112 protein-coding genes and 1 tRNA gene (2 of these 113 only partly in view) are annotated in these 112,939 nt (G+C 64.8%); 48 read left to right on the top strand and 65 right to left on the bottom strand.

Going from position 1 to position 112,939, the window contains the following annotated elements:
* On the top strand, window positions 1-818 hold the 3' portion of the coding sequence (locus ACWA1Q_RS06745; protein ID WP_463760553.1) for a heme o synthase. The gene continues 103 nt to the left of window position 1, outside the view; 818 of the gene's 921 nt are visible here — the last part of the coding sequence; its start codon lies beyond the left edge, outside the window; it ends in the stop codon at window positions 816-818.
* Window positions 819-1,092: 274 nt separating this feature from the next.
* Here the strand turns inward: ACWA1Q_RS06745 and ACWA1Q_RS06740 are convergent, their stop codons facing one another.
* Window positions 1,093-2,052 (bottom strand): COX15/CtaA family protein, encoded by a 960-nt coding sequence (locus ACWA1Q_RS06740; RefSeq protein ID WP_463760551.1) that lies wholly within the window; start codon window positions 2,050-2,052, stop codon window positions 1,093-1,095.
* A 274-nt stretch (window positions 2,053-2,326) separates the two neighbouring features.
* Here ACWA1Q_RS06740 and sufB point away from each other — a divergent pair, with 274 nt between their 5' ends.
* The 7 genes from sufB (at window position 2,327) to ACWA1Q_RS06705 (ending at window position 9,297) form a co-directional block, all read left to right on the top strand.
* The gene (sufB, locus tag ACWA1Q_RS06735) at window positions 2,327-3,745 is read left to right on the top strand and encodes a Fe-S cluster assembly protein SufB (RefSeq protein ID WP_463760548.1); all 1,419 of its coding nucleotides are present in this window, start codon (window positions 2,327-2,329) and stop codon (window positions 3,743-3,745) included.
* Window positions 3,746-3,751: 6 nt separating this feature from the next.
* The gene (gene sufD, locus ACWA1Q_RS06730; RefSeq protein WP_463760796.1) at window positions 3,752-4,963 is read left to right on the top strand and encodes a Fe-S cluster assembly protein SufD; all 1,212 of its coding nucleotides are present in this window, start codon (window positions 3,752-3,754) and stop codon (window positions 4,961-4,963) included.
* A gap of 2 nt (window positions 4,964-4,965) precedes the next feature.
* Window positions 4,966-5,289, top strand: a complete 324-nt coding sequence (locus ACWA1Q_RS06725; protein ID WP_463760546.1) for a non-heme iron oxygenase ferredoxin subunit — start codon at window positions 4,966-4,968, stop codon at window positions 5,287-5,289.
* A gap of 4 nt (window positions 5,290-5,293) precedes the next feature.
* Window positions 5,294-6,061: a Fe-S cluster assembly ATPase SufC gene (sufC, locus tag ACWA1Q_RS06720; protein ID WP_463760545.1), complete on the top strand. Its 768-nt coding sequence runs from the start codon at window positions 5,294-5,296 to the stop codon at window positions 6,059-6,061.
* A 9-nt stretch (window positions 6,062-6,070) separates the two neighbouring features.
* A complete protein-coding gene (locus ACWA1Q_RS06715) occupies window positions 6,071-6,400 on the top strand; it encodes a metal-sulfur cluster assembly factor (protein WP_121672186.1) in 330 nt (109 codons plus the stop codon).
* 27 nt (window positions 6,401-6,427) lie between these two features.
* Window positions 6,428-7,597, top strand: coding sequence for a MalY/PatB family protein (locus tag ACWA1Q_RS06710; RefSeq protein WP_463760544.1), 1,170 nt, complete (start codon window positions 6,428-6,430; stop codon window positions 7,595-7,597).
* A 101-nt stretch (window positions 7,598-7,698) separates the two neighbouring features.
* Window positions 7,699-9,297, top strand: coding sequence for an ABC-F family ATP-binding cassette domain-containing protein (locus ACWA1Q_RS06705; protein WP_463760542.1), 1,599 nt, complete (start codon window positions 7,699-7,701; stop codon window positions 9,295-9,297).
* Window positions 9,298-9,306: 9 nt separating this feature from the next.
* Here ACWA1Q_RS06705 and ACWA1Q_RS06700 read toward each other — a convergent pair whose 3' ends face one another.
* Genes ACWA1Q_RS06700 through ACWA1Q_RS06690 form a run of 3 tightly spaced genes read right to left on the bottom strand, consistent with a single transcriptional unit; the run spans window position 9,307 to window position 10,672 of the window.
* Window positions 9,307-10,152, bottom strand: coding sequence for an SURF1 family cytochrome oxidase biogenesis protein (locus ACWA1Q_RS06700; RefSeq protein ID WP_463760541.1), 846 nt, complete (start codon window positions 10,150-10,152; stop codon window positions 9,307-9,309).
* Window positions 10,149-10,373 carry a hypothetical protein gene (locus tag ACWA1Q_RS06695; protein WP_463760539.1) on the bottom strand — a complete coding sequence of 75 codons (225 nt, stop codon included), beginning with the start codon at window positions 10,371-10,373 and terminating at the stop codon, window positions 10,149-10,151. The genes ACWA1Q_RS06700 and ACWA1Q_RS06695 overlap by 4 nt, the downstream gene beginning before the upstream one ends.
* Complete coding sequence (locus tag ACWA1Q_RS06690; protein ID WP_463760538.1) at window positions 10,370-10,672, bottom strand: DUF3099 domain-containing protein; 303 nt, start codon at window positions 10,670-10,672, stop codon at window positions 10,370-10,372. Before ACWA1Q_RS06690 ends, ACWA1Q_RS06695 begins: the two co-directional genes overlap by 4 nt.
* Window positions 10,673-10,773: 101 nt before the next feature.
* On the opposite strand from ACWA1Q_RS06690, the gene ACWA1Q_RS06685 reads away from it, so the two are divergent.
* Window positions 10,774-11,496, top strand: a complete 723-nt coding sequence (locus tag ACWA1Q_RS06685; protein WP_463760537.1) for a beta-ketoacyl-ACP reductase — start codon at window positions 10,774-10,776, stop codon at window positions 11,494-11,496.
* A gap of 15 nt (window positions 11,497-11,511) precedes the next feature.
* Here ACWA1Q_RS06685 and serB read toward each other — a convergent pair whose 3' ends face one another.
* Window positions 11,512-12,183 (bottom strand): phosphoserine phosphatase SerB, encoded by a 672-nt coding sequence (gene serB, locus ACWA1Q_RS06680; RefSeq protein WP_463760535.1) that lies wholly within the window; start codon window positions 12,181-12,183, stop codon window positions 11,512-11,514.
* Entirely contained in the window at window positions 12,180-13,424 is a 1,245-nt protein-coding gene (locus tag ACWA1Q_RS06675) for a glucose-1-phosphate adenylyltransferase (RefSeq protein ID WP_463760534.1), read from the bottom strand. The genes serB and ACWA1Q_RS06675 overlap by 4 nt, the downstream gene beginning before the upstream one ends.
* Window positions 13,425-13,470: 46 nt before the next feature.
* Between ACWA1Q_RS06675 and glgA the strand changes: the two genes are divergently transcribed.
* From glgA to ACWA1Q_RS06660, 3 genes are all read left to right on the top strand, one after another.
* The gene (gene glgA, locus ACWA1Q_RS06670) at window positions 13,471-14,658 is read left to right on the top strand and encodes a glycogen synthase (protein ID WP_463760532.1); all 1,188 of its coding nucleotides are present in this window, start codon (window positions 13,471-13,473) and stop codon (window positions 14,656-14,658) included.
* Window positions 14,659-14,706: 48 nt separating this feature from the next.
* Window positions 14,707-15,489, top strand: coding sequence for an ABC transporter ATP-binding protein (locus ACWA1Q_RS06665; RefSeq protein ID WP_463760530.1), 783 nt, complete (start codon window positions 14,707-14,709; stop codon window positions 15,487-15,489).
* A gap of 114 nt (window positions 15,490-15,603) precedes the next feature.
* Complete coding sequence (locus tag ACWA1Q_RS06660) at window positions 15,604-15,855, top strand: type B 50S ribosomal protein L31 (RefSeq protein WP_121672176.1); 252 nt, start codon at window positions 15,604-15,606, stop codon at window positions 15,853-15,855.
* A 293-nt stretch (window positions 15,856-16,148) separates the two neighbouring features.
* On the opposite strand, the gene ACWA1Q_RS06655 is transcribed toward ACWA1Q_RS06660, so the two are convergent.
* Both ACWA1Q_RS06655 and treS read right to left on the bottom strand, forming a co-directional pair.
* Window positions 16,149-16,850, bottom strand: a complete 702-nt coding sequence (locus tag ACWA1Q_RS06655; protein ID WP_463760529.1) for an exonuclease domain-containing protein — start codon at window positions 16,848-16,850, stop codon at window positions 16,149-16,151.
* A 38-nt stretch (window positions 16,851-16,888) separates the two neighbouring features.
* Window positions 16,889-18,637 carry a maltose alpha-D-glucosyltransferase gene (gene treS / locus ACWA1Q_RS06650; RefSeq protein ID WP_463760527.1) on the bottom strand — a complete coding sequence of 583 codons (1,749 nt, stop codon included), beginning with the start codon at window positions 18,635-18,637 and terminating at the stop codon, window positions 16,889-16,891.
* 115 nt (window positions 18,638-18,752) lie between these two features.
* On the opposite strand from treS, the gene ACWA1Q_RS06645 reads away from it, so the two are divergent.
* Both ACWA1Q_RS06645 and ACWA1Q_RS06640 read left to right on the top strand, forming a co-directional pair.
* On the top strand, window positions 18,753-19,649 hold the full coding sequence (locus ACWA1Q_RS06645; protein ID WP_463760525.1) for an alpha/beta fold hydrolase: 897 nt from the start codon (window positions 18,753-18,755) through the stop codon (window positions 19,647-19,649).
* Window positions 19,646-20,215, top strand: coding sequence for a hypothetical protein (locus ACWA1Q_RS06640; RefSeq protein ID WP_463760524.1), 570 nt, complete (start codon window positions 19,646-19,648; stop codon window positions 20,213-20,215). Before ACWA1Q_RS06645 ends, ACWA1Q_RS06640 begins: the two co-directional genes overlap by 4 nt.
* Before the next feature lie 28 nt (window positions 20,216-20,243).
* Here ACWA1Q_RS06640 and ACWA1Q_RS06635 read toward each other — a convergent pair whose 3' ends face one another.
* Window positions 20,244-21,092, bottom strand: a complete 849-nt coding sequence (locus ACWA1Q_RS06635) for a Sir2 family NAD-dependent protein deacetylase (RefSeq protein WP_463760522.1) — start codon at window positions 21,090-21,092, stop codon at window positions 20,244-20,246.
* 115 nt (window positions 21,093-21,207) lie between these two features.
* On the opposite strand from ACWA1Q_RS06635, the gene ACWA1Q_RS06630 reads away from it, so the two are divergent.
* Both ACWA1Q_RS06630 and ACWA1Q_RS06625 read left to right on the top strand, forming a co-directional pair.
* Window positions 21,208-22,014: a TrmH family RNA methyltransferase gene (locus tag ACWA1Q_RS06630; RefSeq protein ID WP_463760520.1), complete on the top strand. Its 807-nt coding sequence runs from the start codon at window positions 21,208-21,210 to the stop codon at window positions 22,012-22,014.
* 35 nt (window positions 22,015-22,049) lie between these two features.
* Window positions 22,050-23,282, top strand: coding sequence for a D-alanyl-D-alanine carboxypeptidase family protein (locus ACWA1Q_RS06625; protein WP_463760519.1), 1,233 nt, complete (start codon window positions 22,050-22,052; stop codon window positions 23,280-23,282).
* A gap of 11 nt (window positions 23,283-23,293) precedes the next feature.
* Here the strand turns inward: ACWA1Q_RS06625 and ACWA1Q_RS06620 are convergent, their stop codons facing one another.
* A complete protein-coding gene (locus tag ACWA1Q_RS06620) occupies window positions 23,294-24,079 on the bottom strand; it encodes an SGNH/GDSL hydrolase family protein (RefSeq protein ID WP_463760795.1) in 786 nt (261 codons plus the stop codon).
* 164 nt (window positions 24,080-24,243) lie between these two features.
* Between ACWA1Q_RS06620 and ACWA1Q_RS06615 the strand changes: the two genes are divergently transcribed.
* Entirely contained in the window at window positions 24,244-26,076 is a 1,833-nt protein-coding gene (locus tag ACWA1Q_RS06615) for a DEAD/DEAH box helicase (RefSeq protein ID WP_463760793.1), read from the top strand.
* A 106-nt stretch (window positions 26,077-26,182) separates the two neighbouring features.
* Here the strand turns inward: ACWA1Q_RS06615 and ACWA1Q_RS06610 are convergent.
* Window positions 26,183-26,266 (bottom strand) — tRNA-Leu (locus ACWA1Q_RS06610).
* Window positions 26,267-26,374: 108 nt separating this feature from the next.
* Here ACWA1Q_RS06610 and ACWA1Q_RS06605 point away from each other — a divergent pair.
* From ACWA1Q_RS06605 to mshC, 3 genes are read left to right on the top strand one after another with little or no spacing between them, the layout of a single operon-like run.
* The gene (locus ACWA1Q_RS06605) at window positions 26,375-27,703 is read left to right on the top strand and encodes a M20/M25/M40 family metallo-hydrolase (RefSeq protein WP_463760517.1); all 1,329 of its coding nucleotides are present in this window, start codon (window positions 26,375-26,377) and stop codon (window positions 27,701-27,703) included.
* A 36-nt stretch (window positions 27,704-27,739) separates the two neighbouring features.
* On the top strand, window positions 27,740-28,597 hold the full coding sequence (locus tag ACWA1Q_RS06600; RefSeq protein WP_463760516.1) for an undecaprenyl-diphosphate phosphatase: 858 nt from the start codon (window positions 27,740-27,742) through the stop codon (window positions 28,595-28,597).
* Window positions 28,598-28,636: 39 nt separating this feature from the next.
* Window positions 28,637-29,884, top strand: a complete 1,248-nt coding sequence (mshC, locus tag ACWA1Q_RS06595) for a cysteine--1-D-myo-inosityl 2-amino-2-deoxy-alpha-D-glucopyranoside ligase (protein ID WP_463760515.1) — start codon at window positions 28,637-28,639, stop codon at window positions 29,882-29,884.
* Between the two features lie 4 nt (window positions 29,885-29,888).
* Here mshC and ACWA1Q_RS06590 read toward each other — a convergent pair whose 3' ends face one another.
* A complete protein-coding gene (locus tag ACWA1Q_RS06590) occupies window positions 29,889-30,797 on the bottom strand; it encodes a proteasome assembly chaperone family protein (RefSeq protein WP_463760513.1) in 909 nt (302 codons plus the stop codon).
* A gap of 89 nt (window positions 30,798-30,886) precedes the next feature.
* Between ACWA1Q_RS06590 and ACWA1Q_RS06585 the strand changes: the two genes are divergently transcribed.
* From ACWA1Q_RS06585 to lnt, 9 genes are all read left to right on the top strand, one after another.
* Window positions 30,887-31,570, top strand: coding sequence for an HAD family hydrolase (locus ACWA1Q_RS06585; RefSeq protein WP_463760511.1), 684 nt, complete (start codon window positions 30,887-30,889; stop codon window positions 31,568-31,570).
* Window positions 31,567-32,640: a tRNA (adenine-N1)-methyltransferase gene (locus ACWA1Q_RS06580; RefSeq protein WP_463760509.1), complete on the top strand. Its 1,074-nt coding sequence runs from the start codon at window positions 31,567-31,569 to the stop codon at window positions 32,638-32,640. Before ACWA1Q_RS06585 ends, ACWA1Q_RS06580 begins: the two co-directional genes overlap by 4 nt.
* A gap of 54 nt (window positions 32,641-32,694) precedes the next feature.
* Window positions 32,695-33,591 carry an FKBP-type peptidyl-prolyl cis-trans isomerase gene (locus ACWA1Q_RS06575; protein WP_463760508.1) on the top strand — a complete coding sequence of 299 codons (897 nt, stop codon included), beginning with the start codon at window positions 32,695-32,697 and terminating at the stop codon, window positions 33,589-33,591.
* Window positions 33,592-33,627: 36 nt separating this feature from the next.
* On the top strand, window positions 33,628-34,650 hold the full coding sequence (locus ACWA1Q_RS06570; RefSeq protein ID WP_463760506.1) for a helix-turn-helix transcriptional regulator: 1,023 nt from the start codon (window positions 33,628-33,630) through the stop codon (window positions 34,648-34,650).
* Window positions 34,643-35,629 (top strand): helix-turn-helix transcriptional regulator, encoded by a 987-nt coding sequence (locus ACWA1Q_RS06565; RefSeq protein WP_463760505.1) that lies wholly within the window; start codon window positions 34,643-34,645, stop codon window positions 35,627-35,629. The genes ACWA1Q_RS06570 and ACWA1Q_RS06565 overlap by 8 nt, the downstream gene beginning before the upstream one ends.
* A 65-nt stretch (window positions 35,630-35,694) precedes the next feature.
* On the top strand, window positions 35,695-35,976 hold the full coding sequence (tatA, locus tag ACWA1Q_RS06560; protein ID WP_463760503.1) for a twin-arginine translocase TatA/TatE family subunit: 282 nt from the start codon (window positions 35,695-35,697) through the stop codon (window positions 35,974-35,976).
* A gap of 5 nt (window positions 35,977-35,981) precedes the next feature.
* On the top strand, window positions 35,982-36,773 hold the full coding sequence (gene tatC, locus ACWA1Q_RS06555) for a twin-arginine translocase subunit TatC (protein WP_463760502.1): 792 nt from the start codon (window positions 35,982-35,984) through the stop codon (window positions 36,771-36,773).
* A complete protein-coding gene (locus tag ACWA1Q_RS06550) occupies window positions 36,770-39,190 on the top strand; it encodes a DEAD/DEAH box helicase (protein WP_463760500.1) in 2,421 nt (806 codons plus the stop codon). The genes tatC and ACWA1Q_RS06550 overlap by 4 nt, the downstream gene beginning before the upstream one ends.
* A gap of 50 nt (window positions 39,191-39,240) precedes the next feature.
* Window positions 39,241-40,803, top strand: a complete 1,563-nt coding sequence (lnt, locus tag ACWA1Q_RS06545; protein WP_463760499.1) for an apolipoprotein N-acyltransferase — start codon at window positions 39,241-39,243, stop codon at window positions 40,801-40,803.
* Here lnt and ACWA1Q_RS06540 read toward each other — a convergent pair.
* The 4 genes from ACWA1Q_RS06540 to ACWA1Q_RS06525 all read right to left on the bottom strand — a co-directional run bounded on the left by ACWA1Q_RS06540 (window position 40,800) and on the right by ACWA1Q_RS06525 (window position 43,535).
* Window positions 40,800-41,165, bottom strand: coding sequence for an RNA polymerase-binding protein RbpA (locus ACWA1Q_RS06540; RefSeq protein ID WP_463760497.1), 366 nt, complete (start codon window positions 41,163-41,165; stop codon window positions 40,800-40,802). The two genes, lnt and ACWA1Q_RS06540, sit on opposite strands and share 4 nt — an antisense overlap.
* Window positions 41,166-41,259: 94 nt before the next feature.
* The gene (locus ACWA1Q_RS06535) at window positions 41,260-42,036 is read right to left on the bottom strand and encodes a glycerophosphodiester phosphodiesterase family protein (RefSeq protein WP_463760495.1); all 777 of its coding nucleotides are present in this window, start codon (window positions 42,034-42,036) and stop codon (window positions 41,260-41,262) included.
* A 2-nt stretch (window positions 42,037-42,038) separates the two neighbouring features.
* Window positions 42,039-43,049 carry an SPFH domain-containing protein gene (locus ACWA1Q_RS06530; RefSeq protein ID WP_463760791.1) on the bottom strand — a complete coding sequence of 337 codons (1,011 nt, stop codon included), beginning with the start codon at window positions 43,047-43,049 and terminating at the stop codon, window positions 42,039-42,041.
* An 18-nt stretch (window positions 43,050-43,067) separates the two neighbouring features.
* Window positions 43,068-43,535: an NfeD family protein gene (locus ACWA1Q_RS06525; protein ID WP_463760493.1), complete on the bottom strand. Its 468-nt coding sequence runs from the start codon at window positions 43,533-43,535 to the stop codon at window positions 43,068-43,070.
* Window positions 43,536-43,681: 146 nt separating this feature from the next.
* Here ACWA1Q_RS06525 and ACWA1Q_RS06520 point away from each other — a divergent pair, with 146 nt between their 5' ends.
* Window positions 43,682-44,443: an SDR family oxidoreductase gene (locus tag ACWA1Q_RS06520; RefSeq protein WP_463760491.1), complete on the top strand. Its 762-nt coding sequence runs from the start codon at window positions 43,682-43,684 to the stop codon at window positions 44,441-44,443.
* 399 nt (window positions 44,444-44,842) lie between these two features.
* Here ACWA1Q_RS06520 and ACWA1Q_RS06515 read toward each other — a convergent pair whose 3' ends face one another.
* The 5 genes from ACWA1Q_RS06515 to trpD all read right to left on the bottom strand — a co-directional run bounded on the left by ACWA1Q_RS06515 (window position 44,843) and on the right by trpD (window position 48,739).
* Window positions 44,843-45,163, bottom strand: coding sequence for a hypothetical protein (locus tag ACWA1Q_RS06515; protein ID WP_463760489.1), 321 nt, complete (start codon window positions 45,161-45,163; stop codon window positions 44,843-44,845).
* A gap of 55 nt (window positions 45,164-45,218) precedes the next feature.
* The gene (gene dhaM, locus ACWA1Q_RS06510) at window positions 45,219-45,917 is read right to left on the bottom strand and encodes a dihydroxyacetone kinase phosphoryl donor subunit DhaM (protein WP_463760488.1); all 699 of its coding nucleotides are present in this window, start codon (window positions 45,915-45,917) and stop codon (window positions 45,219-45,221) included.
* On the bottom strand, window positions 45,914-46,561 hold the full coding sequence (gene dhaL / locus ACWA1Q_RS06505; RefSeq protein WP_463760487.1) for a dihydroxyacetone kinase subunit DhaL: 648 nt from the start codon (window positions 46,559-46,561) through the stop codon (window positions 45,914-45,916). The genes dhaM and dhaL overlap by 4 nt, the downstream gene beginning before the upstream one ends.
* A 30-nt stretch (window positions 46,562-46,591) precedes the next feature.
* A complete protein-coding gene (dhaK, locus tag ACWA1Q_RS06500) occupies window positions 46,592-47,590 on the bottom strand; it encodes a dihydroxyacetone kinase subunit DhaK (protein WP_463760485.1) in 999 nt (332 codons plus the stop codon).
* Window positions 47,591-47,671: 81 nt separating this feature from the next.
* Entirely contained in the window at window positions 47,672-48,739 is a 1,068-nt protein-coding gene (gene trpD / locus ACWA1Q_RS06495; protein ID WP_463760484.1) for an anthranilate phosphoribosyltransferase, read from the bottom strand.
* Window positions 48,740-48,880: 141 nt separating this feature from the next.
* Between trpD and ctaE the strand changes: the two genes are divergently transcribed.
* From ctaE to ACWA1Q_RS06470, 5 genes are read left to right on the top strand one after another with little or no spacing between them, the layout of a single operon-like run.
* Complete coding sequence (ctaE, locus tag ACWA1Q_RS06490) at window positions 48,881-49,510, top strand: aa3-type cytochrome oxidase subunit III (protein WP_463760482.1); 630 nt, start codon at window positions 48,881-48,883, stop codon at window positions 49,508-49,510.
* Window positions 49,511-49,528: 18 nt separating this feature from the next.
* The gene (gene qcrC, locus ACWA1Q_RS06485; RefSeq protein WP_463760480.1) at window positions 49,529-50,344 is read left to right on the top strand and encodes a cytochrome bc1 complex diheme cytochrome c subunit; all 816 of its coding nucleotides are present in this window, start codon (window positions 49,529-49,531) and stop codon (window positions 50,342-50,344) included.
* Window positions 50,345-50,386: 42 nt separating this feature from the next.
* Window positions 50,387-51,469 carry a cytochrome bc1 complex Rieske iron-sulfur subunit gene (gene qcrA, locus ACWA1Q_RS06480; protein WP_463760478.1) on the top strand — a complete coding sequence of 361 codons (1,083 nt, stop codon included), beginning with the start codon at window positions 50,387-50,389 and terminating at the stop codon, window positions 51,467-51,469.
* A complete protein-coding gene (gene qcrB, locus ACWA1Q_RS06475) occupies window positions 51,466-53,091 on the top strand; it encodes a cytochrome bc1 complex cytochrome b subunit (RefSeq protein ID WP_463760476.1) in 1,626 nt (541 codons plus the stop codon). Before qcrA ends, qcrB begins: the two co-directional genes overlap by 4 nt.
* Before the next feature lie 42 nt (window positions 53,092-53,133).
* Window positions 53,134-53,976: a methyltransferase domain-containing protein gene (locus ACWA1Q_RS06470; protein WP_463760474.1), complete on the top strand. Its 843-nt coding sequence runs from the start codon at window positions 53,134-53,136 to the stop codon at window positions 53,974-53,976.
* Between the two features lie 168 nt (window positions 53,977-54,144).
* On the opposite strand, the gene ACWA1Q_RS06465 is transcribed toward ACWA1Q_RS06470, so the two are convergent.
* The 5 genes from ACWA1Q_RS06465 to ACWA1Q_RS06445 form a co-directional block, all read right to left on the bottom strand.
* A complete protein-coding gene (locus tag ACWA1Q_RS06465) occupies window positions 54,145-54,558 on the bottom strand; it encodes a cytochrome c oxidase subunit 4 (protein WP_463760473.1) in 414 nt (137 codons plus the stop codon).
* Window positions 54,558-56,288: an aa3-type cytochrome oxidase subunit I gene (ctaD, locus tag ACWA1Q_RS06460; RefSeq protein ID WP_463760471.1), complete on the bottom strand. Its 1,731-nt coding sequence runs from the start codon at window positions 56,286-56,288 to the stop codon at window positions 54,558-54,560. Before ctaD ends, ACWA1Q_RS06465 begins: the two co-directional genes overlap by 1 nt.
* A gap of 2 nt (window positions 56,289-56,290) precedes the next feature.
* A complete protein-coding gene (ctaC, locus tag ACWA1Q_RS06455; protein WP_463760469.1) occupies window positions 56,291-57,196 on the bottom strand; it encodes an aa3-type cytochrome oxidase subunit II in 906 nt (301 codons plus the stop codon).
* A 173-nt stretch (window positions 57,197-57,369) separates the two neighbouring features.
* Window positions 57,370-57,729: an iron-sulfur cluster insertion protein ErpA gene (gene erpA, locus ACWA1Q_RS06450; RefSeq protein ID WP_463760467.1), complete on the bottom strand. Its 360-nt coding sequence runs from the start codon at window positions 57,727-57,729 to the stop codon at window positions 57,370-57,372.
* Between the two features lie 107 nt (window positions 57,730-57,836).
* Window positions 57,837-59,255, bottom strand: a complete 1,419-nt coding sequence (locus ACWA1Q_RS06445; RefSeq protein ID WP_463760465.1) for a M20/M25/M40 family metallo-hydrolase — start codon at window positions 59,253-59,255, stop codon at window positions 57,837-57,839.
* Window positions 59,256-59,294: 39 nt separating this feature from the next.
* Here ACWA1Q_RS06445 and ACWA1Q_RS06440 point away from each other — a divergent pair, with 39 nt between their 5' ends.
* Window positions 59,295-59,888 carry a DUF3043 domain-containing protein gene (locus ACWA1Q_RS06440; protein ID WP_463760463.1) on the top strand — a complete coding sequence of 198 codons (594 nt, stop codon included), beginning with the start codon at window positions 59,295-59,297 and terminating at the stop codon, window positions 59,886-59,888.
* Window positions 59,889-59,894: 6 nt separating this feature from the next.
* Here the strand turns inward: ACWA1Q_RS06440 and ACWA1Q_RS06435 are convergent, their stop codons facing one another.
* Genes ACWA1Q_RS06435 through hisD form a run of 3 tightly spaced genes read right to left on the bottom strand, consistent with a single transcriptional unit; the run spans window position 59,895 to window position 62,813 of the window.
* Complete coding sequence (locus tag ACWA1Q_RS06435; protein WP_463760461.1) at window positions 59,895-60,938, bottom strand: quinone-dependent dihydroorotate dehydrogenase; 1,044 nt, start codon at window positions 60,936-60,938, stop codon at window positions 59,895-59,897.
* Between the two features lie 28 nt (window positions 60,939-60,966).
* A complete protein-coding gene (nrdR, locus tag ACWA1Q_RS06430; RefSeq protein WP_463760459.1) occupies window positions 60,967-61,449 on the bottom strand; it encodes a transcriptional regulator NrdR in 483 nt (160 codons plus the stop codon).
* A 53-nt stretch (window positions 61,450-61,502) separates the two neighbouring features.
* Window positions 61,503-62,813 carry a histidinol dehydrogenase gene (gene hisD / locus ACWA1Q_RS06425; protein ID WP_463760457.1) on the bottom strand — a complete coding sequence of 437 codons (1,311 nt, stop codon included), beginning with the start codon at window positions 62,811-62,813 and terminating at the stop codon, window positions 61,503-61,505.
* Between the two features lie 106 nt (window positions 62,814-62,919).
* Between hisD and ACWA1Q_RS06420 the strand changes: the two genes are divergently transcribed.
* Entirely contained in the window at window positions 62,920-63,414 is a 495-nt protein-coding gene (locus tag ACWA1Q_RS06420) for a flavin reductase family protein (RefSeq protein ID WP_463760455.1), read from the top strand.
* 2 nt (window positions 63,415-63,416) lie between these two features.
* Here the strand turns inward: ACWA1Q_RS06420 and ACWA1Q_RS06415 are convergent, their stop codons facing one another.
* From ACWA1Q_RS06415 to ACWA1Q_RS06315, 21 genes are all read right to left on the bottom strand, one after another.
* A complete protein-coding gene (locus ACWA1Q_RS06415) occupies window positions 63,417-65,255 on the bottom strand; it encodes a hypothetical protein (RefSeq protein WP_463760454.1) in 1,839 nt (612 codons plus the stop codon).
* A 67-nt stretch (window positions 65,256-65,322) separates the two neighbouring features.
* Window positions 65,323-68,787, bottom strand: coding sequence for a DNA polymerase III subunit alpha (gene dnaE / locus ACWA1Q_RS06410; protein ID WP_463760789.1), 3,465 nt, complete (start codon window positions 68,785-68,787; stop codon window positions 65,323-65,325).
* 89 nt (window positions 68,788-68,876) lie between these two features.
* Window positions 68,877-69,797 carry an RluA family pseudouridine synthase gene (locus ACWA1Q_RS06405; protein WP_463760452.1) on the bottom strand — a complete coding sequence of 307 codons (921 nt, stop codon included), beginning with the start codon at window positions 69,795-69,797 and terminating at the stop codon, window positions 68,877-68,879.
* Window positions 69,797-70,465, bottom strand: a complete 669-nt coding sequence (gene lspA, locus ACWA1Q_RS06400; protein WP_463760451.1) for a signal peptidase II — start codon at window positions 70,463-70,465, stop codon at window positions 69,797-69,799. Before lspA ends, ACWA1Q_RS06405 begins: the two co-directional genes overlap by 1 nt.
* Window positions 70,466-70,468: 3 nt before the next feature.
* A complete protein-coding gene (locus tag ACWA1Q_RS06395) occupies window positions 70,469-71,104 on the bottom strand; it encodes a DivIVA domain-containing protein (protein ID WP_463760449.1) in 636 nt (211 codons plus the stop codon).
* Window positions 71,105-71,225: 121 nt separating this feature from the next.
* Entirely contained in the window at window positions 71,226-71,528 is a 303-nt protein-coding gene (locus ACWA1Q_RS06390; protein ID WP_463760448.1) for a YggT family protein, read from the bottom strand.
* 7 nt (window positions 71,529-71,535) lie between these two features.
* Entirely contained in the window at window positions 71,536-72,048 is a 513-nt protein-coding gene (locus ACWA1Q_RS06385) for a cell division protein SepF (protein ID WP_463760446.1), read from the bottom strand.
* A 37-nt stretch (window positions 72,049-72,085) separates the two neighbouring features.
* Window positions 72,086-72,793, bottom strand: coding sequence for a YggS family pyridoxal phosphate-dependent enzyme (locus tag ACWA1Q_RS06380; protein WP_463760444.1), 708 nt, complete (start codon window positions 72,791-72,793; stop codon window positions 72,086-72,088).
* Window positions 72,794-72,795: 2 nt separating this feature from the next.
* On the bottom strand, window positions 72,796-73,995 hold the full coding sequence (gene ftsZ, locus ACWA1Q_RS06375) for a cell division protein FtsZ (protein WP_463760442.1): 1,200 nt from the start codon (window positions 73,993-73,995) through the stop codon (window positions 72,796-72,798).
* Window positions 73,996-74,151: 156 nt separating this feature from the next.
* Entirely contained in the window at window positions 74,152-75,105 is a 954-nt protein-coding gene (locus ACWA1Q_RS06370; RefSeq protein WP_463760439.1) for a cell division protein FtsQ/DivIB, read from the bottom strand.
* 3 nt (window positions 75,106-75,108) lie between these two features.
* On the bottom strand, window positions 75,109-76,506 hold the full coding sequence (murC, locus tag ACWA1Q_RS06365) for a UDP-N-acetylmuramate--L-alanine ligase (protein ID WP_463760436.1): 1,398 nt from the start codon (window positions 76,504-76,506) through the stop codon (window positions 75,109-75,111).
* Between the two features lie 64 nt (window positions 76,507-76,570).
* Window positions 76,571-77,647 carry a UDP-N-acetylglucosamine--N-acetylmuramyl-(pentapeptide) pyrophosphoryl-undecaprenol N-acetylglucosamine transferase gene (locus ACWA1Q_RS06360; protein ID WP_463760434.1) on the bottom strand — a complete coding sequence of 359 codons (1,077 nt, stop codon included), beginning with the start codon at window positions 77,645-77,647 and terminating at the stop codon, window positions 76,571-76,573.
* Window positions 77,644-78,852 (bottom strand): putative lipid II flippase FtsW, encoded by a 1,209-nt coding sequence (gene ftsW, locus ACWA1Q_RS06355; protein ID WP_463760432.1) that lies wholly within the window; start codon window positions 78,850-78,852, stop codon window positions 77,644-77,646. The genes ACWA1Q_RS06360 and ftsW overlap by 4 nt, the downstream gene beginning before the upstream one ends.
* Window positions 78,821-80,338, bottom strand: a complete 1,518-nt coding sequence (gene murD / locus ACWA1Q_RS06350) for a UDP-N-acetylmuramoyl-L-alanine--D-glutamate ligase (RefSeq protein WP_463760430.1) — start codon at window positions 80,336-80,338, stop codon at window positions 78,821-78,823. Before murD ends, ftsW begins: the two co-directional genes overlap by 32 nt.
* Window positions 80,339-80,340: 2 nt before the next feature.
* Window positions 80,341-81,435, bottom strand: a complete 1,095-nt coding sequence (gene mraY / locus ACWA1Q_RS06345) for a phospho-N-acetylmuramoyl-pentapeptide-transferase (RefSeq protein WP_463760429.1) — start codon at window positions 81,433-81,435, stop codon at window positions 80,341-80,343.
* Window positions 81,429-82,844: a UDP-N-acetylmuramoyl-tripeptide--D-alanyl-D-alanine ligase gene (locus ACWA1Q_RS06340; RefSeq protein ID WP_463760427.1), complete on the bottom strand. Its 1,416-nt coding sequence runs from the start codon at window positions 82,842-82,844 to the stop codon at window positions 81,429-81,431. The genes mraY and ACWA1Q_RS06340 overlap by 7 nt, the downstream gene beginning before the upstream one ends.
* 67 nt (window positions 82,845-82,911) lie before the next feature.
* Window positions 82,912-84,666 (bottom strand): peptidoglycan D,D-transpeptidase FtsI family protein, encoded by a 1,755-nt coding sequence (locus tag ACWA1Q_RS06335; protein ID WP_463760425.1) that lies wholly within the window; start codon window positions 84,664-84,666, stop codon window positions 82,912-82,914.
* Window positions 84,667-84,738: 72 nt separating this feature from the next.
* Entirely contained in the window at window positions 84,739-85,323 is a 585-nt protein-coding gene (gene ftsL, locus ACWA1Q_RS06330) for a cell division protein FtsL (RefSeq protein ID WP_463760424.1), read from the bottom strand.
* The gene (gene rsmH, locus ACWA1Q_RS06325; RefSeq protein ID WP_463760422.1) at window positions 85,320-86,276 is read right to left on the bottom strand and encodes a 16S rRNA (cytosine(1402)-N(4))-methyltransferase RsmH; all 957 of its coding nucleotides are present in this window, start codon (window positions 86,274-86,276) and stop codon (window positions 85,320-85,322) included. The genes ftsL and rsmH overlap by 4 nt, the downstream gene beginning before the upstream one ends.
* A 103-nt stretch (window positions 86,277-86,379) precedes the next feature.
* Window positions 86,380-86,811 (bottom strand): division/cell wall cluster transcriptional repressor MraZ, encoded by a 432-nt coding sequence (gene mraZ / locus ACWA1Q_RS06320; RefSeq protein WP_121672118.1) that lies wholly within the window; start codon window positions 86,809-86,811, stop codon window positions 86,380-86,382.
* 283 nt (window positions 86,812-87,094) lie between these two features.
* Entirely contained in the window at window positions 87,095-87,481 is a 387-nt protein-coding gene (locus ACWA1Q_RS06315) for a DUF3040 domain-containing protein (RefSeq protein WP_463760421.1), read from the bottom strand.
* A gap of 78 nt (window positions 87,482-87,559) precedes the next feature.
* On the opposite strand from ACWA1Q_RS06315, the gene ACWA1Q_RS06310 reads away from it, so the two are divergent.
* Complete coding sequence (locus ACWA1Q_RS06310) at window positions 87,560-88,654, top strand: polyprenyl synthetase family protein (RefSeq protein WP_463760419.1); 1,095 nt, start codon at window positions 87,560-87,562, stop codon at window positions 88,652-88,654.
* 21 nt (window positions 88,655-88,675) lie between these two features.
* On the opposite strand, the gene ACWA1Q_RS06305 is transcribed toward ACWA1Q_RS06310, so the two are convergent.
* Window positions 88,676-89,020, bottom strand: coding sequence for an Rv2175c family DNA-binding protein (locus ACWA1Q_RS06305; RefSeq protein WP_463760417.1), 345 nt, complete (start codon window positions 89,018-89,020; stop codon window positions 88,676-88,678).
* 152 nt (window positions 89,021-89,172) lie between these two features.
* Here ACWA1Q_RS06305 and ACWA1Q_RS06300 point away from each other — a divergent pair, with 152 nt between their 5' ends.
* Both ACWA1Q_RS06300 and pknB read left to right on the top strand, forming a co-directional pair.
* Complete coding sequence (locus ACWA1Q_RS06300) at window positions 89,173-90,213, top strand: LysM peptidoglycan-binding domain-containing protein (protein WP_463760416.1); 1,041 nt, start codon at window positions 89,173-89,175, stop codon at window positions 90,211-90,213.
* A 124-nt stretch (window positions 90,214-90,337) separates the two neighbouring features.
* The gene (gene pknB / locus ACWA1Q_RS06295) at window positions 90,338-92,275 is read left to right on the top strand and encodes a Stk1 family PASTA domain-containing Ser/Thr kinase (RefSeq protein ID WP_463760414.1); all 1,938 of its coding nucleotides are present in this window, start codon (window positions 90,338-90,340) and stop codon (window positions 92,273-92,275) included.
* A gap of 67 nt (window positions 92,276-92,342) precedes the next feature.
* Here pknB and ACWA1Q_RS06290 read toward each other — a convergent pair whose 3' ends face one another.
* From ACWA1Q_RS06290 to ACWA1Q_RS06280, 3 genes are all read right to left on the bottom strand, one after another.
* Window positions 92,343-93,710: a class II 3-deoxy-7-phosphoheptulonate synthase gene (locus ACWA1Q_RS06290; RefSeq protein ID WP_463760412.1), complete on the bottom strand. Its 1,368-nt coding sequence runs from the start codon at window positions 93,708-93,710 to the stop codon at window positions 92,343-92,345.
* Between the two features lie 63 nt (window positions 93,711-93,773).
* Window positions 93,774-94,463: a lysophospholipid acyltransferase family protein gene (locus ACWA1Q_RS06285; protein WP_463760410.1), complete on the bottom strand. Its 690-nt coding sequence runs from the start codon at window positions 94,461-94,463 to the stop codon at window positions 93,774-93,776.
* A 17-nt stretch (window positions 94,464-94,480) separates the two neighbouring features.
* Window positions 94,481-95,446: an ROK family glucokinase gene (locus ACWA1Q_RS06280; RefSeq protein ID WP_463760409.1), complete on the bottom strand. Its 966-nt coding sequence runs from the start codon at window positions 95,444-95,446 to the stop codon at window positions 94,481-94,483.
* A gap of 173 nt (window positions 95,447-95,619) precedes the next feature.
* On the opposite strand from ACWA1Q_RS06280, the gene ACWA1Q_RS06275 reads away from it, so the two are divergent.
* A complete protein-coding gene (locus ACWA1Q_RS06275) occupies window positions 95,620-97,446 on the top strand; it encodes an AMP-dependent synthetase/ligase (RefSeq protein ID WP_463760408.1) in 1,827 nt (608 codons plus the stop codon).
* Window positions 97,447-97,512: 66 nt separating this feature from the next.
* Here the strand turns inward: ACWA1Q_RS06275 and def are convergent, their stop codons facing one another.
* The 3 genes from def to ACWA1Q_RS06260 are packed head-to-tail and all read right to left on the bottom strand — an operon-like array spanning window position 97,513 to window position 102,748.
* Entirely contained in the window at window positions 97,513-98,004 is a 492-nt protein-coding gene (gene def / locus ACWA1Q_RS06270; RefSeq protein ID WP_463760406.1) for a peptide deformylase, read from the bottom strand.
* A 16-nt stretch (window positions 98,005-98,020) separates the two neighbouring features.
* The gene (locus tag ACWA1Q_RS06265) at window positions 98,021-99,283 is read right to left on the bottom strand and encodes a MinD/ParA family ATP-binding protein (RefSeq protein WP_463760405.1); all 1,263 of its coding nucleotides are present in this window, start codon (window positions 99,281-99,283) and stop codon (window positions 98,021-98,023) included.
* Window positions 99,284-99,340: 57 nt separating this feature from the next.
* Window positions 99,341-102,748: a pyruvate carboxylase gene (locus ACWA1Q_RS06260; protein ID WP_463760404.1), complete on the bottom strand. Its 3,408-nt coding sequence runs from the start codon at window positions 102,746-102,748 to the stop codon at window positions 99,341-99,343.
* A 75-nt stretch (window positions 102,749-102,823) separates the two neighbouring features.
* On the opposite strand from ACWA1Q_RS06260, the gene ACWA1Q_RS06255 reads away from it, so the two are divergent.
* Complete coding sequence (locus ACWA1Q_RS06255) at window positions 102,824-103,642, top strand: ParA family protein (RefSeq protein ID WP_121672106.1); 819 nt, start codon at window positions 102,824-102,826, stop codon at window positions 103,640-103,642.
* A gap of 135 nt (window positions 103,643-103,777) precedes the next feature.
* Here the strand turns inward: ACWA1Q_RS06255 and ACWA1Q_RS06250 are convergent, their stop codons facing one another.
* The 4 genes from ACWA1Q_RS06250 to pgsA form a co-directional block, all read right to left on the bottom strand.
* A complete protein-coding gene (locus ACWA1Q_RS06250; RefSeq protein ID WP_463760402.1) occupies window positions 103,778-104,323 on the bottom strand; it encodes a MerR family transcriptional regulator in 546 nt (181 codons plus the stop codon).
* Window positions 104,324-104,479: 156 nt separating this feature from the next.
* The gene (ftsR, locus tag ACWA1Q_RS06245) at window positions 104,480-105,208 is read right to left on the bottom strand and encodes a transcriptional regulator FtsR (protein ID WP_463760401.1); all 729 of its coding nucleotides are present in this window, start codon (window positions 105,206-105,208) and stop codon (window positions 104,480-104,482) included.
* A 3-nt stretch (window positions 105,209-105,211) separates the two neighbouring features.
* On the bottom strand, window positions 105,212-105,682 hold the full coding sequence (locus ACWA1Q_RS06240; protein WP_463760788.1) for an FHA domain-containing protein: 471 nt from the start codon (window positions 105,680-105,682) through the stop codon (window positions 105,212-105,214).
* A gap of 51 nt (window positions 105,683-105,733) precedes the next feature.
* Window positions 105,734-106,351 (bottom strand): CDP-diacylglycerol--glycerol-3-phosphate 3-phosphatidyltransferase, encoded by a 618-nt coding sequence (gene pgsA / locus ACWA1Q_RS06235; RefSeq protein WP_463760399.1) that lies wholly within the window; start codon window positions 106,349-106,351, stop codon window positions 105,734-105,736.
* 127 nt (window positions 106,352-106,478) lie between these two features.
* On the opposite strand from pgsA, the gene ACWA1Q_RS06230 reads away from it, so the two are divergent.
* Window positions 106,479-107,342: an SGNH/GDSL hydrolase family protein gene (locus ACWA1Q_RS06230; RefSeq protein ID WP_463760398.1), complete on the top strand. Its 864-nt coding sequence runs from the start codon at window positions 106,479-106,481 to the stop codon at window positions 107,340-107,342.
* A gap of 3 nt (window positions 107,343-107,345) precedes the next feature.
* Here ACWA1Q_RS06230 and ACWA1Q_RS06225 read toward each other — a convergent pair whose 3' ends face one another.
* Together ACWA1Q_RS06225 and ACWA1Q_RS06220 are read right to left on the bottom strand one after the other, a co-directional pair.
* A complete protein-coding gene (locus ACWA1Q_RS06225; RefSeq protein WP_463760396.1) occupies window positions 107,346-108,068 on the bottom strand; it encodes a methyltransferase domain-containing protein in 723 nt (240 codons plus the stop codon).
* Window positions 108,065-109,201: a type III polyketide synthase gene (locus ACWA1Q_RS06220; protein ID WP_463760395.1), complete on the bottom strand. Its 1,137-nt coding sequence runs from the start codon at window positions 109,199-109,201 to the stop codon at window positions 108,065-108,067. The genes ACWA1Q_RS06225 and ACWA1Q_RS06220 overlap by 4 nt, the downstream gene beginning before the upstream one ends.
* Before the next feature lie 170 nt (window positions 109,202-109,371).
* On the opposite strand from ACWA1Q_RS06220, the gene ACWA1Q_RS06215 reads away from it, so the two are divergent.
* Window positions 109,372-109,917: a Dps family protein gene (locus ACWA1Q_RS06215; protein ID WP_463760393.1), complete on the top strand. Its 546-nt coding sequence runs from the start codon at window positions 109,372-109,374 to the stop codon at window positions 109,915-109,917.
* Window positions 109,918-109,941: 24 nt separating this feature from the next.
* On the opposite strand, the gene ACWA1Q_RS06210 is transcribed toward ACWA1Q_RS06215, so the two are convergent.
* Together ACWA1Q_RS06210 and ACWA1Q_RS06205 are read right to left on the bottom strand one after the other, a co-directional pair.
* Window positions 109,942-110,163, bottom strand: coding sequence for a hypothetical protein (locus ACWA1Q_RS06210; protein ID WP_463760392.1), 222 nt, complete (start codon window positions 110,161-110,163; stop codon window positions 109,942-109,944).
* Window positions 110,160-110,498, bottom strand: a complete 339-nt coding sequence (locus tag ACWA1Q_RS06205) for a DUF7882 family protein (RefSeq protein WP_463760390.1) — start codon at window positions 110,496-110,498, stop codon at window positions 110,160-110,162. Before ACWA1Q_RS06205 ends, ACWA1Q_RS06210 begins: the two co-directional genes overlap by 4 nt.
* Window positions 110,499-110,689: 191 nt before the next feature.
* Between ACWA1Q_RS06205 and ACWA1Q_RS06200 the strand changes: the two genes are divergently transcribed.
* The 4 genes from ACWA1Q_RS06200 to ACWA1Q_RS06185 form a co-directional block, all read left to right on the top strand.
* Entirely contained in the window at window positions 110,690-111,019 is a 330-nt protein-coding gene (locus ACWA1Q_RS06200; protein WP_463760389.1) for a hypothetical protein, read from the top strand.
* Window positions 111,020-111,048: 29 nt separating this feature from the next.
* Window positions 111,049-111,879, top strand: a complete 831-nt coding sequence (locus ACWA1Q_RS06195; RefSeq protein ID WP_463760387.1) for an MBL fold metallo-hydrolase — start codon at window positions 111,049-111,051, stop codon at window positions 111,877-111,879.
* A gap of 71 nt (window positions 111,880-111,950) precedes the next feature.
* Window positions 111,951-112,280, top strand: a complete 330-nt coding sequence (locus ACWA1Q_RS06190; protein WP_463760786.1) for an RNA-binding S4 domain-containing protein — start codon at window positions 111,951-111,953, stop codon at window positions 112,278-112,280.
* Between the two features lie 25 nt (window positions 112,281-112,305).
* Window positions 112,306-112,939: the 5' portion of an acyl-CoA dehydrogenase family protein gene (locus ACWA1Q_RS06185; protein WP_463760385.1), read on the top strand. 485 nt of this gene lie beyond the right edge of the window; only the first 634 of its 1,119 coding nucleotides appear in the window; the start codon lies at window positions 112,306-112,308; its stop codon lies off the right edge, out of view.

Below are 112,939 nucleotides of genomic sequence, written 5' to 3'. Positions count from 1 at the left end.
TCCTGGTCACCACCGTGCCGGTCATGATCCTTGCCGAAGGCGGAATCCCGAACCTCTGGCTCGTTCTCGCCACTGTGATCGGTGGTGCGATGAGCGCAGGAAGCGCTGGCGCCTTCAACTGCTACATCGACCGCGACATCGACAAGGTGATGAAGCGCACGAGCAAGCGGCCGCTCGTCACGGGCGTGCTCAGCCCGCGCGAAGCTCTCGTCTTCTCCTGGACCCTCGCTGTTCTCTCCACGGTCTGGCTGTATTTCACGACCAACCCGCTCACCGCGGCCCTCTCGGTCGGCGCGATTTTCTTCTACGTCGTCATCTACACGCTCTGGCTCAAGCGCTGGACTTCTCAGAACATAATCTGGGGTGGAATCGCCGGATGCTTCCCCGTGCTCATCGGCTGGGCCGCCGTCGCGAATTCGCTGAGCTGGGCACCCGTCATCCTCTTCGCCGTCGTGTTCCTCTGGACACCGCCGCACTACTGGCCGCTGTCGATGAAGTACCGCGAGGACTACCGCGCGGCCGGCGTCCCGATGCTCTCGGTCGTCCGTGGCCGGGCGCAGGTCGGCCTGCAGGTCATCCTCTACGCCTGGGCGACGGTCGCATGTTCGCTTCTTCTCGTCCCCGTCGCATCGATGGGTATCCTCTACACGGTTGTCGCCGCGGCATCCGGTGGCTGGTTCATCTATGAGACCCACCGCCTGTACAACCTTGCGATTCGCCACGAGCACGTGTCACCGATGCGGGTCTTCCACGGGTCGATCAGTTACTTGACGCTGTTGTTCCTCGCTGTCGGTATCGACCCGCTGCTGCCCTTCTAGTCAGACGCCGACCGCGGACGCGGACAGCGCTGAGCACCGAGGGCTCCGGGTCCCATGACTGGAACGTCGAGTCGCCAGACAATGCTGCTCGGGAGCAGCCTCAACGACGAAACGTGGGGACTCAAGGGTTCGAGCGGTCCGTAAGGGTCGCTCACATTCGCCGCGAACGGCCCTTGTGGACCGACCGATCGCCCGAGTGACCTTATGGGACCGCTCGCTGGGCGTCACCCGCGTGAACGCTCCTCCGGGGCCGGTCGAGGGGCGGGGGAGTGCCCTAGGAGGACTGGAGCGATTCCGCCGGTTCTGCTGCCGTTGACAGTTTTGCCGGTGTCTTGAGGTGAAGCACAGTCACCGTCATGGCCGCGGCGAGCACGCACGCCAGCACCATGTGGATCCCCACAAGGAGTTCTGGCAGCCCCATCCGGGCCTGGGCGACACCGACAACGATCTGAACGCCCTCGACGACGAGCACGAGCGCTGAGGGGAAGCGCAGGCTCGGCACGGGGAGCAGCCACGCGGCGGCGACGACCGCCACAGTCAGCGCGAGCGAGATGTACGCGGGCCACGAATGCACGTGCTGCAAGAACTCGGAGTCGAGTCCGTTGCGCGCCGCTCCCTTATCGCCGGCGTGCGGCCCCGACCCGGTCGTGAGGACACCGACAACGATCGTCACGGCGACGAAGAACGCGGCAGCGTGGGTTGTCGCCGACAACCACACCGGTGCGGTCCGCACCCTCGCGCCGTTGCCGTTGTAGACCCGGAACACCAGTACTGAGCCGAGCACGACAAGCGTCACACTCAGGATGAAGTGCAGGCCAACGACATACGGGTTCAGGCCGCTGAGCACCGTGATGCCGCCGACGACGGCCTGGAACAGGACGCTGCAGGCCGGGATGAGAGTGAGGATGAAGAGGTCGCGGCGGCGCTTGCGGTATTTGAGCACGAACAGGAGAGCGAAGATCGCGATGATCTGGAGCACGAAGAACAGTGTGCGGTTGCCGAACTCGATGACGCCGTGGATGCCCATTTCGGGCGTCGAGACAAAAGACTCGGCCGTGCACTTCGGCCAGGTCGGGCAGCCGAGCCCCGAACCGGTGAGGCGAACAGCACCACCCGTTCCGACGAGAACTGTCTGAGCCACGAGGTTCAGCCATGCCACCACGCGCACCCGTCGGTCGACATCCGTCGGTAGCCAGTTCCAGAATTGTCTGGCCCCCTGTGCAATTCGGTTCACGGTCGAGCATTCCTCTACTTGTGGTGTTGCTGTGACTGGTCTCTGAGCCTCGTGCTATTTACCGCCACAACCTGTAGAATCATGGGGTTCATGCATTTAAGTCTGGCACTCGCCAGCGAACGGCGCGGGAGCAGCGCGGCCCCCGTCCTTGAACAATTGTAGATACGCAAAATCAGCCGCCTGCACATTCCTGAGCAACTCCTGTTGTTTCGGCGTGCGCGGGAATGTGCCGCGCAGAAATCCTGTTAGGCAGCTGAGAAGGAAAGAGGTAGACATGTCAGACGTTCTGATAGACCGCCCCGAACTCGAAAGCCTTGGGCAGTACGAATTCGGATGGGCCGACTCAGACGCCGCAGGCGCTTCCGCCCGGCGTGGAGTTTCTCCCGAAGTCGTCTCGGACATCTCCGCCCTCAAGTCTGAACCGGAGTGGATGCTTCAGCGTCGGCTCAAGGGACTCTCGCTCTTCGAGCGCAAGCCGATGCCGTTGTGGGGTGCAGACCTCTCGGAGATCGACTTCGACAACATCAAGTACTTCGTCCGCTCCACCGAGAAGCAGGCACAGACCTGGGAAGACCTCCCGGACGACATCAAGAACACGTACGAGAAGCTCGGCATCCCCGAGGCGGAACGCCAGCGCCTCGTCTCCGGAGTCGCAGCACAGTACGAATCCGAAGTGGTCTACCACCAGATCAACGAGGACCTTGAGCGCCAGGGTGTCATCTTCATGGACACCGACACCGCTCTTCGGGAGCACCCGGAGATGTTCGAGGAATACTTCGGAACGGTGATCCCGGCCGGCGACAACAAGTTCGCCGCTCTCAACACGGCCGTCTGGTCCGGTGGATCATTCGTGTACGTGCCGCCTGGTGTCCACGTCGAGATTCCGCTACAGGCCTACTTCCGGATCAACACCGAGAACATGGGGCAGTTCGAGCGCACGCTCATCATCGCCGACGAGGGCAGCTACGTTCACTACATCGAGGGCTGCACCGCCCCGATCTACAAGTCCGACTCACTGCACTCCGCCGTCGTCGAGATCGTCGTGAAGAAGAACGCCCGCGTTCGCTACACGACCATCCAGAACTGGTCGAACAACGTCTACAACCTCGTCACCAAGCGCGCCACGGCCGCTGAGGGCGCGACGATGGAGTGGATCGACGGCAACATCGGTTCCAAGGTCACCATGAAGTACCCGTCCATCTACCTGATGGGCGAGCACGCCAAGGGCGAGACCCTCTCCGTCGCGTTCGCCGGCCCCGGCCAGCACCAGGACGCCGGTGCGAAGATGATCCACATGGCGCCGTACACCCAGTCGTCGATCGTCTCGAAGTCGATCGCCCGCGGAGGTGGACGCGCCGGTTACCGTGGAGAAGTCCGTGTCGACGCCAACGCGCACCACTCGGCGAACACCGTTCGTTGTGATGCGCTCCTGGTCGACACCATCTCGCGAAGCGACACCTACCCAGCCATCGACATCCGGATCGACGATGTGCAGCTCGGGCACGAAGCAACGGTCTCCAAGGTCAGCGAAGAGCAGCTCTTCTACCTCATGAGCCGCGGCATGCCGGAGGACGAGGCCATGGCGATGATCGTCCGTGGCTTCATTGAGCCGATCGCTCGTGAACTGCCCATGGAATACGCACTCGAACTCAACAAGCTCATTGAAATGGGCATGGAAGGATCGGTCGGCTAAATGACGATCTCCGCGCCGGAAGCAACACCCACCAAGCTCGAACAGACCGGGCAGCTGGGTTACAAGAAGCACACCGACGGTGGATGGGGAGTCGTTCCGATCCAGACCAGGTCCGACAGGTTCCGTTCGACCAACGTCGCCGACTTCCCTGCCCTCACGGGTCGTGAAGCTGTGTGGAAGCTCACGCCGATCGACCGGATCTCCGATCTGATCGACGGCGAGCTCGACGGCGGCGAATACGCTTACTCAGCGACGGCGGTCGACGGTGTCGACATCCGCTGGGTCGACCGCGATGACTCCCGTATCGGCACCGCAGGGACGCCGGAAGAGCGCGGCTCGGCGAACGCCTGGACCCGGTTCGACAAGGCTCTCGCCATCACCGTTTCCGGTGAAGAAGCGAAGACCGTGCGAGTCGACCGCTCCCAGTTCGGCAACGCCCCTCGCGCTGCCCACGTTCTCATCGAGGCCAAGCCGTTCAGTTCTGCGCTCGTCATCCTCGAGAACACCGGATCGGCGCGCCTGAGCGAGAACGTCGAGATCCTTGTTGGGGACGGAGCCGACCTCACCGTCGTCACCGTGCAGCAGTGGGATGACGACGCGGCACACCTCGCGTCGCACTTCACCGTCGTTGGGCGCGACGCCCGCGTGAAGCACGTCGTCGTCACCCTCGGCGGGAGTGTCGTGCGTATCAACCCGTCGACCCACCTCAACGCGCAGGGCGGCGAGGTCGAAGCACTCGGCTTGTACTTCGCCGACGCAGGCCAGCACCTCGAGCAGCAGGTCTACGTCAACCATGACGCCCCGAACACCCGGAGCCGTGTCACCTACAAGGGCGCACTCCAGGGTGAGGGTGCCCGCACCGTCTGGATTGGTGACGTGCTCATCCGCCAGACGGCTACGGCGACCGACAGCTACGAGCAGAACCGCAATCTCGTCCTCACCGACGGAACCCGCGCTGACTCCATCCCCAACCTCGAGATCGAAACCGGTGACATTGCCGGCGCCGGGCACGCCAGTGCGACCGGCCGGTTCGATGACGAGCAGTTGTTCTACCTGCAGGCTCGTGGAATAACGGAGGAAGAGGCACGCCGCCTCGTCGTCCGCGGATTCCTCACCGAAATCGTCCAGCAGATCGGCGACGCCGACCTTCAGGCGCGCCTCGAAGTCGCGATCGAAGAAGAACTGAGCGGAACCAGCCTGACGTCGGACGGACGGTAACTGTGGCCGAACGTGTCTGTGCGCTCAGCGACCTCGCGGTCAACCAGGCCAAACGTGTCGTCGTCGACGGCATCCCAATTGCTCTTGTGCTCGACGGCAACGGCGATGTCCACGCGATCGGCGACACCTGCACCCACGGAGACATCTCGCTGTCCGAGGGTTTCGTCGAAGACGACACCCTCGAGTGCTGGGCGCACGGCTCCCAGTTCTCCCTCCTCACCGGCAAGCCACTGACGCTTCCCGCATATGAACCCGTCCCGGTCTACGCCGTAGAGCTGACCGACGGAAACATTTTCATCGACCCGACTGTAACGAAAGAGATCTGACACCATGTCTGTACTTGAAATCCGCGACCTGCACGTCAGTGTCGAGACCGAACAGGGATCCAAGCCCATCCTGCGTGGCGTCGACCTCACCATCAAGAAGGGTGAGACGCACGCCATCATGGGGCCCAACGGCTCCGGCAAGTCCACCCTCGCCTACACCATCGCCGGTCACCCGAAGTACACCGTCGACTCCGGCTCGATCACCCTCGACGGCGTCGACGTCCTGGAGATGAGCGTCGACGAGCGTGCCCGTGCCGGTCTCTTCCTCGCCATGCAGTACCCGGTCGAGATCCCCGGTGTGACCGTCACGAACTTCCTCCGCACCGCGAAGACCGCGATCGACGGTGAGGCACCGCCCATCCGTCACTGGATCAAGGACGTCAAGAACTCGATGAAGGAGCTCCGGATGGATGCCACCTTCGCCGAGCGGAACGTCAACGAGGGATTCTCCGGTGGAGAGAAGAAGCGCCACGAGATCCTCCAGATGGAACTGCTCAAGCCGACATTCGCCGTCCTCGACGAGACCGACTCCGGACTCGACGTCGACGCGCTGAAGATCGTGTCGGAGGGCGTCAACCGCGCCAAGGAGAACACCAACCTCGGAGTGCTCCTCATCACGCACTACACGCGGATCCTCCGTTACATCAAGCCGGACTTCGTGCACGTTTTCGTTGACGGACGCATCGCCGAGCAGGGTGGGCCCGAGCTGGCCGACCGTCTCGAGGACGAGGGTTACGACCGTTTCCTCGTCGGCGAAGCGACGACGGCGTAGGCTTAAGCCATGGTCAGCACACTGAGCCCACAGCGCTTCGACGAAGTCGAGGAAGCCCTCAAGGACGTGATGGACCCCGAACTCGGGATCAACATCGTCGACCTTGGGCTGATTTACGACCTCGGCTGGGACGACGAAAACAACGCGCTCATCATCCACATGACGTTGACAAGCGCCGGATGCCCGCTCACCGATGTTCTCGAGGAGCAGACGGCGCAGGCTCTTGACAACGTGGTCGACGCATTCCGGATCAACTGGGTCTGGATGCCGCCGTGGGGTCCCGAGAAGATCACGGACGACGGGCGCGACATGATGCGCGCGCTCGGCTTCTCGATCTAAGCGGGTTCCACGGGATATCGTCGGAGGATGACAGAAGTCTCCTCCGACCCGATCAACGTTCTGCGTTCCCGGACGAGCGAGAAATGGGCGGAGCATCCCGACGACGTTCTGCCGTTGTTCGTCGCCGAGATGGATTATCCGCTCGCGGACCCCATCCGTCAGGTCCTGCACGAGGCGATCGACCGCGGTGATGCCGGTTACGTCGCGTCGGCGAACCCGCTCGCCGACGCTTTTCGCGGGTTCGCCGGCAGACGGTGGAGCTGGGGTCTGACGGATGCGACGCTCCTGTCGACGGCGGATGTCAGCATGGGCATTGTGGAGATTCTCCGCCGGGTGACGACGCCGGGGGACCGTGTCGTCGTCACGCCACCGGTCTACCCGCCGTTCTTCGACCTCGTGGCCGAGGCGGGAGCATCCGTCACCGTCGTTCCCCTCGTCGATGCCGGGGACGGACCGCGGCTCGACCTCGACGGGCTCGAAGAAGCCTTCACCGGAGGCGCGAAAGCCTTCGTCCTCTGCAACCCGCACAATCCGCTCGGTCTGCTCCACCGCAGGGACGAGCTCGCTCGCGTCGCGGAACTCGCGCTGGCGTCCGGTGTTCGAGTGATCAGCGACGAGATCCACGCGCCCCTCACCCATGCCGGCGCGACATTCGTGCCGTACCTCAGCGCTTCTGCCACCGCGAGAGAGCACGGCCTCGCCCTGCACTCGGCGAGCAAGGCCTGGAACATCGCCGGGCTCAAGTGCGCTCTGATGGTGGCGGAGGGGGAGGAGCCGAAAGCAATTCTTGCCGGACTGCCACTCGAAGTGACGTGGCGAACCGGCCAGTTCGGGATGCTCGCGAGCACCGCCGCCTACCGGGAGAGTGAGGACTGGCTCGACGGTGCCGTTGCCGCGATCACAGCGAACCTCGATCTTCTCGAGGACCTGCTTCGGGATTCCCTTCCCAAGGTGTCCTGGCGACGTCCGAACGCCGGGTATCTCGCCTGGCTCGACTTTCGCGGTCGCGGCTGGGGCGACGACCCGGCAGCGCACATCCTTGAGGAGGCGAAGGTCGCGCTGAGCCCGGGGCTCGGCTTCGGCGTCGGGGGGACCGGGTGGGCGCGCATCAATGTCGCCTGCTCACCGGATCTTCTCACGGAGGCGGTGCGGCGTATCGCGACACTCCCTCCCGGGCACACCGGGTTGGCGACCTGAGCGGTGCGGCGAGCTCCCAGCCGGGACACCGTAGACTGTTGGGTTGACCCCCTTAATTTTCGCGCCATTTGTGGCGCTCCCGAAGGAACTGGAACAACGTTTTGCTGAGTGTGCACGATCTCGAAATTCGCGTCGGGGCACGGGTTCTCATGGACGATGTCAACTTCCGCGTCTCCGCAGGCGACAAGATCGGCCTCGTCGGCCGTAACGGCGCAGGGAAGACAACATTGACCAAGGTCCTCGCCGGTGAGCTCCAGCCGTCGAACGGCAAGGTGGAACGCTCGGGCGAACTCGGTTACCTGCCGCAGGACCCGCGTTCGGGCGACCCCGAAGAACTCGCACGGACGCGAATTCTCAACGCCCGCGGGCTCGGCAGCCTCGTCCTCGGCATGCACGAGGCGACGCTGGGAATGGCGTCCGAGGATGCCGCGACGAGCGCAGCAGCGATGAAGAAGTACGGGAACCTCGAGGAGCGTTTCCAGATGCTCGGCGGCTACGCAGCCGAGGCGGAGGCCGCGTCGATCGCGAGCAACCTCAACCTGCCCGACCGGATCCTCGACCAGCAGCTCAAGACCCTCTCCGGTGGACAGCGCCGCCGAATCGAACTGGCGCGGATCCTGTTCTCCGACGCGCGGACGATGATCCTCGACGAACCAACCAACCACCTCGACGCCGATTCGGTGATTTGGCTGCGCGAGTTCCTCAAGACCTACACCGGCGGCTTCATCGTCATCACCCACGATGTCGAACTGGTCGGAGAGACCGTCAACAAGGTGTTCTACCTCGACGGCAACCGCCAGGTCATCGATGTCTACAACATGAACTGGAAGAACTACCAGCGTCAGCGTGCCGCCGACGAGGAGCGTCGCAAGAAGGAACGCGTCAACGTCGAGAAGAAGGCGACGTCGCTGCAGCTCCAGGCAGCGAAGTTCGGCGCGAAGGCATCCAAGGCTGCCTCCGCCCACCAGATGGTGGCGCGAGCTGAGAAGATGCTTTCCGGCCTCGACGACGTCCGCGCCGTCGACCGGGTCGCGAAACTGCGATTCCCGGAACCGGCGCCGTGTGGCCGTACCCCACTGATGGCATCCAACCTGTCACGCAGCTATGGGTCGTTGGAGATCTTCACAGCCGTCGACCTCGCCATCGACCGCGGCTCCAAGGTTGTCATCCTCGGCCTCAACGGTGCGGGAAAAACAACGCTGCTGCGGATCCTCGCGGGCGTCGATACCCCCGACACCGGGGAGGTGGAGCCCGGCCACGGCCTCCGCATCGGGTACTACGCCCAGGAGCACGAGACCCTTGACGTCAAGCGCAGCGTGCTCGAGAACATGGTCTCGTCGTCACCGCACATCACCGAGACCGAAGCCCGGAGAGTGCTCGGTTCGTTCCTGTTCACCGGAGACGACTCGCACAAGCCAGCCGGTGTCCTCTCCGGTGGTGAGAAGACCAGACTCGCCCTCGCGATGATCGTCGTCTCCGGTGCAAACGTGCTTCTCCTCGATGAGCCCACGAACAACCTCGACCCCGCAAGCCGTGCCGAAATTCTCGATGCCCTCGCGCACTACGCCGGCGCCGTCGTCCTCGTCAGCCACGACGAGGGCGCTGTGCAGGCCCTCAACCCTGAGCGCGTGCTCATCCTGCCCGACGGCGTCGAGGACCACTGGAACAAGGACTACCTGGAGCTCATCGAGCTCGCCTGATGCCTCCGCTCAGCGGAGGGATGCGTCAAGGATGTCGTCCTCGACGTCGGAGTCTGAGCGTTTCGCTGCCCGTTTGCGCTCGCGCTGATCGGCTCGCGCCTTCTCGGCGGGGTCGTCGGCGTTGAGGTGGCGGTACTCCTCCCGGATGGCATAGCCCAGGAAGGCGAATCCGAGCAGGGCGAACACGATCCACTGCAGTGCGTAGGAGAGGTGCGAACCCTCACTCAGCTCGGGTTTGAACGCGGGGAGCGGCCGATCATCGACCGGAGCAGGGGTCTCTGACGCCATGAGGCCGTACGCGCCGGTGAAGACAGGTGCATCGATCCGCTCGGCGAACTGGGATAACTCCACTGTCGCGATTTGTCCCTCGGGGGCGGTACGGCCGGGCAGGGACGGCTCGCCCGGCTTGAGCCGGGCGGTGACAGCGACCTCGCCCTCCGGCGGTGCCGGGATCACGTCAGGGAGGTCCTGCGCGTTGCCGGTCGGCAGCCAGCCGCGGTTGACGACGAAGACGCTTCCGTCGGTGAGGCGAAGCGGGGTGAGGACCTCGAATCCCGGCTGCCCGTTGCGTGGGCGGTTACGCACGAGGACCTGCTCGTCTTCGAGATAGGTTCCGTTGAGTGCGACAGGTGTCCATTCGACGCTGTCCTCCCAGTCTTCGGGGGAGTCGAGCGCGTCACGAAGCGGAATCGCCTCGTTTTCATAATTCTCGAGCACGAGGGAGTTCTCGAGCCGCTTCTCCTCCAGCCGTGCCACCTGCCAGTTGGAGAGCAGAACGCACACGATCGCGAAGACCATCGCGACAGCGAGGTACCCGAACCAGCGCCGGCTGATGACGAAACGCCAATTCTTCACGGTGCATCCTCCGGGTTCAATGCGACGGTCCTGACGGGGAAGTCGCGCGCGGCGAGGAAGCCCCGGAGATAATCCGAGTGCTCATCGCAGGCGAGCCAGACCTTGACCCGGTCCTCGGAGTGAATTTTGGGATTGCGCCATTCGATCCGCCATCCGGCCGTGGCGGAGCATCCGGCCCTGGAACAGGCGAACTGCTCAGGCTCTGAGAAAAGTGAGATCATGACGCCTGTCGGTCTGGCCGGTCCTGATCGCGGAGAACCCGCTCAGGTATGGCGACGACACCATCCGGTCGCAGCACCGTGGAATCAACCCTCGGCGCCCCGACGTTCGCGAGCACGACCGCCACGTATGGCAGCCCGATCGCACCCGCTGCGAACACGAATTGCCACCATCCCGTCGTCACCAACATCAGCACAAGGCACACCACACGGACGCTCATCGCAATCGTGTACTTGAGCATTCGTGACCGCCGCTCCGCTTCGGGAGACGGGGGGAGTGAGGTGATGGATGGCTGTTTCATTCACTCCAAGACTACGCTTGTTTTCGTACCTCCAGCAGGGTTGACGATCGGCTTGCGTGACGTCGAACCACTGGGATTTTCCTCACCACCGGAAGGCCGACATGCCCCACTCTGACTTCACTCCGCGCACCGTACTCGTAACGGGAGGAAACCGGGGGATCGGTTTCGCCATCGCGGAGGAATTCGTCTCGCTCGGGCACCGTGTGGCCGTAACAGCACGTTCGGGGGAGGGCCCGGCAGGCAGCTTCACGGTGCGGGCGGATGTCACGGATGCAACATCGATCGATGCCGCGTTCACCGAGATCGAAGCGGAGTACGGGCCGGTCGAGGTCGTCGTCGCGAACGCGGGAATCACCCGCGACACGCTCCTCATGCGAATGAGCGAGGACGACTTCGACAGCGTCGTCAACACCAACCTCGGCGGATCGTTCCGGGTCGTGAAGCGTGCGTCGAAGGGCATGCTCAAGGCTCGCTTCGGCCGGATCATCCTCATCTCGAGCGTCGTCGGGCTGTACGGCGGCCCAGGCCAGGTCAATTACGCCGCATCGAAGGCGGGCCTCGTCGGCATGGCGAGATCGATTACCCGCGAACTCGGGGCTCGGGGAATCACCGCCAACGTGGTCGCGCCCGGCTTCATCGAAACCGACATGACGGCTGAGCTTCCCGAGGCGACCCAGACCGAGTACAAGAAGAGCATCCCCGCCGGCCGGTTCGCCACACCCACCGAGGTCGCGCGGGTCGTCGCGTGGCTGGCGGGCGACGACGCCGGCTATATCTCAGGCGCTGTCATCCCCGTCGACGGCGGACTGGGAATGGGCCACTAGCCCGAGCGCTCTGGGTCAGCCGCGGAGCCCGAGCAGCGGGAGCACGTCGGCAAGGTCGACATTCTCGAGCACGACATCCGCCCCGGCGCGCACGGCGGGCTTGGCGTTGAAGGCAACGCTGAGTCCCGCCTCCGCCATCATTTTGAGGTCGTTCGCCCCGTCGCCGATCGCGACGGTCCGCGACACCGGCACGCCGGCATCCGTTGCCCATTCGATAAGGGCGGATGCTTTCGCCGCCGCGTCGACGATCGGGCCGTCCACCCGGCCGGTGAGGAGCCCGTCGGCGAGCTCGAGCCGGTTGGCACGCCACACATCGAGACCGAGGGTGGCTGCGAGCGGGTCGAGAAGTTCGTGAAACCCGCCGGAGACGACGCCGACGATACCGCCGGCAGCGTGGACGCCAGCGATAAGCTCGTGCACCCCGCGGGTCGGTCGGATCCGGGAGGACACCGTCGCGAAAACCGAGTCGGGGAGTCCGGCGAGCGTGGCGACACGGCCGCGCAGGCTCTCGGCGAAGTCGAGTTCACCCCGCATGGCGCTCTCGGTCACCCGGGCGACGACATCGCGGGTTCCCGCCTCCTCAGCGAGAAGTTCGATGACCTCGTTTTCGATGAGAGTGGAATCGGCGTCGAGCACGACAAGGAACCGGGCCGGCACACTCGGTGCCGGCGACGTGAAAGGACTCATCGGGTAACGCGCAGCCCCTTGCCGACCACTGTCAGGCCGGATTCCGTCACGGTGAAGCCCCGGGCGCGGTCACGTTCCGGGTCCACACCGACCGAGGCGCCGGCCTCGACCACAACGTCCTTGTCGAGGATCGCGCGCCGCACCGTGGCATCCGGCCCCACGTCGACGCGGTCGAACAGCACGGAGTCGACAACGCTCGCGCCCGACTCGACCTTCGACCAGGACCCGAGGACGCTGCGCTCGATGTGGGCGCCCGAAATGAGCGAACCGAGCGACACAATCGAGTCGATGACCGTACCCAGGTTGCCCTTCGCATCCCGGACGAATTTGGCCGGGGGGGAGTTGAGCTGCTGGCTGAAGATCGGCCATTCACTGTTGTACAGGTTGAAGATCGGCAGGGTCGAAATGAGATCCTGGTGCGCTTCGAAGAACGAATCGATCGTCCCGACGTCCCGCCAGTAGTACCGGTCACGGTCGGTGGACCCCGGCACGTCGTTGTTCTTGAGGTCGAACACGCCGGCATCGCCGCGATTCACGAAGTCGGGGATGATGTCGCCACCCATGTCGTGGTTCGAGTCCGTCCGCTCGCCGTCACGAATGACGGCCTCGATGAGCGCGTCGGTGTTGAAGACGTAGTTACCCATCGACGCGAGGACTTCCTGCGGCGAATCGGCAAGGCCTTCGGCGTTGATCGGCTTCTCGAGGAACTCTGAAATCTTCGTCGGGTCGTCCTTGTCGAGCTGAATCACGCCGAACTGGTCGCTCAGTTCGATCGGCTGGCGGATCGCGGCAACCGTCGCACCGCGGCCGGATTCGATGTGGGCATGCACCATGTCACGGAAGTCCATCCGGTACACGTGGTCAGCGCCGACGACGACGACGATATCCGGCTTTTCGTCACGGATGAGGTTGAGGCTTTGAAGTATCGCGTCGGCAGAACCGGAGAACCACCGTTTGCCGAGACGCTGCTGCGCGGGAACGGATGCCACGTAGGCGTTGAGAAGGCCTGACAACCGCCAGGTCTGCGACACGTGACGGTCGAGGCTGTGCGACTTGTACTGGGTCAGCACCACGATCTGGGTCAACCCGGAATTGATGAGGTTGGAGAGCGCGAAGTCGATCAGCCGGTACTGGCCCGCGAATGGGACAGCCGGTTTTGCCCTGTCAGCCGTGAGTGGCATGAGGCGTTTTCCTTCGCCACCAGCGAGGACAATTCCAAAGATCTTCTTCGATGCGACCATGCCACAACACTAGAGGCAACCCCATACGTGTACTAGCGTTCGAGTCATGCGAGTCGATCTTCTTACCCGGGAATACCCACCAGAAATCTATGGCGGAGCCGGCGTCCACGTCGCCGAACTCGTCGCAGCGATGCGGGGTGAGATCGACGTCACCGTGCGCTGCTTCGGCGAGCAACGGGGCGAGGCGAATACCTTCGCCTACCAGGTCCCGTCCGAACTGGCAGGCGCGAACGGTGCGCTCACCACCCTCGGTACCGACCTCCTGATGGCGCAGGACGCCGCGGGGGCCGACCTCGTTCACTCGCACACCTGGTACGCGAACGGCGCCGGGCATCTCGCGAAGCTGCTCCACGGCATCCCGCACATCGTCTCCGCGCACAGCCTCGAACCGCTGCGGCCGTGGAAGGCCGAACAGCTCGGAGGCGGTTACCGCGTCTCAAGCTGGATCGAGAAGACCGCCTTCGAAGCTGCGGATGCCGTCATCGCCGTCAGCAACGGCATGCGGCGCGACATCCTCCGGAGCTACCCCGCACTGGACGGGTCCCGCGTGCACACCATCTACAACGGCATCGACCTCGACGCGTGGAAGCCGGTTCACGACGACGACCTCGTGCGGTCGATGGGCATCGATCCCACGCGGCCGAGCATCGTCTTCGTCGGGCGGATCACCCGGCAGAAGGGACTGCCGTACCTTCTGCGGGCCGCATCGCTCCTTCCGCCTGAGGTCCAGCTCGTGCTGTGCGCCGGTGCGCCGGACACGCCCGAGATCCTTGCCGAGGTCGAGGCTGGGGTTCGCGAACTCCAGAAGGAACGCTCCGGGGTGGTCTGGATCGACCGGCTGCTGCCGAGGCACGAACTCTGCGCCGTCCTCACCGCCGCGACGACCTTTGTCTGCCCGTCCGTGTACGAGCCGCTCGGCATCGTCAACCTCGAAGCGATGGCGTGCGGGGCCGCCGTCGTCGGAACCGCGACCGGCGGCATCCCCGAGGTTGTCGATGACACGGTCACCGGCCGGCTCGTCCCGATCGAGCAGGTAACGGATGGGACAGGGACCCCGGTGGACCCCGACAAGTTCGTTGCCGACCTCGCCGCGACGCTCACCGAGGTCGTGTCCGATCAGGACGCAGCCGCCGCGATGGGTGTCGCCGGGCGGGAGAGGGCGGAGCGCGAGTTCAGCTGGGAGCGGATCGGCGCCGAAACCATTGCGTTATACCGCTCGGTGCTCGGTCGCTGACGCGCGCGTCCGGCACGAATGACCGGTTGCGACGGATAGGCTAGAGACATGTCGAGCGTTTTGCAGTTGAGTGACGTATCGGTCGTTCGAAACGGCCGTGCCATCGTGGATTCCGTGTCGTGGACGGTCGAAGCCGACCAGCGCTGGGTGGTGCTCGGGCCGAACGGCGCCGGGAAGACCACCGTGCTCCAGCTGGCGTCGACGCTCATGCACCCGAGTTCGGGCACGGTCGAGATTCTCGACTCCGAACTCGGCAAGGTGGATGTCTTCGAGCTTCGCCCGCGGATCGGTATCGCGTCGACCGCGATGGCGCGTCGGGTTCCGTTCGAGGAGAGCGTGCTCAACGTCGTCATGACGGCGGCGTACTCGGTCACCGGTCGCTGGAACGAAGACTACGAGGACATCGACGTGAAGCGCGCCCGCCGCGTGCTCGCCGAGTGGAGCCTTGAGGACCTCGCCGACCGCAAGTTCGGAACCCTGAGCGACGGCGAGCAGAAGCGAGTACAGATCGCCCGTTCGGTCATGACCGACCCCGAACTTCTTCTTCTCGACGAGCCGGCGGCGAGTCTCGACCTCGGTGCCCGCGAAGAACTCGTCAAGCTGCTCGGCGGATACGCCCAGTCGGAGGAGTCTCCCGCCATCGTCATGGTCACGCACCACGTCGAAGAGGTCCCGGTCGGCTTCACCCACGCTCTGCTCCTGGCCGACGGCAAAGTCACGGCATCGGGCCCACTGGCCGAGGCTCTCACGAGCGACACGCTGTCCGAAACCTTCGGTCTCCCGATCGAACTGACCGAACGCGACGGGCGCTTCAGCGCGCGTGCCCAGTAGCCTCCGTTCTCTGATAAAGTAGGTAGCTGGTCCAATGGGCCGTCTGCTTTCTTGCCGCATTTCGCGTGCGGGCGAGACTGAAACAATTCCTCCGAAACTTACAAGGAAGTCCTCATGAAGACTGACATCCACCCCGACTACAAGCCGGTTGTTTTCCGCGACCTCGCCTCAGGCGCAGTGTTCCTCACGCGTTCGACCGTGGGCAGCTCGAAAACCATGGAGTGGGAGGACGGCAACGTCTACCCCGTCATCGACGTTGAGATCTCCTCGGAGTCACACCCGTTCTACACGGGCAAGCAGCGCATCATGGACTCGGCCGGACGCGTCGAGAAGTTCAACAAGCGCTTCAAGGGCTTCGGCAACTAATTCTCTTTCGAGAAAAGCCCGCGACCATTTCGGTCGCGGGCTTTTTTTCGTGCCCGCGCGGCATGGCGGCGCACGCTTTGCAGGAGATCGCAGGCGCTACAGGAGAGAAAGCGCTGAAATCTCCTGAAAACCGTGCGATCTCCTGTTTGAGCCGCCTTGTTTCCTTCTCCGACGTTCAGCGGCGCCCGGCAGCGAACCGTGAACAGCCCCGTGGCGTCCACCGAGCGAGCACGCTCGAGCGCCGATGAACCGACGCGCAACCTTTCGCAAACCGTGCGTCGCTCGCCGTGCGGTCAGCGCACCGGCCACCCGGTCGCTGCCACGAACGTCGCGTCGCGGTTGCGTCGCATGTAGTCCTGGAAGCTGTCGGCCTGGTCCTGACACCAGCCCTCCTGCAACCGGTGCAACTCGATCGCATCGACGTTGAGCGCCCGGGAGTGAGTGCGGGCGATGGCCTGGGCCACTCGGCCGGCAGCGATCGCGTCTGCGCCGGCATCGTGGGCATCGGTGAGTTCGACACCATAGTGGAGCGCAGCGGCCACGAGGGTTCGCTTGCCCTTACGATATCGATCGACGGCCTTGTCGATCACGAGGGGGTCGATGACCGGCGACGGGTTGAGGAGCGGCGCGACGTGGTGGCGGAGTGACTCGTGGAACAGCAACGACAGGTCGTACGGCGCGTTGTAGATGACGACGGGGATGCCGGCGTCGAAGTAGCCGCGCAGTTCAGCCACGATCTCGGCGACAACGAGTGGCGCCGGGCGGCCCTCTGCCTGTGCCCGCTCGGTGGTGATGCCGTGGACAGCAGTCGCCTGCTCGGGGATGGCGACACCGGGATCGGCGAGCCAGTCCCGCCGGCGGAGAACCTCGCCGCGCCCATCGAGGAGCCCGACGTTCGCGCTGACGATGCGGCTCGTCACGACGTCGATACCGGTGGTCTCGAGGTCGAAGACGGCGAGCGATTCGGACCAGGGTGTTACTGCAGTTATCTCCACGGGACTCACGCTAGGGCGCACCACCGACAGGTCCTCGCTCACGCGCGACGCCGCTGTGAGAAGGGGGAGTCCGTCGGCCGCGCAACGTGCAGCCAGTAGAAGCTCTGGGTGGCAAGGGTGAGCGTCACTTCGCCGTTCTCATCGAACGAGGGGAACTCGCCCCCGCCGAAGAGATCGAACAGGCGGCATCCGGCGAGGTCGGGAGCGACGATGGTCGTCGAGATCGGGTGGTGCGAGAAGCTGAAGACGCAGAGGATGTCTTCCTTCTCGTCGCCGATGTGGCCGCCCATGTGACCACCGGTGCCCTCATAGCTGCGAACGAAGCTCAGCACCGACTCGTGGTTGTTCGGGACCACCTCGACCGAGCCGAGCCCGAACGCGGGGTGTCCCTTGCGCACATGGATGACGTTGCGCACCCAGTGCAGCAGTGAGCGGGACTGGGCGAGCTGGGACTCGACGTTGACCAGGGTGTAGTTGAACACGAGCGACTGGACAACGGGAAGGTACAGCTTGCCTGGGTCGGCCGTGGAGAACCCGGCGTTGCGGTCGGGCGTCCACTGCATCGGCGTGCGCGAGGAGTCACGGTCGGCGAGCCAGATGTTGTCACCCATTCCGATCTCATCCCCGTAGTAGATGAACGGGCTGCCCGGGAGGGAGAACAACAGCGCATGGGCGAGTTCGAGCTCTGCACGGGAGTTGTCGAGCAGGGGAGCGAGGCGACGCCGGATCCCGACGTTCGCGCGCATCCGTGGGTCGTAGGCGTACCAGCCGTACATCGCCTGCCGGTATTCTTCGCTGACCATCTCGAGGGTGAGTTCGTCGTGATTGCGGAGGAAGACCGCCCAGCCCGCCCAGTCGGGAACATCCGTCGTCTCCGAGAGAACCCGGACCAGCTCTTCCGCCTGCTGGGATCGCAGTGAGTAGAAGATTCTTGGCATCACCGGGAAGTCGAATGCCATGTGGCACTCCGGTTCCTCGTCGGTCCCGAAGAACGCGGCGACCTCGCGTGGCCACTGGTTCGCCTCGGCGATCATGATCCGTCCCGGGTACTCCAGGTCGACCATCGCGCGGAGCTTCTTGATGAACGCGTGAGTCTCCGGCTCGCCCTCGCCGTTTCCGTCGTCGGACTCGTAGAGGTACGGGATGGCATCCAGACGGAACCCGTCGACGCCCATGTCGAGCCAGAACCGGACGATGTCGAACATGGCGTCGTGAACGGCCGGGTTCTCGAAGTTGAGGTCGGGCTGGTGCGAGAAGAACCGGTGGAAGAAGAACTGGCGCCTGACCGGGTCGAACGCCCAGTTGGAGTCCTCGGTGTCGGTGAAGATGATCCGGATGTCCGGGTACTTCTGGTCGGTGTCGCTCCAGACGTAGAAGTCGCCGTATGGCCCGTCGGGGTCTTCTCGCGACGCCTGGAACCACTCGTGCTGGTCGGAGGTGTGGTTCAGCGGCATGTCGATGATGACCCGCATGTTCCGCTCGTGGGCCTTGGTCACCAGGTCCTTGAACTCTTCGACGGTGCCGAACTCGGGCAGGATCGACCGGTAATCAGAGACGTCGTAGCCGCCGTCACGCAGGGGAGAGGTGAAGAACGGCGGGAGCCAGAGTGCGTCGACACCGAGCCACTGCAGGTAATCCAGACGCGTGGTCAGACCCTGGAGGTCACCTGAGCCGTCTCCGTTGCTGTCGACGAACGACCGCACCATCACTTCGTAGAAGATCGCCCGGCGATACCAGAGAGGATCTCTCTCGAGACCGGGGAGCTGAATGGGCGCGGTGAAAGTCACTGGTATCGATTCCGTCGGGGCAGGTGCGAGGTGTGGACCCTCGCCGTCGTTGCCCTGATTCTAGGGGGAGCGATGTTCGGTTGCCGGGAGCGAAAAGCCTAAACTGGAATTCCCCATGACTGTCACCTCTCCGTACTCAGCGCGACTCGATCGCATCCCCGTCTCCGCGCACTCCGTCGACATCGACGGCAGCCGGACACGCTACTGGGAATACGGCTCCCAAGGCACCGGGCCGACCGTTGTGATGGTGCATGGCTTCCGCGGCGACCACCACGGCCTCGAACCCGTCGTCGCTCACCTCGAAGGGCTGCACATCCTCAGTCCTGACCTCCCGGGTTTCGGGGAATCAGAGCCACTGTCGACGCCCCACGACATCGACGGCTATGCGAACTGGCTCCGGGCGTTCGTTGCCGCTCTCGATCTGCCGGAGCCGCCGGTGATCCTCGGTCATTCCTTCGGCTCCATCGTCGTTTCCGCGGCTCTCGCGCGCACACCGCTCCGCGCTCCGCTGGTGATCCTTGTCAACCCGATCGCTGCCCCCGCACTTGCCGGGCCACGTGGCATCCTCACCCGGCTCGCCGTCCTGTATTACAAGATGGGCGCGATCCTGCCCGAGCGCCTCGGATTCGCGCTGCTCCGCAACCGGGCAATCGTCCGGGTGATGAGCGTGACCATGGCGAAGACGAAGGACAAGGTTCTGCGTCGCTGGATTCACTCCCAGCACGACCTCTACTTCAGCGCGTTCGGAAACCGGGCGGTTGTTCTCGAGGCGTTCAAGGCATCCGTCGGAAACGACGTCAGCGAATTCGCGTCGGACATCGTCGACCGCACCCTGCTGATCGCGGCCGACCAGGACGACATCACGCCGGTCGCTGCCCAGCACACGCTTGTGCGCCGGTTCCCGGACGCGAAGCTCGAGATCCTCTCCGGAGTCGGGCATCTCATTCACTACGAGGTTCCCGCTGAGGCCGCCGGACTGATCCGCGGCTTCCTCGCGGGGGAGAACGCGTGAAGCTTCTCGTGGACTGCCGCTGGGTGACGGAGGATCCCGACGACCAGCTCAGCCGGATGTCACGTGGCATCGTTCACGCCCTCGCCGAACGCCGGTCGTTCGTGATGATTGTCGGACCGAAGACAGCGCTCCATCTGCTTCCACCCCTGCCCTGGGAACTCCTCGGGTCTCCGTACAGCCCAGCGGAGTTTCTCGCCGGCAGGAAGCTCAGCAGTATCGGCGCCGATGTCGTCTTCACACCCGTTCCCGGGCTGATGGGCGTCGGAAGACGGTTCCGGCTCGTCGTGGCCGGGGGAACGCCTGCGCTTCACAAGGACGCAGATCTGCTCACCCGGATCAGGACTCTGCCGTGGCGGTTCCGGTACACCCGGAGCTGGATGATGCGCTCCGCCGACCTCATCGTCGGAGTATCCCGCGCGCAGCAGAGGACCCTTCTCGGGGACAGCGCGACGGACCAGCCGGTGATCACCCTGCACACCGAGGACGCGGCGAGTGTGTCACCCGGTGTGTGGCGGGAGTCCGCCGCGCAGCTCGACAGCGTGATCGAGGAGTTGACACGGGACTGAGCACCGGTTTGCCGAGCTCTGGGGGTGGTCAGGCGAGCAAGCGCTCCGCCAACGCGGCGAGGGTCTCCGAGGCCCCGGCACCGAGTTTGACCGTCGCACGAGAATCACCCTTCGTCTCACCGCGGTTGATGATGACGATCGGTCGCTTGTTCCGCCTCGCGTGCTCGAGAAGACGGATGCCGGAATTCACGACGAGCGAGGACCCGGCGATCACGAGGGCGTCCGCCTTGCCGACGAGGTCCCGCGCTTCGGCGAACTTGACCGGCGGCACGAATTCGCCGAAGAAGACGACGTCGGGCTTCAGCGGCCCACCACAGACCGAACACGCCGGCGCAATGAAATTCTCGACGGAGCTGATCTCGGCGTCGCCGTCCGGATTGAGCGAGACGGCATCCGGGCTCGACAGCCAGGGGTTCTCGCGGTCGATTCTCGCGGCGATACTCTCCCGCGCAAATGTCTGGCCGCACTGCAGGCAGGAAACGCGGTCCATCGAACCGTGCAGGTCGACGACGCGACGGGATCCGGCGCGCACGTGAAGCCCATCGACGTTCTGCGTGACGATCCCTGTCACGAGACCGGCATTCTCGAGGGTGGCGAGCATGCGGTGCCCGGCGTTGGGCTCGGCAGCGTCGAAGTGCGCCCAGCCGAGGTGGCTTCCCGCCCAGTACCGTTTGTGGGAGTCATCGTTTCGAAGGAACTGGGTCACCGTCATCGGCGTCCGCTTGGGGGCGCCGGCTCCGCGATAGTCGGGGATGCCCGAGTCTGTGCTCACTCCTGCCCCGGTCAGCACGGCGAAGGTGCCACCGGACAGGACGGCGTAGGCTCGATCGAGCCCGCGTTCGTCGAGCTCCGGTGTCGATCCGGTGATCATGGTCATGTCGGCCTTTCGAAAAACCTGTCCTGACCCGAGAGTAAACAATCCGCATGTCCAATTTGTTTCGGATGCCGCGGCCCGGTCTTTCGACAGTACGCCACCACCAGAAGGAATCACCGTGCGAATCGTCCCGATCTCCGACCTCGACACCGACGGGCTCTCCGACTATGCCCGCCTGACGGACGTGGCGCTGCGCCGGGTGAGTGAGCCCGAGGGTGGCCTCTACATCGCGGAGTCGCACAAGGTCATCGCCCGCGCGATCGCCGCCGGTCACGAACCTCGCTCGCTCCTGCTGCAGAAGCGCTGGCTGCCCGACGTCGAACCGTTGCTCGAGCGCTTCCCCGACGTGCCGGTGTACGTGGGAGACTCCGACGTCCTCGAGAAACTGACCGGCTACCACATGCACCGGGGGGCACTCGCTGCGATGCACCGCCCGGAGCTGCCCGACATGGCGACTCTGCTCGCTGATGCCACGCGCGTCGTGATCCTCGAGGACATCGTGGATCACACCAATGTCGGTGCCATCTTCCGTTCGGTCGCGGGCCTCGGAGCCGGCGCTGTCCTCATCACGCCGCGGTGTGCGGACCCGCTCTATCGCCGCAGCGTCCGGGTGAGCATGGGCACCGTCCTGCAGGTGCCGTGGACGCGGATGCCGGAGTGGCCGGAAGCACGCCGAATCCTTGAGGAAGCCGGCTTCCACGTTGCCGCTCTCGCGCTCGACGACCGAGCCATCGGACTCGACGAGTTCGCCGCGAATCCGCCGGAACGGATCGCCATCACGCTCGGCGCTGAGGGTGACGGCCTCAGCGGGCAGGCGCTCGAGGCGGCAGACACGACCGTCATGATCCCGATGCTCCACGGCGTCGACTCGCTCAACGTGGCCTCGGCCAGCGCTGTTGCCCTGTGGGCGCTCCGCCGCCCCTGACCCTCCCGAGAAAATACCGCGGGTAGAATCGTCGGGTGCAGAATTCCCGCCCCGCCGATCGTTCGCGAATGTACCGACGGCGACGGGTGACGGTCTTCAGTGCCCTCGCCATCGTGCTCCTCCTGCTCGGTTACACCTCTCTCGCGGTGCTCCGTCCCATTCCTGCGAACGCCGCGGAACTCGCGCCCGCTGGCGTGATCAGCCAGCCGACGAGCCCGCTCGACTGGCCGTCATTCGGCACCGGGGCCATTGGCGCTGTCGGCACCGACGGGGTCCTCGAGGATTTCGGCCCCCAGGAGTCCACACCGATGGCGAGCATCACCAAGACGGTGACCGCCCTCGTGGTCCTCGACAAGATGCCGCTCGACGAAGGCGAAGGCGGACCCGAACTGACCCTCACCGAAGCCGACGCCCGGATCTACTCGCAGACGATCGCCGAGGGAGGGTCGGCGGCCAAGGTTGCCGTCGGTTCGGTCTTCACCGAACGCCAGTTGCTCGAGGCCATGATGCTGCCGTCCGCCAACAACTACAGCATCACCCTGGCGAACTGGGCGTTCGGTTCGGTGCCATCCTTCCTCGAGGCTGCCCAGGTCTGGCTCTCCGCGCACGAGCTCGCCGGCACCACTCTCGCTGACTCCAGCGGACTCAGCAGCGGAAGCCGGTCGACCCCCGCCGATCTGGTCGCCATCGGCAAGCTCGCACTCGCTCATCCCGTCCTGTCACAGGTGGTGCAGGAGACCAGCGCTGTGCTCCCCGTCATCGGTGAGGTGAAGAACACCAACAAACTTCTCGGATCGAACGGTGTCATCGGGCTGAAAACCGGCACCACACGCGTAGCGGGCGCGTGCCTGCTCTTCGCGGCCGAGGCGAAAATCGGCGATGAGACCGTGATCCTCGTCGGTGTGATCCTCGGCGCGCCGAACCACCGCCAGCTCAACCAGGCCATCACGTCTCTCCTGACCAGCACCACCGCCGGGTTCCACGAGGTGAAACTCGTCGAAGCCGGCGACTCCTACGGCAGCTACACGTCTCCGTGGGGCGCGACGGCGAACATCGTCGCGGCCGAAGACGCGAGCGTGCTTGTCTGGCAGGATGCCGCCGTGACGGTGACCCCGATGGCATCCGCTCTCGAATTCGGCGAGGACGGCCGCACAGTCGGTTCGGTCACGTTCGACCACGCCGGCGAGAGCATCGCCGTTCCGCTCGTGCTCGAGAATGAACTCGAGGGAGCGGACCTGGGCTGGAAGCTCGCCAATCCCTTCGGCTGATCCGCCCGTTCTCAGCCGTCGCTGCGGGTATATCTCTCGGCCAGCGGCCGCTTGGCCGTGATGAAGTCGCCCGAGGACTGGTGGCGGATGCGACGGATTACCCAGGGCACGAGGTACGCACGCGCCCAGGCGAGGTCCGACGTGCGTGCCTGGCGCCACGTCGACGCCGGAAGTGGCTCTGGTTTGCGCGGCTCGAGGTCGTTGTCGACGGCGAGGGCGGTGAGCACCATGCGGGCGACCGTGTGGTGTCCGAGCGGATTGAGGTGGAGCCGGTCCGGCGACCACATCCGGCTATCCTGCACGTCACTGAGTGACCACATGTCGGCAACGATGCAGTCGTACTTCGTCGCGATCGCGCGGATGTTCTCGTTGTAGATCGCCACCTTGCCCCGAATTCCGCGGAACACGGGCGAGAATCCGACGTCGACGCCGGTGAAGAGAACGATGGTGGCGTGGTCGCGACTGAGGCGGGCGATCGCCTCGTCCATTTTCGCGGCGGTTGCGTCAGGGTCCGTGCCCGGGCGGATGACGTCATTTCCCCCGGCCGAGATCGAAATGAGGTCGGGGCGCAGCTCGAGCGCCGGCTCAACCTGCTCGTCGACGATCTTCGCGATGAGCCTGCCGCGGACGGCGAGGTTGGCGTAGGCGAAGTCGTCCAGATCTCGCGCGAGAACCTCGGCGACCCGGTCGGCCCATCCCCGGTGGCCACCGGGCGATGCGGGCTCGGGATCGCCGATGCCCTCTGTGAATGAGTCACCGAGGGCGACGTAACGGGACCACGGATGCGGGCGCCGGATCGTGACGGTGTCGGCGTCCACCTGATCGTCCTGGTGCGGTGTGCTGTCGTTCACAGAGCCTCCTTTTCCCCGGGCGAGCCTACCGCTCCGCGCCACGCCAGGGGACCCCCTCAGTTCGCCCGGCGCCAGGTGAGCGGGTAGATTGTCGTCAAGTGAGCACAGAGATCTTTCCGGGGGAGCAACCGGCACAGGATGCCGTCCCCGAACTCCGGATCGGAACCTCTGCTGCCGAGCATCTTTCCCCAGCGTTTCCCGAACGGGCCGCATGGGGAACAGTGTCCAAGCTCCGCGCCTGGCAGCAGGAAGCGATTGAGTCCTACTTCACCACGGAACCGAAAGACTTCCTCGCCGCTGCTACGCCCGGGGCAGGCAAGACGACGTTCGCGCTTCGGCTCGCCGCCGAACTTCTCGCCCGCCGCACCGTCGACCGCATCACCGTCGTCGCTCCCACCGAGCATCTCAAGCGGCAGTGGGCTGATGCCGCGCATCGGGCAGGCATCCGGCTCGATCCCACCTTCACCAACGCCGCCGGACGGTACGGGAGGCACTACCACGGTGTCGTGGTCACCTACGCGCAGGTCGCCGTCCGTGCTGCACTCCACCGAGACATCACAGCGTCGTCGAAAACTCTCGTCATCCTCGACGAGGTCCACCACGGCGGAGACGCGCTGAGCTGGGGCGACGCAATCCGCGAGGCCTTCGAACCGGCGACGCGCCGGTTGTCCCTCACCGGCACCCCGTTCCGGTCGGACACCGCCCCGATCCCGTTCGTGAGCTACCTGCCGGACAAGCAGGGCATTCGCACGTCGCTCACCGACTACAACTACGGGTACGGGCGCGCCCTCGCCGACGGAGTCGTCCGGCCGGTGATGTTCATGGTCTACGCCGGGCACATGCGCTGGAGGACCAACGCCGGTGATGAGATGGAAGCGCGGCTCGGTGAAGGCAACACCAAGGACATCACGTCCCAGGCGTGGCGCACGGCTTTGGACCCGAAGGGGGAGTGGATTCCCCAGGTGCTGCAGGCGGCCGACCGCCGCCTCAGCGAGGTGCGTCAGAGCATCCCGGATGCCGGTGGCCTCGTCATCGCCACCGACCAGACCGCCGCGCGGGCGTACGCCACCATCCTCAAGGACATCACGGGGCAGAGCCCGACCGTCGTGCTCTCCGACGAGAAGGAGTCGTCCGACCGGATCGACGAGTTCTCGAACTCCACGAGCCGCTGGATGGTCGCCGTGCGGATGGTGAGTGAGGGGGTCGACGTTCCCCGGCTCGCCGTCGGGGTGTACGCGACGAGCGCGTCGACACCGCTGTTCTTCGCCCAGGCCATCGGCCGGTTCGTGCGGGCGCGTCGCCGCGGTGAAACGGCATCCGTCTTTCTCCCCGATGTTCCCAATCTGATGAACCTCGCCTCCCAACTGGAGCTCGAGCGCGACCACGCGCTCGACCGCAGAAGCGACGGCGAGGGTGAAGGTGACATGTGGAACCCCGAGGACGCGATGGTCGCCGAGGCGAACCGCGAGTCGAAGGGTTCTGATGCTCTCGGAGACGAGTTCCGCTACGAGGCGATGTCCTCGTCCGCGACTTTCGACCGGGTCGTCTACGACGGTGATGAGTTCGGCCAGTGGGCCGAACCGGGCACCGAGGAAGAACTCGACTTCATCGGCCTTCCCGGCCTGCTCGAACCCGAGCAGGTGCACGAGCTTCTCACGCAGCGTCAGGCGCGCCAGGCGAAGCGGTCATCGACGAAGGCACAGCAGGTGCCTGCGGACACGTCAGCAGACGTCCCACCGCCGCTGTACCGCACCCTGAAGGAACAACGGAGCCTGCTCAACAGCCTGGTCGGGCTGTACGCGAAGTCCACCGGACAGCCGCACGGTCTCGTGCACGCCGAGCTGCGGCGCATGTGCGGGGGACCCGCCGTGCAGCAGGCCAGCGTGACCCAGTTGCAGTCGCGGATCGAGTGGCTGAGAAAGAAGATGAGCGGCCGCCGCTGACCCCGCTTGCCGACCACGAATGTCGACGCAGCAACGTGGACATATAGCTTAACCAAGAAGAGCCGGACCATTTCTGGTCCGGCTCTTCTTCTGTCTCAACACAGTGTGCGCGAAGGGGGACTTGAACCCCCACGCCCGTAAGGGCACTAGCACCTCAAGCTAGCGCGTCTGCCATTTCCGCCACCCGCGCATGTGTTCCGGCTGCGAGGTATTTCCGCTGCCGAGGTAAGACTTTAGCACGATTTTGGAGCCGTGTTTTCCACGTCGGGCAAACTCCGGGGACGGTAGCGTTGGGGGCATGCATTCCGCTGAGACGACCCCAGACGTTCCTGATGCTGAGCTCGACGAGACGGTACAGATCGCGCGCGATCTCATCCGCTTCGACACGACGAATTACGGCGGGGGCCGGTCCAAGGGTGAGACGGCAGCGGCGGAATACGTTGCGGCGTACCTCCGGGACCTCGGCCTCGAACCTCAGCTGTTCGACTCTGAACCGGGTCGAACGAGCGTCGTCGCGCGGGTCGCCGGCCGCGACTCCTCACGCGGCGCCCTCGTCGTGCACGGCCACCTCGATGTCGTTCCCGCCGACCCCGCCAACTGGAGCGTCGACCCGTTCGCGGGCGAGATCCGCGACGGGATGCTGTGGGGTCGCGGCGCGGTCGACATGAAGAACATGGACGCGATGATCCTCACCGCCGTCGCCGACCTGCTGCGGGCGGGGGAGCGGCCGGCCCGTGACCTCATCCTCGCGTTCTTCGCCGATGAGGAGAACGGCGGGTTGCTTGGGTCGCACTACCTCGTCGAGAACCACCCCGAGCTGTTCGACGGTGCGACCGAGGCGATCAGCGAGGTCGGTGGCTACTCGATCTCGATCAACGGCAAACGCGCCTACCTCGTCCAAACCGGCGAGAAGGCGCTGCTCTGGGTGAAACTCATCGCGAGGGGCCCGGCGGCGCATGGCTCACGGGTCGTCCGGGAGAACGCGGTCACTCGGCTTGCCGAGGCGGTCGCGGCTGTCGGCAGGCAGAACTGGCCGATCCGCCTCACCGCAACCACGACGGCTCTCCTCGGGGAGGTCGCGCGCATTCTCGACGTGGAGCCCCAGGCGCTCGGCCCGGACGAACTCGCCCTCGCGACCGGAACAGCATCCGGGTTCATCCAGGCGTCCCTGCGCACGACGACGAACCCCACGGTGCTGACGGCCGGGTACAAGCACAACGTGATCCCAGACACCGCCGAGGCACTCGTCGACATCCGTTCCCTTCCCGGTGAAGAGGATGCCGTCCTCGCCGCCGTGCAGGAACTGGTCGGTCCCGACATCGAGATCGAAGTGCTGCACCGCGACGTCGGCCTCGAGAACGACTTCTCCGGCCCGCTCATCGATGCCATCTGCGAGACGCTCGCCGCACACGACCCGGGTGCGGAGGTACTGCCGTACCTTCTTCCTGCCGGCACCGACAACAAGGCGCTGTCACTGCTCGGCATCACCGGGTATGGATTCGCGCCGCTCCGGCTGCCTGACGACCTCGACTTCCCGGCGATGTTCCATGGGGTTGACGAGCGGGTGCCGCTCGACGCATTAGTCTTTGGCAGGCAGGTTCTGACGGACCTCCTCCGCACCTATTGACCCGAATCCCGACAACGGCAGGAACAACACTTTCTCGTGGACCTTCTCAACGCGATTATTCTCGGCCTCGTCCAGGGATTGACCGAATTTCTTCCCGTGTCGTCGAGCGCTCACCTTCGGATCGTCGGCGAGTTCCTCGGTACGGGTGAAGACCCGGGAGCACGGTTCACCGCGATTACCCAGATTGGCACCGAGCTTGCCGTGATCATCCTGTTCTGGGGTGACATCGTCCGGATCATCGGCGCCTGGTGCAAAGCACTCGTCGGCAAGATTCCCCGCAACGACCCTGACGCCCGCATGGGCTGGCTGATCATCCTCGGATCGGTGCCCATCGTCGTGCTCGGGTTGCTGTTTCAGGACCAGATCGAGACGACATTCCGTTCCCTGTGGTTCACGGCGTCGATGCTCATCGGATTCGGCCTGCTGCTGGGTCTCGCCGACTGGATCGGCCGCAAGAATCTCAAACTGGAGAACCTCGGCTACCGTCACGGCATTGTCTTCGGGTTCGCGCAGGCTCTCGCCCTGATCCCCGGTGTGTCACGGTCGGGAGGCACCATCACCGCCGGTCTGTTCCTCGGCTACGAGCGCGCCGCCGCTGCACGGTACGCGTTCCTGCTCGCGATCCCCGCCGTGATGGGCAGCGGTTTTTACCAGATCTACAAGTCGATCGCGAAGCCCTGCGTCGAGGGCGCGGCCAACTGCACTCCCGAAGTGTACGGACCGCTCGAAACACTCGTCGCGACCGTCGTCGCGTTCTTCGTCGCCATCGTGGTCATCAAATTCTTCATGAGTTACATCTCGAAGCGGAGCTTCCTGCCGTTCGTGATCTACCGCATCGTCCTCGGCCTGGTTCTGTTCGTGCTCCTCGGCACCGGCGTCCTCGCCGCTGTCTAGGCGTCCGGCGGAGCTCTCCGGCCCGATTAGGCTGGGGGAGTGAAGGCATGGACGAGACCCGAGATCCCCACCCTTCCCGGACTCTCCTCGGCACCGTGCCTCTATGACACGGCGTCGCGCGGGCTCGTGGAAGCGCACACCGGCGACACCGCACGGATCTACGTCTGCGGGATCACCCCGTACGACGCGACCCACATGGGCCATGCGGCCACCTACCTCGCCTACGACACCCTGCAGAGGGTCTGGCTCGACGCCGGGCTCGAGGTGCACTTCGCGCAAAACGTCACGGACATCGACGACCCGCTGCTCGAACGCGCCGCAGCGACCGGTGTCGACTGGCAGGAGCTCGCCGCCAGCCAGGTCGAGTTGTTTCGCGGCGACATGGAAGCACTGAGCATCCTGCCTCCCGAGGACTACGTCGCCGTCACGGAGGTCCTGGACGAGATCGCGGAGGCCGTGCGCCGTCTGCTCGTCGCCGGCATCGCCTACGAGGTTCACACCCCGGAGAGCTCGGCCGGATCCGACATCTACTTCGACAGCGCGCGTGCGGCCGGCCTGGGCGGCTGGACCCTCGGCGACGTCAGCAATCTCGACAGTGCCACCATGGCCGGCCTGTTCCGCGAACGCGGCGGAGACCCCGACCGCGAGGGCAAGCGCGACGTGCTCGACCCGCTTCTCTGGCGTGCTGCCCGCGACGACGAACCGTCGTGGCCGAGCTCCGTCGGCGCTGGGCGCCCCGGCTGGCACATCGAATGCTCCGTCATCGCCCTGATGGAGCTGGGCAGGGATTTCACCGTCCAGGGCGGAGGGTCAGACCTGATCTTCCCGCACCATGAGATGAGCGCCGGTCACGCGGCCGCGCTCAGCGGGCATCCGCTCGCCCGGGTGTACAGCCACACCGGCATGGTCGCGTATCAGGGCGAGAAGATGTCGAAGTCGCTCGGCAACCTCGTTCTCGTCTCGAAACTGGTCGCCTCCGGCGTTGACGCCCGTGCGATCCGGCTCACGCTGCTCGCCCACCACTATCGCTCTGATTGGGAATGGACGGATGCCGCGCTCGAAACGGCCGTCGGACGGCTGCAGTTGTGGGGCACCCGATTCTCCGGAACGACTCCGACCGGCGATCTGTCAGCGGAGAACATCCTCTCCGAGCTTCGCGAAGCGCTTCGCATCGACCTCGACACGCCTCGTGCGCTGACGGTGATCGACCAGGCGGCGGAACACGGCGTCGACGACCCCGCGCTTCTGGGCCGCGCCGTTCACGCCCTTCTCGGCGTCGAACTCTAGAACGTCAGCGCGGGGTCGGCGGCTCGTTACGACCGTCGCCCTTGCCGTCGGCCGACTTGCGCAGGTACCGCTCGAATTCTTTCGCGATGGCCTCACCGCTTGCTTCGGGTGCTTCCACGGTGTCGCGGGCCTGCTCGAGCTGGCGGATGTACGCGGCCATGTCCTCATCTTCACCGGCGAGGGCGTCGATGCCCTGCTCCCACTCGGCCGCTTCCTCGACGAGGTCGCCTCGGGGAATCACGACGTCGACGATCTCCTCGAGCTTGTCGATGAGCGCGAGGACCGCTTTCGGTGACGGCGCGTTGTGGACGTAGTGCGGCACGGATGCCCAGATCGCGAGAGTGGGAATCCCTGCGTCCTCTGCGGCTTCGGCGACAACGCTCAGGATGCCGACAGGGCCCTCGTACATGCTGCGCTCGATCTGGAGTTCGGCCCGGACCTCGGGGTTCTCACTCGAGGTGAAGATTGAGATCGGGCGAGTGTGCGGAACATCGGCGAGCATCGCGCCGAGAAAGACAATGCCCGAGATGTCCGCAGCGAGCGCCGCGTCGATGATTTCGGCGGTGAATGCCTTCCACGTTCGCGAAGGCTCGACGCCGACAAGGAGATAAATATTGCCCCCGTTGTCGCCCGAGACGCTCAGGTCTGCGTCATCGGCGAGAGGCTCGACCGGCATCTGGGGCGACGACGGACCGTACATCGTCGTCGTCGGCCAGGTCAGCCGGCGCCGAGCGTCATCATCGACCCCGATCACCGGGCGATTGAACTGGTAGTCGTAGTACAACTCGGGGTCAAGCTCCAGGAGAGGTGCGACATCGAGTTGTTCCTGCAGCACCCGAACGGCGCCTGTCGCCGCTTCCCCGGCGTCGTTCCAGCCTTCAAACGCGACAACTAGCAGTCGACCCTTGAGCAAGAGTTCCCCATTCCGTGGACGTGTCCGCGATAGAACGCGGGCATCCTCCAAGAATAGGCGCAGTCCGGCACCGGGTAGCATTGAAACTCGTGACTACACAGCTTCCCGCCGCCGTCCTCTGGGACATGGATGGCACACTCGTCGATACCGAACCGTACTGGATCACCGCAGAGACGGATCTGGTCGAGTCCTACGGCCACACGTGGACCTACGAGGATGCCATGACCCTCGTCGGTTCCGGACTCTGGGAGTCCGCACAGATCTTCCAGTCCCGCGGCGTCGACCTGCCGGCGGATGACATCGTGCACCTGCTGACGGGCCGCGTGCGCGACCGGCTCGCGAAAGACGGCGTCCCATTCCGGCCCGGTGCCAGGGAGCTCCTCGAGGAGCTCCGCGACCGTGGAGTGAAGACAGCGCTCGTCACCATGTCGATCCGCTCGATGGCGGAGCAGGTGCTCTCACACCTCGACTTCGACGCGTTCGATCTGCTCGTCACCGGCGACGAAGTCGACAACCCCAAGCCGCACCCGGAACCGTACCTCACCGCCGCGTCGCTTCTCGGTGTGTCGATCTCCGACTGTGTCGCCATTGAAGACTCACGGGCCGGACTGGCATCCGCCGTCGCGTCCGGTGCCGTCTCGATCGCGGTGCCCCACGCCGTCACCATCCCCGAAGCATCCACCCACACGACCTGGCCCACCCTGGCCGGCAGAACCAGTAACGATGTGTCGGCAGTCTTCGCCGCCTCACGCAGCGAAGGACTTTCCCGATGACCGATCAGCTCCCCACCGAACGCCCGCTCGACGAGCGCCCCCAGAACTCCGGTCCGTTCCGGGTCGGAGACCGCGTGCAGCTCACCGGTCCCAAGGGCAAGCGCAACACGATCACCCTCGAGCACGGCAAGGAATTCCACACCCACCGCGGAATCGTCGGTCATGACAGCATCATCGGGCTTCCCGACGGTTCGGTCATCACGACGACGGACGGCATCGAGTATCTGGCCCTCCGGCCGCTGCTCGTCGACTTCGTCATGTCCATGCCGCGCGGCGCCGCGATCATCTATCCGAAGGACGCCGCCCAGATCGTCGGCCAGGCCGACATCTTCCCCGGGGCGACGGTCGTCGAGGCGGGAGTCGGCTCCGGAGCGCTGTCGTTGTGGCTCCTGCGTGCGATCGGCCCGACCGGCCGGCTGGAATCATTCGAACGTCGCGACGAGTTCGCCGACGTCGCCCGCGGGAACGTTGCAACGTTCTTCGGGTATGACCCGGACAACTGGCGCGTCTCGGTGGGAGACCTCGCCGAGGCCCTCCCGGCGACCGTCGAACCGGCATCCGTCGACCGGGTCATCCTCGACATGCTCGCGCCGTGGGAGAACGTCGACGCGTGCGCGACCGCGATGAAGCCGGGCGGGGTGTTGCTCTGCTATGTCGCGACCGTCACCCAGCTGTCTCGCGTCGCCGAGGCGATTCGTGCCACCGGCCAGTTCACCAACCCGGACTCGAACGAGACGATCGTGCGCGGCTGGCACGTCGAAGGACTGGCTGTGCGGCCCGACCACCGGATGATCGGCCACACCGGGTTCCTCATCACCGCGCGCCGTCTCGCCGACGGAGCCGTCCTGCCCGAGCTCAAGCGCCGTCCGAGCAAGTCGGACTTCAGCGACGACGACGTGGAACTCTGGACACCGGGAGCGCTCGGCGAACGCAACGTCAGCGCGAAGATCCTTCGTAAGCGGATGCGCACCGTCAACAACTCGGCACAACTCAGCCGTTCGAGGTCGCTTGGAGCGGCAGACGACGACGCCGTCGACGGCGCGGAAACCAACGAGACCCCCGACCACTAAAATGGATTCGCGACAGCGTCGCATCCGCCATCCAAAGCATCGAAGAGAGATCCCGTGCGCAAGGCTCCAGTTCTTATCCTGTCCGCCGGCCTGTTGGTGGCCACCCTCACCGGTTGCGCCCCGTCGGCTGCGGACTCCTGCGAGCCGACGACGACGGAGGGGAGCGCCTCGAAGCTCATTGACGTCTCAGGCGAGTTCGGCGAGGCGCCCACCGTCAGCATGCCGACCCCGGTCAAGGCGACGAAGACGGAACGCTCGGTCATCATCGATGGCGACGACGACGGAAATGTCGTCACCGGCGACCAGAGCGTGAAAATGAGCTTCGCGCTGTACGACGGCGCAACGGGCGAGCCGCTCGAGCAGAACGCCTACGGCGAGCCGGCCCTGTACGTTCCGTCCCAGCTCCACCCCGACATGGCCGACGCTCTGAAGTGCGCCACGCCCGGATCGCGCATCGCGATGACGATCCCGGAGGGCGAGGAGACTCTCGTTCTCGTCGCTGACATCCTGGACGTGTACCTCGACAAGGCCAACGGTGCGAGCCGGCCGGTCATTGAAGCCGGCTTCCCGTCCGTCGTCACGGCAGGGGATGGAACCCCCGGGCTGACCATCCCGTCGTCCGAACCGCCGAGCGAATTGAAGGTCGCCGTCCTCAAGGACGGAGACGGAAAGAAGGTCACCAAGTCCGGACCGATGGTGATCCACTACACCGGTGCGCTCTGGGCAGACCAGACGATCTTCGACTCATCCTGGGAGAAGGGCGTCCCGGCTGTGTTCGCCGCAGATGGCATCGTTCCCGGCCTGTCGGAAGCGCTCGTCGGCCAGCAGGTCGGTTCGCAGATCCTCGTCGTGATCCCGCCGGAGCTCGGCTACGGCGACCAGGCCAACGCGGCCGTTCCCGCCAACTCCACCCTCGTTTTCGTCGTCGATATCCTTGGCACGGTGTCCTGACCGCTCGGCCTCCCGCCGCGCGATTAGGATGAAGCCGTGCCAGATCCCACCGAAGCCGCCACGCCGCGAGTAGCCGTCGAGGAACGTCTTTTCAGCCTCGTCCTCGCGCTGCTCGCGACCGAACAGGGCCTGACCAAGTCCGAGATCCTCTCGACGGTGCAGGGCTATCGGCAGCGCTACTCCGGCTCTGGCGGCAACGCCAACCTGGAGCGTCAATTCGAGCGGGACAAAGACGACATTCGCGAACTTGGCATCCCCCTCGAGACCGTCGAAGCGCCCGGCGACCCCGGCAATAACCAGCTCACGCGGTACCGCATCCCCAAGGGCGAGTACGACCTGCCGAAGGAGCTCACGTTCTCACCGGCAGAGATCGCCATGCTGTCGCTTGCCGCGACCGTCTGGCGTCAGGGCTCGCTCTCGGGTGAGTCACGCCGGGCGATCCTCAAACTTCGATCTCTCGGAATCGAATCGGACGAACCCGTCATCGGTTACGCACCCCGGGTGCGGATCCGCGAGAATTCGTTCGAGCCGCTGCGCCAGGCGCTTGAACGCCACAGTGTCGTCGAGTTTCCCTACCTCAAACCGGGGGAGTCCACCGCGAAGACGCGCACCGTTGCACCGCTCGCCCTCGTACAGCACCACGGCAGGTGGCACCTGTCCGCCCACGACCTCACGGTTGGCGACAAGCGAACCTTCCTGCTGTCCCGCATCGTCGGTCCGGTGGTCCCGGTCCAGCGCAGTTGGACGCCTCCGGAGGCCGGGGGTCACGCCGAGCGCTCACTCAACGACCTCGACGCACTCTGGGCGTCGCAGCGCGCCGTCATTCGGGTGGAACCTGGAACGGATGCCGCAACGCGGCTGACGAAGCGGGCATCCGTCGCGAACGACGGCACCCTCGAACTTCACTACACCGACGTCGACGTTCTCGCCGACGAGCTCGCCGCATACGGGCCGGAGGTACTCGTCGAATCCCCGCAGCGACTCCGCGACGCCGTGGTCTCACGCCACGTCAAGACAGTCCGCACCCACCGCGGAGGAACAGGGGCTCCCCGTGGCTAAACCGGCGCTGCACGCTCGCGACAAACTCGCGTTCCTTCTCGCGCTCGTCCCGTACCTGATGGATCACGGTTCCGTTCGGGTGGCTGACGCCGCGAAGCATTTCGGTGTCGACGAGGAACAGATTCGCGAATCCGTCCGGCTCATCGCTGTCTCAGGGGTACCGGGGGAGACCAGCTCGTACCAGCACGAAGACCTCTTCGACATCGACTGGGACGCGTTCGAACAAGACGACGAAATCATCATCACCCACCTGGTTGCGATCGACGACTCGCCCCGGTTCTCCGCGCGCGAAGCGGCCGCGTTGATCGCCGGGCTCCAGTACCTGTCGTCACTGCCGGAGCAGGCAGACCGCGACGTGCTCGGCTCTCTCATGTCGAAACTGGCGCTCGGCTCCACCGGGCGGCCCTCCGAAGTTGCGGTCGGGTCGAGCCAGGCCGACAGCTCACTCGCTCTCATCCGGAACTCCGTCGCGGCGGGAAACCAGATCGAGTTCGACTACCTGAACTCTCGCGGAGAATCCGAGAAGCGCCGCGTCGACCCGCTGCGCATCCAGTCGCTCGACCAGGACTGGTACCTGCGTGGATGGGATCATCTCCGTGAGGCCGTGCGCACATTCCGGCTCGACCGGATGAGCAACCTCGACGTCACCGACGAGCCGATCAGCCACCACGCCGGCGAGGTTCCGCTCTCCGAGAGCCTGTTCGAGAGTTCAGAGAGCGACCTTGAGGTCGTCGTCGAACTGCCGGAGGACGCGATCGGCATGATCGCCGACTACCTCACGTCGGATGCCCCGGTGCCGGGCAGGAACGGACGCTCGCGCGTCACTCTTCACGTCGCTCACGACCACGGACTCAAGCGATTGATCGCCGGTCTCTCCGGCGTCGTCACCGTCATCTCTCCCGATACGGCGCGGGTGCGCGTGGCTGACTGGGCGCAAGCGGCTCTGGACAGGTACGCTGAAGAGATCGACGCGCAGTGACGCACGCGACTTCCAGCGAAGCGCGGTAAACTGACCCGAACTACAACAGGATCAAAGGACAGCTCATGGGAATCTTCGGCAACGCGTTCACCGGATGGCACTTGCTCGTCATCGTGTTCCTCGTCCTTCTGTTGTTCGGTGCTCCCAAGCTCCCGGCTCTCGCGAAGAGCGTCGGCCAGTCGATGAAGATCTTCAAGAGTGAGATCAAGAGCGACAAGACCGACAAGACCGACGACGCCACCGGCACGACGCCGGTCACCCCTGTCGAGACGGTTGCACCGCCCGCCGAACAGCCGGCGCCGGCGAACCAGACTCCGGGCGCTCCCGGACCCCAGACGAAGCCGTAGGGTTCGTGGCCGCCCGCACCAAACGGGGCAGGAGCGTCGACGGCCGGATGTCGCTCGGCGCGCATCTGGTCGAGCTGCGTAAACGCCTCTTCATCAGCGCTCTCGGCATCATCATCGCGATGGTGGCGGGCTTCATCGTGTCGGAATTCGCCATCAACGCTATGGCAGCTCCGATCACCGACATCGCAGAGGGGCGCGGACAAGCTCTGCTGAACTTCGATAATGTGACCGGGGCGTTCGACCTTCGAATGAAGGTCGCGTTCACCATCGGTATCGTCGTGGCCAGCCCGATCTGGCTCTACCAGATCTGGGCCTTTCTGGTTCCCGGGCTCACCCGGAAAGAGATCGGGTACGCCCTCGGATTCCTGCTGAGCGCCGTTCCGCTGTTCCTCGCCGGCTGCGCCGCGGGCTGGTTCGTCATGCCGCACATCGTCGAGCTGATGGTCGGCTTCACTCCTGCAGATGCGTCGAACTTCTTCAACGCCGGGATCTACTTCGACTTCGTGCTAAAGCTCGTTCTCGCGGTCGGTATCGCCTTCATCGTCCCGGTGTTCCTCGTCCTGCTGAACTTCGTCGGCGTCCTCAGCGCGGCGACCATCATCAAGTCCTGGCGAGTCGCGGTCCTCGTCATCGCACTGTTCTGCGCGACAGCTACTCCAGCGGCTGACGTCATCTCGATGTTCATCCTGGCCATCCCGATGGTCGCGTTGTACTTCGGCTCTTACGGCATCGCATATCTTCATGACCGTCGCGCCGCTAAGCGCCGGCTGGCATTCGAGGCAGAATTGTTCGCGTGACCGTCAACCTGAGCCCTGCCGAACGCTACGCAGCTTCCCAACGCAAGACCCCGCTCCTCGACGCGTTTCGCGCCAAGCAACGTTTCGACCTCGACGCGTTCCAACTCGAGGCCTGTGCAAGTGTCGAAGCCGGGAACAGCGTGCTCGTCGCCGCGCCGACGGGAGCAGGCAAGACGATCATCGCCGAGTTCGCCATTTACGCGGCGATGCAGCGCACCCGATCGAAGGTGTTCTACACGGCGCCGATGAAGGCTCTCAGCAATCAGAAGTTCAACGAACTCGTCGCGGAATACGGCGCGGAATCGGTGGGTCTCCTCACCGGCGACACCAACATCAATGCGCGGGCCCGGGTCGTGGTGATGACCACAGAGGTGCTTCGCAACATGCTGTACGCGGACTCCGACCTCCTCGCCGACCTGGCATACGTCGTGATGGACGAAGTGCACTACCTCGCCGACCGGTTCCGTGGCGCCGTCTGGGAAGAGGTCATCATCCACCTCCCGCAGGAGGTGCGTATGGTTTCGCTGAGCGCCACCGTCTCGAACGCGGAGGAATTCGGCGATTGGCTGCAAGCGGTCCGCGGTCATACCGAGGTCATCGTCTCGGAGGAGCGCCCGGTGCCGCTCGACCAGCACGTTCTCATGCGCGGAAAACTCATCGACCTCTTCGCTGCCCCGACACTTGCTGAGACCCACTCGGTGAACCCGGAGCTGGTGCGGCTGGCACAGTTCGGTGGACGATCGCCGAGCTCGAAGCACCACAAGGATGTCAGCCGGTACAACGCGAAACGACAGCGGCCCCAGCAGAGACTTGACCGCGGCGAGACCATCGAACTCCTCGATGAACACCACCTTCTTCCCGCGATATTCTTCATCTTCAGCCGGGTGGGCTGTGACCAGGCCGTCGTGCAAGTGCTGCGTTCAGGCATCCATCTCACCGAAGCGCACGAACGTGACGAAATCCGAGAGATCGTCGAGGAGCGTTGCTCCAATCTGCAGGACGAGGACCTCAACGTTCTCGGCTACTGGGAGTGGCTCGACGGACTCGAACGCGGAGTGGCGGCGCACCACGCCGGCATGCTGCCCGCGTTCAAGGAAGTCGTCGAAGAACTCTTCCGCCGCAAGCTCGTGAAGGCTGTGTTCGCGACGGAGACCCTCGCCCTCGGCATCAACATGCCGGCGAGAACCGTCGTGCTCGAGAAGCTCGAGAAGTTCAACGGCGAGGCACGCGTACCGATCACTCCGGGGGAGTACACCCAGCTCACGGGGCGGGCCGGGCGGCGAGGTATCGACGTCGAGGGCCACGCTGTCATCGCGTGGCAAGAGGGTCTGCACCCGCAATCCGTCGCATCCCTCGCGTCAAAGCGAAGCTACCCGCTCAACTCAAGCTTCAAGCCGACCTACAACATGGCGGTGAACCTGATCGACCAGTTCGGCAGGGAACGGACACGCGAGATTCTCGAGTCATCGTTCGCGCAATTCCAGGCCGACCGCGCCGTCGTCGGAATGGCGCGCAAGGTCCGCGAGCAGGAGGGATCCCTCGCGAAGTACCGCGAGGCGATGACCTGTCACCTCGGCGACTTCGCCGAGTACGCCGGCATCCGCAGGGAATTGACGGATCTCGAGCGCAAGAGCGCCCACCCTGAGCATTCCTCCCGGTCGAACAATGACCGCAGGCAGAAGCAACTTGCCTCACTGCGCAAGCGGATGAAGGCGCACCCGTGCCACGGCTGTTCCGACCGGGAACAGCACGCCCGATGGGGCGAACGCTGGTTCACCCTGAAACGCCAGACCGACCAGCTCAGCAGGCAGATCGCCACCCGCACGGGTGCCGTCGCCAAGATCTTCGACCGAGTGACGGACGTTCTTCTCGAGTACGAGTACCTCCTCCCCGGCGACGGGGGAGAGGTTGAACTCAGCGCCGCGGGCCGCACCCTCAAGCGGATTTACGGAGAACGTGACCTCCTCGTCGCTGAAGCGCTCCAGCGTGGCGTCTGGAACGACCTCGACCCGGCAAGCCTCGCCGCCATGGCGAGTTGCATCGTGTTTGAACCGAGACGGGACGAGGGCATGATGGCTGACCGCTTCTTGCCGCGCGGCGCGTTCCGGGTCGCACTCGAGAAGACCCAGGAGCTGTGGGCGCGGCTCGACGACACCGAGCAGGAGAACCGGCTCCCGGGCAGCGAACCGCTCGCGACCGGCCTCGTCGTCGCGATGCACAAGTGGGCGCGAGGATCGAACCTCAACGCGGTGCTCACCGAAGCAGACATGGCCGCTGGGGATTTCGTCCGCTGGACGAAACAGACAATTGACCTTCTCGATCAGCTCTCGATAGTGGCTGACGGCGGCGTGGGCAGGAACGCCCGAAAGGCACTCGAAGCCATCCGTCGGGGGATCGTCGCCTACAGCACGGTGTGAATACACCCGCGGTGAACGGGACGCCTGTTTTTGCAACATAGGCTGGAGGAGTGACAGCCGAAACAGCCCCGACGCGCCCTCCCGTACCGCTCCCGGCTGCTCTTCTCCTCGCCGCAGGCTCCGGGCCTGTCCTCGACGCCGGATTCCCCGACCTCGGCATCTGGCCCCTCGCTTACGTGGGCATCGGTATCATCCTCATCACGCTCGTCGGCCGAAGCGCGTGGGGTGCTCTGCTCGTCGGATTCGTGGCGAGTGTCTCGTTCTACCTCGTCCATATCTCCTGGATCACGCTCTACCTCGGCGACGTTCCGTGGCTTGCCCTGTCGATCCTCCAGTCGATCTTCTTCGCTCTCGGCGCCCTGCTCATCACCCTCGCGTTCCGCTGGATACCGAACGTCTGGCCCACGGCGCTCGGCCGGGTGGGCCTGCTGCCCATCGTCGTCGCCGGGCTCTGGACGGCGCGCGAAGCCCTCGTCAGCACCTGGCCGTATGGCGGATTCGCCTGGGGCCGGGTCGCGCTGAGTCAGTCCGAGAGCCCGTTCGCTCCGCTCGTCGCGTGGATCGGCGTCAGCGGCCTGAGTTTCGTGATGGTCTGGCTCGTCGCGTTCCTGCTCCAGTTCCTGCGCGAGCCGGAGGTGACTGTCCCGTCCCTCCGCCTCCTCGCTCCCGCAGCGGCCATTGCCGTTGTTCTCGCGCTGCCGGCCTGGCCCGTCGTGGAACGCGGAACGTCGACCATCGCTGCTGTTCAGGGAAACGGCAAAGCCGGCTACTTCGACGAACGGGAACCGGGAGACGTCCTCGCCGCGCAGGCGTCGGCGACGCTGCCTCTCGTCGGGACCCCGGTCGACATGATCGTCTGGCCGGAGAATGGCACCGACCTCGACCCGACCCGTGAGCCGCAGGCGGCATCCGTCCTGGATTATCTCGGAGCGCAGGCACAGGCGCCGCTCATCGTCGGAACGATCACCGAGCGCGACGGCCGGTTCTACAACACCTCGATGCTGTGGGAGACGCAGACCGGGCCTCTTGACCACTACGACAAACGGCATCCGGTGCCATTTGGTGAGTATGTTCCCGACCGGGAGTTCTGGGAGCCGTTCGCTCCGGATCTCATCGGGCTGATCGGCCGCGAGTACACGCCAGGAACCATCGACAACGTCTTCAACGTCAACGGAGTGATCGCCGGAATTTCGATCTGCTTCGACATCGTCGACGACGCGCTGACCCGCGAGGCGGTCGACCGCGGCGCGCAGGTGATCATCGCCCAGACGAACAATGCGGATTTCGGCCGCACCGACGAGAACCAGCAACAGCTCGCGATTGCGCGGCTCCGCGCGATCGAGTCGTCACGCAGCCTCGTCAACGTCTCCACCGTGGGAACGAGCCAGATGATCGGACCCGACGGCGCAACGCTCACCGAGATCCCCGCTTACGAGCCCGGGTACATGGTTTACGACGTTCCGCTGGTCGTCGAGGTTACGCCCGCGATGGCTGCCGGAGGACACATGGAGTCACTCGTCTCTTACTTCGGGCTGCTGTCACTCGTCGTCGCCTTGCTTTTGCGCACAAAAAACGGGCGCCCGCATCGCGGACGCCCGAATTCTGGAGCCTAAGCGCCGACCTTGTGCTGGCCGCGCCGTTCCCGGAGGAACGTCAAACGCTCCTCGAGGAGCTCTTCGAGCTCATCCCTGCTCCGACGTTCAAGCAGCATGTCCCAGTGCGTTCGTGCCTGCTTCTGATCCGACCGGTCGATGACGACCGGTTCCGAGCCAACCATGAGAACCGCTTCACCGCTGCAGTGACGGCATTCCCAGGTGTCTGGGGCCTCCGCGTCAGCGGCGAACATCAGTGCCGTCTCGTTGTTGCAGGTCGGGCATAGATACACCGACCGGACTCGTTCTGAAAATACGACGCCGTCTTCGCTTTGTAGGCTCTGGGCGCCGAGGCGCATTCCGCGCAAACTACGATCTGCCATGGTGTGGACCCCTCTCGCTCGCTGAGTCCAGTTATAGCCCCCCAAGCTGGGCGTCACCTTGTTTCCTGGAGATTCCTCCCAGCCGACGTTCAGGTTACCGGTTCGACCGCCGACTCTCCACGAGGGGGAGGGCGAGATCTGCCCGATTCGTGATCAATCCGTCGACACCGAAATCGAGGAGGCGAGTCATGTCGTCGGGGTCGTTCACTGTCCAGACATGCACCTCGACGCCGGCACGGTGGAAAGCTTTCACCGTCTGCCGGGTCACGACACGCACCGTCCGATACCGTTCAGGGACCTGAACACAGCGGATGCCGCCCAGCGCGGATCTTACGAGGGCGGCAGATCCGAGGCGGGCACCGATGAATGCGCGCCTGAACCGCTCCGACGATGCCGACGTGGCAGCATCCGCAAGCAGCGCCGTCGCCCGGGACCGCCGCGCCTCGTCGAACGACGTGACGAGCACCCGGTCCTCGGCCTTTTCGGCCCGGATGGCTCGTGCGACCGGCCCGGCTGCCTGTTCGGATTTCACATCGATGTTGAATCGGCTTCGGGGGAACGTGACCAGTGCGCTGGCGAGCGTCGGGACGCGGTGATCACCACCCAGGTCCAGCTGGCGCAACTGGCTCCAGGTCAGGTTCCTCACGGTATGGACCACACCGTCCGCAACGATCTGCGGGTCGTGTACGAGAACCGCGACGCCGTCGCTGGTGGCGTGGACATCCGTTTCGAGGTACTGCGCCCCGACGTTCACGGCCGCCTGGAATGCGGCGATCGTGTTCTCCGGGGATGAGAGCGCCAGCCCCCGGTGCGCAAAAACGCGTGGCCTCTCGGGATCGAAATACCGCGAGGCCACGCGTTCAGCTGTCATTCCTACTCGGAGATCGGGGCCGACGGGGGAGCGGGCGGCGTGGGCGGCACCGAATCCGGAGCACGGTCCGGCGGGAAGAGGCTCGACGGGAGATCCGGCGCGGGTCCCTTCGGCGTGTACGGCTCGTCGTCGCCCTTGCCTGGCACGAAAGCCTTGCCGAGTCCCTTGAGCGCCTCGGTCAGTTCGGACGGAATGATCCACAGCTTGTTTGCGGAGCCGTCGGCGAGCTTCGGGAGGGTCTGCAGGTACTGGTACGCCAGCAGCTTCGGGTCCGGATCTCCGCGGTGGATCGCGTCGAACACCGTCGTGATCGCTTCTGCTTCACCCTGCGCGCGGAGGACAGCAGCCTTGGCATCGCCTTCCGCGCTGAGGATGGCGGCCTGGCGGGCACCCTCAGCGGTGAGGATCGCTGACTGCTTGGTTCCCTCCGCGGTGAGGATCAGCGCACGGCGGTCCCGCTCGGCGCGCATCTGCTTCTCCATCGAGTCCTGGATGGAGAGGGGCGGGTCGATGGCCTTGAGCTCGACCCGGCCGACACGGATTCCCCATTTTCCTGTCGCTTCGTCGAGCACGACGCGCAATTGGCCGTTGATGTTGTCGCGGCTGGTGAGTGCCTCTTCGAGGTTCAGGCCACCGACGACGTTACGCAACGTCGTCGTGGTGAGCTGCTCGACCGCGCCCAGGTAGTTGGCGATTTCGTAGGTGGCGGCGCGGGCATCCGTCACCTGGAAGTACACGACCGTGTCGATCGACACCACGAGGTTGTCTTCGGTGATGACCGGCTGCGGCGGGAACGAGACGACCTGCTCGCGCATATCGATGAGCGGGCGGACCCGGTCGATGAAGGGGACGAGAATGTTCAGTCCCGGCTGCAGCGTCTTGTGGTAGCGGCCGAGGCGCTCGACAACGCCCGCTGTGGCCTGGGGGATGATCCGGATGGCGCGAAACAACACCACGAGGATGAAGATGAGGACGACGACGCCGATGATCCAGGCGACGACGGTCCCCACCAGTTCGGTTGGATTCTCCACTTAGGAATTCCTCTCTTGCGGGACGACCACGGCGGTCGCTCCCTGAATGGCGAGCACGCGAACCGATGTTCCCGGTTCGAGGCTCGTGGCGGGGGAGTCTGCTGCGACGGTTGCCGTCCACAGTTCGCCGTTCGTGAGCTTCACCTGCCCGCCGATCCCCGAGACGGTCTGAACCACCTGTCCGCGGGCTCCGAGGAGAGCGTCGACGTTGCTCTTCGTCGGATCCTCGCCCTTTCGCAGGGCTCGGAGTAACGGGGGCCTGACAAGTAACAGGAGAAGAACGGATGCCGCGGCACCGATGAGGAGCTGGCCCCACCAGGGCACCCCGAGGAATCCGGTCAGCAGACCGATGGCACTGCCGATGGCGAGCATCAGGAAGGTGAATTCGAGGCTGAGCATCTCGATGGTGATGAACAGGAGAATGAGAACGATCCAAATCACCCATGCGTACTGCACGATCCAGTCCATGCCACACCCTCTCCGGAACCCGCCTCTGGGCACCGTGTTGCTTTCGAATCTAGCAGGCGGACGAAGGCGGCAGGGGAGTTCTTGGTAGTCTCGGAGGCCGGGAATGCCGCAGCAGGCATCCGTATCGTTCGTGAAGGAGCTCCACCGTGTCCAACCCCCTCGCCCCAGGTTCTCTCACGGGCAAGAACGTCCTTGTCACCGGTTCGTCACGGGGGATCGGCGCCGACACGGTCCGTTACTTCGCTGAGGCGGGTGCGAATGTCGTCATCAACTTCCGCAACAAGGAGTCGCGGGCTGTCAAGCTTGCCGACGCAATCCGCGCCGCGGGCGGAACCGCTCTCACGGTGGGGGCCGACCTCACCGATCCCGCGTCTGTCAAGTCGATGCTCGACACCATTCGCCAGCAGTACGGCTCACTCGATGTTCTCGTCCTCAATGCGTCCGGCGGCATGGAGAGCGGCATGGAGGCCGACTACGCGATGCAGCTCAACCGTGACGCGCAGGTGAACGTCCTCGAGGCCGCCCTTCCACTGCTTGCCCCTGGTTCACGCGTCGTCTTCGTCACAAGCCACCAGGCACACTTCATCCGCACAACCGAGACGATGCCGGAGTACGAGCCCGTCGCGCTGTCGAAGCGCGCCGGTGAGGACGCGCTGCGTGACCGCCTTCCGGCGCTCACCGAGAAGGGCATCGAGTTCGTTGTGGTATCTGGCGACATGATCGAGGGAACCATCACAGCGACGCTGCTGGAGCGGGCGAACCCTGGGGCGATCAGCGCCCGCAAGGACTCAGCAGGCAAGCTCTACAACGTCGGTGAGTTTGCTGCAGAGGTCGCCGCGGCGGCCGTCGATCCGATTCCCGAGGAGAACACGCGCTACGTCGGCGACACGTCGGACTTCAAGCGCTGAGCGTCGCCGTCAGACTCGACACGTTTCCACGCCGCGATTCCTGACGGCCAGATTGCATCCCGCCATTTGCCACGGACGGCGATAGACCCGGCGCTCGTGTCGCTTGCGGGTCATCCTGAGCCGGCGAATGCAGTCGACGCGGGAATAATGACGCACGGAACGATCCAGCCACTTCTGTGAAATCAGGGACGGGAGCGCCCCTCCGTCGCCACGTCGATCTTCGTGCCGATAATGCACATTATGTCAACAAAACGATCGGGCACCGGATTCATGGGAATTCCGACCCTCCCCGATTCTGTTGCTCAGCATTTTCACTCGCTTCGGACGGTTACACCCGTCCTGCCGGGTGAATCGGGCCGCAACGAGTGAATTGAGCGACTCGCGCGTCTACCGACGCAGTCAGCGCATCTTCGCACTCGACTTCCTGGTGTCATGCACCGGCATTCCGAGTTCGTTGAGCGGCGAGTAATTGTCAAGCTCAAGGCTGTGATCGATCGGCGCCGGGCACTCGAGCAGGGCATTGGGAGTGGAGTGATCGATGGAGTGCTCCCCCATCGGATGCCCGCAGACCGGGCACGAAGGAACGGCGCCACCCTCGCGCGCTCTCTCATCGGTCGACACCGGTGGCGCGCCGAAGACGGGCATGAGTTTTCGGTCGACCCACGCAGCCGAGCGAACCAGCCGGCCGTCGGTGGTCTCCGTTCTTCTTGATCGGACCATGCCGCCATCGTACCGCTGATTTGACGAATCGGCGGAAAACTGCTAGCGCGAGCGATCAGTCCTCGCCGAAGCCGGAGGCGACGAGGTCAGCAAGCGCGTCGACCGCTTCCCGGCCATCCGGATCTGCCGTCGCAATTTCGGCGTCGCGACCGCGCACCAGGCCGAGTGCCATGATCGCAAGGAGGCTCTTGGCATCCTTTCCGTTGACGGTGACGCGCACCGGGAACGTGCTCGCGAGCTTCACAAAATCGGCGGCGGGCCGGGCATGCAGCCCGTCGCGGTTCACGATGGAGACGACGCGAGAGTACCCCTGGGCGAGTGCCTGCTCCACCGGCTCGATGGGCGACTCCCCCGCGGGCTCCCCGGCCGCATCCGACGCGCTCGCCGTTCTGGCAGCCGCTGCGACACCGGCGAGGTCTCCGCCGGTCTGTGCTGCGACGGCGGCGGCGACGCCTCCCTCGACGAGCGGCGCGTCGGCGAGAAGCACTCGCGCACGTGCATCGTCGTCGAGAAAGTCGAGGGCGGTTTCGGCCGTCAGGATCGCCGAGCCGAGGTCGCACAGCACGACGGCGCCGTCGCCGGAATCCGCCTCACCGATCGCGGCGGCGACACGGTCGAAACTCGTCCCGATCCCTCCATCATCGGTGCCGCCCGCAGCAACGAGCGTGACATCCGCTGCCATTTGCCGAGCGAGATCGACGAGACCATCGGCGATCTTTGAGCTGTGTGAGACGAAGACGAGACCTACCGTCATTCGGATGCCGCGTTTCTCGCGGAGTCCACGGCGGCCCGAAGCAGGAGCAATGTCGATTGTGCGCCGGGATCCCGGTGCCCGATCGCCCGCTCCCCCAGGTAGCTCGCGCGGCCCTTGCGCGCAACGAGCGGTTCGGTGGACGCAGCACCCACAGCGGCAGCATCCGCCGCGGCCTCGAGGATCTCCAGTTCAGAGGCGCCGTTGGACTGGGCGGCGTCCGCTGCTTCAACCGCGGGGTTCCACGCGTCGATCATTGTCTTGTCACCGGTCTCAGCTTTGCCCCGGAGGACGATGCCGTCACGGGCAGCGCGCAGAATGGCAGCAATAGAGGCACCATCCAGCTCGGCGCGCCCGGCGACCGCACCAGCCGCTTTGAGGTAGGCAGTCCCGAACAGCGGGCCGGATGCTCCACCAACCGTCGAGATGAGAGTCGTCGCGACGAGCTTGAGCACGTCGGCCGGGATCGCGTCGTCAGCGAGTCCGTCGAGCTTCGCGAGCACCGCCGAGAAGCCGCGGTCCATGTTCTCGCCATGATCCCCGTCTCCGATCTCGCGGTCGAGCGTGATCAGGTCGACCCGGTTCTCGGCGATGACGGCGGCACTCGCCCTCACCCAGTCGGTCACCCATTCGGTTCCCAGTGTCATCTAGTTTCCTCTCGGTTGTTCGTCAGAGTCTCAGCGGCCCCAGCGCAGAGCTGCGGTCTGGACAGGGGCATCCCACAGTTCGGTCAGTTCGTCATCCAGTTTGAGAACTGAGAGCGACATGCCCTGCATCTCCAGCGACGTCGTGTAGTTACCGACCAGTGATCGGGCCACCTCGATGCCGCGGTCGGCGAGTACTCGCGCTGCGTGGCGGTAGGCGATGAACAGTTCGACCTGCGGTGTGCCTCCCATGCCATTGACGAGCAACAGCACCTGGTCACCGGAACCGAACGGGATGTCATCGAGGATGGGACCGAGCAGGCGTTCAACGATCGCGTCGACCGGCTGCAGCTTGATCTTCTCGCGGCCCGGCTCACCGTGGATCCCGATGCCGATCTCGATCTCGTCGTCTTCGAGGTGGAAGCTGGGCTCGCCGGCGTGCGGGACGACACACGGTGTGAGCGCGACACCCATCGACCGCACCTGTGCGTTGACTTTCTCAGCCACCGCAGCGACGTCGTCGAGGGAATCGCCGCGCTGGGCAGCTGCGCCCGCGATCTTCTCGACGAGTACCGTGCCAGCCACTCCCCTGCGCCCGGCGGTGTACAGCGAATCCTGGACGGCGACGTCATCGTTGACGATGACGGTGCGAACGTCCACACCATCGGCGGCGGCGAGGTCAGCGGCGGTCTCGAAGTTGAGCACGTCTCCTGTGTAGTTCTTGACGATGTGGAGGACCCCGCGACCGCCGTCGACCGCGGTCGTGGCCGCCACGATCGGGTCGGGGGTCGGAGAGGTGAAGACGGCGCCGGGAACGGCAGCGTCGAGCATGCCGTAGCCGACGAATCCACCGTGCAGGGGCTCGTGGCCGCTACCGCCTCCTGAGATTATCCCGACCTTGTCGGACGGGGCGTCGGTACGAACAAGGAACAGTGGGTCAGCCGAGGCACGCACAATGTCGGCGTGCGCCGCGGCGAATCCTTCGACGGCTTCGGTGACAACGTTCTTCGGGTCATTGATGAGCTTCTTCATTGAAAATCTCCTGATCTGCGTGAACCGGGCGGGGCAGCCTGCTCTCAACCTAGCCGCCCGGCACCCCGGCCCGTAAGGGGCTCAGCGCGACGCCGGATCAGCGGTCGTTGCCGTGACCCAGTCGTTGAGCTTCGCGAGGGCACGACCGGAGTCGATGGACTCCCGCGCCACTTCGAGCTGCGCAGCGAAACGCTCGAGAATGGCCGTCTGCATCTGCGAGGGGTCCTCCGCAAGCCTGTACGCAACGAGACCGGCGGCAGCGTTCAGCAGCACGATGTCCCGCACAGGACCCTGCTCGCCCTTGAGTACGCGGCGCACAACATCCGCATTGTGCGCAGGATCCCCACCGACGAGCTGACTCATCGTCGACAGCGGAATGCCGAGGTCGCGCGGGTCGAGGTCGTGCTCGGTGACGAGCCCCCTGCTCACTTCCCAGATGTGAGAGTGACCGGTCGTGGTGAGTTCGTCGAGGCCGTCGTCGCCCCTGAATACAAGTGCTGTCGCTCCCCGGGTCTGGAAGACGCCGACGAACAACGGCACGCGGTCGAGCTGGGCGACCCCGACAGCCGAAGCTTCCGGTCTCGCCGGGTTGCACAACGGCCCGAGATAGTTGAACACCGTCGGAACACCGAGCTCAGCACGCACCGGTGCTGCGTGCCGGAATCCGGGGTGGAACGCCGACGCGAAAGCGAATGTGATGCCCGTCTGGGCAAGAGCGGATGCCACGGCATCCGGTGACAGGGTGAGGTCGATCCCCAGCTCGCTCAGCACGTCGCTCGCACCCGACGTCGAGCTCACCGCCTTGTTCCCGTGCTTGATGACCGGCACGCCACTCGCCGCAACCACGATGCATGCCATCGTGGAAATATTCACCGTTCCGAATCGATCTCCCCCGGTGCCGACGATGTCGAGGGCCATCGAGTCGACGGGAAGAGTGACCGCACGTTCGAGGATGGCGTCACGGAAACCGACGATTTCGTTGACCGATTCACCCTTCGCACGCAGGGCGACAAGGAAGCCAGCGATCTGAGCAGAACTCGCGTCTCCGCTGATGACCTGCTCCATCGCCCAGGTCGCTTCGGCAACACTGAGGTCGTCGCCCGAGAGGAGCGTGGTGAGCACGGACGGCCAGCGCGGAGAATCAGACATGACCCCAAGGTTATCGAGTAGCCGCCCTTCGGCGTATTCACGGCGAATTGGCGAACTCTATTGAGGCTGCCCTAACTAACGACTCGTCGATGTGGGCCCCGATTGCGAAAAACACGCCGGGATATCGGCCATAATGGAAGAGTGACGAGCACTTCATTGAACTATGCGGCGAGAGCCCCGAAGATCAACAGACCCAACACCGTCGCTGTAGGCACCATTGTGTGGCTCGGCAGTGAGGTCATGTTCTTCGCGGGGCTGTTTGCGATCTATTTCACCCTCCGGTCTGTTGCACCGGACCTCTGGGCTAGCGAGGCAGGCCTGCTGAACGTTCCGTTCGCGGCTGTCAACACCAGCATCCTGGTCGCGTCGTCATTCACCTGCCAGTTCGGCGTGTTCGCCGCTGAGCGGATGCAGTCTCGTTCCGTGGGCTGGAAGCCGACGCAGTGGGGCATGGTCGAGTGGTTCTTCCTCACCTATGCCCTCGGCGCCATCTTCGTCGCCGGTCAGATCTGGGAGTACGCGACCCTCGTCAGCGAAGGCGTCACCCTCTCATCCAACGCGTACGGCTCGGCGTTCTACTTCACCACCGGGTTCCACGGTCTGCACGTCACCGGCGGCCTCATCGCCTTCCTCCTTGTTATCGGACGCGCGTATGCCGTCACCAACTTCGGCCACAAGGAAGCGACAAGCGCGATCGTCGTCTCCTACTACTGGCACTTCGTCGACGTGGTCTGGCTCGGCCTTTTCTTCGTCATTTACGTACTGAGATAGCAACCGGAGAAAGCTCGAATGCCCAAGACACCATTGCCCACCGCTCGCAAGAGTCGCAAGCAGGGACGCCGCAGCCCGCTCGCCACGTTTTCGCTGCTTGCCGTCGGACTTCTTTTCACCGGTGGCGCGTTCGCCGCGTTCTCGACCGGAACAGCCAGCGCCGAAACACCGGCGATCGTCAGCGCTGCAAGCGTCGAAGACGGCAAGAAGCTCTTCCAGGCCAACTGTGCGTCCTGCCACGGACTCGACCTCGAGGGAACCGAAGACGCACCGAGCCTGGTCGGAGTCGGAGCCGCGGCCGTTGACTTCCAGGTCGGAACCGGCCGTATGCCGATGCAGGCCCACGGCCCGCAGGCACCGGTCAAGCCCGTTCAGTTCACGGATGACCAGATCAAGTCGATGGCAGAGTATGTCGCGACGACCGCTCCTGGCCCCGGTATCCCCGATGAGTCGCTTCTTGACGGAGAGGGTGACGTCTCCAACGGAGCCGAGCTCTTCCGGATCAACTGCGCAATGTGCCACAACGTCGCAGGCGCCGGTGGCGCACTGACCGAGGGCAAGTACGCACCGGCTCTCGGCGGGGTAGCGCCCGAGCACATTTACGAGGCAATGGTCACCGGACCGCAGAACATGCCGGTCTTCAGCGACACGAACCTCACCCCTGAAGAGAAGCGCGACGTCATCTCCGCTCTCAAGTACATGGAGGCGAACCCCTCCCCCGGCGGAAACACGCTCGGATCGCTCGGCCCCGTCGCCGAGGGACTGTTCCTCTGGATCTTCGGCCTGGGAAGCATCGTCGCACTGACCGTGTGGATCACGGCGCGGTCGAACTAGGGATCGGGCTCAGAACAATGCGCAGAACTATGAAGGAGCAGCATGGCACAGGACGATAACAGCGGCACGGAACTCGCCGCTGCCGACTCGTCAGACCACGGCCACGGCACAGAACACGCCGTTGGTACGGCTGTCGTCGCCAGGGACGCGGTTCAGAACCCAGGATTCCCCCCGCACCGAGCCCGGGTCACCGACCTGGATCCGAAGAAGGAGAAGAACGCTGAGCGTGCGGTTTACACGCTGTTCTACCTCTCCATCGTCGGAAGCGTTTGGGCTATCGCCGCGTACATGGCGTTCCCGATCGTTCCGGAGGATGTGGCCTCGGTTCGTGCCAACAACCTTTACATCGGTCTTGGTCTTTCGCTCGCGCTTCTCGCGCTCGGCATCGGCGCTGTGCACTGGGGCAAGGCCCTCATGCACGCAGAAGAGGGCATCGACGAGCGCCACCCGGTCCGCGGATCCGTGGAAACACGGGCCCGTGCCGTCGAAATCTTCGACGAGGCGAACAAAGAGTCCGGTATCGGACGCCGTTCGGTCATCCGCAACAGTCTCATCGGCGCATTGATCGCGTTCCCGCTCCCCGCCGTCGTTCTGTTCCGTGGGCTCGCCCCGGAGAACCAGAACCCCGTCGACCTTCTGAAGCACACCATGTGGGAAGCCGGAGACAAGCTCGCGCGGGACCCGTCAGGTGTGCCGATCAAGGCAGCCGATGTCACGGTCGGATCTGTCTTCCACGTGATCCCCGAGAAGCTCGCGAGCCTCGGCCACACCGAGGGCTACCTCGAGGAGAAGGCGAAAGCCATCGTTCTTCTCATGCGGCTCAAGCCCGAGGATCTCGTCGAAGAAGAGGACCGCAAGGACTGGTCGTACGACGGCATCGTCGCTTACTCCAAGGTTTGCACCCACGTCGGGTGCCCGGTCGCACTGTACGAGCAGCAGACACACCACCTGCTCTGCCCGTGCCACCAGTCGCAGTTCGACGTCACCAACCACTGCGCCGTGATCTTCGGACCCGCGGCTCGTCCCCTTCCGCAGCTTCCCATCGCCGTTGACGACGAGGGCTACCTCGTCGCACAGAGCGACTTCACGGAACCTGTTGGCCCGAGCTTCTGGGAGCGTCATTGAACACCGTCACGGCCCCGGCCGAATCCACGACTCCGACGCCGGCGAAGAAATCCGGCGGGTTCACTGCAACGGCGTCGAACTACCTCGACGAGCGGACGAGCATCTCGACCGCCGTCAAGGAACTCGGCCGCAAAATCTTCCCCGATCACTGGTCGTTTCTTCTCGGTGAGGTAGCGCTATACAGCTTCGTCATCATCCTGCTGTCGGGAACATTCCTGACGTTCTTCTTCCAGGCGTCGATGGCCGAAGTCCATTACGAAGGCTCATACGTGCCCCTCAAGGGCATCGAGATGTCCGCGGCCATGGCATCCACCCTCGACATCTCGTTCGATGTCCGCGGTGGTCTCCTCATGCGCCAGGTACACCACTGGGCTGCTCTGCTGTTCGTGGCCTCGATCGGTCTGCACATGCTGCGCATCTTCTTCACCGGTGCGTTCCGCAAGCCGCGCGAGCTCAACTGGGTGATCGGATTCGTCCTCTTCATCCTCGCGATGGCCGAAGGCTTCACGGGCTACTCCCTCCCAGATGACCTGCTCTCGGGTAACGGCCTCCGCATCATCGATGGAATGGTGAAGGGAATCCCGGTCATCGGAACCTGGACATCGTTCCTGCTGTTCGGTGGCGAGTTCCCCGGAACAGACATCGTGGGCCGGTTGTACTCGCTCCACATCCTGTTGCTGCCGGCGATCATTCTTGTGCTGATCGCGCTGCACCTTCTGTTCGTCGTCGTGCACAAGCACACCCAGTTCTCCGGTCCTGGTCGCACACAGCAGAACGTCGTCGGCTACCCGATTCTCCCCGTGTACGCAGCGAAGGCCGGTGGGTTCTTCTTCATCGTCTTCGGTGTCGTCATGCTCATCGCGTCGCTGTTCACGATCAACCCGGTCTGGAACTACGGCCCATACGACCCGTCACCGGTGTCTGCGGGAACCCAGCCCGACTGGTACATCGGCTTCGCGGACGGCGTGCTGCGGCTCGCTCCGTCGAACTGGGACATCGTGCTCTTCGACCACACGTTCTCGTTCGGTATCCTGATCCCGCTCGCGGTCGTCGGTCTTTTCATCGTCCTCGTCCTGATCTACCCCTTCATCGAAGGCTGGATCACCGGAGACAAGCGTGAGCACCACATCCTCGACCGCCCGCGCAACGCCGCGACCCGGACGGCCATCGGCTCTGCCGGTGTCACGTTCTACGCGGTCCTGTGGGCAGCGGCCAGCTCGGACATCATCGCGACGCACTTCAAGGTCACGATGGAGGGTGTCATCCACACCCTGCAGGCTCTCCTCTTCATCGGACCGGTCCTCGCCTACTTCATCGCCAAGCGCACCTGCCTGGCATTGCAGAAGAAGGACCGCTCGATTGCGCTCCACGGCTACGAGTCCGGACGCATCGTCCGCCTCCCCGGTGGCGAGTACATCGAGGTTCACGAACCCGTCGACGAGTACGAGCGCTGGAACCTCGTGGGTCACGAGTCGTACCAGCCGCTGATGATCCGCCCGAACTCGCGCGGACGCATCACCGTGGCCCAGAGATCTCGTGCCGCCCTGTCGCGCTGGTTCTTCGAGGACCGCCTCGACCCGGTAACCCGGGGCGAGATCGAATCCTCGCACGACCACCACTAGGACCATCACCGAACCGATCGGGCAGCGTTGACCCTCCACCAAATGGCAGGAGGGCTTCGCTGCCCGTTCTGTTTCTCCCACAGCGGCAAATCCGTTCCGCTCTCCCCCACCGGCGCCCTTACGGTCGGTTGTGAGCATGGTCACCGTTTCGACGCCAACAAGCGCGGCTACATCTCGCTCCTGCCACCCCGCACCCGCGTCGTCGGCGACAGCGCCGACATGCTGGCAGCGCGCGACACGTTCTTCGCCACCGGCGCCTATGATCCCATAGCCCGCGAGGTGGCAGCGGCCATCAGTGACGTTGCTCCGGCTGCGCTTGCCCGGATTGCCGAGATCGGCTGTGGCACCGGGTTCTACCTCGCCGCCGCTGCGGCGCTGCTGAACGCGACGGATGTCCTCGCCGCCGACCTCTCCCCCGCCGCTGTCCGCATCGCCGTCCAACGGATTCCTGGCGCTGTTGGAGTGGTCCTCGATGTCTGGCAGCCGCTGCCCCTCGCCGACGCGTCACGCGACGTGCTGTTGAGCGTCTTCGCTCCCCGGAACCTCCCCGAGTTCGCCCGTGTCCTCGATGAAGACGGATGCCTCGTGGCGGTCGTTCCGACCGGCTCGCATCTCCGCGAGGCGCGGGAGGCTGGCCTTGCCCTCGACGTCCCCGATGGCAAGGCAGACGACCTCGTGACGGCCGCGGACCCGTGGTTCACGCAGATAGCACGGTCGACCGTCGAGTTCCCGATGGAGCTTGACCGCGCCGCCCTTGCTGCCTTGCTCGGAATGGGGCCATCTGCGCATCATTCACGCAGCGATTCGGAAGACGCGACGAAGACGGATGTTGTGAGCCGGGTCACGGCATCCGTCACCGTCCTCACGCTACGACGAAAGCGCTGAAGTGCGGTCCCGGCGACGATCGCACCATCCGGGTGTTCCGCTGGTCACCTGACTCGGTTGATCGTGAGACGCTCCGAGGAGTGGTCATTCGGACCCACAGCGTCGTTCATATGAGACACAAAAACGGCCAGGCGCATCGCGCCTGGCCGTTTTGTGTTGTACTGAAAATCAGCGGGCGTGGAACCCGCGGTAGAACTCGTATGTCCAACCGATGACGGCGATCAGGACGAGCGGCGCTGCGATGAACGCGATCCAGAATCCGACCGCGAGCCCGAGCATGAGAAGCGCGCACCCGCCGGCAAGAACGATCGGCCACCAGCTCCACGGAGCGAAGTGCCCCATCTCGGGGTCGCCGTCGTCGATATTGGCGCTGAGTGTGTCTTCCGGAAGCTCCCCGCCCTGGTTTCGGTGCACTCGGTTGAGGTAGAAACCGAGGAACGCAGCCAGGAGGGCCGACAGGGTCAGCGCGGTGGATCCGGCCCACTCAAGCTGGCCGGCCGTTGTGGTCCAGAAGATGTAGATTCCAGCGACCAGCGTGAAGAAGACGGCGAGGATCCAGAAGAGGTTGACGTTCGCCTTCATTACTTCACTTCACCTTCCGAGCGGTCGTACGTGGGAGTGTCCGGGGCGTCCTTCGCCGGTCCGATACCGACGGGGATGCCGGCTTCGGGGTGATTCAGGTCGAAGGCGGGACGCTCGGAGCGGATCCGTGGGATCGACGTGAAGTTGTGGCGAGGAGGCGGGCAGGATGTCGCCCACTCGAGCGATCCTCCGTAGCCCCACGGGTCGTTCACGGTGACCTTCGGCGCCTTGCGTGCCGTGATGTAGACGTTCAGGAAGAACGGCAGCATCGACAGCGCGAGGATCATCGAGCCGACAGTGGACAACTGGTTCATCCAGGTGAAGTTGTCTTCAGGCGAGTACGTGGCGTACCGACGTGGCATACCGACCACACCGAGCCAGTGCTGGATGAGGAAGGTCGTGTGGAACCCGATGAAGAGCAACCAGAAGTGCCAGTAGCCGAGCTTCTCGTTGAGCATCTTGCCGGTCCACTTGGGCCACCAGAAGTAGAATCCGCTGAACATCGCGAAGACGACGGTTCCGAAGACCACGTAGTGGAAGTGGGCGACCACAAAATAGGTGTCAGAGACATGGAAGTCGAGCGGAGGTGACGCGAGGATCACACCGGTCAGACCACCGAACGTGAACGTGATGAGGAAGCCGATCGCCCACAGCATGGGGGTCTCGAACGTGACGGAACCCCGCCACATGGTTCCCACCCAGTTGAAGATCTTCACACCCGTTGGAACAGCGATGAGCATCGTCATGAGCGCGAAGAACGGCAACAACACGGAGCCGGTGACGTACATGTGGTGTGCCCACACCGTCACCGACAAGGCGGCGATCGCAATGGTCGCGTAAACCAGCGTTTTGTACCCGAAGATCGGTTTGCGGCTGAAGACCGGGAACACCTCGCTCACGATGCCGAAGAACGGCAGCGCAATGATGTAAACCTCGGGGTGGCCGAAGAACCAGAACAGGTGCTGCCAGAGAATCACTCCGCCGTTTTCGGCGTCGTAGATGTGCCCATCGAAGACTCGATCGAGGCCGAGTCCGAACAGAGCTGCCGCGAGAACGGGGAACGCCATGAGGATGAGCAGCGACGTGACGAGGGTGTTCCAGGTGAAGATCGGCATCCGCCACATCGTCATACCTGGTGCGCGCATGGTGATGATCGTCGTGATGAAGTTCACGCCACCGAGGATCGTTCCGAATCCGGAGATCGCCAGTCCGAGCACCCAGAGGTTCCCGCCGAGACCAGGCGAGAACGTTGTGCTCGACAGAGGCGCATATGCGAACCAACCGAACGATGCCGCGCCCTGCGGTGTGAGGAATCCACCGACCGCGAGCAGGCTGCCGAAGAGGAAGAGCCAGAACGAGAACGCGTTGAGCCGCGGGAACGCGACGTCAGGTGCACCGATCTGAAGCGGCATGAGCGCGTTGGCGAAACCGGCGAAGAGCGGTGTCGCGAACATGAGCAACATGATCGTTCCGTGCATGGTGAACAGCTGGTTGTACTGCTCCTTGGTCTCGACGAGGGCGAGACCCGGCTCGAACAGCTGGGCCCGGATGATGAGCGCCATCACGCCGCCGATGCAGAAGAACAGGAACGACGCGATCAGGTACATGTACCCGATGGTCTTGTGGTCCGTCGACGTGACCCAGTTGACGAGGATGTTTCCCTTGCGCTCAACTGTGTTCTTGTTGACCACCCGAGCCTGACCGGCTGGGATCTCGATGGTGGTAGCCATGGCTAGTTACCCTCTTCCTCGGGGCGATCCGGGGAGTCGATACCCGGGAGTGTTGCGTTGCGGGAGAATTCGTCGCCGAAGTCTCCGATGTTGCCCTCGTCCGCAAGCGACTGGAGGTAGTTGTCGTACTCCTCCTGGGAGACGACCTCAACGTTGAAGAGCATCATCGAGTGGTACTCACCACAGAGCTCTGCACATTTGCCTGCGTACGTTCCTTCGCGTTCCGGGATAAACGACATGTAGTTCGTCTTGCCGGGGAACATGTCCTTCTTGTAGAGGAAGTCGATGACCCAGAACGAATGGATGACGTCTCGTGCTTCGAGGGCGATCGTCACCTTCTTGTCGACGGGCAGATACAGTGTCGGCAGCTGCTCCTGGTCGATTGTGCCCGGCGCTGAGCCCTCATCAGACCGCGCCTGGACGCCAGCTAGCCAGACATCTTCGCCGTCTACTGCCTCGTCATAGATGAAGTCCCATGACCATTGCTTCGCGAAGACCGAGATTTCGACGTCGGGGTCGTCGTGGTGGGTCTCGATCGCGGCCTGGTCACGCGCGGTGAACGCGAAGAATCCCAGCACGAGGATGAGCGGCACGATCGTGTAGAAGATCTCGATCGGCATGTTGTAACGCATCTGGACGGGAAGGCCGGTCTGGCCCTTCCTGCGGCGATAAACCACGATCGCCCAGATGATGAGTCCCCAGGTCAGAAGACCAACACAGAGGAGGACGATCCACGCGGTGGTCCACAGCCCGGCAATGCGCTCGGTGTGGTTCGTGACGGGCGCTTCGCCCTCCACAAAACCGGGAAGATAGCCGTGCAGTTCGGCCTGGGTACAGCCGGCCAGAACCACGGCGAGCGTGATGGCGACCGGTACAGCAGCCCATCGGAGTCGAGGATTCGAGCGCACCTGGGACCTTTCGATGACAGTGTTATTACAGCCTTCAGTCTAGCCCGATCCTCACACCCGCTCTCGACCATTTGGGGGGCGTGGCCGGGTATCAGGTGGCCGCGGCGGGCTTAAATGATGCAGGGGACGCGCCGTTCCCGGCGCGTCCCCTGCATCGATTTCTGAAAAACTGCCTAGTGGAAGCTGTCTCCGCACGCGCAGCTGCCGCCCGCGTTCGGGTTGTCGATGGTGAAACCCTGCTTTTGGATGGTGTCTTCGAAGTCGATCGACGCACCCTCCAGGTATGGAACGCTCATCTTGTCGACGATAACTTCGACGCCGTCGAAGTCGACAGTGGCGTCACCGTCGAGCATCCGCTCGTCGAAGTACAACTGGTAGATGAGGCCGGAGCAGCCGCCGGGCTGCACGGCGACGCGCAACCGCAGGTCGTCACGGCCTTCCTGTTCGAGGAGGCTCTTCACCTTTGCTGCTGCCGTGTCGCTCAGCCCGACTCCGTGGGCGGGCGGGGCGGATGTCAGCGTCGTGTCGCTCATGACTCTCCTTGGTAGGTCGTGCTTTCGGGTACTGCCACATTCGCGTTCATTCTACGCATCGAAACCGTGTGGCGGCTGGAGGGATTCCCTGTCGAGCGGATGCCGCGTCAGCGGCGCGCTTCGTTGAGCCGCGCGAGGAGCAGCGCCTCGGCGAGGATGGCCCGGGAGAACACTCCGAGGTGCAGCGATTCATTCGGGCTGTGAGCGCGGGAGTGTGGATCCTCGACTCCGGTGACGAGGATCTCGGCCTCTGGGAATTCCCTCACGAGGTCAGCGATGAAGGGGATGGAGCCGCCGATACCGAGTTCCACCGGTTCGACACCCCAGGCGTCAGCCATTGCCCGCTTCGCTTCGCCCACCGCGTATCCGCTGGTGTCGACCAGGAACGGGTCGCCGAGGTCGAGGTCATCGATCTCGATCAACGCTCCGAACGGCGCGTTCGTCTCGAGATGCCGTTCGATCGCGGCCTGGGCGTCCTTCGCTGTCTGGCCAGGCGCCACCCGCACGCTCACTTTGACGGAAACAGTGGGAGAGAGAGTGTTCGAGGCGTTCGCAACCGATGGAGCGTCAATTCCGGTCACGGTGATCGATGGCTGGGACCAGATCCGGCTGAGGATCGTCCCCGTGCCGATCGGGCTGACGCCGGGAAGGAGGCCCGCCTCCGCGCGCAACTGATCTTCGGTGTACTCAGGGGTGTCACCCTCATGGCGGGTGAGCCCGTCGATGGCGACGGAGCCGGCGTCGTCCCAGAACGTGGAGAGCAACCGGATGGTGGCCAGCATGGCATCCGGGACCGCTCCCCCGAACATGCCGGAGTGCGAAGCGTGCTCGAGCGTCGTCACGGTGAGACGGAACGTCACGTTACCGCGCAGACCGATGGTCAAAGCGGGTGTTTTCTCATCCCAGTTGTTGGAGTCGGCGACGATGATGGCGTCGGCCGAAAGCGCGTCGCGGTTGGCGCGGAGGAAGTTTGCGAAGGACCGGGAACCGAATTCTTCCTCTCCCTCGATGAACAGGGCGAGTCCGAGATCGAAGTCATCGCCAACCGCTTCGGTCAGTGCGCGGAGAGAAGCGATGTGGGCCATCACTCCAGCTTTGTCGTCCGCAGCGCCCCGACCATAGATACGGTCGCCGCGTACCGTCGGCTCGAAGGGCTGGGAATCCCAGTCCTCGTCCTTTCCGGGTGGCTGCACGTCATGGTGCGCGTACAACATCACCGTGGGCCTGCCGTTCTTCGCGTGACGGGTGGCGAGCACGGCCGGCTGCCCGAGCTCGTCGGTCTCGCCGATCGGCGCCTGAAGGATCTCGACAGAGTCGAACACACCTGTGTTTTCTGCCAGGGTCGCCACCGCTTCAGCGCTCGCCCGCACATGGGCCGGATCGAATGCAGCCCAGGACACACTCGGGATCCGCACAAGGCGAGAGAGATCTGCGATCGTCGACGGCAGCGAACCGGCCACCGCCTCGCGGATCGCGGAGTCGGTGGAAGAGGTATTCGGCTGGACGTGCTCGTCGGTATCGGTCATGCAGGTAATCTTAAGAGATATCCAGCGCAAGGACTCATCGTGACCAAGCACACTTCAGGCTCGTCTCCCGAGCCCACCATCGAAACCGCCGAAGAGACTGCTGACCGTCTCGCCGGCAACAGCGGCAAGGGGCGGCCGACGCCGACCCGCCGTGAACGCGAGGCGCTCAACAAGCGACCGCTTGTGCCTGGCGACCGCAAGGAAGCGGCGAAGGCGGCCAAGGCAAAAATGGCCGAGAAGCGCGAAAAGGCCCGGATCGGGCTCGCTGCCGGTGACGAGCGGTACCTGCCTGCGCGTGACCGTGGCGTACAGAAGCGATTTGTTCGCGACTACGTCGACTCCCGGTTCAACATCGGTGAGTTCCTCATTCCGGTGATGTTCCTCGTCATCCTGCTCACCCTGTTCCCACCGCTCGTGCAGGTTTATGCGATGCTCTTGCTCTGGGCATTCTTCGCCATCGCTGTTCTCGACGCGGTGTGGCTCGGCAGATCGGTGAAGCGCAAGCTCGCCGAGAAGTACGGTGCAGACTCGGTCGAGCGCGGTGTTCGGTGGTATGCGGCCATGCGTGCGTTCCAGATGCGTGTCCTTCGCCTGCCGAAGCCGCAGGTCAAGCGCGGTCAGCGCCCCGCCTGATCGCGGTCAGGCTGCCGGCAGGCGTTCGCTGAGCGCACTGAGACCACGGTTGATCTGGCGTGCCCACAGCGGCCCGCGGTAGATGAACGCCGTGTAGCCCTGCACGAGGGTTGCTCCGGCGGCAAGCCGCTCGGCGACGTCTTCTGCCGTCTCCACTCCTCCGACCGAGATGACGCAGAGCCCTTCGGGGACGACCGAGCGGATGAGACGAAGCACCTCGAGGGATCGTGTTGCGAGGGGCGCTCCCGAGAGACCGCCGGCACCGGCCGCTTCGACGACATCGGGCGGCGTGGACAGTCCGGTTCTCGCGATGGTGGTGTTTGTTGCGATGACCCCGTCCAGCCCGACCTCGACCGCGAGTTCGGCGATTCTGCGAACCTCGTCGTCGCTGAGATCAGGGGCGATCTTCACGAGCAACGGAGTTCTGCCTGCGGCCTGTTTCACGGCTGTGAGGAGTGGAGCGAGCTTGTCGAGCTCCTGCAGACCGCGTAGCCCTGGAGTGTTGGGCGAGCTCACGTTGACGACAAGGTAATCGGCGACAGGGGCGAGGAGTCTGGTGCTCGTGAGGTAGTCCGGGATGGCGTTGTCAACGCCGACGACCCGGCTCTTGCCGATGTTCACACCGAGTACGGGTCGCCCGGGGACGCCTCGGACGCGCGCGAGTCGACGGGCTGCCGATGCCGCTCCCCCATTGTTGAAGCCCATCCGGTTGATGACGGCGCGATCGGGGATGAGTCGGAACAGGCGCGGCTTCGGGTTTCCGGGCTGCGAGTGGGTGGTCAGCGTTCCGACCTCCACGTGACCGAAGCCGAGCGCTCCAAGACCGATGACCCCTTCGCCGTCCTTGTCGAATCCGGCGGCGACACCGAACGGCGTGTCGAAGTGAAGGCCGAGGGTGTCGACCCCGAGGTCAGCGTTCGGCCGGGTGAACCGGCGCACGGCGCCGGCGAGGCCGACGGCGGGCAGCGCCTTGATCACCGCAAAAGCGAGGTGGTGGGCGCGTTCAGGATCGAGCCTGGACAGGACGGAGGAGAAGAGAAAGCGATACATGCCTATGCAAGGGTATCGTGTCGGCGGATCAGGCCTGCGCGTGCTGCCCCGTGGCATCCGCCGCTTCGTGCTCGCTGCGGAGCAGGGTGATGGCGTCCTCGAAATCCTCGAGCGAGTTGAAGGCCTGGTAGACACTGGCGAAGCGCAGGTATGCGACCTCATCGAGTTCACGCAGCGGGGTGAGGATCGCGAGGCCGATCTCGTTCGCGTCGATCTGGCTGGTGCCGGTCTGCCGGATCGACTCCTCGACTTTTTGCGCGAGGATCGCGAGGTCGGAGTCAGTGACCGGGCGCCCCTGGCAGGCCTTGCGCACCCCGGAGACGACCTTCTCGCGACTGAACGGTTCGACGACGCCACTCCGCTTGATCACGTTGAGGCTCGCGGTCTCCGTCGTCGAGAAGCGGCGTCCGCATTCAGGGCACTGCCGACGGCGGCGGATCGAAAGCCCGTCATCGCTCGTGCGGGAGTCGATGACGCGGGAATCGGGGTGACGGCAGAACGGGCAATACATGCGTCAAGACTACCGCTGCCTGCGTCCGGCTCGGCGGGCCCCCACGCGACCGGTCAGCGGGTGGGGAACCTCGCGGTGACCGCGTCCCCGTGTGCGGGGAGCGCCTCAGCGCGGGCCAGGGCGACGACATGGTCGGCGACGCCGGCGAGAGCCTCGCGGTCGTATTCGATGACCTGCTGCGGCCGGAGGAAGGTGTGCGCGCCGAGACCCGACGAGAATCGCGACTGTCCACCGGTGGGAAGCACGTGGTTCGAGCCCGCGAGATAATCGCCGACGCTGACCGGTGAGTGCGCTCCGAGGAAGATCGCACCAGCGCTCGTGATGGTCGCGAGCACAGCCTGGTCGTCAGCGGTCTGGATCTCGAGGTGCTCCGGCCCGTAGGCATTGCTGAACCGCGCTGCCGCTGCCAGATCGTCGACAAGCACGATCGCCGATTGCGGTCCGCCGAGTGCTTCGGTCACCCGGGCGGAGTGCTCCGTCGAGCTGGCGAGTCGCGACAGTTCCGCTTCGACGGCTTGAGCAACCTCGGCCGAATCGGTGACGAGCAGTGACGCCGCCGCTTCGTCGTGCTCGGCCTGGCTGATGAGGTCTGCGGCGACGAGCACGGGGTCCGCCTGAGCGTCAGCGATCACGAGGATCTCGGTCGTGCCGGCCTCAGAATCGATGCCGACCACACCACGGACGAGGCGTTTCGCCGCCGCAACATAGATGTTGCCAGGACCGGTGACCACGTCGACCGGATCGAGGCCGAGTGAGGGCACTCCGTACGCGAAAGCGCCGATGGCGCTCGCGCCTCCCATCGCGTAGACCTCATCGATGCCCAGGAGCCCGGCGGCGGCGAGAATTGTTGGATGCACCGCTCCCCCGTTGTCGTTCTGGGCCGGGGACGCGAGCGCGATGGATGCCACGCCGGCGACCTGAGCGGGAACGACGTTCATGACCACACTCGACGGATAGACGGCTTTGCCACCCGGGACGTAAAGACCGACGCGGTCGACCGGCTGCCAGCGCTGGTGGACGGAGGCGCCGGGGGCAAGCGTGGTTGTGACAGGGGCGGGAATCTGAGCCCTCGTGGCTTCCCGGACCCGCTCGATCGCCGCTTCGAGCGCGGCGCGAACGTCGGGGTCGAGAGAGGAGACAGCATCCGCGATGGCGGCGGGCTCCACCCGGATTCGTGCATCGGCTACGCCGTCAAATCGCTCGGCGTGGCGGCGAAGGGCGTCTTCGCCGTCGGCCCGGACCTCTTCGATGAGGGTGCCTGCGGCGGCCGACGCCACGGAAACGTCGACGACGGGGCGCGGGATGAGCGTGAGCAATTCGGCGCGGCTAGGCTGAATTCCGCGAAGGTCGAGAGTCTGAATCATGGTGACCCCAGCATATCCGGCGGTTCTTCCCGGAATATCCCGTCTCCATCCATGTTGATGTCAGACGCATGGGCCAGCAGGCGCCCGCCCGAAAGGAACACACAGTATGAACCCGATGCAGCCCGATCTGGATGCCTTCAAGGCCGCCTTCCGCCGTCACGCCGCTGGCGTCGCGGTCGTCACGGCCCTCGACAGCACCGGCACTCCCGTGGGCTTCACGGCGACATCTCTCGCGTCCCTCGCCGCCGTTCCGCCGCTCGCGACTTTCAACATGGCGAGGAGCGCCAGTTCCTGGCCGGCGATCTCGTCGACCGACCGGGTCGTCATCCACATGCTCGGTGCGCGGAACCGGCGCGTGGCCGAAATCATGAGCGGTGACAACGCCTCGCGATTCATCGGCGACCACTGGCACATGGGCGACAACGGACTTCCGATCCTCGACGCCGTCACGACCTGGATGAGCGGCAGGATCATCGAACGCTTCTCCGTGCACAACAGCGCGGTAGTCGTCGTTCAGATCGAGGGCGGCGAGGTCGGCGCGGACGACGAGCCCCTGATCTACCACGAACGCCGGTATGTGCGCCCGGGCGACATTGCCTGAGGTTAGCCGCGGGTGATTCCGTCGAGGTCGTGCAGCACGCCGATGCGTCCATCGTCGTGACGGATCACGAGTTCGGATCCCCGGTCGACAACCGCGAGTGCCCATGCTGTTGGGCCGATCTCAAACACCGTCGCCCCTGACACCTCATCGATGACCGGGCGCGGCACCGGAGAGTAGACCCAGAACGGCTGCGTGGAAAAGACAGCGGTCGGGGATGCCGCAACCGGTGCCTCTTGTTCGGGCGTGATCTCGTCGGGTGTCGCCCGCGCTCGCGCGGCGGGCTCTGAGTGTTCCGGCTCACCCGTCTGTGTTTCGGAGTGCTCCGGCTGAGCGTCGTCGTGGACAATTGATACTGGTTCTGCCTTTGCGACGGGCTCCGCCGAGGAGTCACCGGGCGTCTGGCGCCCAGTGGCGGATCGGGCCGACACATGGCTGAAGGCGGGCATCGGGGATGACACCTCATCCGCACGCTCGTCATCGACGTCGCCGGGCTGAATGGCTGTCGCGGGTTCCGGATCGACAGCGGGTACATCGGACGCGACGAAGCCGGGCGCAAATGCCTGCGACTCGCCCGGAGCACTGTCCTGACGTTCTCCACCTACGGCGAGTTCTTCGTCTGTGTGCGCTTCACGAGCGTGTTCGCTCTCCTGGAATTCCTCGAAGGGCACGGCAGCTGTGCGCTCGGCGGGGACCTGCGGGACTTCCTCGGCGATGCCGGACGGCGGCCGAACGGGTTGCCCGGCGATGGTCCGCTCATCAATGCCGTCGTCGAGGGTCGGCCGATCGGCATGCAGCTCGCCACGCTGTTCAGCGCTGGGAACGTAGTCTTCGGCCGGTACGGCGGGAGCGGATCCGCGTCGCTGGTACGCGGCGAATTCGCCCAGCCCTGCCTGCTGCAGAGGAAAGCCCGTCTCGGCAGGGAACTGCTGCGGCTGTTCCCGGGGAATCTGTTGTTCCGGGCGAGGGCGGCGAGGGACCGCGTCCGCTGGCCGCGCGACTCGGTGGGCCCCGGCATCCTTCCGATTGGTGAAGTCCGAGTTGAGCAGCGGAATCACCGGCGCGAGCGTCGTGACAACGACAGCGGCCAGCGAGAACAGAAGGCCAACGATCACTCCGGAGCCCGGCGCGAGTATCTCAGACCCGCCGCCGAACCAGGCGGGGAATCCGAGAATGAGGAAGAGGGCTCCGAGGTAGAAACCCGCGGTCACGACGGATGCCGCTGAGGCGAACTGGTCGACGGACAACGACCCGACACGAAGGCGCCGACCGGGAGCCACTCGCCGCGTCAGGATCAAAGCCGCTGCGGTGACAAGCACCAGAGCTGCGGGAATCGCGAGCCAGGGCGCTGGAGCCCACGCGCTCGAATAGCCGAAGAGATCGGCGTAGTCCCCGCCGAGGAACGGCAGGAACGATGCGAGGAAAACGACCGCCGTTACTCCGAAGAACAGGACCTCACGCAGTGTGAACGGACCGACGCCGTATGGCACGCCGGACGCATCCGTTTTCGGCCGCGGGACTCGGGCAGGCGCGTGCTGGGCCTGCTGCGGGAACTGCTCCTGGGCAGGGCCGGGCTGTACGGGCTGGTAGACCGGCGGGCCCTGCTGAGGAAAAGGCTGCTGCGGATAGCCACCCTGCTGCGGGTAGGGCTGCTGCGGATAGCCGCCCTGCTGCGGGTAGGGCTGCTGTGGGTACGCGCCCTGCTCCGGGTACGGCTGCTGGGGGTACGGCTGCTGAGGATACTGCGGCGGAAATCCACCCTGCTGCGGCAGGAACGGTTGCGGCGTCTCCGGCTGTCCCTGACCGGGATCCCGGGATTCAGGCGGCGTGGTCGGGTTCGTCATGGGGATCCTTCGTTCGCTGCTGTACAGGTAGTGGGGAGGCTCGGGGCCGATACGGTTCGAGCGTACGTCATCCGAGGCAATTGGGGCCGAGCAGTGATTTCAGCTCACCGAACAGGTCGGGCGTGACCTTGACGGGGTAGGGAATCTCGAACAGACGGGCCACGTCCCCGCGCACCAGTTTCAGGCGGACCTCGGCATCACCGGAGTGACGCGTGAGGATGCCGCCGAGTTGCGTGACGAGTTCGGTCGTCGCCCGCGCGTCAGGCATCGTCAGCGTGAGCGGGCCGGAAACCCCGCCCTGCTCGATGTCGGGCGAGAAGATGCTGTACGCGTGCAGGTTCATACCGTCGTCGCGCATGCTCACGCGACCGCGGACGACGACGACGGAGTCGTTGATGAGCGTGGGCGCGAACTCGAGGTACGCCTTGCCCATGAACATCACGGTGATTTCACCACCGAAGTCTTCCACCTGGATCATGCCGTACTGGTTGCCTGACGTCTTCGCCACCCGGTGCTGCACGCTCGTGACGAGGCCCGCGATCGTCACGGTGTCGCCATCCTGAGTGTGCTCGGAGGTGAGGAGGTCGGTAATCGTGGTGGTCGCGTGCTTGGCGAGCTGCAATTCGAGACCGGCGAGCGGGTGGTCGGACACATACAGGCCGAGCATCTCGCGCTCGAACGCGAGTTTGTCTTTCTTCGACCATTCCGGTCGGTCTGGAGCCGACTCCTCCGGCGCGTCAAGGTCGAAGATCCCGCCGAACAGATCGACCTGGCCGTTGGCCTCGTTGCGCTTGAGGCTGACCGCGCTGTCGACGGCATCCTCGTGTACTTCGATGAGTCCGCGACGCGTCGCACCGAGCGAGTCGAATGCTCCTGCCTTGATCAGCGATTCCATCGTTCGCTTGTTCGCGACCGGAAGCGGAACCTTGCGGAGGAAGTCGTGGAAGGAGGTGAATGCGCCCTCGCTTTCGCGCGCAGCGCGGATCGCTTCAACGACGTTGAACCCAACGTTCCGAACAGCGCCGAGGCCGAACCGGATGTCCTCGCCGACGGCCCGGAAGAAGCCGATGGACTCATTGACGTCTGGCGGAAGAACCTGAATTCCCATGCGCCGGCATTCGTTGAGGTAGATCGCGGCCTTGTCCTTGGAATCCCCGACGCTCGTGAGCAGGGCGGCCATGTATTCGGCCGGGTAGTGGGCCTTGAGGTACGCGGTCCAGTACGACACCACCCCGTATGCGGCGGAGTGCGCCTTGTTGAACGCGTAGTCGGAGAACGGAAGAAGGATGTCCCAGACGGCCTTGATGGCGGCGTCTGAGTAGCCGCGTTCGCGCATGCCGCCGCTGAAGCCCTCGAACTGTTTGTCGAGCTCGGACTTCTTCTTCTTGCCCATCGCCCGCCGGAGGATGTCTGCCTGACCGAGAGTGAAGCCGGCGAGCTTCTGGGCCACCGACATGACCTGCTCCTGGTAGATGATCAGCCCATGGGTGCCCCCGAGGATCTCCTGGAGTGGTTCCTCGAGCTCGGGGTGGATCGGTGTGATCGCCTGCAACCCGTTTTTGCGCAGGGCATAGTTCGTGTGGGAGTCTGCGCCCATCGGGCCGGGCCGGTACAGGGCGATGACAGCGGAGATGTCTTCGAAGTTGTCGGGCTTCATGAGGCGCAGGAGGCTGCGCATCGGACCGCCGTCCAGCTGGAACACACCGAGAGTGTCGCCGCGGGCGAGCAGTTCGTAGGCGCCTACGTCGTCGAGGGGTAGCGTCTCGAGCTCGATCCGTGTACCACGGTTGGATTCGATGTTGTCGAGGGCATCGCTGACGATCGTCAGGTTTCGCAGGCCCAGGAAGTCCATCTTGATCAGCCCGAGGGCTTCACACGCCGGGTAGTCGAACTGCGTGACGATCTGGCCGTCCTGCTCCCGCTTCATGATCGGGATGATGTCGATGAGGGGGTCGCTCGACATGATCACGCCCGCAGCGTGGACTCCCCACTGCCGCTTGAGGTTCTCGATTCCGAGAGCCGTGTCGAAAACCGTCCGTGCTTCGGCATCCGTCTCAACGATCGTGCGGAGGTCGACGGTCTCCTTGTAGCGCGGATGTGTCTTGTCGAAGATCCCGGTGAGCGGAACGTCCTTGCCCATGACGGGTGGCGGCATGGCCTTGGTGAGCTTGTCGCCCATGCCAAAGGGGAAGCCGAGAACGCGCGACGAGTCCTTGAGCGCCTGCTTTGCCTTGATCGTGCCGTAGGTGACGATCTGCGCGACGCGTTCGTCGCCGTACTTCTGGGTGACGTAACGGATGACCTCACCACGGCGCCGGTCATCGAAGTCGACGTCGAAGTCGGGCATGGAGACACGGTCGGGGTTGAGGAAGCGCTCGAAGATGAGTCCGTGCACAATCGGGTCGAGGTCGGTGATCTTCATCGCATACGCGACCATCGATCCGGCACCGGAGCCACGGCCAGGGCCGACCCGGATGCCGTTCTCCTTCGACCACTTGATGAAGTCGGAGACGACGAGGAAGTAGCCGGGGAAGCCCATCTGGACGATGACGCCGGCTTCGTAGTTGGCACGGGCTCGAACGTCGTCGGGAATTCCGTTGGGGTAGCGCTCGACAAGGCCGCGCTCGACCTCCTTGATGAACCAGGTCTCTTCGGTCTCGCCAGCCGGCACCGGAAAGCGCGGCATGTAGCTCGCACTCGTGTTGAACTCGACGTCGCAGCGCTCGGCGATGAGGAGCGTGTTGTCACACGCCTCCGGGTGGTCGCGGAACAGTTGCCGCATCTGCTGGGCGGACTTGAGGTAGAACTCGTCGGCGTCGAACTTGAAACGGTTCGGGTCGTCGAGCGTCGAGCCGGACTGAACGCACAGCAACGCCGCGTGGGCCTTCGCGTCGTGAGCGTGGGTGTAGTGGAGATCGTTGGTGGCGACGAGCGGAAGATCGAGTTCCTTCGCGAGGCGGAACAGGTCGGTCATGGTCCTGCGCTCGACGTCGATGCCGTGGTCCATCACCTCACAGAAGAAGTTGTCTTTGCCGAAGATGTCACGGAACTCGGCAGCGGCAGCCTTGGCTTCGTCGTACTGGCCGAGTCGCAACCGGGTCTGAATCTCGCCACCGGCACAGCCGGTAGTCCCGATGACTCCCTTGGCGTACGTGGCAAGAACCTCGCGGTCCATCCGCGGCTTGAAGTAATAACCCTCGATGGACGCGAGCGACGACATCCGGAAGAGGTTGTGCATGCCCTCCGTCGTCTCGGAAAGCAGCGTCATGTGGGTGTACGCACCGCTACCGGAGACGTCATCGCGACCCTGGGCGCTCGTGCCCCAGCGCACCCGGGTCTTGTCGGTGCGGTGGGTGCCGGGCGTGATGTACGCCTCGGTGCCGATGATCGGCTTGATTCCCGCGGCGGTCGCCGTCGACCAGAAATCGAACGAGCCGAACATATTGCCGTGGTCGGTGACCGCGACGGCGGGCATCCCCTCGGCGACAGCGGCCTCGATGAGCGGTTTGACGCGGGCGGCGCCGTCGAGCATCGAGTACTCACTGTGGACGTGCAGGTGAACGAACGAGTCGTCAGTTGAAGGCAAGACTTCTCCGGAGAACTGGGGGCTGGGCTCCCAGCCTAATCCTCACGGAGGACATCGAGGGCGTGCTGGAGGTCGTCCGGGTATGCCGAGTCGTAGGTGACCCACTCCCCCGAGCCGGGGTGCGTGAACGAGAGCCGGGCGGCGTGCAGCCACTGCCGGGTCAGACCCAGCCGGGCAGCGAGCGTGGGGTCGGCTCCATAAAGCGGATCGCCGACGCACGGATGCCGCTGGGCGGCCATGTGCACGCGGATCTGGTGCGTCCTGCCACTCTCGAGGTGGATCTCGAGCAGTGACGCGCTCGCGAACGCCTCGACGGTTTCGTAGTGGGTGATCGAGGGCTTGCCCTCGGCTGTGACCGCGAACTTCCAGTCGTGTTTCGGATGCCGCCCGATCGGGGCGTCGATCGTCCCGGCGAGCGGGTCCGGGTGTCCCTGAACGAGAGCGTGATACACCTTTTCGACCTCGCGGTCGTGAAAGGCTCGCTTCAGGTGGGTGTACGCCCGTTCGCTCTTCGCGACGACCATGAGCCCGGTGGTGCCGACGTCCAGGCGGTGCACGATCCCGGCACGCTCCGCTGAACCCGACGTAGAGACGGTGTAGCCGGCTCCGGCGAGGGCGCCGAGTACGGTGGGGCCTGTCCAGCCGACCGACGGATGAGCGGCCACGCCGACGGGCTTCGAGACCACGATGATGTCGTCATCGTCGTGCACGACGGAGAGGTCGCTGACGATGACAGGAACGACGGCGGGTTCCTGTTTGGGCGTCCAGTTCACCTCGAGCCAGGACCCGGCGGTGAGCCGGTCCGATTTGCCGGCGGGCTTGCCATCGAGGCTCACTCCCCCGGCTTCGGCGACGTCGGCGGCGAAACTGCGTGAGAACCCGAGAACCTTGGCCAGTCCGGCGTCAACTCGCGTGCCGTCGAGACCGTCGGGGACGGGCAGGCTGCGCGTCTCCATCAGGCGTCCGACCGGTGTGACTTCTCTGAGGCACCGAGCTGCTGCTCGGCGGGCTTCACGTGGTCCTCCGTCGGCATCGTTCCGGAGTCGATCGTGTCGTCGCTTGCTGCGGCATCCGCCTCTGGGTCCGGCTTTGTTGCCCGGGTTCCGTCGAGGTTGATTCCGAGAATCGTCAGGAGGATGAACAGGCCCATGCTCGACACGATGCAGATGTCGGCGATGTTGTAAATCGCCGGAATCATCCACGGGGTGGAGATGAAGTCGATGACGTGGCCGAGGCCGAATGACGGCTCGCGGATCAGTCGGTCGGTGAGGTTGCCGAGCACGCCCCCGAGGAGCAGGCCGAAGACGATGGCCCACCCGATCGAGCGGATGCGCGGGGCAAGGACGATGATCGCGACGGTGACGACGGCGGCAAGGATCGAGAAGATCCAGGTACTGCCTGCCGCGAGAGAGAACGCAGCCCCTGGGTTCCGGACGAACTGGAAGATGAGGACGTCGCCGAGGACCTTGACCTGCTCGCCGAGCGGCAGGGTCGTGACGACAAGATGCTTGGTGAACTGGTCGAGCGCCAGTGCCGTCGCCGCAAGGGCGGCGACGACAACTAGCGCTCGGACACGGAGCGGCCGCGCCGGTGTGGGTTCCGGCGAAACCTTTTCTTCGCTCAAAACTTACGCGTTGGACTTCTCGCTGGTCACGTAGCCGGAGCCCGATCCCTGTGCGCTCGGCCCGGCGTTGGAGTCGAGTTCCTTGAGCTGGCTCTCGATGTAGCCACGGAGCTTCTGACGGTACTCACGCTCGAAGTCGCGCAGTTCGTCGATCTTCTTCTCGAGAGTGGAACGCTCCTCGTTGAGGATGTTCATCTGTGCGCGCTGCTTGGCCTCGGCCTCGGCAACGACACGGGCTGCGGTGGCGTGGCCTTCGGCGATGAGTGCGTCGCGTTTCTCGGCGCCTTCGCGGACGTGCTCGTCGTGGAGACGGCGTGCGAGCTGGAGGAGGCTCGAGCTGGACTCGCCCTCATCCTGAGCCGACGGCGCGGGGGCCGGAGCTGCAGCGGGGGCAGGCTCAGCAACGACGGGAGCCGGTGCGGCTTCTGCCGCCGGAGCGGGTGCTGCCTCTGCGGGGCGAGCGTCGCCGGCGTCGGAGCCTTCGAGGCGTGCCTTGAGCTCGTTGTTTTCCTGGAGCAGACGGCGAAGTTCGACAACGACCTCGTCCAGGAAGTCATCGACCTCGTCCTGGTCGTAGCCCTCACGGAACTTGGTCTGCTGGAACTGCTTGTTGACTACGTCTTCCGGAGTTAGCGCCATGGCTTCCCACCTCTTACTTGATTGAGCTCGAATGGACGTGCCTACGCTAGCAAACACCAGCAGCGACTGCTGGCTGAGAGCTGAGGGGCACGTGACTTAACAGGATACCCCGCGCGCACCGTCAGCGCAGAAGCAGATTGACCAGAGACATCGACACGATGACGCACAGCATCGTGATGCTCCAGCCGAAATCCAGCGCGAGCGCGCCGATTCTGACGGGTGGGAGAATCCGACGGAAAAAACGGATCGGCGGATCCGTCAGGGAGAACACGAGTTCAGCAGCGATCAGTCCCGGTCCGGTCGGCCGCCAGCGCGGCTTGAACGAACGGGCAAGGTCGAGACCGAACCGCGCCCACATGACGAAGAAATACAGCAGGAGGGCGAAGTACAGGATGTTTCGGAGAAGCGAAAGAACGGAGTCCACCCCTCAATTATTGCTGAGCGAAGAAGGTCGACTCCGCATCAGCGGCTGCGCCCTGGTCACCGAGCACGGCGACGTGTGCCGGGGAGAGCAGGAAGACCTTGCTCGTGACGCGCTCGATCTTGCCGTAGAGGCCCTGCGAAAGACCGCTGGCGAAGTCGATGAGACGCTTGGCGTCTCCCTCGCTCATCTGGGACAGGTTGATGATGACCGGAACTCCGTCGCGGAACGTCTCGGCGATCACCTGGGCATCGCGGTACTGCTTGGGGTGCACGGTGAGGATCTCGTTGAGCTCAGCCGGCGCGGCCTGCTTGGTGGCCGTCGGCCGGCGCAGGGGCGTGACCGGTGCGCGATTCTGCACGGGTGCAGCCGCCTGGGCAGCAGGCGCGCTTGCTGCCGACGTGCCGTGCGTGTTCGACGCAGCGGATGCCGCGGCGGGGGCAGTCTGCTGGTTCTCCTCGTACTCGAGATCATCATCTGCGAGGCCAAGGTAGACCATTGTCTTCTTCAGCGGGTTGGACATCGCTACCTCCGTTTGTGCGGTTCCTACTTCAATGAGATTAACCGGGTAACGGCCGGTTACCCGTGATTGCGGTCCCAATGCGAAGGTGTGTCGCGCCTTCGGCGATCGCCTCGCGGTAATCGTGGGACATTCCTGCTGAGATCCGGTTCGCGTCCGGCGCCAGGGCGACGACGCGGTCGGACAGCGTACGTAGTCGGGCGAATGCACGCCGGGGTTCCTCGCCGAGCGGCGCGACAGCCATCACTCCGAGCAACCGGAGCGATCCGGTCGCGAGGACGCGCTCGACGAGGTCGTCGAGCACGTCAGGCGCCACACCGCCGCGTGCCGGATCCTCGGTGAGGTTGATCTGCACGAAACAGTCGAGCGGAACCTCACGGGGCACTGCAAGCGCTGTGACGAGGGCTTCCCTGTCGATCGAGTGCACGACGGAGGCGTATGCGGCAGCCTGCCGCGCCTTCTTCGACTGCAACTGGCCGACGAAGTGCCAGGCCGCGTCCGACAGGTCGGAGAGCTCCGCGGCTTTCACGGCCGCTTCCTGGTGCCGGTTCTCGCCAAAATCGCGAACGCCGAGCGCATGCAGCTCCCGCACGAGATCGGCGGGGTGGAACTTGGTCACGACGATCGTTGTGATCTCGGATGCCTCGCGGCCGGCCGCCGATGCGGCATCCGTTATTCCTGCCCGGACACGCGCCAGGCGCTCGTCCAGCGAAAGCCGGTCGAGCGCCTGGTCGTCGCCGTGTGGCATCTCTACTTGAGGAAGTCGGGGATGTCGAGTTCGTCCTCGTCGGCGAACGCCGGGTCCGCCGTCACCGGAGGCGTCGCGAGCGACTGCTCGGTAACCTTCCAGGTCTGGGGCGCCTCGGTGAGCACGGAAGCGCCCACAGTCGCGCTGGTGCTTCCGGCGGCGGCCGCAGCGGCCGGTGCCGCTGGGGCACTCGTCTGCACGCCTCCGGTCGTCACGACGGCGTCGCGCGCTGACTCGCCCTGGCGTGACGGCGGCTCTCCCCCGTCGAACCCGGCGGCGATGACGGTCACCCGGACCTCGTCACCGAGGGTGTCGTCGATGACGGCACCGAAGATGATGTTAGCTTCGGGGTGAACTGCTTCCTGTACGAGGCGAGCGGCGTCGTTGATCTCGAAGATTCCGAGGTTCGATCCACCCTGGATCGAGAGAAGCACACCATGCGCACCTTCGATGCTGGCTTCGAGCAAGGGGGACGCCACCGCGAGTTCCGCGGCCTTGATCGCCCGGTCTGCACCGCGCGACGATCCGATGCCCATGAGCGCCGACCCTGCACCCTGCATGACGCTCTTCACGTCGGCGAAGTCGAGGTTGATCAGGCCGGGGGTGGTGATGAGGTCGGTGATGCCCTGAACACCGGCGAGGAGGACCTGGTCAGCCGTCGAGAATGCCTCAAGCATGCTGATTCCGCGGTCGCTGATCTCGAGGAGACGGTCGTTCGGCACGACGATGAGCGTGTCGACTTCTTCCTTGAGCTTCGCGACTCCCAGCTCGGCCTGAGCCTGGCGGCGGCGGCCTTCGAAACCGAACGGCTTCGTGACGACACCGATGGTGAGGGCGCCGATCGACTTGGCGATGCGGGCGACGACGGGGGCACCACCTGTTCCGGTTCCTCCACCCTCTCCCGCCGTGACGAAGACCATGTCGGCCCCTGCGAGGGCCTCCTCGATCTCTTCGGCGTGGTCTTCGGCTGCGCGGCGGCCGACCTCGGGGTCCGCACCCGCTCCGAGGCCGCGGGTGATCTCACGCCCGACGTCGAGCTTGACGTCGGCGTCGCTCATGAGCAGCGCCTGGGCGTCGGTATTGATGGCGATGAACTCGACGCCGCGAAGGCCGAGTTCAATCATTCGATTGACGGCGTTGACGCCGCCGCCGCCGATGCCGACGACTTTGATCACGGCAAGGTAGTTCTGGTTACTAGTCACGTCCGGCCTCCGGGGAAAGAACCCTCAACCTCAGGTTAAGGTTTAAAGTTATGCTCAGTATGCATTTCTTGAACTCAAGTTATGCCGGGCACACCGAACACGCGGGATGACATGCGCGTGTCGCGAAAACGGGGCAGAAAAAAACGAGACGAGCGGTCAGCGAACGACGGCGACGCTCGGCGACGTGACGTCGTACTCGGCGAAATCCGGTTGCGCCTTCATGAGCACCTCGAGCGTATGCGCCTTGAGGGCGGACTCCTCTGCACTCCCCCACACCACGGTGGTTTCGGTGTCCGTGAGAGTGAAACGGACATCGTCCTTCGTTGTCGCTGTGACGGCGTCGACCCGCGCGAAGAGGTCCTCGGGCAGGGCCCGGAGGACGGCGGCGGCTGGGGCGAAACCATCCGCCTTCACTCCACCGTCGACGGAGATCAGGGGGTATCCACCGGGGCGGTCGGTCGAGGACTCGATGACAACGCCGGCTGCATCGACGATGAGGAACCCGTCCCCCGTGTCGATCGCGCCCACCGGTGTTCGCTCGACCAGACGGATGACGAGCGTCGACGGCGGGCGGGCTTCGACCGCGTAGGACTCGATGAGCGGATAGCTGACGAGAGCGGCCTTGATGGCGCTTTCGTCGACCATGGGGAACGGGGATCCGAGCTGGCCTGAGAGATCTGCGACCACGGCATCCGAACTGACCCGCTGCGCTCCCTCGACCTGGATCGTGCGAACCGACAGGATCGGCGTGTACGCGAGGAGGCACGCGAGAAGGGCGAGCCCGACAATGCCACCGAAGACGGACAGGATCGTCCTGCGCCTGCGCCTCGAGTGTGCGGTGAAGCGCTTGACCTCGGCGCGCTCCACGCGCTTGCGTTGTTTCCGTGCTTCGCGCAGGCCAGGCAGCTTCTCTGGTTTCTCCAGCGTGTCCGGTTTCGCCGCACCGGCTCGGTCCGCATCCGGTGTCGGAGGGAACGGAATCGGCGCGGCAGGCGTGACAGTGACCGGTGCCTGAGGCGTCCGAACCGGTGTCTCGGAGCGCGACGTCGCTGGACTCCCCGGCTCGGATGGAGACGGTCGCTGGGGGGTGAAACCTGAGGGCCGCTTCATTCGTTACGGCCTGGCAGCGGTGAGCGAGCCGAGAAGCTGGGGAACGATCCGGTAGACGTCGCCACAACCGAGCGTGATCACGTAGTCGCCTGGTTCGGCGATTGACGCCACGTAGTCGGCCGCTTCCTGCCAGTCCGCGATGAAGGCGACGCGGGAGGCATCTGTGAACCGCTGTGAGACGAGTTCACCGGTGACGCCCGGTTCCGGGTCTTCGCGGGCACCGTAGACGTCGAGCACAACGGTCTGATCGGCGTGGGACTCGAGAGTCTCCGCGAACTCGCCAGCCATCAGGCGGGTCCGGCTGTAGAGGTGAGGCTGGTGCACGGCGATGATCCGCCCGCTGCCGACGACCGTGCGCGCAGCCGAGAGTGCCGCGGCGACTTCGGTCGGGTGGTGGGCGTAGTCGTCGAACACACTGACGCCGTCCACTGTGCCGTGGAGTTCGAACCGTCGTTCGGTTCCGCCAAAGTCTGCGATCGCGGCGAGGGATTCGGCGGCGCCGAATCCGAGGCCGACGAGGACCGCGAACGCACCTGCGGCGTTGATGGCGTTGTGCTTGCCCGGGATCCGCAGCGTCGCTCCATTGTCCTGGCCCTGGTAGCTGATCACGAATGACACCGGGCCCTCTGCGCCGATCGAGTGCACGCGCACATCGGCGTCCTCAGCCTCACCGAAGGTGAGCAGGCGTTTGCCGTCGAGCTTCGCCGCGACGCGGAGCGCCCCGGCATCGTCCGAGGAGATGACGACGAGTTCAGAGGCCTTCTGCGCGAAGGTGACGAAGGCATCGTCGAACGCTTCGAGCGACCCGTAGTGGTCGAGGTGGTCGGCGTCGACGTTGGTGATCAGGGCGACAGCGGTGTCGTAGAGCAGGAACGAGCCGTCGGATTCGTCGGCCTCGACGACGAACAGGTCACCGGTTCCGCGGGCACTCGACACTCCGAGGGATTCGATGACTCCGCCGTTGACGAAGCTCGGGCTTTCGGACAGCCCGAGGAGGCCGGTGACGATCATGCCCGTTGAGGTGGTTTTTCCGTGCGCCCCAGCGACCGACACCAGGCGGGTTCCGCTGATCGCCGCTGCGAGGGCCTGTGACCGGTGCAGGATCGGGATGCCGCGTTCCTTCGCGAGAACGTATTCGGGGTTCGTTGGCCACAGGGCGCTCGTGACGACGAGGGTGTCTGCGTCGCCGACATTGGCGGCGTCATGTCCGATGTGCACCGTCGCGCCGAGTTCCCTGAGCGCCTCGATGTTCGCTGACTCGCGAACGTCTGAGCCGGTCACCGTGTGCCCCGCGCCGAGGAACAACCGGGCGATGCCGCTCATACCGGAACCACCGATGCCGACGAAGTGCACGGTGCCAAGATCGTCGGGGATGGCGACGCTGAAGTCGGGCTTGATCACGCTGGGTACTCGCTGTTCTTTGGGGCTGGGCGGAAGGTTCAGTTATAACGCATGGGGCTGGGTGTCAGCGCCCGGCGAGGGAATCGTGGATCAGATCGATCATGCGGCTGGTTCCCTCGAGGGTGCCCATCAGCCGGGACTGAACGGCCATGTCCTGCACGCGCATTCGGTCTGTGATGAGAGGCACGAGTGACGTCTCGATCCACTCCGGGGTGAATTTCGCGTCGAGGACAATGACCGCTCCCCCGGCGTGCACAGCGTCTGCGGCGTTATACCGCTGCTCGCCGTTGCCAACCGGGTAGGGAACATACGCGGCGGGGATGCCGAGGGCCGAGAGTTCGGACACAGTGGCCGCGCCCGCGCGGGAGACGGCGAAGTCGGCCACGGCGAGGGCGAGGTCCATCCGGTCGCAGTAGTCGACGAGATGGTAGTGCTCGGTTCCCGGGTCGGTGAGGTCGGATTTGCTGCCGACGATGTGGAGGATCTGGTAGCCCGCATCGATAATTGTCTGCCGCGAAGCGAAGATGGTCTCGTTGACCCGGCGCGCGCCGAGCGATCCACCGGTGACGAGGAGCGTCGGCCGGTCAGTCGCAAGCCCGAACAGGTCGGCTGCTTCTTTTCTCGCGACGTCGCGATCGAGGCGTTCGATCTCGCGGCGGAGCGGCATCCCGACGAATCGGGACTGACGCAGTTTGGTTCCGTGGAAGGCAACTCCGACGAACGGGGTGAACCGAGCTCCGAGCCGGTTCGCGAGCCCGGGCTTGGCATTCGCCTCGTGGACGACTACCGGGATGCCGGCGCGGCGGGCAGCGAGGTACGCGGGAGCTGAGGCGTAGCCACCGAATCCGACCACGACGTCGATGTTGTGCTCAGCGATCATCGCGACGATCTGTGACACCGCCTGCCGGAACCGTTTTCCGAAGCTCAGTGCCCTGCGGTTGACCCGTCGCGGGAACGGGAGTTTCGCGATGGTCAGCAGTTCGTACCCGCGTTCGGGCACGAGTCGGGACTCGAGGCCCTCCTTCGTGCCGAGAACGAGAACGCGGGCATCCGGCTCACGCTCGGTGATCGCATCTGCGACGGCGAGCAGAGGGTTCACGTGCCCGGCGGTGCCACCCCCGGCGAGGAGGTACGAGGTCATGAGCTGAACCGTCCTTCGGAGACGGCGCTCCGGGGCGAGGACTGTTCCCTCGCAAAGGCGAGCACGATTCCGATGGCGGCGAGTGAAGTCAAGAGCGCGGTTCCTCCTGCGGAGATGAATGGGAGCGGGACGCCGAGCACCGGCAGCAACCGGAGGACGACTCCGATGTTGACGAATGCCTGGCCGATGATCCAGAGGAGGATCGCTCCGGTCGTGATGCGGACAAAGGGATCGGTACTGGCGCGGATGATGCGGGCGAATCCGACAGCGAGCAGGACGAACATGACCAGCACGACGGCACCGCCGATGAGGCCGAGTTCCTCGCCGATGATCGCGAAGATGTAGTCGTCGGATGCGGCGGGGAGCCAGGAGTACTTCTCGCGCGAGTTTCCCAGGCCGAGGCCGAACACTCCCCCGTTGGCGAGAGCCCAGGTGCCATGGAGCGGCTGCCAGCAAAGACCTTCATAATCGAGGCACTCTTCGTCGAGGAACGTCATGATGCGAGCCATCCGGTTCGGGCTCATGATTGCCATGATGAAGAACATCACCAGAGCACCGAGAACGGGTACGGCGAGGAAGCGGAGCTTGATGTTGGAGAAGAACAACGCGCCGAACACGAGTCCGCCCATGACGACGACTGTTCCGAGGTCATGCCCGGCGAGGACGAGCCCGAGTGCGAGTGCACTCACCGGAATGGCTGGAATGAATGCGTGCTTCCAGTCGGAAAGCAGCGCCATCTTCCTGCTCAGGACCGCGCCGAGCCAGATCGCGAGAGCCAGCTTGAGCAGCTCGGATGGCTGTCCGCTGACCGGGCCGATGGCGATCCAGTTGCGGTTTCCACCGCTACCGAATCCGAGCGGCGAGAATACGAGAAGCTGAAGCAGGAGAGCGCCACCGAGAATAACCCAGGCCCAGCGCTTCCAGAATCTGACGGGAATCCGGCTGATCACAAGCATGAGCGGGATACCGATCACCGCGTACGTGGCCTGTTTCCAGAAGCCGCCGAAAAAGCCTTTGTTGTCGAGGAAAGAATCGACGGAGGACGACGACAAAATGATGACGAGCCCGACGCCAACGAGGAACAGGGTCGTGCCAAGCACGAGCAGGTAGTTCTTCGACTGCGGGGTGAGGGTATGCCCAAGGGAGATCCGGGCGGATGCCGGCCTGTCGTCGTTACGGGTGCGATCGGTCGTCGGGGCGCTCATCTCTCGATCCTCCCCATCGTTTCTGCACGGCGTCGCTGAATTGTCTGCCCCGTTCGGCGTAATCCGCGAACTGGTCCATGGATGCCGCGGCGGGGGCGAGGAGGACGACGTCACCTGACGCCGCTACCTCTGACGCCAGGTCGACGGCCCGGGTCATGACATTTCCAGTGTCATCCGCTGTCACCTCGAACACAGGGACTTCCGGGGCGTGTCGCTCGAATGCGGCGAGTACCGCACCGCGGTCGACTCCGATGACGACAGCGCCGCGGAGCCGATCGGCGTGACGCGCGACGAGGTCGCCAACGTCGACTCCCTTGAGCAGTCCGCCGACGATCCAGACAACGGAGGGATACGACCCGAGCGATGCGTCAGCGGCGTGTGGGTTCGTCGCTTTGGAGTCGTTCACCCAACCGATTCCTTCGGCGGTAAGAACGAGTTGGATCCGGTGCGCGTCGAGTGAGAACGCCAGGAGCGCGCGCCGAATGATTGCCGGCGCTACCCCGAAGGATCGAGCGAGGGCAGCGGCGGCGAGCACGTTGGCGACGATGTGCGGTGCCGCGAGCCCTGAGGCAGCGAGATCATCGACGGTGGTGAGCTCGAGCGCTGAGGTGAAGCGTTCCTCGAGGAAGGCACGGTCGACGAGGATGCCGTCGACGATCCCGAGATCGCTCGGTCCGGGAACACCGAGTCCGAACCCGATGGCCCGAGCGCCTTCGGCGACGTCGGCTTCCCTCACGAGACGCTCGGTGACGGCATCCGACCGGTTGTAGACGCACGCGACTTTGGTTCTCGAGTAGACCTCGCCCTTCGCGGCGATGTACGCCTCGAGTGAGCCGTGCCAGTCGAGGTGATCATCGGCGATGTTGAGGCAGACGCTCGAATACGGGGTGACCTTGTCCGGGCCGCTCTGTCCGGCGAGGTAGTGGAGCTGGTAGCTCGACAGCTCGACGACGAGCACGTCAAAGCCCTGCGGGTCGCGGATCGCGTCGAGCACGGGAATGCCGATGTTGCCGCACGGTGCCACGCGGAGCCCGGCCTCGGCGATCATCGCTGCCGTCAGCTGGACGCTCGTGGTCTTGCCGTTCGTCCCGGTGACGAGGATCCACTCGGCCGGGGCACCGACCTTGTCGCGCACCCGCCAGGCGAGTTCGACGTCTCCCCAGACCGGGATCCCCTGTTCAGCTGCCCAGACGAGCAACGGATGCGACGGGGCGAATCCCGGCGACACCACGAGGATCTCGGGGCGGTGATCGACGAGTTCTGCCGGGGCGGTGTCGAGGTCGCTCCGCGCGAGGCGCGCCCCGATGACATCGAGGAGTCCCGCGCGTTCGTCTGGCGCTTTCGATGCGACGACGAGGACGTCGGCGCCGAGTTCGGCGAGAGTGTCGGCGACGGAGAATCCGGTGACGCCGAGGCCGAGCACCCCGACGCGGAGCCCGGTCCAGTCGGCGTGCCAGCTGGTCAGGGTGTCCAGTCGGTTGGTCATGGTTATCTCAGAATCCACTCGAGGTAGAAGGTTCCGACGCCGGCGGCGACGAGCAACCCGCCGACGATCCAGAATCGGACGACGACGGTCACTTCGGCCCAGCCCTTGAGCTCGAAGTGATGGTGAATCGGGCTCATCCGGAAGATCCGCTTGCCACCGGTGATCTTGAAGTACCCGCGCTGCACGATGACGGAGCCGGTTTCGATGACGAAGAGACCGCCGATGAGGACGAGAAGCAGTTCCGTGCGGGTGAGGATGGCGAGAGCGGCGATGGCTCCACCGAGGGCGAGGGATCCGGTGTCGCCGAGGAAGATCGACGCCGGGGACGTGTTCCACCACAGGAATCCGATGAGTGCACCACAGATGGCCGCGGCGACAATGGCCAGCGCCAGCGGATCGCGGACCTCGTAGCACTTGTATGCAACGTCGTCGGCGAGGCCGATAGCGGCGCAGGACTGGTTGTACTGCCAGAAGCCGATGATCACGTAGGAGCCGATCGCGAGGATCGAGGCTCCCGTGGCGAGCCCGTCGAGCCCGTCGGTCACGTTGACACCGTTGGAAGCCGCCGTGACGATGAAGCTCGTCCACAGCAGATACAGGGTCACTCCGATGACCGGCCCGAGGATCATCAGGTCGATGGGCAGGTCGCGCGTAAGCGAAATCGCCGTGGAAGCTGGGGTGACGCCCTCGGCGGTCGGGAAGTTGATGGCGAGGATACCGAACGTCACGGCCACGAGGACCTGTCCGAAGATCTTGGCCCAGCCCCCGAGACCGAGGCTCCGCTGTTTGCGGGTCTTCGTGAAGTCGTCGATGAACCCGACGACGCCGAGTCCGACCATCATGAACAGCACGAGAAGCGCCGAGACGCTGATCGTGTCGCCGGTGATGAGCATGGCGGTGAAGAAGCCGAACAGGGTCGCCGCGATGATGACGAGCCCACCCATCGTCGCGGTTCCACGCTTGGCGTGGTGCGACTTGGGACCGTCATCGCGGATGAACTGGCCCCACTCAAGTTTCTTGAACAGTTTGACGAACACCGGCGTCAGGAACAGCGAGAACGCCATCGCCAGGGCGCCTGCCGTGAGTAGTGCTACCACGAGAAGAGGTCTCCTAACCGGTCGCCCAGGAATCTCAGCTGGGCAGAGTTGGAGGATTTCACGAGTACCGTGTCCCCCGGGATAATTTCTGCAGCGAGGTAGTCGTAGGCCGCGTCCATATCGTCAAAGTACACGCTCTCGCCATCCCACGAGCCCTCATTGATCGCGCTGATGTGGAGGCGGCGGGCCTCGGGCCCGACGACGACGAGGCGGGAGATGTTGAGCCGGACGAGCTGCAGACCGATGCGGTCGTGCTCCTCACCGGAGTATTCACCGAGCTCGCTCATGGCACCGAGAACCGCGATCGTGCGCTTGCCGGGTTCGGATATCTGCGCGAGCGTCTTGATGGCCGCTGACATGGAGTCCGGGCTCGCGTTATAGGCATCGTTGATGATCGTGACGTCGTCACGACCGCCGAGAACTTCCATCCGCCAGCGCTCAGCCCGAGCCAGCGTTTCGAGCGCAGCGGCAGAGCGTGCCAGAGGTACGCCAAGCGTGAACGCAACGGCGATCGCGGCAAGGGCGTTCGAGACGTGATGTTCACCGAGAACGCGAAGACGGACCGTGGCCGGTTCTTCGCCCGGCGCATGCACCGAGAAACTCGTCCCGGTGCGTGTTCCGGCGATGTCAGTCGCCCGGATGTCGGCGTCGGTTTCGGAGCCAAAGCGGAACACCCGGGCGCGGGTCTTGTCTGCCATCGACGCGACCCGTGAGTCGTCGGAGTTGAGGACGGCAACGCCCGTTTCGGGCAGGTCTGTGACCATCTCGGTCTTGGCCGCAAGGGTCGACTCGATTCCCCCGAAGCCTCCGGCGTGTGCGAGACCGACCTTGAGGACGACACCGATGTCGGGCCTGGCCAGAGCAACGAGCCTGGCGATGTCTCCAATTCCGCTGGCCCCCATCTCGACGATGAGGTAGCGGGTGGATTCGGTGACGCGAAGCATGGTCGTCGGGGCGCCGACGGCATTGTTGAACGAACGAATCGGGGCGACGGTCTCTCCTTCACCGGAGAGAATCCGCTCGAGCATGTTCTTGGTGGTGGTCTTGCCGTTGGAGCCGGTGATTCCGATGACCGTCAGTTCGCCCAGCGAACGCACCCGTTCGACCACGAACCGGGCGAGCTCGCCGAGCGCCGCGACGGCATCCGTCACGATGATCTGGGCGATCGCGTTGTCGACGGGATGTTCGACGATGGCGAGTATTGCGCCGTTCTCGAGGGCCGCACCGACGAACAGGTGACCGTCAGTATCGTCGCCCCGCTTCGCAACGAAGATGCCACCGGTCACGACCTCGCGGGAGTCGGTCTCAACCGCGCCGTCAACGACGGTGTCTCCCGAGGCGTCGGTGGTTCCCGGGTGGAGGGTTCCCGAGAGCCGGTCGGCGATCTCGGACAGCGTCAAACGAATCATAAAAGGTGTGTCTTTCCGGCACCACGGGGTGCCGCCTGCGCGAGGGAAAGTGTTCTCGCACACATGGTTAATAAGTTAGGGGGTAGTCCGCGCCTGGGGTGGTCGACGGCGGGATTCCGTACTTCTTGATCACCTGGAGGACGGCCTCCTTGAAGACCGGCGCCGCCGCAGCTGACGACCGCTTGTACCGCGGGTCCTTCAGGGTGACGGTGACCACGTACTCGGGGTCATCAGCTGGAAACGCGCCTGCCATCGATGAATAGAACGTATCTTGAAGCTTACCGTCGATGATCTGCTCGCCCGTTCCGGACTTCGCCGCGACGCGATATCCGGGGATCTCAAGCGACTCCGACCAGGAGCCGTCGGTGACGACCATCTCCATCATTCCGAGCGTCTCGAGCGCGGCTTTCTCCGACACAATGCGCTCCGGCTTCGCCTTCTCGGGCACACCGGTCACTGTACCGTCGGGGTAGCTGCAGCCTTCGATCAGCTGCAGCGGAAGCTTCTCTCCCATATTGGCAAGTGCCTGGTATGCACCGGCGAGTTCGATACCGGTGACATCTACACCCTGACCGAACATGGTCGTGTAGTAGGTCTGGTTGTCCCACTCCTGCCACGGGTGGAGGACACCTTTCTGTTCTCCGGGGAACTTGATGCCGCTTGCATGACCGAAACCAAAGGCATCGAGGTAGTTGTAGCGTTTCTCAGCGCTGAGCTTCTCGCCAAGCTGGCTCGTGCCCGTGTTCGACGACGTCTGAAGCACGCCGGCGAGGGTCAGCTGCTGCCGTTTGTGGGGCAGGGCGTCCTTGATCCTCGCGCCGTTCTTGGGCTCGTACCAGTAATCGGCTATCACCTGCGACGCCGGGGTCGCGAGTCCAGCGTCGATGAGGGAGGCCGCGGTGAGCGGCTTGAAGACGGAGCCTGGCTCGAAGCGGTTCTGGAACACGCGCGACCGTCGCTCTTCGGAAGCTGTCGCTGAGACGTTGTTGGGGTCGAGGGAGGGGGCCTCGGCGATCGCCCGGATCTTGCCAGTCTTCGCCTCAGTGACGACGATGGTGCCCCACGCTGCCTCTTGGGCCGTCACCTGGGAAGCAACGAGTTGCTGCATGTACCAGTTGAGGTCGCTGTCAAGGGTCAGTTTCAGTTCACCGCCTGGCTCGGGCTCTTGAGTGATGATCGTCGTGCCGGGGAGCGCAACGTTGTCCTTCGAGCGCTGGAATGCCTGCGTTCCGTTCTGTCCGGTGAGGCAGGAATCCTGCGCGAGTTCAAGGCCACCGAGACCCACGTTGTCGCTGCCGACGAACCCGAGGACGCCACCGGCGACGGCACCATTGGGATAGGTTCGCCCGGAGGTCTGCTGGGTGTAGATCCACCAGGTGCCGCTCTTCTTCAGCTCCATAAGCGCCTGGTACGTGTCGTAGCCGACTCCGCGGGTCAGGTACGCGAAGTTCGCCGAAGCATTCTTGTCGAGCGCGTCCGCGACGATCCCCTGCACGTCTTCAGCTTTTTGCCCGGTGACAGCCGCGACCTCGGCGAGAGCGTCGGCCGCCGAAATCGTCACCGTGTTGCCATCCTCGTCGATGCGGTCGATGTCGTCGACGTCGACCGGCGAGATGGTGACATCGAACAGGGTCACGCTTCCCGCGAGCAAAGTGCCATTGGTGTCGACGATGTTCCCGCGGGGCGCATACAGGGTCCCTGCGCCCGACGTCTTTTCGAGTGAGGCAGCGACGAGCTGGTCCGCGCGAACAACCTGGAGGTCGACAAGCCGGACGACGAACGCACCGACGACAACAACGACACAGAGAATTGCGACCGTCACTCGTCGTCGGGTTGAGAGTGAGTGTTTGACCACGCGTCGTCCTTTGAACCGTGGCATCCCTACCTCCGGCGCCTAGTGGGTCTGCGGCGCGGGGATGCCATTTTCCAACGATACGGGCGCGACCGTCGCGTCTGCGTCTGCCACGCCTGCGGCAATCGGATCCACCGTTGCGCCGGGTACCGTGACGAGGGGCACACCGTCGAGGAGGGAGTTCCCGACGAGCGTTGACGGGCCGACGGGGATCTCGGTCTCGGTTGTCGCTGCGGCGGGTACGCCGACGATGGCGCCGTCAGACAGGCGGAGGTAGGCGGGTGTGCCGTTGATGACCATGCCGAGCGCCTGCGCGTTCGCGGCGATGAATTGCGGTGACGACACATTCAGCAGCTCGTCCGAGACCGACTGCTGCTGCCAGCCGAGCGTGGTCTGCTGCTGCTGCAGCGCTGCCATCTCATAGGCGCCCTGGCTGAGCCCGACGCTGAGGAGCAGTTGGGCGACGACCATGGCGAGGACTCCCCCGACGGCGACGACCGCGTAGGCGAGCTTGGGCCTGCCCCGCCGGCCGATGGCATCGGGAACGGCGCGAACCGGGCGGGGTGCGTGCTCGGTGGGCGTCGGCGCAAAGGCACGGCGCGGGAGACTGACGGCGGTGGCGCTCATTGGTTCCTCAACTTCAGTCGTTCAGCCGCGCGCAACCGGACGGGTGTCGCACGCGGGTTCTCTGCCTTCTCGGCGTCTGTGGCAAGTTCGGCTCCCTTGACGAGGAGTTTGAATCGTGGGGAGTGCTCGGGGAGTTCGACCGGGAGGTCGGCGGGTGACGTGGAGGCGGTCGCCGACTGCAGGTCGCGCTTGACGATGCGGTCTTCGAGCGACTGGTACGACAGGACGACGATGCGTCCGCCAACGTCGAGCGTGTCGAGTGCTGCTGGAATCGCCGCGCGAAGGACCTTCAGCTCGGTGTTGACCTCGATCCGGAGTGCCTGGAAGACACGCTTGGCAGGATGCCCCGCCCGGGACAGCGCGGCTGGCGTCGCTTCCTGAAGCAACTGCACGAGTTGGCCGGATCGAGTGATCGGCGTGACGGTGCGGGCCTCGATGATCTTGCGTGCGTAGCGACCGGCGAGTTTCTCCTCGCCGTAATCCTCGAAGATCCTGCGAAGGTCGCCCTCGCGGTACGTCGCGAGGATGTGTTCGGCGGTCAGGTCGCTCGTTGCATCCATGCGCATGTCGAGGGGCGCGTCCTGGGAGTAGGAGAAGCCACGGTCGACCTGGTCGAGCTGGAAGGACGAAACGCCGAGGTCGAACAGGATGCCGTTCGTGCTTTCAATGCCGAGGCCGTCGAGCGCCTCGCGGATGCCGTCGTAGACGGTGTGGACGGGGTAAAAACGTCCGGCGAAGCGCTTGAGCCGCTCCTCCGCGATAGCGAGTGCGTCGAGGTCACGGTCGAGGCCGACGAGCGTGAGATTTTCGAATCGCTCAAGGAACGCTTCGGCGTGGCCTCCCATACCAAGGGTGGCATCAACGAGGACAGCACCTGGCTTGCTGATCGCGGGGGCGAGCAACTCGATGCATCGTTCGAGAAGTACGGGGGTGTGGATGTTGTTGAGTTCCATGAGATGTCCCGGGAGGCCCCGGATCCTGATCCCCATCCATTCCGACCTGGCACCGGGGAAGTGTGTCAGGGCGCGTGAACGGCTGGGAGTCAGAATCCGGGGACTAGAAGAGTCCGGGGATCACCTCCTCCGCAGTGTCGGAGAAAGCCGCTTCCTGTTCGGCCAGGTAGGCCTCCCAGGCTTCGGTGTCCCAGATTTCGGCGCGGCTTCCCGCTCCGATGACGGTGAGGTCGCGGCCGAGGCCGGCGTAGTTCCTGAGCGCCGCAGGCACCGTGACCCGGTGCTGCTTGTCCGGTGTCTCGGCGCTGGCGCCGGAGAGGAAGACACGCAGGTAGTCGCGAGCCTGCTTGCTCGTGACGGGCGCCTGGCGGATCTTCTCGTGCAGCGATTCGAATTCACGGTTGCTGAAGACGTAGACACAGTGTTCCTGGCCGCGGGTCATGACCACTCCCCCAGCGAGTTCGTCGCGGAACTTCGCGGGCAGGATGATGCGGCCCTTCTCGTCGAGCTTCGGGGCGTAGGTGCCAAGAAACATCGCTACGCCCTCCCTCTCGTTCCGGCCAACTGTGGGTGTTCTCCACTTTACTCCACTTCACACCACAAATCTACGAAATGACGCTTATTGACCGTTTAGACAGGCTTTGTTCCGCGACAGAGCGGGGATCGCGGGGGTGGAGGAAAATGGAGCGATTTGACGCTCACGGGGAGCGATCGCGCGCTCGCCACCGCGCTTAACGTGGGAAGCACCCGAATCCGGGCACAAAAAAAGGCCGACCTTTCGGTCGGCCCTGAAGTGAGGGGTGGAAGTGGAGCATCCCTTAGCGGTCGTCCTGGCGCTTGTCCCAGCGGTCGTTCATGCGGTCCATGAAGGTGGTCGAACCCTTCCGCGGATTACTGGTCGACGCAGAAGCGAAGCCATCTTTGCTTTCCGGTGCATCGGCATCCGCTTTACCGGGAGAGATCGCGACGAGCACGCCGGCGAGCATGACACCGAAACCGATGATCCCGATGATCGGCTGCTGGAGGATGACACCGAGCACGAGGGCAGCAGCGCCCACGATGGTGATAACGCTTCCGAGCGCGACGTTTCGATAGGTGGGGCGGCCCCGCCGGTCTCCGACAGTCGACACGAAGTCGGCATCGTTCCGGTAGAGGTTGCGCTCCATCTCATCGAGAAGCCGTTGCTCCTGTTCAGACAGTGGCATGATGTTCCCCTCCAACTCGGGTGCGACGCAGGTCCATCTCGTCAATTCTAGCCATGGTCAGATGGCTAGGCTAGCGCTGTGAGTGAAACTGCCAACCTGCACGACCTGGTCCAGTCGAGGATCGACAATTTCCTGAGTTCTCGTGAATCCATTCTCGCTCAGGTGGGAGCTGACCTCGAGCCGTTCTCCTCCTTCTCTCGGGAGTTTCTCAGCGGTGGGAAACGCTTCCGGGCAAGCTTCTGCTACTGGGGGTGGAACAGCGTCTCCGAGGCGGGAAACGGCGCGGAAAATTCCCTCGACGCGATGATCTCCCTCGCCGGTGCCCTCGAGATTTTTCACGCCGCCGCTCTCGTGCACGACGACATCATCGACAATTCCGACACCCGGCGCGGAGCACCAGCGGCACACAAGCGTTTCAAGACCCTCCATCTTTCATCCGGATGGGACGGAGACGGTAATGGTTACGGCCGAGCGGCTGCCATTCTGCTCGGTGACCTGCTGCTCGGATGGAGCGATGAGCTCCTCGACGAGGGGCTCGCCGAGGTGGCTCCCGGCGCCAGACGGGCCACACGGGCTGAATTCGTGCGCATGAGAACAGAGGTGACTGCCGGCCAATACCTCGACATCCTCGAGGAGCGCGCGTGGCGGGCCCACCCCGAGGAGGAACAGCTCGACCGCGCCAGGCAGGTACTGATCTTCAAGTCAGCGAAGTACAGCGTCGAGAGCCCTCTCGCGATGGGCGCTCTTCTCGGTGGCGGGACGGAAAAGCAGGTGGCGTCACTGCGCGCGTTCGGGCTGCCGCTCGGTATCGCTTTCCAGTTGCGCGACGACCTGCTTGGCGTCTTCGGCGATGCTGCGGTCACCGGCAAGCCGAGCGGCGACGACCTCCTCGAGGGCAAACGCACCGTGCTTGTCGCGCTCACCCGACCGACGTTGCCGAAGGCGGCTCGCCGGATCTTCGATGAGCTGCTCGGCGACCCTACGCTCGACGCAGAACAAATCGCATCGCTGCAGGCAACCATCCGGGACTCGGGCGCCGTCGATGAGGTGGAGGCCATGATCGCCGACAACCTCGGTCTGGCGAACGAAGCCCTCGATGGGGCCGCGCTCAGCGATGCGGCGACGAGTGGCCTGCGGTCCCTCGCTGATGCGGTGGTCCGGCGCAACTACTGAGCCCGACCGAGCTCCGCCGAATCAGGCGAGAGCCTGCGCGACACGGCGAACCTCGGCCTTACGGCCAGCCCGCAGTGCGTCGATGGGAGCAGCTCCAAGGCTCTCCTCCACCGAGAGCATCCACTCCATCGCCTCGTCATCCGTGAACCGGGCGTCAGCGAGAACGAAAAGAGTCCCCCGAAGCTCACTGAGCGGCTGGTCCTCGTCATTGAGGAAGTCGGCCGGGATGCTGAGGACACCGTCGCGCTTGACTGCGAGAAGCTGGCGCTCTTCGATCAGGCGGCGAATCCTGCTTGGGGTGAGGTCGAGCTTCTCGACGAGGTCGGGAATGGTCAGCCACTGGCGGTCTGCATACAGATCTGTCACACGTACGAGTGTGACAGATCGGACGCCGCCGGTGGACCTCTGGCGTCGTTTCGGGCAGTCATGGCCGAGTTCGACCCGTCTCCCTGATTGACTCTTGTCACAGCGGTGTGCGAATCTTGGGGGCGATTGACACACGAATGGGGGCCATTTTCATGGCGCAGCGAACCGTAACACCGCACCGAGCGGGCGACGCGCGCCAGCGGGCGCGCAATTTCACACTTCCGATCCTGCTCACCGGCTCTCTCGCTGCCAGCATGCAGGCGGTGCCCACGGAGGCATCCGCAGCACCGCACTCCCCCTCTCCCCGCACTAGCGCACCGAGCCCGAAACCGCTCGCAGTTGCACCTGCCGCCGTTCAGGCGGTCGCATCCGCTCCTGCCCGCTACACGGTCGCAGCCGGCGACACCGTGAGCGACATCGCCGCGCGGTACGGTCTCGCGACGGCATCCGTGCTCGCTCTCAACGGGCTGAGCTGGTCGAGCACCATCTTCCCGGGGCAGGTCCTCAGCCTCACCGGCGCGACAGCGACCCCAGCGCCCCCGGTGGCGACCCCAGCGCCGGCTCCGAAAACGAGCCACGTCGTCGTGTCTGGCGACACCGTCAGCGGCATCTCCGCAGACCACGGTGTCGCTGTTTCCGCCATTCTCGCGGCGAACGGGCTCACCGCATCGAGCATCATCTACCCGGGACAATCTCTCAAGATTCCCGGGAGTGCTGCTGTCCCCGCGTCTCCGCCGGCGCCGACCCCGAAACCGACCCCCAAGGCGAGCACGGGCGCCGTCACCCCGCTGAGTGCCGAGATGGCGACGAATGCACGGATCATTGTCGCAACCGGCCGATCCATCGGAGCTAGCGACGAAGCGCTCGTCATCGCCCTCGCAACCGCTGCGCAGGAGTCGAGTCTCCGCAACGTGCAGTTCGGTGACCGTGACTCTCTCGGTCTGTTCCAGCAGCGACCAAGCCAGGGCTGGGGAACGGCCGCGCAGCTGCTCGACCCCGTGCGGGCCACGAAAGCGTTCTTTGGCGGCAAGAACAACCCGAACCCCGGACTCACCGCTGGCCTCTTCGACATTCCGGGCTGGACATCGATGTCGCTCACCGACGCCGCCCAGGCCGTACAGAAGTCCGCCCACCCGGATGCCTATGCCAAGTGGGAGACGTCGGCGCGCGCCTGGCTGAGCCAGCTCGGTTGACCCGAGCCTGTCCGCGCCCGCATCGGCCGATTTCTTCACAATACGGTTACGAATTCGTCGGCATTAGCCGCTGGTCCGGTGTTTTGCCAGCACGTATGGCGTGCGGCTCCATAGACTTCGGATCGTGACAACCAGCCAGCGAATCGACCCTCTCATCGGTCGTCTTATCGACGACCGCTACGAGGTCCGTTCGCGTATCGCCCGCGGCGGTATGGCGACCGTGTACCTGGCCACCGACCAGCGACTGGAACGCCGGGTCGCCATCAAGGTCATGCACGGGCACCTCGCCGACGACAGCAACTTCCGCAATCGGTTCGTTCAGGAGGCTCGCTCGGCTGCTCGACTGGCCGACCCGCATGTGGTGAGCGTTTTCGATCAGGGCCAGGATTCGGATCTCGCGTACCTGGTGATGGAATACCTTCCCGGGATCACCCTGCGCGATCTGCTCCGCGACCACGGCAAACTCACCCCTCGCCAGGTCGTCGACATCATGGACGCGGTGACGAGTGGCCTCGCCGCTGCGCACCGCGCCGGGATCATCCACCGGGATCTCAAACCCGAGAACGTTCTCCTCGCCGACGACGGTCGCATCAAGATCAGCGACTTCGGTCTCGCCCGAGCCGCGAGCGCGAACACGGCGACCGGGCAATCACTGCTCGGCACCATCGCCTACCTCTCCCCCGAACTCGTCACCCGTGGCGTCGCCGACGCCAGAAGCGACATCTACGCGCTCGGCATCATGATGTACGAAATGCTCACGGGTGAGCAGCCGTACAAGGGTGAACAGCCGATGCAGATCGCGTACCAGCACGCGAATGAATCAGTTCCGCGGCCGAGCGTCGTGAACCCTTCCGTTCCCGACCCCCTCGACGACCTCGTTCTCTGGGCGACCGAGCGGTCGCCCGACGAACGCCCAAGCGATGCTCGCGAATTGCTCGAGCGGCTCCGTGAGGTCGAGAAGCAGTTGGGATTCGCCTCGAATGCCACCGTGGCACACAACCCGACGATGCTCATGCCGGCCGCGCCACCGATCAGCGACACCGCAGAATTCACTCAGGCCCTCACCTCAGCGAACATGTCGACCGACCCGGTCGCTCCCGAGGACGCGACGTCCACCCTTCGCGCGACGACCGCGCGCCGACGCAAGAAAGGCTGGTGGATCCTCGCCCTCGTCCTCATGCTCGCCGCGGTCTCGGGCGGAACCGGCTGGTACTTCGGCGCCGGCCCGGGTTCGCAGGTCTCCATGCCCGATCTCATCAATTCGACACCGGAGGAGGCGACGGCGATCCTTCAGGAGATGGGACTTCAGGTCGAGCAGGGCAGCGAACACAGCTTTGATGTGGCGACCGGTCTCGTCTCGAGCACGGACCCGGGACCGGGAAGCCAGGTCGTGCGCGACTCGGCGGTCACCGTGAACGTGTCGCTCGGGCGGGCCCCCGTCACCGTCCCGGCGCTCGCGGGCATGACGCTGGAAGAAACCGAAGCCTTCCTGACCGAGAACCGCCTGACGGTCGGCGCCGTCGATAAACAGTTCAACCGTGACGTGGAACCGGATGTCGTCATCAGCGCCGCCGATCCGGCGAGCGAGAAGGATTTCTCCGCCGGCGGCGAGATCCTGCAGGGCGAGACGATCAACCTCGCGGTGTCCGTCGGCGCCATGCCCAACGGGGTCGGGTTGAGCCCGGATGCCGCACGTGCGGCGTTCGAAGACGTCGGTTTGGTTGTCTCGGACAAGGTCGAGGAACGATTCAGCGATGAGATCGACAAGGGTCTCGTGCTCTCCGTCATCGTCGCCGACGGTGTCATCCGCCCGGGCGACGACGTCAGGCTCGTGGTGTCCAAGGGCGTCGATCTCGTTCAGATTCCTGACGTCGTCGGCATGCTCGTCGCCGACGCCATCCAGAAGCTGCAGGACGCCGGGTTCAAAACCACCGTCGACAGCGATCTCGAAGAGCCGTTCTGGGCACCGACCCGTCTGACCGTCGACAGCATCGACCCCGCGGCCGGCGATTCCGCACGACGGGGGTCGACGATCACGGTGACCGCGAACATCCTGAGCTGAGCCGCATCCGGATACAGAAGAGGCGCCGGGAACTGTCGTTCCCGGCGCCTCTGTCGTGTCGCTCGGTTTACTTGCTGAGCTCTTCGGCTACGAGGAACGCCAGTTCGAGCGACTGCATGTGGTTGAGCCGCGGGTCGCACAGCGACTCGTACCGCGTCGAAAGCGCGGCCTCGTCGAGGTGCTCCGAACCGCCCAGGCACTCGGTGACGTCGTCACCGGTGAGCTCAACGTGGATGCCGCCCGGGTGCGTCCCAGCGGCCCGGTGAGCCTCGAAGAAACCCTTCACTTCGTCGACGACGTCGTCGAAGCGGCGGGTCTTGTAACCGTTCGGCGTCGTGATTCCGTTGCCGTGCATCGGGTCGGTGACCCACAGCGGGTTCGCGTCGGTCGCCTTGATTGCCTCGAGAAGCGGAGGCAATGCATCCCGGATTTTTCCTGCACCCATCCGGGTGATGAAGGTGAGTCGGCCCGGTTCGCGCTCAGGGTCGAGCTTTTCGATGAGTTCCTGCATCGCCTGGGGCGTGGTCGACGGCCCGAGCTTCACACCGATCGGATTGCGGACACGCGACAGGAAGTCGACGTGGGCGCCGTCGAGGTCGCGTGTGCGCTCCCCGATCCAGATGAAGTGGGATGACGTGTTGTACGGCGTTCCCGTGCGCGAGTCGATGCGCGTCATCGGCCGCTCGTAATCCATCAGCAGGCCCTCGTGAGCGGTGTAGAACTCAACGCGCTTGAGCTCGTCGAAGTCAGCCCCCGCAGCCTCCATGAAGCGGATGGCCTTGTCGATCTGGCTCGCGAGCTGTTCGTACCTGTGGTTGGCCGGGTTCGAGGCGAAACCACGGTTCCAGCTGTGCACCTGGCGCAGGTCGGCGAAACCGCCCTGCGTGAACGCGCGAATCAGGTTGAGCGTCGACGCTGCCGTGTGGTAGCCCTGCACCAGACGGTTCGGGTCCGCGCGGCGCGACTCAGGGGTGAAGTCGTACCCGTTGACGATGTCGCCGCGGTACGCGGGCAGCGTGACATCGCCACGCGTTTCGGTGTCGCTCGAGCGGGGCTTCGCGAACTGACCGGCCATGCGGCCCATCTTGATCACCGGCATCGATGCACCGTAGGTGAGGACGACGGCCATCTGGAGGATGGTTTTCACTCGGTTACGGATCTGGTCAGCCGTTGCTCCCGCGAAGGTTTCGGCACAGTCGCCGCCCTGCAGAAGGAAGGCGTCGCCGCTCGCGGCCCGCGCGAGACGTTCGCGGAGAATATCGACTTCACCGGCGAAAACGAGGGGAGGAAAAGAAGCGATCTGAGCGGATGCGCGACCGACGGCATCCGGGTCCGGCCATTCCGGCTGCTGCTTGATCGGCAGTTCACGCCAATAGTCCAGACCGGCAATCACAGAGTCATCTGCCAATACCACCGGATCAGTTGGATCTACCACGGAACGTTCCTGTTTCTCTCAGAAGGGGGGAAGTGAGCACCACAACGGGCCCAATTTCCAACCCTACCGCGAAAGACTTGGTGCCTTTTCCTTCACGCTCGTGGCGTACACGTCGACGTATTCCTGCTTGCTCAGTCGCTGCATCTCATACATCAGCTCATCGGTGATCGAGCGGAGGATGAATCGGTCGCCCTCCATACCCTCGAACCGGCTGAAGTCGAGGGGTTCACCGATGATGATCCCGATCCTCCGAAGTCGAGGAAGAGTGGTGCCGATCGGCATCATCTTCTCGGTGTCGACCATCGCGATGGGAATGATCGGCACCCCGGCTTCAAGCACCATGCGAGCCACGCCGGTTCGGCCACGGTACATCTTGCCGTCCGGGCTGCGAGTTCCCTCCGGGTAGATGCCGAGAAGGTCGCCCCCGCCGAGAATGCGGAGGCCCGTGTTGAGCGAAGCTTCTGACGCTTTGCCGCCGGAGCGGTCGATCGGGAGCTGGCCCGTTGCCTTCATGAACGTTCGGGTGGCCCAGCCCTTGAGCCCCTTGCCCGTGAAGTACTCGCTCTTCGCGAGGAAAGAGATTCGGCGGTCGAGGTAGAGCGGAAGGAATACCGAGTCGATGACAGACAAATGGTTGGAGGCGAGGATCGCACCGCCGGTCTTGGGGATGTTGTCCTGGCCGATCACCCACGGGCGGAAGAGCGTCTTGAACAGCGGTCCCGCCACCAGGTACTTCATGAACCAATAGAACATCGTCGTTCCAGTATCCCCTACAGCTGTCTCGCCGGGGCGGTCCGACGTGCGGAGACCCGGGCGAGGTCTGCGGCGCCGACGACGCCGGCGTCATTCACCAGTTCGGCGATGCGAAACTCGGGCTCGGGGTGGTAGCCCCGCGCCGGAAGGTGCTCAAGGTAGGCATGCCGGATCGGCTCGAGCAGAAGCTCGCCAACCTGGGCCACTCCCCCGCCGAAAACGAAAAGCTGGGGGTCGAGGATCGCCCCGAGCGTTGCGCAGCCCTGACCGAGCCAGTTGCCAAGCTGACGCAGTGCGGCGAGGGCACCCCCGTCGCCTTCAGCAATCAGATCGGCGACGTCGTGCCCGGTGAGAACCCCGGAGAGGTTCCTGCGCTCGGCGAGGGCCTGGCCGATGCCTCCGGCGTCGGCGAATTCGTTGGCCATGCGGAGCAGCGCCCGCCCGGACCCGTATTGCTCGAGACACCCGTGCTGGCCGCAGCCGCACGGCAGTCCATCGGGGATGAGCCGCAGGTGACCAAGTTCGGCCCCTGCGCCGAACCCGCCGCGGAAGAGCTTGTCGCCAGTGACGAATGCCCCACCGACTCCTGTACCGATCGTCAGCATGACCATGTCGCTCACCAGCCGACCGGCTCCGAATCGGAACTCGGCCCACCCGGCCGCGTTGGCGTCGTTCTCGATGATGATCGGCAGGTCGATGCGCGCGGCGAGACGGCTCTGGAACGGTTCGTTCCGCCAGTTGATGTTGGGGGCGTAGTAGACGGTCGACTGGGCGGCGTCGATGAATCCTGCCGCTGCCACCCCAACACCCTCGACGTCACGACCGGATGCGAGGCCGTCGACCATCTCGACGACGGCGTCCTCGATCAGTTGGGTCGGACCTGTGGGAGTCGGGATGCGTGCTTCAGCGACGACAAGTCCGTCGTCGTCAACCAGCGCTCCGGCGATCTTCGTTCCACCGATGTCGATACCAATGGCGTGCACGCGGAAAAGACCTCCAAAGTGGGGGGTGGACTGCCGAAAGCCACAACAACGTCCCTCGCGGCCCGGATCAGTTTAGTGATCCGGGCCAACTCCCGCCACGAGAACAGGGGTCAGCGGTCGGCTGCCCCCTAGAGTAGACGTACCTTGCCCCTACAGGTACCAAAGGAGCTACCTTGGAACAGTTTGAAGTCCCCTCCCTCGTCCCGGCCGACCCGAACGCCAACACCACCGACCTTCTCGTCGAGCGTGTGAAGCTCACTCCCAACGCGCCCCTGTTCGCCCTCCCCCGCGGAGGCTCGTGGCAAGACGTTTCGGCCGCAGAGTTCCACCGTCAGGTCGTCGCTCTCGCCAAGGGCCTCGTCGCAGCAGGAATCGAACCGGGCGACAAAATCGGCCTCATGGCCAAGACCAGCTACGAATGGTCCCTCATCGACTTCGCCACCTGGTTCGCCGGTGCTGTCCTCGTTCCCATCTACGAGACCAGCTCCCCGAGCCAGGTCCAATGGAACATGAGTGATTCCGGCGCCGTTGCCGCAATCCTCGAATCCGCCGACCATTTCGCGCGATTTGATGAGATCCACCCGGAGCTGCCCCTCGTTCGCAACGTATGGCAGATCAACCTCGGTGATCTCGACAAGCTCGCCGCGAGCGGAACAGACGTTCCCGACGAAGAGATCGAGCGCCGCCGCCAGCTCGCGGTCGGCTCAGACATCGCCACGCTCATCTACACGTCCGGATCCACCGGGAAGCCGAAGGGCTGTGTCCTCACCCACTCGAACTTCGTCGAGCTGTCCCGGAACTCCGCCGTCGCTCTCCGTGAGGTTGTCGCCGCCCCGAACGGAGCATCCACTCTCCTCTTCATCACCCTCGCACACGTCTTCGCCCGGTTCATCTCGGTGCTCAACGTTCACGCGGGCGTGAAAACGGGGCACCAGCCGGACACCAAGCAGCTGCTGCCGTCGCTCGGATCCTTCAAGCCGACGTATCTCCTCGCCGTACCGCGCGTCTTCGAGAAGGTCTACAACTCGGCAGAGCAGAAGGCCGAAGCGGGCGGCAAGGGAAAGATCTTCCGCCGCGCAGCGGATCTCGCCGTCGCCCACTCGATCGCGAAGCAGAAGGGCGACTCGATTCCGATCGGCCTGAAGCTGCAGTTCAAGCTCTTCGACAAGCTCGTCTACAGCAAGCTCCGCACCGCGATGGGCGGCCACGTCGAGTACGCGGTCTCCGGTTCAGCGCCGCTCGGGCCGCGACTCGGGCACTTCTTCCACAGCCTCGGTATCGAGATCCTCGAGGGCTATGGCCTCACCGAGACCACGGCACCCGCATCGGTCGGCCGCCCGGGTAAGACCCCGATCGGGACGGTCGGACCGGCAATGCCCGGTGTTGCCATCCGCACACTCGATGACGGTGAGATCGAAGTCAAGGGCATCAACGTCTTCAAGGAGTACTGGAAGAACCCCGAAGCAACGGCGGAGGCCTTCAACGACGGCTGGTTCCGCACCGGCGACCTCGGGTCATTCGACAAGGACGGAAACCTCACGATCACGGGCCGCAAGAAGGAGATCATCGTCACGGCGGCAGGCAAGAACGTCGCCCCCGCCAGCCTCGAGGACCCGATCCGGTCGAACCCCGTGGTTGGACAGGTCGTCGTCGTCGGAGACCAGCGCCCGTTCATCTCTGCGCTGATCACCCTGGACTCGGAGATGCTGCCCACGTGGCTCGGCAACAACGGTCAGGATGCGACGCTCAGCCTTGAGCAGGCAGCGAAGAACCCGGCCGTTCTCGAGGAGATCCAGCGGGCGATCGACGCGGCGAACAACAAGGTCTCCCGTGCGGAGTCCATCCGCAAGTTCGTTGTGCTCCCGACGGAGTTCACCGAAGCGAGCGGTCACCTGACGCCGAAGCTCAGCATCAAGCGCCACGTGATCCTCAAGGACTTCGCCACCGATATCGACGCGCTTTACGCAGACGCGCCGACCCAGGGCATCCCCCTCGGCTAGAACTCCACAACGAAGAACGGCCCCGGTCCCTGGACAGGGTTCGGGGCCGTTTTCGCGTGTGAGCGATCAGAACCAGTCGCTCTCGCGGACTTCTTTCATCGCCGCACGGCGATTCTCTTTGTCGAGTCGGTCGAGGTAGAGCAACCCGTCGAGGTGGTCGACCTCGTGCTGCAGCGCCTGGGCGAGCAGCCCGGTCCCGCTGAGTTCGACCGGCTGACCGTCAAGGTCGTTTCCGACGACGCGCACGAACGGGTACCGGGGAGTGGGATACCAGAGCCCGGGCACCGAAAGGCACCCTTCGTCGACCGGCTCCTTCTCGCCCCGGGTTTCGACGATCACCGGGTTGAGGATGTATCCGATGTCGCCGTCGATGTTGTAGCTGAACGCGCGCAGGTTCACCCCGATCTGGCTCGCCGCGACTCCGGCCCGCCCGGGCGGCCGAACACTGTCGAGCAGGTCCTCCACGAGGCCCCGGACGCCGTCGTCGATCGTGTCGATCGGATCGGATGCTGTCTTGAGGACGGGGTCCCCGAAAATACGGATCTGTCGTTCTGTCACTGGGATCTTTCGTGTGTCAGGCTCGTCGCGAGGGCAGACCCTCGACGACGAGTGCGGCGAGGGTTCTCGCGGCATGGCGGGTGACCGGGCGCAGGTCCCGGAAGGAAATGGCGGAGCCAGCCGCGAGCTGCGGATCGTACGGGATCCGCACAATCTCTCTCACCCGGGACTGAAAATGGGTCTCGATCTCATCGAGCCGAACCATGTGCGCGCCGTGCGTTGCGGTGTTCAGCACAACGATGGCCTCTTTCACGAGCTTCTCATAGCCGTTTTGCTCGAGCCAGGTCAGGGTCTCGGATGCCAGCCGGGCTTCGTCGACGCTGGCCCCGGACACGATGACGACAGAATCCGCGCGGGCAAGGGTTGCCCGCATGACGGAGTGAACGATCCCGGTTCCGCAGTCGGTGAGAACGAGTGAGTAGTAGCGGGCGGCGAGACCGGCGACCGTGTCGTAGTCGGCCTCGTTGAATGCCTCGGCGAGATGAGGGTCCGTGTCTGACGCAAGCACGTCGAGCCGGGTCTCATCGCGGGCCACGCGCTCGGAAAATTCCGAGTACCCGGTGATGCTGTCGATGTCACGCACGATGTCACGCACGGTGTAGTCGGTGTGCTGCGCAATCCGTTCAGAGAGAGTTCCCCGATCGGGGTTCGCGTCGATCGCGATCACGCGATCGTCCCGGGCATCCGCGAGTGCCATACCGAGAAGCGCCGTGACGGTCGTCTTGCCAACGCCGCCCTTGCGGGTGAGCACGGGCACGAATCTCGCTCCGCCCTCCCAGCGTCGACGGATCCGGGCGTCGAGTTCCTTGCGGGCGACCGCCTGGGCGGAATCGCCGAGGTTCACCCGGGAACGCGTCACGTCGTAGACGAGCTTCTGCCAGCGCCCCTCCGGCGGCACCCGGGTAGCCGGAGTACCGTCGAGAAGTCTCTCGCTCGTGAGTAACGCCGACGACTCGGGAGCACCGGTCTGGTAGCGCGTTGCGCTGACACTCTGCGGTTCATCCGCTCCGGACGGGACAGCAGGAACCTCGACGATCCGGGTTCGCGAATGCTCGGAGTCGAGAGTTTCCGGGTTCACAGGAACATCATCGATGGCGACGGCGAGCTCGTCCTCGGGAATGTCGTGGACGGGCGCCGCCGGGAACTGGACAGAAAGCGTCGCCGGCCTTCCGGACAGGTCGCTGGCGGCGGCATCCACACCGACGTCGTCGAGCCGGGGCGCGACGACGTCGTCACTGGAGTGACGCGGGGTGCCTCGGCCTGGTGTGGTGGAAGCCATGGGCTGCCTCCTTCGTTCGGGTTCGACCCCAAGTTTAGGCACGCAGCCCCACGGCTCCTACTCCCCCGGCTGGACGACGACAAGGAGGTCGCCCGCCTCCACCTGCTGGGTGCCGGGGATGGCGAGCCGCTGAACGCGCCCTGCGACAGCCGTGGTGATCGCGGCTTCCATCTTCATCGCCTCGATGGATGCGACGGCATCACCCGCGGCGACGACGTCACCCTCCTGCACCTTGAGCGTGACGACACCGGAGAACGGCGCGGCAACCTGCCCGGGCTTCGACGTGTCCGCCTTCTCGACGACCTTCGATTCCACGGTGATGCTCTGGTCCCGGATGAACACCGGGCGCAACTGGCCGTTGAGGGTCGTCATGACGGTCCGCATGCCCTTGTCATCGGGTTCACCGATCGCTTCGAGGCCCGCGTACAGCCGCACGCCCTTCGCGATCTCGATGACGTGCTCTTCGCCGGGCTCGAGTCCGTACAGGTAGTCGATGGTGTCGACAACGGAGAGGTCGCCGTAGGTCTCGCGCACCGTCTCGAACTGCTTGGTCGGAGCGGCGAACAGCAGGCGGTTGAGCGTTGCCCGCCGGTCGGTCGAACTGCCGTCGAGGAGCTTCTGGTCATCGTCGCTGAGCGGCGCGACCTCGATGTTGATGTTCCTGCCGGCGAGGACCTTGCTGCGGAAAGGCTCTGGCCAGCCGCCGGGCAGGTCGCCCAGCTCACCGGCCATGAAGCCGACCACCGAGTCAGGCACATCGTACTTGTGCGGGTTCTCGGCGAAGTCTGCCGGATCTGCCTTCACAGCGGCGAGGTACAGGGCGAGATCGCCGACGACCTTCGACGACGGGGTGACCTTCGGGACCCGGCCGAGGATGTTGTTCGCCGCGGCGTACATGTCCTCGATCAGTTCGAAGTGATCGGCGAGGCCAAGGGCGATGGCCTGCTGGCGCAGGTTCGAGAGCTGGCCACCCGGGATCTCGTGGCGGTACACCCGACCGGTCGGCCCGGGCAGGCCGGACTCAAACGGCTTGTAGATGTGCCGAACGGCTTCCCAGTACGGCTCGAGGTCAGTGACGGCCTCGAGCGAGAGCCCGGTGTCGCGTTCGGTGTGCGCGAGTGCTGCGACGAGAGCGGACGCCGATGGCTGGCTGGTGGTCCCTGCCATCGGAGCGCTGGCGACGTCGACCGCGTCAGCGCCTGCCTGGCTCGCAGCGAGCAGAGTTGCCAGCTGGCCGCCTGCCGTGTCGTGCGTGTGCACGTGCACGGGGAGGTCGAACCGGTCGCGGAATGCTGAGACGAGGCGCGCCGCGGCAGCGGGCCGGAGGAGGCCGGCCATGTCCTTGATCGCGAGGATGTGCGCACCGGCCGCGACGATTTCGTCCGCAAGGTTCAGGTAGTAGTCGAGGGTGTAGAGGTCCTCGTTCGGGTCGAGGAGGTCACCGGTGTAGCAGACGGCCACCTCGGCAACCGTCGTCCCGGTCGCGAGTACGGCGTCGATTGCCGGACGCATCTGGTTGACGTCGTTGAGGGCGTCGAAGATGCGGAAGATGTCCACCCCGCTGTCCGCTGCCTCCCGGACGAAGGCATCCGTCACCGCTGTCGGGTACGGCGTGTATCCGACCGTGTTGCGGCCGCGGAGCAGCATCTGGATGTTGATGTTCGGCAGGGCTTCACGCAGGCTCGACAGCCGCTCCCACGGGTCTTCACCGAGGAAGCGGAGGGCGACGTCGTACGTTGCGCCTCCCCAGGCCTCGACCGAGAGAAGTTCGGGCGTCAGTCGTGCCACGTGCGGTGCCGCGGCGAGCAGGTCGCGGGTGCGCACGCGAGTCGCGAGGAGCGACTGGTGTGCGTCGCGGAATGTCGTCTCGGTCACGGCGAGGGCGGTCTGCTCGCGGAGCGAGCGGGCGAACCCCTGCGGTCCGAGTTCGAGCAGCCGCTGGCGCGCACCGGCGGGAGCGGGCTGGCTGAGGTCGATCTCGGGTAGCTTCTCGACCGGGTGGAAGTTGGTCGGCCGTGGGCCGTACGGCTGGTTCACCGTGACGTCGGCGAGCCAGTTCATGATCTTCGTTCCGCGGTCCTTGGAGACGCGGCCCTGGACCAGTTGCGGACGCTCATCGATGAACGACGTGCTGAGATCACCGGCGACGAACGACGGGTCCTCGAGAACAGCCTGCAGGAACGAGATGTTCGTCGAAACGCCGCGGATGCGGAACTCGGCGAGCCCTCGCTTCGCCCGCGCGACGGCGGCGGGGAAGTCACGGCCGCGGCAGGTCATCTTCGCGAGCATGGAGTCGAAGTGCGGGCTGATCTGCGCACCGGGGTTGATCGTTCCACCGTCGAGACGGATGCCGCCACCACCCGGTGAGCGGTACGTCGTGATCTTGCCCGTGTCCGGGCGGAAGTTCTGCGACGGGTCCTCGGTCGTGATCCGGCACTGCAGTGCCGCACCGTGGAGCTTGATCTGATCCTGGGTGAGACGCAGTTCGGCGAGGCTCTCCCCCGCAGCGATGCGGATCTGGGCCTGGACGAGGTCGACGTCTGTGACTTCTTCTGTCACCGTGTGCTCGACCTGGATGCGCGGGTTCATCTCGATGAAGACGTGCTTACCCGCGCGCTCCCCCGCTGTGTCGAGGAGGAACTCGACGGTTCCGGCGTTGACGTAGCCGATCGACCGGGCGAAAGCGATCGCGTCGCGGTAGAGGTTGGCACGCAACTCGTCGCTGATGTTCGGAGCCGGGGCGATCTCGACGACCTTCTGGTTCCGGCGCTGGACCGAGCAGTCCCGCTCGAACAGGTGCACGGTTTCACCGTTGGCATCCGCGAGGATCTGGACCTCGATGTGGCGCGGACGGATCACAGCCTGCTCGAGGAACATGGTCGGGTCACCGAAGGCGCTGTCCGCCTCACGCATGGCTTCTGCGAGGGCTGGAGCGAGCTCCTCCTTGGTGCCGACACGTCGCATCCCTCGTCCGCCGCCGCCGGCGACGGCCTTCGCGAACAGCGGGAAACCGACCTCGTCTGCGCCGGCGAGAAGTTCGTCGATGTCGCGGGATGCCGGGGTGGAGGCGAGGACCGGAACGCCGGCCTCGATCGCGTGAGTCTTGGCGGTGACCTTGTTGCCGGCCATCTTGAGCACGTCGGAGGTCGGACCGATGAAAGTAATGCCGTTCGCGGCGGCCTGTTCGGCAAGGTCCGGGTTCTCGGAGAGGAATCCGTAACCGGGATAGATGGCATCCGATCCGGACTCGAGAGCGACGCGAATGATCTCCGCGACGTCGAGGTAGGCACGCACGGGATGACCGGGTTCGCCGATCTGATAGGCCTCATCGGCCTTCAGCCTGTGCATGGAATTGCGGTCTTCAAAAGGGAAGACGGCAACGGTTTTTGCCCCGAGTTCATAAGCGGCGCGGAACGCGCGGATGGCGATTTCGCCTCGGTTGGCAACGAGAATTTTGTTGAACATGCAGACCTCTCTGGCAGCACAGCGCACAGGGAACAGTTAGGTTCTGCAAGCTTAGTGAAGGTAACGTATCTTCTTGTGCACGTACTCAGCGTCTCGAGCCTCAAGGGAGGCGTCGGGAAAACCACCGTCAGCCTTGGCCTGGCCTCCGCCGCGTTCGCCAAGGGCGTCCGAACCCTCGTTGTCGACCTCGATCCACAGTCAGATGTCTCGACCGGCATGGATATCTCCCTCGCCGGCCGGCTGAATGTCGCCGATGTCCTCGCTTCTCCCAAGGAGAAGACGGTGCGTCAGGCGATTGCGCCGAGCGGCTGGACGAAGACGCACCCCGGCACCATCGACGTGCTCATCGGAAGCCCGTCCGCCATCAACTTCGACGGCCCACACCCGTCGATTCGCGATATCTGGAAGCTCGAAGAAGCTCTCGCTCACGTCGAGGACGACTATGACCTCGTGCTGATCGACTGTGCTCCGTCGCTCAACGCGCTCACCCGTACCGCGTGGGCGGCAAGTGACCGTGTCGTTGTCGTCACCGAGCCCGGCCTGTTCTCCGTTGCTGCTGCCGACCGTGCCCTCCGGGCGATCGAGGAGATCCGGCGGGGCCTGAGCCCGCGCCTGCAGCCCCTCGGGATCGTCGTCAACCGTGTTCGTTCGCAGTCCATGGAGCACCAGTTCCGGATCAAGGAACTGCGCGACATGTTCGGTCCCCTCGTTCTCAGCCCCCAGCTGCCCGAGCGCACGTCGCTCCAGCAGGCGCAGGGTGCCGCGAAGCCGCTGCACATCTGGCCGGGCGACAGCGCCCAGGAGATGGCGTCGAACTTCGACCAGTTGCTCGACCGTGTGCTTCGCACCGGCCGTGTCGGCGAATACGCTGACGCCGCGAAGGCTGCCCGGTAAGTTTTCGTCGGCTCAGGCGCTCAGCGGTCCGGGCTGTCGTCTGCGCAGGTTTTCATCCAATGCGGACCGATTCACGCGTTGCGCCGGGTGAATCCGCGCAGTGGGTGAAATCGCGGGCAGAGGCGGCGGAGGAACTCAGGCCGTGCGTGCGGCGCGACGGGCGGCGAGCTCGTCCATGGGGTCTGCAGCCTGCGAGTCGAACTCGATCAGGGTGGTCTCCACCTCGCGGAGAACCTTGCCCACGGCAATACCGAAGACGCCCTGGCCGCGGCTGACGAGGTCGATGACCTCATCGTCGGACGTGCACAGGTAGACGCTGGCGCCATCGGACATGAGGGTGGTCTGTGCGAGGTCATTCACCCCGGACTCACGCAGCTGGTTCACAGCGGTGCGGATCTGCTGGAGCGAGATGCCGGTGTCGAGAAGGCGCTTCACGAGCTTGAGCACGAGGATGTCACGGAAGCCGTAGAGACGCTGCGACCCGGAACCGGCTGCACCACGCACGGTGGGCTCGACGAGTCCTGTGCGTGCCCAGTAGTCGAGCTGGCGGTAACTGATACCCGCGGCGCGGGCAGCGACAGCGCCGCGGTAGCCGGCTTGGTCGTCGAGTTCGGGCAGTCCGTCGGTGAACAGGAGACCCAGGTCATAGCGAGGACTGTCGTTGGCGGGGAAATCGCTCATCCGTGTGCTCCTCTTGGGTTTCAACTGCGGCGGTACCGCACAGTCCACGGTACCGAGGGCGGCGGGCTTCTACAACGACATCCGACGGGGGACGTCGGCGTGTCGGTTGGCCGTGATCATTCTGTGACAATCAAGGCCGGAAAATTCAGTCTAATCTCACGACGTCAGTCGGCCCAGTGCGCTCCGCACGAGGCTCGCGCGAATCACGTCGAGCTGGCCGGCGATTTCACCGGAAAGTTCGGCCGCCCGCGCTCGGCTGGCCGCATCCTTGCGCCGCGCGATCGGAAGCAGGGCGCTCTCGATCATGCTGACCTCACGTTCGGCAGTCGCCCGGTAACCACGAAGGTGGCGAGGCTCGATGCCGCACTTCTTCAGGGCGACGAGCGAACGCAAAACGGTGATGGCATCCTCACCGTAGTTGTCTGCCGGGGTGATGATCGACGCAGAAATGGCGTCAGACATCAGTGTGGCACTCGCTCCGGATTCGCGAAGAACGTCTTCGCGCCGGTAACGCCTGCCAGCAGGGATGATCGTCGACAACTGCCCGTTCGACGGCGCGCCGGGCAGCGACGGAGCGCGCCCGGCGTCGATGTCGGCGAGGTGGCCGCGGATGACCTTGAGGGGAAGATAGTGATCCCGCTGCATGGACAGGATCAGCCGAAGCCGCTCCACATCCTGCGGCGAGAACTTGCGGTACCCGGATTTTGTCCGCGACGGAGAGACGAGACCCTGCTCCTCGAGGAACCGCAGCTTAGAGTTGCTGAGCTCGGGAAACTCCTTCGCCAGCCGCGCGAGAACCTGCCCGATGCTGAGAAGCTGGGAGGCGGATGCCGACCTGCCGGGGTCGCGCTCGTCGTCGTTTCTGCGCGCTGCCTGGGCAGTCACGATCTAGGCGCCCGCAGGCGGCTGAAGATCGTCCCTGGACGGGTAGAAGGTCAGACGGAACTTACCGATCTGGACCTCGGCACCGTCGCTCAAAGGTGCGTCGTCGATGCGCACGCCCTCGAAGTAGGTGCCGTTGAGGGAGTTCAGGTCTTTGACCTGGAACGAGATCCCTGTACGGATGAACTCGGCATGACGTCGCGAAACCGTGACGTCGTCGAGGAAGATGTCTGCATCCGGGTGGCGACCCGCGAGTGTCACATCGGCATCGAGGAGGAATCGTGCTCCGCTGTTCGGACCTCGCCGAACGATGAGCAGCGCAGAGCCACTCGGCAGGGCAGCAATCGCTTCCTGTTCCTCAGCGCTGATGTCGCTGTCGACGCTCGACAAACTGGCGCCGAACTCCCGACTGAAATTCGCGGTTGTATCGTTTGGGGCACCACCGGTTGCATCGTTCTGCGCCGCTGGCTCGCGCAGATATGCCCGAGTGGGGGGATTCTGCTCGTTGGGATATGACACCTGGACCTCCTAGGCCTCCAGCGTATCTGAATCAGGCTGCGTCTGCCCCGTGCGTTTTCTCGATGCCTGTACTGTCTGCACCAGATAGAGGCCTCCGGCCCACCAGTACAGAGCAGCACCGACGATGGCGAAGACCAGGCCGAACGGTCGCGTGTACTCCATGATGTCGGGGAACGCCGCCGACAGCATGAGCAGGGGCAGGCCGATGAAGAGGCACGCTGTCGCCCATTTGCCCACCCAGTTCACCGGGAATGCGCCGTGGCCCATCCTCGCGAGCCACCCAGCGAGGACCACGAGCATCACGTCGCGGGCGATGATGACGATGACAAGCCACAGCGGGATGAGTTCGCGCCAGCCGAGCCCGAGAAGAGCAGCAAAAATGTACAGACGGTCCGCGGCGGGATCGAGCAATTGCCCGAGCTTGGAGACCTGATTGAGCCGTCTCGCCAGGAAGCCATCGAGAAAGTCGGTGAATCCTGAGATCGCGAGCACCGCAAGGGCGATCAGATCCTGTCCTTCGACGAGCAGGATGAGGAACACGGGAACGAGCGCGAGGCGCAGAAAGCTCAGGATGTTCGGGACCGTCAGGATACGGTCGCTCGGTTCCAGGTCCTCCCGCTTATCCACGCGCCCAGTCTAGGCAATGACACCCAAGGGGGGCGCAACGCCGCGCGGCGACCAGCGGGTCAGCCGCCACTCCCCCAGTCAGAGGCACATGGGCGGTCAGCCGCCCGGCACGACGTACCCTAGAGCAATGCGAACGACGCCACGGCCTCTCCCCCGACGGGACATGCGCTCTGGCTCTCTTCTCCGCCTGGTACTCCTTCGGGTCGGTCTCCCCGCTCTCGCTCTCGCTCTCGTCGCGAGCGTCGCGTTCGCCACGATCCCGCGCCCGGCCGCAGGAACATCCGCCGGTGCAGACGGCGGACCAGCGATCGCGGCCGAACGACCGTCCAGGCTCGTCCCGTTCGCCGACGCCCGCGACCGGCTCGCCGACGAGAACCGCCCGTTCGTCGTCACCGTCATCGGTGACTCAACCGGAGACGCGCCGGGCGAATGGGTCGACCTTGCGTTTCGCCAGCTGGCCGAGGAAACCGACCGCCCCCTCGTGCAGCACTCCTGGGATCTCATCAGCGCGTCGTACCTGCCGGCCGTCGAATCGAACGTCGACGCGGCATCCGCCCCACTCATCGTGTGGAACGGATCGGCGAGCGGAAAGACCGGCGAGTACTCGCTCGCGCACTTCGACACCCTCGTGCCCGCGCAACCCGACCTCGTGATCTTCAACCACGGCCTCAACAACGTGCCAGAGCCCGCGGCGGTCGGCCCGCAGCTCACGGCTCTTGTCGCCGAGGTGGAGCGGTACTGGCCGGCAACGGCCGGGTTTGCCGCGATCCTTGAGAACCCGCGCTTCGACGCCTGGGAAGACGCCCATGGTGACGTCATCGAGAACGTGACGTCGTGGCTGGGCGAACACTCCTCGGTTCGCACCATCGACGTTCACTCCGCATACCTCGCGGCTGACCCGACAGGGCTGCTGCTCCCCGACCTGCTGCACCCCAACCCCGCCGGGTCAGCTGTCACAGCTGCGACGGTCCTCGAGGCTCTCCGACGCTGATCCTCAGCGAACCGCGCGCGGATCGTGCGTAAGCAGGAGCCGGTGCGGCGCCTGCGGAACGACGTCCCAGCCCGCGGGAACCGCCGCGGCCAGTTCGGCGACGCGGTGGCTGCGGCGAATGGAGAGCAGTCCGTCCACGCGGATGAAGGTGCCCCGGAACCGTCCGGCCGTGAAGACGGAATACAACGCGTATGCGGTCGCCGAACGGCGGATGTCGCTGTGCACGGAAGCGAGCCGCGCCAGCTCCTCCGAATCGGCGAGGACGACGCCCAGTTCGGTCGGGCCGAGGTGGTGCAGCACATGGTTCGAGATCACGAAGTCGAACGGCCTGCCCTCGTTCGCCAGGTCGCTGCTCGTGCCGAGACGGTGGGTGTAACCGTCGATGGGCGGCAGGGTGGAGACGTAGGCGGCGGCGCGTTCGTCCGGGTCGATTCCTGTGACGTCGAGACGCACACCGTCCCTGTGCGCCCACCGGATCAGCGCGCGAGCGACGTCGCCCCCACCCGCTCCGATGTCGGCGACGGTGTGTGCCGGTCCGGTGAATCTCGGTCGCAACCGCTCGCGGTACGTGCGGTGCCAGCCCGCGAGGAGCGCGTTGACGTGCGAGAACGCGGCATAGGTGCGAAAGAGGGCATCCCGGTCACACGACGGGTCGTCCATGAGCTCCACGAGGCCGGGGTTCCGCTCGTGAAGGGTCGACAACACGCCCGGCAAGCCCACGCTCACGGACGCACTCGCGTGAACAGCCCGGTTTCGACGGTGAGGCCCGGCCCGAACGCCATCGCGCACACGCGATCCGCTCCGGAGCCGGTGCCGGTGCCCTGCTCCTCCAGTATTTCCTTGAGGATGAACAGCACCGTGGAGCTCGACATGTTCCCGTAGTCGCGCAGGATCCGCCGCGACGGAGTGAGTTGATTCTCGTTCAGGCCCAGCTTCGCCTCAACCTTGTCGAGAATGCTTCTGCCTCCTGGATGAATCGCCCACGAACGGATGCTCCCCGCTGGGTCGGCCGCGAGGTCCGGTTCCCGGGCCAGCAGCGGAGAGAGGGCACCCTCGATGTAGTTGTCGATGATTTTGGGCACGGCTGCGCTTAGGACCATGTCGAAGCCGGCGTCTCCGATCGTCCACGCCATGTCCTTCTCCCCCACCGGGGTGAGTTCGCTCGCGAGCCGGTCGATGACGAGCGAGGGAGCATCCGCCGGGGATTGCCGCGCCGTGACGATCGCAGCCGCGGCGCCGTCACCGAAGACGGAGGACGCGACGATCTGGTCGGGGTCGTTCGACGATCGCACGTGGATGGTGCACACCTCGCAGGAGACGACAAGAACGACGGCATCCGGATCCGCGCGGCAGAAGGCGTCGGCGGCGCGGAGAGCGGGGAAAGCTGCGTAGCACCCCATGAAACCGATGTGGGAGCGCTGGACGGTTGTCGCGAGTCCCAGTTCACGCACCAGTTCGTAGTCGGGCCCCGGCGCATAAAATCCCGTGCAGGATGCGGTGACGACATGGGTCACATCGGCTGGCTCGAGATCGCGGCAGGCATCGAGCGCAGCACGGCCCGCCTCGATGAACAACGCTCCCGCCCTCCCGATGTACACGTCGTTGCGTTCGCGCGTCGTCGGCGAAAGAAGTTCTCCCGTCGTGCCGTCGTAGAACGTCCGCTGTCCTTCTCCGCTCCCGGCGAAATCGTCGATGACGGTGTGGCGCTTCTCGATACCCGAGGCGTCGAATGCCGCGCCCACCAGCCGCTCCCCCAGCCGGGTCAGACCAGGTTGCGCCACGAAGATTTCACGCGCGTCTGACTGCCGCAAAACGGTGGAAGGGACGGCTGTCTGGATGGTACGAACGTGCACGGGCATAGGTTTCACCTTAGACAGCCGGACCACCCCCGAAGACACCCTTGCGCGTCGCACGTGAAATGCACAGGCATCCGGCACATGTATCAGCTCCCCCGTCGATTGCAAGGCCTTGAGGCCGCAGCGGGAAGCCGTTTAGCTGGGAGCACCCACCCTTTCAGGAAGGACTTTCCATGTCTACAGCCACGGCAACACGCGAACGGACCAGCAGCTCGGCCATCGGAGCGAAGACGACACGGCGGCGCAAGCCCGAGGGCGGGTTCATCGCGTCGAAGGAACTCGCGGATTCGATGCAGAAGGTCCTTGTCGATCTCATCGAACTGCATGTGCAGGGCAAGCAGGCACACTGGAACGTCGTCGGCAGGAACTTCCGCGACCTCCACCTCCAACTCGACGAGGTCGTCGAGGCCGCGAGGGAATTCTCTGACGAGGTCGCTGAACGGATGCGTGCGCTGCACGCGACGCCGGACGGCCGCAGCGATTCCGTCGCCGCGACCACGACGCTTCCGGCGTTCCCCGCAGGAGAAGTCGATACCGCGAAGACGGTCGACCTCATGACCGTGCGCATCGAAGCCGTCGTAGGAACGATGCGTGAGGTTCACGACTCGATCGACGAGGAAGACCCCACGACCGCAGACATCCTTCACGCGATCATCGCGAAGCTCGAGCAGTACGCCTGGATGATCAGCGCCGAGAACCGCACGCCGTCGAAGAACTGACCGGCTAGAGGTCATCCGCGGCGGCTAGTCCGCGGAGACCGTCGCCATCACGTCGACGACGGCGATCGGGATGCCTGCTGTGATCAGCAGGTACGCGGGCTCCAGGATCCCCTCACCGCTGTTGGCTTCGAGCCAGTGTGGCGTGCCGCTCGACATGGCCTCGGTGATCTCCTTCTGGACGTCACCGAGGTCACGGTTCGGGATCGTATACTTGCTGCCGCCATAGTGCAGTTCGATGCGTTTCACTGCTGACCGCCTTCGGATGAGCCGTTGCCCGAGTTATTCGCGGGCGGCTCCGGCACGATCTGGAGTCCGCCTGCCGAGTTGGACGACGCGCTCAGTGCGATGATCCATTCCCGGTTGAGCGCCGGGAGCCGCGAGCCGAAGTACTTGTAGTGCAACGGGATGTTCGGGGCGAGCCATATCGTGCTTCGACCGTCCCCGACAGCAGGATCGTCCTTCCAGCTGAAGTAAAAGGATTCTCCGCGCCGCAGCTTCGCGCCGATCACGATCTGCAGGTGCGCAAGCACCCGGTCGTCGAAGTCGACGGTCAGTGTCGAATCATAAAAGAGCTTGCCCATCGGGACCTTTCAAGAGAGCCGTGCGAGTCCGAGTACACGCACACCCGCCATTCTGTACCCTAATCGCCCGTACCGGCACCAATCGGGGGTTCACACATACCGGCGACGCATCGGGGGTGCCGCTTTATCGAGCGAACCCGCAACACACAAGTCCCTTGAGCCGGGAGAACGACCGGAGGACAGTCAGAGGAATGAGACGACTTTTCTATTCCAGTGGATCGTTCCTGACCGGTGATCTCGTCGGCGACGCCGTCTTGCGGTACGCGCGCGCGCTCGCCGAGACCGGGGACGCCGATATCGTCTCCGTACCCGCCCGCACCGATGATGGGCTCAACGGCCTGGCACACATCCTCGTCGGTCCCGCGAGTCAGATTTTCACGATGCCCGCGCCGTCGAACGGTGACGAGCCGTTCGACCAGGAGATCGTCGACGCGCTCAACACCAGGAGCCGTGCGCTCCAGCCGAGTCGCCCCGAGGCCGAAGCCCCTCGAACGGATGCGGTGGACCTCGACCTGCCGTGACCGAGGGAGCCGCGCCGTAGGATCGAGCCATGTCCTCATGGAACGAAGTCGCTGATCGGGTCTACCAGCGGCGTTACGATCCGCTCGACATTTCGGTGTGTGTCGTCGCCGGCTCGAACGGCCTGCTCCTCGTCGACACCCGGTGCAATCCGCGTGAGGCGATCGAACTTGCGGCAGACGTTGCGGAGTTGGGTTCGGCGCCGATCCGCTGGGTGGCGAACACCCATGCCCACTACGACCACAGCTTCGGCAACCAGGTCTTTGCCGACGCGTCCATCTACGGGCATCACCTCATCCCCCAGCACTTCGCCGAGTACGAGGGTCCACGCCTGGAGTCCTGGCTCACGGATCCGGAAGCCCAGCCGCAGTATGACTGGCGCGATGTCCGCCCGACGCCGCCAACGGTCCTCGTCGCCGATGTCACCGACCTCGATCTCGGCGACCGGGTGGTGCGATTTCACCCTCTGCCGCCCGGTCACACCGACACTGACCTCATCGTCGAGATTCCGGATGCCTCCACCTGGCTGCTGGGCGATGTGGTCGAGGAATCCGGGCCGCCGATGTTCGGCTCCGGCAGCTTCCCATTCGGCTGGCCGAACGTGCTCGACGGCATCGCCGACCTCGTTGCGCCGGACGACGTTCTCGTCCCGGGTCACGGGCGCGCCGTCGACCGCGAGTTCCTCCTGAAGCAGGCGACCGTCCTGCGTCTCGTCGCCGACGGCATCCGTTCGTCCTTCGACCAGTCCGAGCCGATCGAATCCGCGAGCGAGCGAGTGGCCTCGAGGTCTCGCCTCCCGCTCGAGATCATGGAGTCTGCGGTGCTTCGCGGGTACACACAGCTGGCCGCGGGAGTTGCGTAGTGACCGAACCGCTGACGAGTGTGAGGGTGGACAGCTGGCTCTGGGCCGTGCGGATCTACAAGACCCGATCGATGGCGACGACCGCCTGCAGGGCCGGGCACGTGCGCGTCGGCGGCGACCGGGTGAAAGCGTCGCAGTCGATCCACGTCGGTGATGAGATCCGGGTGCGCGAGGGGGGTTTCGACCGCATCGTCGAGGTGAAACGCCTCGTCCTGAAGCGGGTCGGCGCGCCCGTCGCCGCAGAGTGCCTGATCGACAGGACGCCTCCTCCCCCACCGCGCGAAGAGGTCGCCCTCCTGCCGATGCGGGATCGCGGCGCCGGCCGGCCGACGAAACGCGAGCGGCGCGACCTCGAGAAACTGCGTGGCCGTGACAGCCCCGGGCATGACCAGGAGGACTGAGCGGGCAGTTCGTTAGTCTGGGGGCGTGACTGACCTGTCGATCGACCTGCTGGAGCGGATTCGCTCGCGGGCACCCGGTTATGACCGGGACAACCGCTTCTTCACCGAGGACCTCGACGAGCTGCGGGATGCAGGCTACCTCGCACCGCAATCGCTCGCCGAGGCAGTTCGGAACCAGAGACTTCTCGCCCGATACGCGCCGGCGACGGCCCTCGGGATCAACATGCACCACGTCGTTGTCGGCGTCGCACGGGTGCTGCACGACCGGGGCGACTCGAGCCTCGACTGGATCCTCGACGACGCTCGACAGGGCGAACTTTTCGCCTTTGGCATCAGCGAGGCCGGTAATGACGAGGTTCTGTTCGACTCTCGCACGACCGCTACCCCTGGGCCGGATGGCTCCTTCGCGTTCACCGGGCGCAAGATCTTCACCTCACTGTCACCGGTGTGGACGCGTCTGGGCCTCTTTGGCCGGGACGACTCCGACCCCGGCAATCCCACGCTCGTGCACGCGTATCTGACCAGGGACACCGATGGACACCGCCCGGTCGGCTCGTGGGATCCACTGGGCATGCGCGCCACCCAGAGTTTCTCGACCGAACTCGACGGAGCCGTCGTTCCCACCGAGCGAATTGCCCGGGTCCTTCCCGTTGGCCCGA

It is taken from the genome of Mycetocola sp. TRD_SC_2 (assembly GCF_055361225.1).
Note: the sequence above shows the minus strand (reverse complement) of the source record. Positions and strands in the feature narration are given on the sequence as shown.

What these genes read in the sequence shown, in the direction of transcription:
- sufB (WP_463760548.1), top strand. Translation starts at nt 2,327, where the DNA reads ATGTCAGACGTTCTGATAGACCGCCCCGAACTCGAAAGCCTTGGGCAG.
- sufC (WP_463760545.1), top strand. Translation starts at nt 5,294, where the DNA reads ATGTCTGTACTTGAAATCCGCGACCTGCACGTCAGTGTCGAGACCGAA.
- ACWA1Q_RS06715 (WP_121672186.1), top strand. Translation starts at nt 6,071, where the DNA reads ATGGTCAGCACACTGAGCCCACAGCGCTTCGACGAAGTCGAGGAAGCC.
- ACWA1Q_RS06710 (WP_463760544.1), top strand. Translation starts at nt 6,428, where the DNA reads ATGACAGAAGTCTCCTCCGACCCGATCAACGTTCTGCGTTCCCGGACG.
- ACWA1Q_RS06695 (WP_463760539.1), bottom strand. Translation starts at nt 10,373, where the DNA reads ATGATCTCACTTTTCTCAGAGCCTGAGCAGTTCGCCTGTTCCAGGGCC.
- ACWA1Q_RS06690 (WP_463760538.1), bottom strand. Translation starts at nt 10,672, where the DNA reads ATGAAACAGCCATCCATCACCTCACTCCCCCCGTCTCCCGAAGCGGAG.
- ACWA1Q_RS06685 (WP_463760537.1), top strand. Translation starts at nt 10,774, where the DNA reads ATGCCCCACTCTGACTTCACTCCGCGCACCGTACTCGTAACGGGAGGA.
- serB (WP_463760535.1), bottom strand. Translation starts at nt 12,183, where the DNA reads ATGAGTCCTTTCACGTCGCCGGCACCGAGTGTGCCGGCCCGGTTCCTT.
- ACWA1Q_RS06675 (WP_463760534.1), bottom strand. Translation starts at nt 13,424, where the DNA reads ATGGTCGCATCGAAGAAGATCTTTGGAATTGTCCTCGCTGGTGGCGAA.
- glgA (WP_463760532.1), top strand. Translation starts at nt 13,471, where the DNA reads ATGCGAGTCGATCTTCTTACCCGGGAATACCCACCAGAAATCTATGGC.
- ACWA1Q_RS06665 (WP_463760530.1), top strand. Translation starts at nt 14,707, where the DNA reads ATGTCGAGCGTTTTGCAGTTGAGTGACGTATCGGTCGTTCGAAACGGC.
- ACWA1Q_RS06660 (WP_121672176.1), top strand. Translation starts at nt 15,604, where the DNA reads ATGAAGACTGACATCCACCCCGACTACAAGCCGGTTGTTTTCCGCGAC.
- ACWA1Q_RS06645 (WP_463760525.1), top strand. Translation starts at nt 18,753, where the DNA reads ATGACTGTCACCTCTCCGTACTCAGCGCGACTCGATCGCATCCCCGTC.
- ACWA1Q_RS06635 (WP_463760522.1), bottom strand. Translation starts at nt 21,092, where the DNA reads ATGACCATGATCACCGGATCGACACCGGAGCTCGACGAACGCGGGCTC.
- ACWA1Q_RS06605 (WP_463760517.1), top strand. Translation starts at nt 26,375, where the DNA reads ATGCATTCCGCTGAGACGACCCCAGACGTTCCTGATGCTGAGCTCGAC.
- ACWA1Q_RS06580 (WP_463760509.1), top strand. Translation starts at nt 31,567, where the DNA reads ATGACCGATCAGCTCCCCACCGAACGCCCGCTCGACGAGCGCCCCCAG.
- tatA (WP_463760503.1), top strand. Translation starts at nt 35,695, where the DNA reads ATGGGAATCTTCGGCAACGCGTTCACCGGATGGCACTTGCTCGTCATC.
- ACWA1Q_RS06540 (WP_463760497.1), bottom strand. Translation starts at nt 41,165, where the DNA reads ATGGCAGATCGTAGTTTGCGCGGAATGCGCCTCGGCGCCCAGAGCCTA.
- ACWA1Q_RS06535 (WP_463760495.1), bottom strand. Translation starts at nt 42,036, where the DNA reads ATGACAGCTGAACGCGTGGCCTCGCGGTATTTCGATCCCGAGAGGCCA.
- ACWA1Q_RS06525 (WP_463760493.1), bottom strand. Translation starts at nt 43,535, where the DNA reads ATGGACTGGATCGTGCAGTACGCATGGGTGATTTGGATCGTTCTCATT.
- ACWA1Q_RS06515 (WP_463760489.1), bottom strand. Translation starts at nt 45,163, where the DNA reads ATGGTCCGATCAAGAAGAACGGAGACCACCGACGGCCGGCTGGTTCGC.
- dhaM (WP_463760488.1), bottom strand. Translation starts at nt 45,917, where the DNA reads ATGACGGTAGGTCTCGTCTTCGTCTCACACAGCTCAAAGATCGCCGAT.
- dhaL (WP_463760487.1), bottom strand. Translation starts at nt 46,561, where the DNA reads ATGACACTGGGAACCGAATGGGTGACCGACTGGGTGAGGGCGAGTGCC.
- dhaK (WP_463760485.1), bottom strand. Translation starts at nt 47,590, where the DNA reads ATGAAGAAGCTCATCAATGACCCGAAGAACGTTGTCACCGAAGCCGTC.
- trpD (WP_463760484.1), bottom strand. Translation starts at nt 48,739, where the DNA reads ATGTCTGATTCTCCGCGCTGGCCGTCCGTGCTCACCACGCTCCTCTCG.
- qcrC (WP_463760480.1), top strand. Translation starts at nt 49,529, where the DNA reads ATGCCCAAGACACCATTGCCCACCGCTCGCAAGAGTCGCAAGCAGGGA.
- qcrA (WP_463760478.1), top strand. Translation starts at nt 50,387, where the DNA reads ATGGCACAGGACGATAACAGCGGCACGGAACTCGCCGCTGCCGACTCG.
- ACWA1Q_RS06470 (WP_463760474.1), top strand. Translation starts at nt 53,134, where the DNA reads ATGGCAGGAGGGCTTCGCTGCCCGTTCTGTTTCTCCCACAGCGGCAAA.
- ACWA1Q_RS06465 (WP_463760473.1), bottom strand. Translation starts at nt 54,558, where the DNA reads ATGAAGGCGAACGTCAACCTCTTCTGGATCCTCGCCGTCTTCTTCACG.
- ctaD (WP_463760471.1), bottom strand. Translation starts at nt 56,288, where the DNA reads ATGGCTACCACCATCGAGATCCCAGCCGGTCAGGCTCGGGTGGTCAAC.
- erpA (WP_463760467.1), bottom strand. Translation starts at nt 57,729, where the DNA reads ATGAGCGACACGACGCTGACATCCGCCCCGCCCGCCCACGGAGTCGGG.
- ACWA1Q_RS06445 (WP_463760465.1), bottom strand. Translation starts at nt 59,255, where the DNA reads ATGACCGATACCGACGAGCACGTCCAGCCGAATACCTCTTCCACCGAC.
- ACWA1Q_RS06435 (WP_463760461.1), bottom strand. Translation starts at nt 60,938, where the DNA reads ATGTATCGCTTTCTCTTCTCCTCCGTCCTGTCCAGGCTCGATCCTGAA.
- nrdR (WP_463760459.1), bottom strand. Translation starts at nt 61,449, where the DNA reads ATGTATTGCCCGTTCTGCCGTCACCCCGATTCCCGCGTCATCGACTCC.
- hisD (WP_463760457.1), bottom strand. Translation starts at nt 62,813, where the DNA reads ATGATTCAGACTCTCGACCTTCGCGGAATTCAGCCTAGCCGCGCCGAA.
- ACWA1Q_RS06420 (WP_463760455.1), top strand. Translation starts at nt 62,920, where the DNA reads ATGAACCCGATGCAGCCCGATCTGGATGCCTTCAAGGCCGCCTTCCGC.
- ACWA1Q_RS06415 (WP_463760454.1), bottom strand. Translation starts at nt 65,255, where the DNA reads ATGACGAACCCGACCACGCCGCCTGAATCCCGGGATCCCGGTCAGGGA.
- dnaE (WP_463760789.1), bottom strand. Translation starts at nt 68,787, where the DNA reads ATGCTCGACGGCGCCGCCCGCGTCAAACCGCTCATCGAGGCCGCTGTC.
- ACWA1Q_RS06405 (WP_463760452.1), bottom strand. Translation starts at nt 69,797, where the DNA reads ATGGAGACGCGCAGCCTGCCCGTCCCCGACGGTCTCGACGGCACGCGA.
- ACWA1Q_RS06395 (WP_463760449.1), bottom strand. Translation starts at nt 71,104, where the DNA reads ATGGCGCTAACTCCGGAAGACGTAGTCAACAAGCAGTTCCAGCAGACC.
- ACWA1Q_RS06385 (WP_463760446.1), bottom strand. Translation starts at nt 72,048, where the DNA reads ATGTCCAACCCGCTGAAGAAGACAATGGTCTACCTTGGCCTCGCAGAT.
- ACWA1Q_RS06380 (WP_463760444.1), bottom strand. Translation starts at nt 72,793, where the DNA reads ATGCCACACGGCGACGACCAGGCGCTCGACCGGCTTTCGCTGGACGAG.
- ACWA1Q_RS06370 (WP_463760439.1), bottom strand. Translation starts at nt 75,105, where the DNA reads ATGAAGCGGCCCTCAGGTTTCACCCCCCAGCGACCGTCTCCATCCGAG.
- ACWA1Q_RS06360 (WP_463760434.1), bottom strand. Translation starts at nt 77,647, where the DNA reads ATGACCTCGTACCTCCTCGCCGGGGGTGGCACCGCCGGGCACGTGAAC.
- ftsW (WP_463760432.1), bottom strand. Translation starts at nt 78,852, where the DNA reads ATGAGCGCCCCGACGACCGATCGCACCCGTAACGACGACAGGCCGGCA.
- murD (WP_463760430.1), bottom strand. Translation starts at nt 80,338, where the DNA reads ATGACCAACCGACTGGACACCCTGACCAGCTGGCACGCCGACTGGACC.
- ACWA1Q_RS06340 (WP_463760427.1), bottom strand. Translation starts at nt 82,844, where the DNA reads ATGATTCGTTTGACGCTGTCCGAGATCGCCGACCGGCTCTCGGGAACC.
- ftsL (WP_463760424.1), bottom strand. Translation starts at nt 85,323, where the DNA reads ATGAGCGCCACCGCCGTCAGTCTCCCGCGCCGTGCCTTTGCGCCGACG.
- rsmH (WP_463760422.1), bottom strand. Translation starts at nt 86,276, where the DNA reads ATGGAACTCAACAACATCCACACCCCCGTACTTCTCGAACGATGCATC.
- mraZ (WP_121672118.1), bottom strand. Translation starts at nt 86,811, where the DNA reads ATGTTTCTTGGCACCTACGCCCCGAAGCTCGACGAGAAGGGCCGCATC.
- ACWA1Q_RS06315 (WP_463760421.1), bottom strand. Translation starts at nt 87,481, where the DNA reads ATGCCACTGTCTGAACAGGAGCAACGGCTTCTCGATGAGATGGAGCGC.
- ACWA1Q_RS06300 (WP_463760416.1), top strand. Translation starts at nt 89,173, where the DNA reads ATGGCGCAGCGAACCGTAACACCGCACCGAGCGGGCGACGCGCGCCAG.
- ACWA1Q_RS06285 (WP_463760410.1), bottom strand. Translation starts at nt 94,463, where the DNA reads ATGTTCTATTGGTTCATGAAGTACCTGGTGGCGGGACCGCTGTTCAAG.
- ACWA1Q_RS06265 (WP_463760405.1), bottom strand. Translation starts at nt 99,283, where the DNA reads ATGGCTTCCACCACACCAGGCCGAGGCACCCCGCGTCACTCCAGTGAC.
- ACWA1Q_RS06260 (WP_463760404.1), bottom strand. Translation starts at nt 102,748, where the DNA reads ATGTTCAACAAAATTCTCGTTGCCAACCGAGGCGAAATCGCCATCCGC.
- ACWA1Q_RS06250 (WP_463760402.1), bottom strand. Translation starts at nt 104,323, where the DNA reads ATGAGCGATTTCCCCGCCAACGACAGTCCTCGCTATGACCTGGGTCTC.
- ACWA1Q_RS06230 (WP_463760398.1), top strand. Translation starts at nt 106,479, where the DNA reads ATGCGAACGACGCCACGGCCTCTCCCCCGACGGGACATGCGCTCTGGC.
- ACWA1Q_RS06220 (WP_463760395.1), bottom strand. Translation starts at nt 109,201, where the DNA reads ATGCCCGTGCACGTTCGTACCATCCAGACAGCCGTCCCTTCCACCGTT.
- ACWA1Q_RS06215 (WP_463760393.1), top strand. Translation starts at nt 109,372, where the DNA reads ATGTCTACAGCCACGGCAACACGCGAACGGACCAGCAGCTCGGCCATC.
- ACWA1Q_RS06205 (WP_463760390.1), bottom strand. Translation starts at nt 110,498, where the DNA reads ATGGGCAAGCTCTTTTATGATTCGACACTGACCGTCGACTTCGACGAC.
- ACWA1Q_RS06200 (WP_463760389.1), top strand. Translation starts at nt 110,690, where the DNA reads ATGAGACGACTTTTCTATTCCAGTGGATCGTTCCTGACCGGTGATCTC.
- ACWA1Q_RS06195 (WP_463760387.1), top strand. Translation starts at nt 111,049, where the DNA reads ATGTCCTCATGGAACGAAGTCGCTGATCGGGTCTACCAGCGGCGTTAC.
- ACWA1Q_RS06190 (WP_463760786.1), top strand. Translation starts at nt 111,951, where the DNA reads ATGGCGACGACCGCCTGCAGGGCCGGGCACGTGCGCGTCGGCGGCGAC.